Below are 115,343 nucleotides of genomic sequence, written 5' to 3' on the forward strand. Positions count from 1 at the left end.
AACCACGCATATCTAATGCGGCTCCACGAATACTTAGTTCACTTAACGTATTACTGGCAAGTGGAAATAATAGGGCAGGTAACGATATAACACGTTGCCAAAAGCGCCCATCAAGAGGAACGCCTCTCGCTAATTGGGCTTCACGGATAGTGTTCAATTGCTGGCGAAATTGTTCTGCAAGTAATAACGGGCCCGCGAGTAGGTATGCAAAACTTGCAGGTAAACGGCTTGCAAACAAAGCACGAATAAAACGTTCAGTCGGTACATATTGCAACCAAAGCTGAGAAGCGCTAATAATCGTTAATAACTTAAACCATAATGCCAACGCAAATTCAGGGCGGCTATTTTTTAATGTGGCTCCGGTTAATAGCTGAGCTAGCCAGCCACCATGAATTAACCAAAGCCCTGCCGCCATGGGAAGCATAATCCACGCAACTATTTTCCATCGGTGGCGTGCGGGCCGCCAAAATAATAAAACACCAAATGTGCTGCAACCTAGCAGAATTAATGGCCAGCTCAATGGTAAGAAAAGCGAGCTTACACTGAGCCAAAACCAAATTGTCAGCGAGGTAAATGGATGCATTTAACGGACCTTAGCCATATTTGGATAATTACGTTGGACACGTTCTGGTAATTGTCGAACCAATAACCAAGCAATAATGGCTGATGCGACTTTATCTGCAATATTGGCGCCTAATACTGTAATTGCCACCGATTCTAATAAGTTATCGCCAACAGCGTGAAAATACGCGACAAAAAAGTCAGCGCCGCTACCGGTTGTTCCTGCAAACAAGTAAGTGCGAATGGGAACAGCAACGATCATCAACGCAAAAGTAATGACAACACCGGATAAAATCACTCTTGGTAAGGTGCGAAAACCACCTGCGCGAGCTAATAACCCCGCACTCAGACCAATCATCATCGCGACAGGGGCGAAAGCCTCTGCAATTGGGCCGCTGAGTAAACCCCATAATAGATTTGTTAATAATCCACTCAATAGCGCAACCCAAGGGCCTGCTAATAATGCACAAATTAATGTTCCTATAGAATCTAGGAATATCGGCAGTTTTAACATTGAACTTAATTGGCCAATAACCATATTAATAGCAATAGAAAAAACAATTAAAGTTAGTGTACGACTAGAAATAATCGACGTTTTACTCATGACAAAGTCATTCCTTACAGTAATGGAATAATAAAATTAGCGAGAAGTGATGATAAGCTCTTCATAACCAGACAAAGGGCAAGGTTCACGAGTGAAATTAACTTTTTCAAGTTCCCCAATAATCAGCTCTAATGTTGTTCTAACAGTACAACCCGGCATCATATGGCCACCGAGAACTTTCCCTTCTTCATCAGAGACAGACAAATGCAGGTGTTCGCCGTTAGCATCTAAAGTGCCAATTAATGAAACAATTTCGAATTTGCCTGTTGTGTGAAAAGTGTTCTCTTGGCCTGCAAAACGCAGTGCGACATGAGTTAAGCTGCCGACGCTACTGGCAATAAATGCCGCTTGTAGGCCGTGCTGCTCAATTTTTCGTTTTAATGCTAAAAGCGCATCTTCCCCAGGCATTAAGCGGATAGCAATAAAACGAGCGTTAGAAAAGGGGGATAAAGATTGGTTCATATTGTTAATCCTAATCATTGTGCTTGCGCACAGCGTCGCACAACCATGTAAATCATTAAAATTATAAATAATGCTAAGTTATGATTTTTCTGTATTAATTATTGGTGATTATTATACGTAATTGAGATGGATTGTCTGGTTGTAAAGGTATTTAGGACTATCTTCAGCAAAAGGCACCACAAGTTGGTTTTTATGATGATAAATATAAAAAAAATGCAGAAATAAAAAAATAAACAGTGATAAATATTCCGAATATTTAGCTTAAGTTTTGGTGGTGATGGGAGTTATCTGTATTGCCATGCTAATTTTTGTACAATTCGGCTTGTCACCGTGAAATATGCTAAGAAGGCATTTTTTAAAAAGTACTAAATAGATAATAAAGAACAACTAAAATGTCACACTTGAGTTAATACATTGTGTGGAAATAGTAAGGTTTTTTATTAATAAAAATATCGTCACCGTAAAAATAAAAAGAGTTGGCGTTAATATTTGCTTCTTTGATGATGAGCCAATAACATGTTTTTAAATCAGTCTATTTGCTGCTAATAAATTATAATTATGCGTTTTACAGGGATAAATCTATGAGTCATGTTGATCCAACATTAATCATTCTACTGGTATTAGCCGGGTTAGGTATCATTAGTCATAATATGACAGTCACTCTTGCGATGTTATTTTTATTGGTGGTCAGAATAACACCATTGAATAATTATTTTCCATGGGTTGAAAAATATGGCTTAACCATTGGGATACTTATCTTAACTATCGGTGTTATGGCGCCAATTGCGAGCGGTAAAATAACGGCAAATGAAGTATTGAGCTCATTTTTGAATTGGAAATCGATTCTTGCAATTGTCATCGGGATCGCCGTTTCTTGGTTAGGTAGCCGAGGTGTCACATTAATGTCCCATCAACCTTCTACTGTTGCAGGCTTACTTGTTGGAACTGTTATTGGTGTTGCTTTATTCCGTGGTGTTCCTGTAGGGCCTTTAATTGCTGCCGGGATCTTGTCACTATTAATTGGTAAATCATAGTATTACGATGGTGAAATTGCTTCCTGTTATTATCGAACAGCTACATATGGTTGGCATGCGTCGTCTTATGGTTCTTTCTGGCGACAGTGCGTGGGTGGAACAGCAACTCAACGAATTTCAGACAGCCATTGATGGCGACTGGTTAACCATTTCAGTGAATTTGCCACAAGGGTTTTCCCCAGAGAATGCACATCTATTATTGGGCCGTGAATTTTTACATGGCATCTTTGATGCGCGTAAAGGTTTTCATAGTGAAGCCCTAGCCATGCTTGCTGGCACGTTAAAAGCAGGGAGCTTGTTAGTTTTATGTACTGCACCTCAAACTGAGTGGGCGACAAATGCTGATCTAGACAGCCTACGTTGGAATGAACAATTGGGTCTAATTCCGACACCGAATTTTGTTCACCATCTGCAACGGACTTTCCAAACATCTTCCGATATTTTATTTTATCAACAAGGAGATGAGCCTGATTTTTCATTGCTAAATAACAAACCATTATGGCAAGCACCGACAGGCCAGCCAACAGAACAGCAGCAACAAATAATTAGCCAATTATTAAAAGCAAAACATGGCATTTGGGGCTTGATAGCCCCGAGAGGGCGCGGAAAATCTGCAATAGCTGGGATGTTAATAAAACAATTTATGGGAGAGTGTTGGTGTTGTGCTCCCGCCAAAGTGGCGACGGAAGTTTTAAGTCGGCATGCAGGACAAAAGATTAATTTTTGGTCCCCTGATAACTTATTAGCGTACTGCCGCAGCAATGAAAAAATAACAGCAGATTGGCTAGTCATCGATGAAGCTTCTGCTATTCCTAATTATATATTACGTGAGCTGGTGGGGTATTTTCCCCGAGTTTTATTAACTACGACAGTCGATGGTTATGAAGGAACAGGGCGTGGATTTACACTAAAGTTCTGTGCAAGTTTAGCCCATTTCACTTTACTACAACTTGATAACCCAATGCGCTATGCGGCTAATGATCCCTTAGAATTGTGGGTCAATGAGGCTTTATTGTTGCAAGAACCCACCACTCAAACGGTTCTTGCTGGAAATACTGAATATAAAGCGTTAACTCAGGCATCATTAGCGGAAAATAATGAGCAATTAAAAGCGTTTTATGGCCTATTGATGAGCGCACATTATCGAACGTCACCATTAGATTTACGACGGCTATTGGATGCCCAGCAACAACATTTTATGGTGGCAAAAGCCGAGTCTCATGATTGTACCTATTTAGGTGCATTATGGATGGTAGATGAAGGACAGTTAACCGAATCATTGAGCTGGCAAATATGGGCTGGGCTTCGTCGACCAAGAGGAAATTTAGTTGTCCAATCTTTAGCAGCTCATAGTTATTTCCCCATTGCGGCACAATGGCTATCTCGCCGAGTGATGCGTATTGCCGTTGATGCGAACTACCGTAGGCGCCAAATTGGTTTAACACTGCTAGCAAAACAAAAAGCGTTCGCCACAGAGCAAGGCTTGGACTTTATATCTGTTAGTTTTGGGCTAACACCAGACTTAGTGGCTTTTTGGCAAAAAGCAGGTTTTAGGCTGATACGAATAGGTTCGCATAAAGAAGCCAGTAGTGGCTGTTTTACCGCGATGGCTATTTTACCTATTTCAAACCGTGCATACCAACTTTGTGAACAAGGCGAATCCCGATTAAAACGTGACCTATATTGGCGCAGTGATTTACAAGAGTTTGCGTTCGAAACGGATCCACAGCAGCAACTAGTGACAGATGATTGGATAGAACTGATCGGTTTTAGTGAGTTTAAGCGCCCAATTTCGGCGAGTACAAGTGCAATTATGCGTTTATTGAGGGAAGAAACAAACGGGCTTCCTCTCCTCAGACGGCATTTTGTATTATGTGAACCTATCTCCAAGATTTGCGCGGATGTCGGTATTACAGGGCAAAAGCAATGGTTAAAACGAGTAAGAGAAGAGGTTGGTATACAGGTAAAACAATACCAACCAGCACTTTTAGCGGAGATAAAGCAGAAAATTACTTCTTCTTGTCTTTAGGCCAATCGTCTTCATCATCCCAAAGATGGTTATTATCCTGATGCGGAGGGATTTCAGGCTTGTTATCTAAAAATTTTTTGGGGTCCAATTTCATCATTTCTTTGACTGAGTTCCAGATAAGCCCAACCAATAGGAGCAAGATTATCCACCAGTAGTCTGTCAACCATTGCATATTCACCTTCCATTCGTCATTCTTTGAGCTGTCTGTGCGTTGATATCGCTCAGTTACCCTAGTCACATACTTTTGTATGCTCCTAGGGATGCCTTCTCTCATCGCCTTCATACAACTCAAATAATTTAGAATGGAACCGAGTGGGCCATTCTTTTGAGCTGTCTGTGCGTTGATATCGCTCAGTTACCCTAGTACATACTAGTGTATGCCTCTATTGTGTTTTTTTGCATCTTTTCATCGAAACTAAATGATATAAAGAAAAATAAATATCTATCATTGAAACCTCAAAGATTCCTGAGAAAGAAAGCTATGGGAACAATAATCATTCCAATCGGCAAAAGCGACTTTTCATTAAGCGTGTTTACCATTAGAGTATACCATTGATATTATTATGAGTTACCACAGATTTTATGCGGCTTTTACCATTTGATTTATTTTTTAGGGAGGGGGAGTAATTTTGAAAAAATTGTTCCTCATTGTTATTGGATGGTTAGCTGTTGCGCTGGCTTTTGCTGGCGTTATTCTTCCTGTTTTACCGACTACGCCTTTCTTGTTATTAGCGGCATGGTGTTTTTCTCGTTCATCTCCACGCTTTCACCATTGGTTATTATATCGCTCTTGGTTTGGGGGATATATCCGTCACTGGCAAAAGCATAAAGGGCTACCGAAAGGGGCAAAACCAAAAGCAATCATATTGATAATACTCACTTTTTCACTATCAATCTGGGTTGTTAGCTATTTATGGTTAAAAATTGGTTTATTGGCACTGTTGTGTTGGCTGCTTATTTTTATGTATCGGCTTCCAGTTGTTGATGAACAAATTGCCACGAAAAAGAAAAAAGCCCCATAAATTATGTAGCGTAATCTATGAGGCGTGATAGAAGTTGCTCTGTTAGCTTAGAAATTATTCAGGAGCTTTAATATAGCGTTCGAATACATAATCTAAGTTACTGTTTAGCCAGTTTTTTCCGCAAATATCCTCTTGTAGGAGAACTTGTTTAATGACTTCTGGCGTTAAAAGCTGTTCAGCTTCATGGGATAAAGGCCAGTAGCTAATATGCCAAGGTTCATAGGCAACCCCTGCATTTTTTGCAGTGAAAGGGCGATAAAAATCAAATGTCGCCATGTTATCCGTCAGCCAGTGGTTCAGTTCAGCAAAATAGCCACCAGTTTCATATTCCCAAGGCTCTAACTGTAACGTTTGCCCTGAAGGAATACGTAATGGGTCATAAACATCTATTTCGGTTCCCCAATGGTGGCGGCTTGCACCGGGTAATGCTGACCAATGTAAAATAGCTTCACAAAGCTCGCCTTCAGAAAGCGTTGTAATATCTAAAGGTTGGCTTTGTGCATCAAGAACAGGGCGGAGACCGGTAAATTTTTCATTCCAAATTAACTGTTGACGTGAAAAATCACGAAATGCACTTGCCGATTGTAACTTGAACCCTGACTTTACAGCCGCTTGTTGCATGGCTAAAAATGCTTTGGTGGCATTGAACTGTAGGCGATGAGAACCGCCAAGTGTCACTAAATGGTCAGTTGAGCGGCCTGTTAACATGGCAATAGTGATCATAATAACAATAACTCCATGACCCGTTCATAAATTAAGGCCAGCTGTTGCAAGTCTTTGACGTTAACGCATTCGTCAACTTTATGTATGGTGGCATTCAGTGGGCCGAGCTCAATAACTTGAGTCCCCATTTGGGCGATAAAACGGCCATCGGAGGTTCCACCGCTTGTGGATAACTCTGCATTAAGACCAGTTAATTCATGAATTGCTTGCAAAGTTGCAGTGACAAGTTCTTGTTTTTCAGTTAAAAATGGTTGCCCAGATAATGACCACTCTATTTTATATGTTAAGCCATGGCGTTCTAGCATGCTAGTGACCCTGTCACGTATTTGTGTGTCGGTCAATTCGGTGCTAAAACGAAAATTAAATTGAACAAATAACTCACCAGGGATCACATTACTTGCCCCTGTACCACCATGAATATTGGCAATCTGCATAGTGGTGGCAGGGAAGAATTCGTTGCCGTTATCCCAAATAGTTGATGTGAGTTCTTGCAAAAAAGCAGTTGCTCGATGTACCGGGTTATCCGCTAAATGAGGATAGGCAACATGCCCCTGCGTTCCCATAATGGTAAGATTTGCCGTAATAGAGCCTCTACGGCCATTTTTTATGATGTCGCCTAAATGAGATTGGCTTGAAGGCTCACCGACTAAACAGTAATCAACGCGTTCATTACGTGCCATCAATGTTTCGACCACTTTGACCGTGCCATCTAGCGCATCGGCTTCTTCATCTGATGTGATTAAAAAGGCCAAACGTCCTTGATGTTGAGGGTGCTTTTTGACAAAGCGCTCTGCGGCGACAACCATTGCTGCGACTGAGCCTTTCATATCAGCAGCACCGCGACCATACAAATGTTGATTGATAATTGTCGGGTTAAAAGGGGGTGTTTGCCAATTTTCACTATTGCCTGCTGGTACGACATCGGTATGGCCTGCAAATGCGAGGGTTGGACCTTGAGTACCTCGATGTGCCCAAAAATTTAATGTGTTACCAAAATGCATGGGTTCAACGGTAAAACCGAGTTGGTTTAAACGCTCAGTCAGTATCGCTTGGCAACCTTGGTCATTAGGGCTGATAGAAGGGCGTGAGATCAGTTCTTTGGCAAGTTGAATAACTGGGCAATCCATCATAACCGCCTGATTATCGAATGAAGTTTTGGTAGTCATTTGCGCTAAACCCAACTAAGTAACGGTTATCTGGAGAAACAAGTACGGGTCTTTTGACCATGGCGGGCTCTGCAATTAGCACTTTTTTCGCGCTATTTGAGTCAACCACTGCATTTTTTTCATCATCAGTCAGTTTACGCCAAGTTGTTCCTCGTTTATTTACTAACACTTCCCAATCAATATGTTCCATAAAGGTAGAAAGTAATTCATCGCTAATACCATCAACACGATAATCATGAAACTGATAGTTAACTCCATTGTCTTCTAAGTAACGGCGTGCTTTTTTAATGGTGTCACAGTTTTTAATTCCGTACATGATATAAGGAGAGTTAGATGTATTGGGCATATGATTTTCCTCAAAAAACTAGCGATAATCCATACATAATGAGGCAAAAATCGCTTAGGATCTAGCCCAAATGTGAGAAATATATAATAAACTTATAATTAAATTATTCGTAATTTAGCTTTGTTAATTAATATAATTAGAAAAAATTATCTTGAACGCATATAAATTAAGCTAGCTTCAAGACGAGAGCGAACACGTAATTTTTTAAGAATATTTCTAATGTGAACTTTAACCGTTTCTTCAGAAATAAAAAGTAAATTAGATATTTCACGGTTTTTTAAACCCACAGCCATTTCATGTAAAATTTCAGATTCTCGCCGTGTCAGTGATGAGAGTGGGTCATTATAATTATGACGTGAAATAAGATGCTGATATATTTTTTCACTGAAAACTAATTGCCCTCTAGAGGCTTTCTTCATACTATAAAATAACATGTCAAGCTCACTGCTTTTTAATAAATACCCTTGTGCTCCTGCATCAATAGCGCCATATATATCTGTTTTAATTGTTGAAGCAGATAACACTAATAAGTAGCTATTATTGCAGTGTTTACGAAGTAATCGTATCGTTTCAAATGTTTTAATACCTTGAATATTGGTATCTATAATAATTAGATTAGGCTGTAGCTGCCTTGCAATGCTTAAGGCCTCGTAACAACAAGAGGACTCTGCTGTGACAATAAAGTGCGTATCGGTATTTATGAGCTGGCGCAATCCCAAGCGTATAAGAGGGTGCTCATCAACAATCATTACGGTATATTTAGACATAGAGGGTTCCTTTTTCATGTCTTAAAATTCAAGGTCTAGTTTGATACTTTCCATAAAATAGACAGTTTAATTTTGATATATTTATTATATTTAATTGGAGTATTAATAATTGTAAAATCAGTATGGGGAATTCTTAATGTTACTTCTTTGCTTAATATATTATATCCCTCGCTAATAACAATAAGATACTTGTTGATAATACATTAAAATTAGAAAATTCATATCTAATATTTAAATCAATATTAAACGGAGAAGGTATTTAAGATAGGGTTCATAATGTGATTAATTTTTTATATATATTAACCTCATAAAACTAATAATAAATTATTTTTAGTTAATATCTTAAAAATTAGAGAGGTGTTTCGATATAGTAAAATATAATCAATGTGATTACGTTTTACTCTAGCGGTGACCTAACTCTATTGTAACTGAAAGATTTTTCTGGAAATTGCCAGTATGATCATGATTTGCTAGAGAGATGTGTTTATACTGTTATCGCTCTTACCTTACTTATTTTGAAAGGACTTGACGATGGATGACAAATTAAAACAAAGTGCTCTTGATTTTCATGAGTTTCCACATCCTGGGAAAATTACGGTTACCCCAACTAAACCACTAACAACCCAGAGAGATCTCGCATTAGCATACTCACCAGGTGTTGCAGTGCCATGTCTTGAAATTGCAGATGACCCACTTAAAGCTTATCGTTACACCGCTAAAGGTAACCTTGTCGGGGTCGTGTCTAATGGTACGGCTGTCCTTGGGTTAGGTAATATCGGTGCTTTAGCTGGTAAACCTGTCATGGAAGGAAAAGGTGTACTATTTAAAAAGTTTTCTGGTGTTGATGTCTTTGATATTGAAGTTGATGAAACAGACCCAGACAAGTTAGTTGATATCATTGCGTCTCTTGAGCCGACTTTTGGCGGTATTAATTTAGAAGATATCAAAGCACCAGAATGCTTTTATATTGAACAAAAACTTCGTGAGCGGATGAAAATCCCTGTATTCCATGATGACCAACACGGTACCGCAATCATCTGTACTGCCGCTGTTATCAATGGCTTACGTATTGTTAAAAAAGATATTGGTGATGTGCGTCTGGTGGTTTCTGGCGCAGGGGCGGCATCAATCGCTTGTATGAATTTATTAGTCGCGTTGGGGTTGAAACGCGAACATATCACCGTTTGTGATTCAAAAGGAGTGATTTACAAAGGCCGTGACGAACGCATGGATGTCACCAAAGCCGCGTATGCAATTGAAGATAACGGCCAACGTACTTTGGCTGATGCGATTCCTAATGCAGATATTTTCTTAGGCTGTTCAGGTCCACGTCTTTTAACGCCAGAAATGGTGAAAACCATGGCAAAAGATCCTCTAATCTTAGCATTGGCTAATCCTGAACCCGAAATTTTACCACCTTTGGCAAAAGAAGTTCGCCCTGATGCCATCATCTGTACTGGTCGTTCTGATTACCCAAATCAGGTTAATAACGTATTATGTTTCCCATTCATTTTCCGTGGTGCGCTAGATGTTGGCGCAACAACGATTAATGAAGAAATGAAACTGGCTTGTGTATATGCCATTGCAGACCTTGCATTGGCTGAGCAAAGCGAAGAAGTGGCTTCTGCGTATGGCAACCAAGATTTATTCTTTGGCCCTGAATATATTATTCCGAAACCATTTGACCCGCGTTTGATTGTGAAAATTGCGCCAGCAGTGGCAAAAGCAGCTATGGATTCAGGGGTAGCAACGCGTCCAATTGAAGACTTTGATGCCTATATCGAAAAATTAAATCAATTTGTTTATAAAACAAATTTATTCATGAAACCTATTTTCTCTCAAGCTAAGACGGCGAAAAAACGCATTGTATTAGCAGAAGGGGAAGAAGAGCGTGTATTGCATGCGACTCAAGAACTAGTGTCTTTAGGTTTAGCTTTCCCAATTTTAGTTGGGCGCCCAAGTGTGATTGAAATGCGTATTCAAAAACTCGGCCTACATATTGAGTTAGGTAAAGATTTTGAAGTAGTTAATAACGAAAACGACCCGCGTTATAAAGAATATTGGCAAGAATACTACCAAATCATGAAACGTCGTGGTATTTCCCAAGAAATGGCGCGCCGTGCGGTGATTAATAACCCAACCTTAATTGGTGGGATCATGGTGTTGCGTGGTGAAGCCGACGGGATGATTTGTGGTACGGTGGGCAGTTATGGCGAACACTATGAAGTTGTTAAAGATTTATTTGGTTTCCGCGAGGGTGTTCATGCAGCAGGTGCAATGAATGCATTGTTATTACCAACGGGTAATACGTTTATCGCAGACACTTATGTCAATGAAGACCCTTCACCGGAAGAGCTAACTGAAATCACGTTAATGGCAGCGGATACAGTAAGACGCTTTGGTATTGAGCCAAAAGTGGCTCTGTTATCGCGTTCTAGCTTTGGTTCTTCAGATTGCGCATCTGCACAAAAAATGCGTGATACGCTAACGATGATCAAAGCACGTGACCCACATTTGGAAATTGATGGTGAAATGCATGCGGATGCCGCATTAATTGAATCTATCCGTAAAGATGTGATGCCTGATAGTCCATTAAAAGGTTCAGCAAATTTATTAATTATGCCAAATATGGAAGCAGCACGTATTAGTTATAATTTACTGCGTGTCACAAGCTCTGATGGTGTGACTGTAGGGCCTGTGTTAATGGGGGTTGCGAAACCTGTGCATATATTAACACCAATTGCTTCGGTACGTCGTATCGTGAATATGGTGGCATTGGCAGTGGTTGAAGCACAAACAAATCCACTCTAAGGGTTAATATTAATTAATTTGTGTTAAAGGCTTCTATGGTTTCATAGGAGCCTTTTTGTTGAAAATGATTCTCATTATCTGTATCTTGTGAGCTTGACTACATAAGATGGAAAGCATAATGATTTCAATTAGATTGACCTCTCGAATAGCCACTTTAATGGTTGGGTTATTTTTTCTTATTGGTTGTACACAAAAAATTGAGCCAACAAACGTACAATTGGATAGCCAGCTAACAGCAAGCGACCAAATTATTGACTTAGCAACAGGTAAGTCTTTAACACCTCAGCAATTAGTTGAGCAGCTTGCTCAATCTCCACGTGTGATTGTTGGAGAAAAGCATGATAACCACTATCACCACCAAATTGAGCAATGGCTTGTACAGGAAATGCCAAAAATACGGCCTCAAGGTGCGGTTTTACTCGAAATGCTGACACCGTCACAGCAAAAAGGTGTGAGTCGAGTACAGGCACAGATGCAGAGTAATCCTTATATTCGTGACGAAAAGTTACAGTCCGCCATAAAATGGAACAGTGGTTGGCCTTGGGAACAGTATGGGGCTTTAATCCGTCATTTGCTAAGCTCACCTTATCCATTACTTTCTGCAAACCAAGATAAAGAAGAGGTGCTTTCCGCCTACGCTAACCCATCATCAATAATGGGGCAGTATTCGACTCAGCCTATTGTTCAAGAACTCATCAGTAAAACGATTGAAAGCTCTCATGGTGGGGAACTTACAGCGGAACAAGTGGTAAAAATGACCTTTATACAGCAGTTGCGTGACCGCCGTATGGCAGAGTCGTTATTAAATGCACCTACACCCGCGCTCTTATTTGCAGGTGGCTATCATGCAACAAGAGCTATTGGGGTACCTTTACATGTACAAGACCTCGCACCTGACGAATCAGTCAAAGTGTTAATTATTTCAGAGAGAGGGGAAGAAATAGACCATTTACATGCTGATTTTGTTTGGTATACACCTAAATGATGACTAAATAATAGCAACCTAATGATTTCAAAAAAGTTAATTTTGTGAAGTATTCTTTATTTTCATTAAGAAATGATTTCCATTTTCATTTGTTATTAATTATCATTTGCGTTTATGTGAAGATACATAAGTACATAAGATAAAAATGAGTATAACAACATTTGAAAATGAGTATTTAAAGCGAACGACGAAGATGAGTGGGTGGTTCGCATTGGCAATTGCTCTTCATGTCGCTGTGGTTGGGGGCTATATATGGGTAACTTATAATCAACAATGGGAAGAGCTATTGCCTCCACCATCAGTGGTGATGGAAATTTCGATAGAGTCGCAAGCCGAACAATTGACAGAAGTTAACATTGGTCAACTACAAGAGTTAGCGGTGGCGAGTCAGGCCTATGAGGCTCCATCAGAAGAGAAAATTATCCCACCATTAGCCATCAATGAGCAGGCAGAAGTGCAAGTGGCTAATACGGCGAGTACAAAGCGAAATGTTGAAGTAAAAAAACAAAAACATGAAAAGCAGGTGGTTGAACAAAAACAAGCGACTGATTCAAAAGCCAATGATGCCCCTGTCACCAGTGATGCAGCAGCACCATTACAGACGCAGAAAATTGCCGCAGAATTTAATAGCCAGTCACAATCGATAGAGAACGCGAAAAGGCTGTGGGAAGCACAAGTATTGGGTAAATTAAATAAATACAAGCGTTTCCCTGAAGATGCCGTAAGGCGAGGGCGAGTTGGTCAATCAGCAGTAACATTTACGGTTGACCCACAAGGTTTTTTACTTGATAGCGAGCTGGTGAGTTCATCTGGAACGCGATCGTTGGATAGAGAAGCCTTGCAGGTTTTATCAAGAGCGGCACCTTTACCTGAACCACCTACTGAAATTTTAATCAACGGGCGGGTAACAGTCAGGATCCCTATTGATTTTACTCTTAATGAAAAATAGATTGGATGAATTATGCGTAATAAACTTACTGAGTTTTGTCTTATTACATTACTTGGTTTATATGCAGCAACCAGTGCTGCGGAGGATAGAATGTCAGCACCAATAGCCAAAAAACAACCACATACAATGACTACTCACGGAGATGTCCGTGTTGATAACTATTATTGGTTAAGGGATGACCAACGTGAGTCTCCAGAAATTATCGAATACTTAACGCAAGAAAATGACTATACAAAGCAACAATTAGAGAAAGGTGAGTCGTTAAAAAAAGAGATTTACGATGAACTCTTTTCGCGTATGAAGCAGGACGATGAGTCAGTTCCCTATAATTATAATGGTTATACTTACCGCTCACGAGTGGTTGCGGGAAAAAATTATTCTATCTATGAAAGACGTCCGGTAAATAGTCAGGGTGAATGGGTTGTATTAGTTGACGGTAATGAACGTGCCGAAGGCACAGAATATTATCGTATGGGCGCGTTAGCTATTTCGCCAGATAATACCACGCTTGCCATTGCCGAAGATCGTCAAGGGCGTAATGAATTTGCAGTGTCATTTCGAAAAATTGATGAGAGCGAGTGGCAAGAGAATGTATTAACCAATACATCAGGGAATATTGTTTGGGCTAATGATAACCAAACGCTATTCTATGTGAATAAGGACAAGCAAACATTGCTTCCTTATCAAGTGGTTAGGCACCAATATGGTACACAGCAAACTCAAGACAAACTGGTGTATGAAGAAAAGGATGATACTTTTTACGTTAGTTTAGCGAAATCGACGTCAAAAGATTTTATTTTAATAGGTATCACGAGTACTGAAACTTCTGAATATCGGTTAATTGATGCAAATCAGCCACAAAATGATGCTAAAATCTTAAAACCACGTCAAGTTGGGGTTGAGTACTATCCTGATCATTTCAATGGTAAATTCTATATTCGTTCTAATCACCAGCACCCATTGTTTGGTTTATATATTGCAGACAATATTTCAGCGCCGTGGGTAAGCTTTATTACACCACGTGATGGGGTTGATCTTGAAGGTTTTGCGTTATTTAATAACTGGTTAGTGGTAGAAGAGCGCCAAAACGGCTTAGTAAATATACGCCAAATCAGTTGGTTAACGCATAAAGAAAACCAAGTGAGCTTTGATGACCCAACTTACATGGCGTGGATTGGGAATAACCCTGAGCCTGATACAGACACATTACGCTACGGCTACTCATCAATGACCACACCGTCTTCAGTATATGAAATTAATATGCTAACTCAAGAAAAACAGCTTTTAAAACAAGAAGAAGTTAAAGATTTTAATAAGCAAAATTACCAAAGTGAGCGTATTTGGGTCACTGCACAAGATGGGGTAAAAGTCCCTGTTTCCTTAGTTTACCGTAAAGATCTTTTCAAACATGGTCAAAATCCATTGTTAGTCTATGGTTATGGCGCTTATGGATATGGCATAGACCCTTCTTTTAGTTCATCTCGTTTGTCTTTATTGGATCGCGGTTTTGTTTACGCGATTGCACATATTCGTGGTGGTGGTGACTTAGGTAAAAATTGGTACATACAAGGCAAAACAATCCACAAAATGAATACATTTACTGACTTTATTGATGCAACCAAAGGGTTATTATCAGAAGGTTATGGTAAAGCAGGGCATGTGTATGCCATGGGGGGCAGTGCGGGGGGCTTATTAATGGGAGCGGTGGTGAATATGGCGCCTGACTTATACGAGGGTGTTGTTTCCGCTGTTCCATTTGTAGATGTGGTAACTACAATGTTAGACCCATCAATTCCTCTGACTACTGGGGAATACGACGAGTGGGGTAACCCTGAAAATGAAGAGGATTACTGGCGAATTAAAGCGTATAGCCCTTATGACAATATCAAAGCACAACATTACCCACATATTTTAGTGACGACAGGGTTACATGATTCCCAAGTTCAATACTGGGAACCTGCAAAATGGGTGGCTAAATTGCGAGATATTAAACAAGGTAATTCATTATTATTATTAGAAACGAATATGAATGCGGGCCATGGCGGTAAATCAGGGCGTTTTAATGCACTCGATGATATTGCCCAAGAATATAGCTTTATTCTTATGCTTGAAAATAAAGACAAATATTTTCCATATTTAAAATAATAATTAACCTATAAAATTTAGGTGATTTTAGGCCAGCAACAAGATTAATCACATTGTTGCTGAGCCTTTTCACAGGCACTATTTGGCCTGTGCTAGCGGTGTGAGCGTATGACACTCAGTACGTTTACAGGAATGGTTTAATGAATAATAAAACAATAATTATGGTAGCTGGCATTATTGCCACTAGCTACCAAGGGATCGCTTTGGCTGAAAATACACAGCAGCAAAATAAGCAGAAAGAAGGTGTGGTTAATTTTAGCCAATTAAAAGTTTCAGGTGCGCAGAAACAAACCCCACTAGTCAAAGCATTAGAAAAACCAGGTGCTTATAGTGCGGTTGGTACAGAAAATAAATTGCAGTCGATGGATAAAATTATTCGCACCATGCCCGGTACCTATACTCAAATGGATGCCAGCCAAGGTACGGTTAACGTCAATATTCGTGGGCTGAGTGGTTTTGGTCGCGTGAATATGATGGTTGATGGTATTACACAAAGTTATTATGGTATCTCACCGAGCAAATATACCCACGGTATGCAGCCGAGTAATGATTTTGGTTCATTAATTGATCCAAACTTTATTGTCTCAGTGGAAGTGGAGAAAGGGCAGTTGAATGGCAGTAATAGCATTAATGCTTTAGCCGGAAGTGCGAATTTCCGCACTATCGGAATTGATGACGTCATTTTTAACGACAATTTATACGGACTGCGTAGTAAAGCTAACTGGGGGGATAATGGTCTCGGTTATAACGGAATGGTTGCCGTTGCGGGTAAAACGCAATTACAGGATGATGGTTACTTTGGTGGTTTAATTGCAATTAGTGGTCATAATATTCCCGGAAGTTATAAGAATGGAGACGGCTTTGACAGTGATGAATTTGCCACAGATCCCTCATTCAAACAAAAGCCACAATCTCAATTGGCAAAGTTGAAATATAAACCTAATGATCGCCATGAATTGGAATTCAGTGGGCGTTTTTTGCAAAATAAACTTACCAGCAGAAAGATTAATAGTGAGGACTATTATCTAAAATATAAATACACTCCATTAAATGAATTAATTGACGTAGAAATACTGGCAAGCCATGGCAATAATGAACAAAAATTTCAAGGTGATCCTATTGGTGGAGCCTTTAAAAATGCCATATCTAGAAATAAATCTGATAGTATAAATTTATCCAATACTAGCCATTTTTCTTATGGAGATGTGGATTATAAATGGCAAGTTGGTTCGAAATTAATGAAAACCAAATACCAAAAAACATCTCAACCTGTTGAAGACTCTAACACCCAAATATATAACCCATTTTCACCGAGTGGCACGCAAGATATCGTGAGCTTATATACCCAATTTGAAGGGAAATATGATATCTATACCGCTACATTTGATCTTAATTATCTTAATTATAAAGTTAAAGGTTATAAACCTGCGTGTGATGAAACCGAAAAATGTTTCCCCCAAGAAGCCAGTACATTGAATATCAAGGATAGCGGTATTAACCCTGGTGTTTTATTATCAGCACAAATTATTCCTGAGTTTCAACCTTTTGTTAGTTATGCTCACTCGATGCGTGCACCTAATTCCCAAGAGGCTTTTTTCTCGCAAAATGGTGGGCAGAGCATGAACCCATTCCTAAAAGGGGAAAAGTCGAAAACATGGCAAGTTGGGTTTAATAGCTTCAAGCCTGACTTAGTTGTAGAGGGCGATCAATTCAATATGAAAGCTCTGTGGTTCCATACACATATTAAAGACTACATTACTAGCAAATCATTTATGTTGTGCCGAGCAAACTCACAAGAAGAGTTTGATTGGTGCTTGATTAACGATGATGTTTGGAATAAAGAAAACCCAGATATTTTTCAGCGTGCAGATATGTATGTTAATGATCCTAGAGATGTGAATTTACGAGGGTATGAGTTGCAAGCCAATTATGATGCAGGTGTATTTTATTCAATGGTTTCATATACCAAAGAGTCAGGAAAACAACCGGTTTCTATTAATAGTACCTCCGTATTTAGTGCAGGGGATTTCACTCAATTACCTGACTATTACCTAACATTAGACTCAGGTGTACGCTTATTTGATGAAAAACTGACACTCGGTTCAACGATTACATGGACTGGCCCCTCCAAACGGATTAGCCCAGTACCCGATGGCGACCAAAATGGTGATGCTATGACGGAGAAATATGAGAAACAACCAACTATTGTTGATGTATATGCAGATTATGAAATTAATAAAAACGTTAAATTGATGATGACTATTAACAATGTGACGAATAAAAACTATACCGATGCATTAAATCGCGCAAATTCGGGGGCAATTATGGAAGAACGAGGGCGAAATAACGAAACGGGTAGAGGGCGTACTTATATGATTGGTGGGCAGGTACGTTTCTAACCAGTATATAAATTTACAACCACTTATCCCGTTATTTTAATCGAGATAAGTGGTTAAAATAATCACTTCGATACTCTTTTGGTTTTAACTTTCTCAATGTGAGTAATTTGGCTTTCAACCCAACCATCATTAAGGCGTGTTTTCAGTGGTTGCCCTAATTTTACTTGGCTGGTTTTTTTCAACACGGTGCCTTCTGCCGTCTCACTAATACTAAAGCCGCGAGCAAGTGTTGCCAATGGGCTGACCGCTTCCATTTTCGAACAAGCAACAGCAAAACGTTGACGATAGCTATTGACCAAACTCGTGATCATATTTTGCAAATGATACTGTGTTTGCTGCAACTGACGTTGTTGTTTTTGCAGCTGAGGGCGTAAATCATTTTGTAGCAAACGGCGATTAACTCTTTCGAATTTAGCCGTCGAATTTTGTAGTTGCCGAGTCATCGACTGTGCTAGCTTTTGTTGCAATAAATTAAGTTGATTATATTGCCGTGCCAAACGTAATTGTGGGTGCTGTTGTTGTAAACGGTGATGCAAACGAGCAAATCTTTGTTGTTGGCCTGCCACGTAATAATCCATTGCCATTTCAAGGTGTTGCTGTGCAGATTTTAACTGCCGCAGCATTTCTAGCTGGTTACGGCTAACAAGCTCGGCTGCCGCAGATGGGGTTGGTGCTCTTATGTCCGCTACATAGTCCGCAATCGTCACATCAGTTTCATGACCAACAGCACTAATTATAGGCAGTTGACTAGCAAAAATAGCTCTAGCAACGATTTCTTCATTAAATGCCCACAAATCTTCAAGGGAGCCCCCACCGCGACCGACAATTAACACATCACATTCTTGACGCAAATTTGCTAGCTCAATCATTCGAGCAATTTGTGCTGGTGCCATTTCGCCTTGAACGGCCGTTGGATAGATAATGATAGGCAGAGAAGGATCCCGGCGGCGTAAAATATTTAAAATATCATGTAGGGCTGCACCGGTTGCTGATGTAATGATACCGACAGATTTAGCAGGGCTAGGTAGCGGTTTTTTATGAATAATATCAAATAAGCCTTGTGCGCTTAGCGTTTGTTTTAATAGTTCAAAACGCTGTTGCAGTAAGCCCTCACCGGCTGGCTGCATACTTTCAAGGATTAATTGGTAGTCACCTCGAGGTTCATATAAAGTCACTGTCGCTCTAACCAAAACTTGCTGGCCATTTTGTGGGCGGAAAGTGACACGTGCATTCTGCCCACGGAACATTGCCGCACGTACCTGTGCTCGGTCATCTTTTAAGGTTAAGTACCAATGACCTGAACTTGGCTGTGAAAAATTGGAAATTTCAGCGGTTAACCAAATACGCCCCATTTGGCTATCGAGTAGTTCTCGAACTGTTTGGTTAAGCTTGCTAACAGAGTAAATTGCGTTATTTTGTGAAGTCGACATGTGAGCCAGATCAAATTTTAAAACAATGACTTAATCGATAGATACTAACGCAGCTATAGGAGTTATCAAGTTTTTTTTCAAAAAAACGCTGGAAGCAACCGTTTTCGGTGTGTATAATGCCGCGGCAATATTTTATACCTTTCCATAACGCTGCCTGGTGGGATATTGCCTATGTTACGCATTAAAAAAGAAGCACTTACTTTCGACGACGTTTTACTCGTTCCTGCACACTCAACCGTATTACCGAATACCGCAGATTTATCAACTCAACTGACTGCAAACATCCGCCTGAACATTCCTATGCTTTCTGCAGCCATGGATACTGTCACTGAATCTGATCTTGCTATTGCATTAGCACAAGAAGGTGGCATTGGTTTCATCCATAAAAACATGACTATTGAGCGCCAAGCGGAAGAAGTTCGCCGCGTGAAAAAGCATGAAAGTGGTGTCGTCACTGACCCTGTGACAGTAACGCCTGATACCACCATTCGTGAAGTGCAAGAAATGGCTGAACGCAATGGTTTTGCAGGTTATCCAGTAGTTGCAAACGACAACTCATTAGTTGGTATTATTACTGGCCGCGATGTTCGTTTCGTGACGGATTTAGACCAGCCTGTTACTGCTGTGATGACGCCAAAAGAACGTTTAGTCACCGTGAAAGAAGGCGAAGCACGTGAAATTGTTTTACAAAAAATGCATGAAAAACGTGTAGAAAAAGCCTTAGTGATTGATGATAACTTTCATTTGTTAGGGATGATCACTGTTAAAGACTTCCAAAAAGCAGAACGTAAGCCAAACGCGTGTAAAGACGAGCAAGGCCGTTTGCGTGTTGGTGCTGCTGTTGGTGCTGGTGCAGGAAATGAAGAGCGTGTTGACGCACTGGTGGCTGCTGGCGTTGACGTTTTATTAATTGATTCATCACATGGTCATTCAGAAGGCGTATTACAACGTATTCGTGAAACCCGCCAAAAATACCCTGACTTACAAATCATTGGCGGTAACGTAGCAACCGCGGAAGGGGCGAAAGCGCTGGCTGACGCAGGTGTTAGCGCCGTTAAAGTCGGTATTGGCCCTGGTTCAATTTGTACAACTCGTATCGTAACTGGTGTGGGTGTACCACAAATTACGGCTATTGCAGAAGCGGCAGAAGCTCTGGAAGGTACGGGTATTCCTGTTATCGCGGATGGGGGTATTCGCTTCTCAGGTGATATCTCTAAAGCTATCGCGGCAGGCGCAGCCTGTGTGATGGTTGGCTCAATGTTCGCAGGAACTGAAGAGTCTCCGGGAGAAACTATTTTATTCCAAGGCCGTACTTACAAAGCATATCGTGGCATGGGCTCACTGGGTGCGATGTCTAAAGGTTCGTCAGATCGTTATTTCCAATCTGATAATGCAGCAGACAAATTAGTGCCAGAAGGTATTGAAGGCCGCGTAGCATACAAAGGTCGCCTAAAAGAAATCATTCATCAACAAATGGGTGGCTTACGCTCCTGTATGGGCCTGACGGGCTGTGGTACTATTGATGCATTAAGAACAAAAGCAGAATTTGTTCGCATCAGTGGAGCCGGTATCCAAGAAAGCCACGTTCATGATGTTACTATCACGAAAGAATCTCCAAACTACCGTTTGGGGCAATAATCGATAAAGTTTCTCAGGGTGGCGCATTCATTTGATTGCGTCACCGATTCTTATTTTTGACTTGAATTTTTGGAATTCTCCTCAAATGACAACAAATATCCATAAACATCGCATTCTTATTCTTGATTTCGGCTCGCAATATACACAGCTGATCGCCCGTCGTATTCGTGAAATTGGCGTTTACTGTGAACTCTGGGCGTGGGACGTTACAGAAGAACAAATTCGAGGATTTAATCCAAACGGTATTATTCTTTCTGGCGGGCCAGAAAGTACGACTGAGTCAGATAGCCCACGAGCTCCTGATTACGTATTTAATGCAGGTGTTCCTGTATTAGGTATTTGTTATGGCATGCAAACCATGTCAATGCAGTTGGGTGGTGCAGTTGAAGTCTCTGGTGAACGTGAGTTCGGTTATGCCAATGTCGAAATCACTGAGCAATGTGAATTATTCCGTGATATTCATGACTCTCTGAACGAAGCTGGCAAACCAGTACTTGATGTCTGGATGAGCCATGGTGATAAAGTTACAGCTATCCCTGCTGATTTTAAAACTATCGCCAGCACGCCAAGCTGCCCATATGCCATCATGGCAAATGAAGAGAAGAAATTCTACGGTGTTCAATTCCACCCAGAAGTGACTCACACTCACCAAGGCCTAAATATTTTAACGCGTTTTGTGAAAGATATTTGCCAATGTGAAGCCCTGTGGACACCAGCGGCAATTATCGAAGACACAGTAGCGCGTTTAAAAGAGCAAATTGGTGATGACCATGTACTGCTCGCATTATCGGGTGGTGTTGATTCATCGGTTACGGCATTGCTATTAAACCGTGCAATTGGTAAACGTTTAACCTGTGTGTTCGTTGATAACGGTTTATTGCGTTTAAACGAAGCAGACCAAGTAATGGAAATGTTCGCAGGTAAATTTGACCTGAACATCATCCATGCAAAAGCTGAAGATCGCTTCTTAAATGCCTTAGCTGGGATCAGCGATCCAGAAGCTAAACGTAAGAAAATTGGCCACGTATTTATCGAAGTATTTGATGAAGAGTCATCTAAGCTGCCTAATATTAAATGGTTGGCTCAAGGGACGATTTACCCAGACGTTATCGAATCAGCAGCATCAGCAACTGGCAAAGCGCACGTTATCAAGTCTCACCATAACGTAGGTGGTCTGCCGGATGACATGAAACTTGGTTTAGTTGAGCCATTAAAAGAATTGTTTAAAGATGAAGTCCGTAAAATTGGTCTCGAATTAGGCCTCCCGTACGATATGCTGTATCGCCACCCATTCCCAGGCCCAGGTTTAGGGGTTCGCGTGTTAGGTGAAGTGAAGAAAGAGTACTGTGACTTATTACGTCGTGCAGATGCTATCTTTATTGAAGAACTGCACAAAGCAGATTTATATCATAAAGTTAGCCAAGCATTTACCGTATTCTTACCTGTCCGCTCTGTTGGCGTCATGGGTGATGGCCGTAAATATGACTGGGTTGTTTCACTGCGTGCAGTTGAAACCATCGACTTTATGACCGCTCATTGGGCACATTTACCTTATGACTTCTTAGGCCGCGTTTCAAACCGCATCATTAATGAAGTCGATGGTATTTCCCGCGTCGTTTATGATATCAGTGGCAAACCACCTGCGACTATTGAGTGGGAATGATTCCGCGTCTGGCACAGCCAGGCACCTGATGGCATGAAATGCCGCTAAGCCCGCGTAATTGCGGGCTTTTTTTTGTTTGTGTTTGGCACGATCTGGCAACGGGAGGAAGCGCCAAGCACCGTTTGAGCATGGCATTAAAGCTGGTATTATGGTTTGGCGATGCCATGATTGATGCCGATACCATGCTGCGTTCTTTTGTGTGTTCATGGTATTAATATTCTATAAGTTACTGTTTCGTAAGAAAAAATACGATAAATTCGAGATTTTTTCAGCATGGTATCGGAGACGAAGAAGGACAAGGTACATGCTGACCGATACCAAGCTGCGCAATCTCAAGCCCAGGGACAAACTCTACAAAGTGAATGACCGGGAAGGTCTCTATGTGGCAGTGACTCCAGCCGGCTCCATCTCGTTCCGTTACAACTACTCAATCAACGGTCGGCAGGAGACCATCACCTTTGGGCGTTATGGTGTCGGTGGCATCACCCTGGCCGAAGCCCGCGAGCTGTTGGGTGACGCCAAGAAGATGGTTGCGGCGGGCAAGTCGCCGGCCAAGGAGAAAGCCCGAGACAAGGCGCGGGTGAAAGATGCAGAGACGTTCGGTGCCTGGGCGGAGAAGTGGCTGCGTGGCTACCAGATGGCCGACTCCACCCGCGATATGCGCCGCTCGGTTTATGAGCGTGAGCTGAAGCCGAAATTCAGCAATCAGAAGCTGGTGGAGATCACCCACGAAGACTTGCGGGCGCTGGCTGATGCCATTGTTGAGCGAGGCGCACCGGCCACCGCCGTTCATGTGCGTGAAATCGTGTTGCAGGTATTTCGCTGGGCCATCGAGCGTGGGCAGAAGGTCGAAAACCCGGCAGAACTGGTGCGCCCAACAAGCATCGCTCGATTCGAGCCACGTGACCGAGCGTTGACGCCAGAAGAAATTGGGCTGATGTACCAGTACATGGAGCGAGTGGGCACAAGCCCAACAAACCGTGCGGCTGCCAAGCTGTTATTGCTGACGATGGTGCGCAAGAGCGAGCTGACCAATGCGACCTGGAGCGAGATCAATTTCAGCGAAGCGTTGTGGACGATTCCAAAGGAGCGGATGAAACGCCGTAACCCGCACCTGGTATTTCTGTCCCAGCAGGCTCTGGATATTTTCATTGCCATGAAAACCTTTGCCGGTGGTTCCGACTTCGTTTTGCCATCACGGTACGACTCGGATGCGCCGATGAGCGCTGCCACACTTAACCAGGTGCTGACGCTGACTTACAAGGCGGCGCAGAAAGATGGGAAGTCACTTACCAAGTTCGGACCGCATGATTTGCGGCGCACAGCCAGCACGCTGTTGCATGAGGCCGGCTACAACACCGACTGGATCGAGAAGTGCCTGGCGCACGAGCAGAAGGGCGTGAGGGCTGTCTACAACAAGGCTGAGTACCGCGAGCAGCGGGCGGCGATGTTGCAGGATTGGGCCGATATGATTGATGAGTGGACTTCGGGAGGCAGTAAGGGTTGATGTTTTTGCTATCTTTGATAGCATTGAAGTTGATGCCGTGAATTTATAAATAAGGCCGCCATTGGCATCGGGCAGGTCAATTACCGATTAGCTGCTTCGCGCAGCTACTCGATGAATAGCAACTATTCATTTGAGAGGTATTGACCCATGCAAAATATAAAGACCCTCATCAACAGGAAGAAGCTCCTGGAGATGATCCCGCTTTCGACACGAACAATTTATAACCTGGAGCAGCGAGGGGATTTTCCACGCCGTATCGCGTTAACCAGTAGAAATGTCGCCTGGGATTTGTCAGAGGTCGAAGAGTGGATTGAGGCACGTAAATCATCGGGTGATCAAGCTGCGCGACCTGGCCCTATAGAGGGCTAGTTATATGGCTCTTGATCTTATGGCGGCTTTCACGGAATTGCCGCCACCCATTGATTATGTTCTGCCTAATATGGTTGCTGGCACTGTTGGTGCTCTTGTGTCGCCTGGTGGGGCTGGTAAATCCATGTTGGCCCTTCAATTGGCTGCACAGATTGCAGGCGGGCCTGATTTACTTGAAATAGGCGAGTTTCCCACCGGGCAAGTGGTCTATCTGCCTGCTGAAGATCCACCGGCCGCTATTCACCATCGTCTGCACGCCCTTGGGGCACACCTCAGCGCAGCGGAACGGCAAGCCGTGGCTGATGGTTTGCTCATTGAACCCTTGATCGGTAAATGCCCAAACATCATGGCTGCTAGCTGGTTCGATGCTCTCAAACGAGCCGCTGAAGGTCGTCGCTTGATGATCTTGGACACTTTGCGGCGCTTCCACATTGAGGAGGAGAACGCTAGCGGGCCGATGGCGCAGGTTGTTGGGCACATGGAGGCCATAGCCGCTGATACAGGCTGCTCCATTGTGTTTCTGCACCACGCGAGTAAAAGCGCAGCCATGATGGGGTCGGGCGATCAACAGCAGGCCAGTCGTGGATCGTCCGTACTGGTTGATAACATCCGTTGGCAATCGTACCTATCCGGCATGACGCAAGGCGAGGCCGAGATACTGGGGGTCGATGATTGTCAGCGTGGGTATTTTGTCCGCTTTGGCGTCAGCAAGGCCAACTATGGCGCACCTTTTCAAGAACTCTGGTTTAGACGGCACGACGGCGGCGTGTTGAAGCCTGCTGTACTGGAGCGGCAGTGCAAGGTGAAAAGGAGACAGCGTGAAGAAGCCTAAGCATGACCTGACCCACGTCCGACATGATCCCGCGCACTGTTTGGCACCTGGCCTGTTCCGCAGCCTCAAGCGTGGCGATCGCAAACGCTGCAAGCTGGACGTGACCTACACCTTTGGCGAGGACGAATCCATGCGTTTCGTCGGATTCGAACCTCTCGGGGCCGATGATATGCGTCTTTTGCAAGGCATCGTGGCCCTTGGCGGCCCGAACGGCATCTTGCTAACCCCGGAACCGACCAGTGAGACGGGGCGACAGCTACGGCTATTCCTTGAACCCCGTTTCGAAGCCATTGAGCAAGACGGCTTGGTGGTTCGTGAGAGCCTGACCAAACTGCTCTCAGAAACGGGCATGACGGATAGCGGCGACAACATCAAGGCGCTCAAAGCCAGCCTGCTGCGCATGTCGAACGTCACCATCCTTGTGACGAAGGGACGGCGGCAAGCCGCGTTCCACCTGATGAGTCATGCTTTTGACGAGACGGACGGCAGGCTATGGGTTGCCCTGAATCCGCGTATTGCCGAAGCGATCCTGGGGCATCGTCCATATGCCCGTATCGACATGGCGGAAGTGCGGGTGCTACAGACTGATCCGGCACGGCTGATGCACCAACGGCTATGCGGCTGGATCGACCCCGGCAAATCCGGGCGCGTGGAACTGGACACGCTTTGCGGCTATGTCTGGCCAGATGAAGCCAATGCCGAAGCTATGAAAAAACGCCGTCAGACTGCCCGGAAGGCACTGGCCGAACTTGCCGCCGTGGGTTGGGTAGTGAACGAATACGCCAAGGGAAAATGGGAGATCAAGAGGCCTGGCCCCACGGCAACTGCACCCGTTTACCGTCGTAACGTTCCCTTGTTACCGTCGTAACGCTCCCCTTCTGCCGTCGTAACGTTCCCCGTCCCAATTTGGAAAACCCAGACGGTGCGCTGCTTTGCGGGCAGTTTGGGAAATCCATCCAAGATTATCTAAAGATAATCCATCATGCGCGGTGCAGCTCGCGCCTTGAGGGCGCGTTCTGACCTTGCCAATAAAGCCCTGGCGGGCTTTATCAATCGGCCATAGGCCGATGGTTTAACGCCAAGAAGAGAAGGCGGCTTCAGTGGCCGCTGAAACGCCTTGTGAGAGGGGAAAACAACCCGGAGTCCCTTATTCCATGAGCTGAAGCAGAATCTGCGTCTAACGGTGCTGGAGGGCCGCTGTGTGCACTTGTAGTTATCTGTACTGAAACCTTGGCTCGAAACGTGAAATGGCTAAGCAGTGCCCATTCGTTCGGTAAGAATAATAAGAAGATTATTATTCTTATTATTACCAAGCAGGAATGAGCCGTGTGTGTTGGACGCCCATAACCAGTAACCTGCGTGAAGGTGTCAACATCAGGAAAGGTTGCCCCTCAAGTATCAATACGTCGCCTTAGTGGTATGACGGGAGGGGAGGCAAATTTCTTGTGTTCATTGACACTTGAGGGGCGGGTTATGCCCTTCTTTTTTGGCGTCCAACTCGCCCCATCGGGGCGAATGGTTTGTGTCGATTGTTGGCATTTTAGGTTCCGATTTAAAGCCGATTGAGCAGCGATTTTGAAGCGACTATGTCGATTGCAGGCCGATTTGGTGACGATTACGGTTATGTTGCCAAGAATCGGTGTTTGTTTGACGATAAAACGCTTTACGTTCGATATGCGCTAGATTTTCAATAGTGGGTGAAATGCGGGCAGGATGGGTGAAGTTAGCTAACCGGCAAGCCGGTTATCTATCTTCACTGTCCCTTATTCGCGCCGGGGGCACTCAACGGGAATCCTGCCCTGCGGGGCTGATCGGCTACCGCCGGTTGCAAGAGTATAGGTCTTGCTATTTTTAATATCTTTGATAGCATGGTTGTCGGGTACACCAAAAGGGTATTGATATGGCAAATGTGCTTATCAGGAATTTACCCGCCGAGGTGCACCGTGCGTTGAAAGTTCGAGCAGCGCTCAACGATAGGAGCACCGACGCGGAAATACGCGAAATACTGACGGCGGCAGTACAGCCGCTAGAGCTTGAAGAGATTGGCCGGGAAGTTGGCTTGTCCGAAAGCGATAAAAAAACAGAGTAGTTTTACGTTTGTAAGTCCGGGCCTCAGCGCCAAGGGCAATACCGATCAGCTAGTGGCGTAGCTCTTCGATGAAACGTTGCCGAGAACAAGCACAACGCTTGGTCAAGGCAATGCCTTCTTTTCATCGACGGAGTACGACCATGAAGTCCAAAATTTTAGCGGCTAAAAAAACCGCTCTAGCCGTTGCACTCGCAACCGGCTTTATCACCACTACCACCGCCCCTGTGCAAGCTGGTATCCCCGTCATCGACGGCGGCAACCTGGCCCAGAACATCATGACGGCCATCGAGTCGGTGGCGCAGACGCTCAAGCAGATTGAGCAGTACCAGACCCAGTTGCAGCAGTACGAAAATCAGCTCCAGAACACGATGGCCCCAGCCGCGTATATCTGGGATCAGGCGCAGACTACGATCAACCGGCTGATTGCCGCGCAAAACACGCTGGCCTATTACGAGAACCAGCTAGGCAGCCTGGATCGTTACCTGGCCAAGTTTCAGGACGTGGCCTATTACCGCAGCTCGCCATGCTTCAACGGCAGCGGCGGATGCACGCCGGCCGAAAAGGCAGCGATGGAAGAGAACCGCCGCCTGGCGTCAGAGTCGCAAAAGAAGGCCAACGATGCCCTGTTCCAGACCGTTGCCGACCAGCAAAAGGCTTTGAAGGATGACGCCCGTACCCTGGAGCGGCTGCAAGGCGCGGCCCAGGGTGCAACTGGCCAGCTACAGGCCATCGGCTACGCCAACCAGCTCGCCAGCCAGCAGGCCAATCAGCTCTTGCAGATTCGCACCATGTTGACCGCCCAACACAACGCGGAGGCAGCCCGGATTGCAGCAGAACTCGATGCCGAGGCGCGAGGTGATGCCAGGGCCGAGCAAATGCGTACCTGGACGTTTCGCCCGAGTCCGGCAGACAACTACTAGGGAGGCGGTGAGATGAAAAAAATCTTTTTTACTACCGCGGCTACGTTGCTGTTGTTGGCTGGATGTGAACAGGAAAGGATGCCCGAACCAAATGCGGCGACGTGTGCCCCCGATGCGTTCCAGGCAGCACTGAATGAAATGCGCAGCGAAGCGAACCGAGAGGCCTTTACCGAGGAATGCAGAGCATTCCAGAAGGCCAAGCAGATGCGTCAGTGGGAGTTCAAGCCCAGCCCTAAAGATGATTATTGAGGTGGTCGCCATGAGAAAGAAAATTGCTCTAGGTGGCTTGATGATGGTCGCCACAATGGTGCTGGCTGAACCTGCAATGGCGCAGGAGCTAAGTAGCAGCGGTGTTATGAATGATGTGCTCAAGCGTTTTCATGATGCTGCCGCAACATGGGGGCCAGCTATTGAGTCCGCTGCATCGCGTTTGTTCTGGACGCTGGTTGTGATTTCGATGGTCTGGACATTCGGCATGATGGCTTTGCGCAAGGCCGACATTGGCGAGTTCTTCGCGGAGTTCGTTCGCTTCACGATCTTCACCGGCTTTTTCTGGTGGTTGCTGACGAATGCGAACCAGGGCATGAATATCGCCGGTACGATTGTTCAGTCATTGCAAACTCTGGGCGCGCAGGCGGGGGGACTTTCCAATAGCAATCTTGGGCCCTCCAGCATCCTTGATCTTGGTTTCGAGTTATACAACCGCACAGTACAGGCCACCTCGGAGCTGGGATGGCGGCAGATGGCAACTGCTCTGGTCATGGAGCTAATGGCCCTGGCTGTTTTGTTTGTCCTGGCGTTGATTGCGGTCAACCTGTTGCTGTTGCTCGCATCAGCCTGGATTCTGTTGTATGCCGGTGTGTTCTTCCTTGGCTTTGGTGGAAGTCGTTGGACTTCCGACATGGCGATCAATTACTACAAGACCGTGCTGGGCCTGGCCGCACAGCTTATGGCAATGGTGCTTCTGGTTGCGATTGGCAAAGAGTTCATCAATCACTACTACACGCAAATCAGCGAGAACATGGCATCCCAGGAACTGGCCGTGATGTTGGTTATATCGGTCATCTTGCTTTTCTTGGTCAACAAAGTTCCGCCGATGATTTCTGGTCTTGTGTCTGGTGGTGGTATTGGCGCAGCCGGTGGAATTGGAAACTTCGGTGCGGGTGCGGCAGTTGGGGCGGCGGTGACGGCGGCCAGTATGGCAACTGGCGGCGCTGCCCTGGCAGGTAAAGCGGTTATGGGTGCCGCAGCCGGTGCAGCCGGAGGTGCAAGTGCACTCCAAGCGGCTTTTCAGAAAGCATCAGCGAGTATGGAAACCGGCGGTGACATGTCCAGCATGGGGTCAGTTGTCAGCAGTGGCGGAAACGGTGGTGGTGAAGCGGGTACTGCTGGCAGTAGCCCATTCGCCCAAGCGGCTGGCTTTGGTGACAGCGGCAGTAGCTCAAGCGGTGGCGGCTTTGCCAAGGCCGCGAAGCTGGCCACAGGCACGGCCTCCGAGTTAGCCAAGGGTGTCGGCTCTCAAGTGAAGCAGGGATTCCAGGAGCGAGTGAGCGAAACCACAGGCGGAAAACTGGCTGCTTCGATACGCGAAAGCATGGAGCCGAAAGAAGCAAGCCAATCTGGCCAGTTCGAGGGCAATAGCTTGGGCGCCGATTCTGGCCCAGATAGTAACGAAGTCAGGAGTTAGCACGATGACGACATCAACATACATGGCCGCATTGGCGGCCCTGGATGAAGCGCCAAGGGAAGAAGTCAGCCAGGTATTTATTTCGCCGCTGGGTGATCAATCGACCGAGGTCGATGCAGAGACAGAAACAGCCGCTTTTGTATCACGGCCAGACCCTATGAGAGAGAGCGAAACTAAGCCGATAAGTATTGAGGTTAATGGCGGCAGGAATGAGCGGTCAGCATTCGCGGAGGCGGCGGGGCTGTACCTGTAGGCGCACCGGGCTGGCCACAACCAGCCCGGCACTTTCAATCAACACCTACTGGAGAGGTGAATTATGACAACACAACATATTATCGAACCAGGGCAAGCAGTGCATCAAGCAGCGGCTATTCTTTCTTCTTTGGAGTACATCAACCAAGCGGAAGCGCGGAGCCTTGGGCCATTGGCCGAAGCCGTCGCTAATGCTTTTATGGTGGTGTACTACCAAGCTGAAACGGGCCGGGCGACACAGGCTGATTTTCAAGAAGCAATGAACGCCTTGCGCCAAGCGTGCAGCTAATGACGAAAGGGCGGCCACTCGAACTGGCCGCCTTTTTCAATCTTCACTGTTTGGCCATTCCCGACCCACAGACGGCGCATCCATCCATTCGCGTTCCTCCGGCGGCAGCGGGTAAGCCCCGGATGCTTCCGCGTCGGCCAGTAGTTCGGCCAGTGTGTAGCGCACCCGACCAGTGGAAACGGCGCGGGCCGGGTCGGCCTTCTCATGCAGCCTGTTCTCTAGGTTCTTTGGGTCTGTCATCGGGCGACCTCAGCAAGCATGGATACTAGGTGTTCCAGGTCAGTGATCGAATGCGCCAGGAAGCGGCCGGCGCGGCAATCTGCAATCATTTCCTCAGTTTTTTCCTACTCATGTTCAACCTCGTTCGTACCAGCTCTTCGAGCGATTCACCACGCGCACGACCAGCAGCATCACCGGCACTTCGACCAGGACGCCGACCACGGTTGCCAATGCAGCGCCGGAGTGCAGACCGAACAAGCTGATGGCGGCCGCCACGGCCAGCTCGAAGAAGTTGCTGGCACCGATCAGGGCCGAAGGACAGGCGACAGAGTGCTTTTCCCCCGCCCGCTTGTTCAGCCAGTAGGCTAACCCGGAATTGAAGAACACTTGAATCAAGATCGGCACGGCTAGCATGGCGATCACTAACGGCTGCCGGATGATGGCCTCGCCCTGGAAGGCGAACAGTAGAACCAACGTCAGCAGCAGCGCGGCCATCGACCACGGCCCGATCTTCTGCATGGCCCGTTCAAAGGCGGCCTGTCCTTGCTTGAGCAGATGCCGCCGCAAGAGCTGCGCCAGGATCACCGGCACGATGATGTAGAGCACGACCGAAATCAGCAGCGTGTCCCAAGGCACCGAGATCGAGGACATGCCCAGCAGCAGGCCGACGATGGGCGCGAAGGCCACGATCATGATGGCGTCGTTCAGAGCCACTTGCGAGAGCGTGAAAAGCGGGTCGCCGTTGGTAAGGCGGCTCCACACGAACACCATTGCCGTGCAGGGCGCGGCGGCCAGCAAGATCAAGCCCGCGATGTAGCTGTCCAGTTGATCGGCCGGCAGGAACGGAGCGAACACTTGTCGGATGAACAGCCACCCCAGCAGGGCCATCGAGAATGGCTTGACGGCCCAATTCACGAACAGCGTGACGCCGATGCCGCGCCAATGCTCTTTGACCTGGTGCAGCGCCCCGAAGTCGATCTTGACCAGCATCGGGACGATCATTACCCAAATCAGCAGGCCCACCGGCAAATTGACCTGGGCCACTTCCATGCGGCCTATGGCCTGGAACACGTCAGGAAGGCCCTGGCCGAGCGCAACACCGGCGACGATGCACAGGGCCACCCACAGCGTCAGGTAACGCTCGAAGCCGCTCATCGGGGCCTGGCGCGGCTTCGCGGCGATGGCCTGTGCGCCGGCGCTCATGCTTCCTGCTCGGTCTTGCCGATGTTCGCCAGCTCGCGCTTGATGGCCGTCTGGTCAAGCATTTTGAGAGGCAGATTCACGAACAGGCGGACGCGGTTCATCATGTGCCGGAAGGTTTGTTCGAAGGCCCGGCGCTTCTCGGCGTCAGTGCCTTCGACGGCGGCCGGGTCTTCAAATCCCCAATGCGCCGAGATCGGCTGACCAGGCCACACCGGACACATTTCGCCGGCGGCGTTGTCGCAGACGGTGATGATGAAGTCCATCTTCGGTGCGTCGGGCGTGGCGTACTCGTCCCAGCTCTTGCTGCGCAGATTCTCGGTCGGGTAATTCACCGACTCCACCTTTTCGACGGCGAAGGGATTGACCTTGCCGGTTGGGTGACTGCCGGCGCTGTAGGCGCGGAAGCGCCCTTGCCCCATCGTGTTGATGAGAGCTTCGGCCATGATGCTGCGCGCCGAATTGCCGGTGCAGAGGATGAGGACGTTATAGATTCTTTCGGTCATGATGTTTCGCTTTCTGGTAGTGGCTGGGGAGCAATGGCGATGGATGAAAGATCGGTGGCCTCGTCGATGACGTGGCCGGCCGCTTTCCGTTCGGAATAGCGGTCTGTCAGTGCTTCACGGTGCGGCCGTACCAGCGCCGTGAAGCGCACCAGTTCTTCCATCACATCGGCTATTCGGTCGTAGTACGGCGAGGGCTTCATGCGGCCCGCCGCGTCGAACTCTTGGAACGCTTTGGCGATACTCGACTGGTTCGGAATGGTGAACATTCGCATCCAGCGGCCGAGCAGACGCAAGGTGTTCACGGCGTTGAAGCTCTGCGAGCCGCCGGATACCTGCATCACGGCCAGGGTGCGGCCTTGGGTCGGCCGGATGCCGGCCATTTCAAGCGGCAGATGGTCAATCTGCGCCTTCATGACACTGGTAATCTGACCGTGGCGTTCCGGGCTGCACCAGACTTGTCCCTCTGACCACTCGGACAGGGCGCGCAGCTCCTTGACGGCCGGGTGATCGTCGCTTTGCACTTGATCGGGCAACGGCAAATCGGACGGGTCGAAGATGCGTGTTTCTGCGCCAAAGAATTGCAGCAGCCGGGCCGCTTCCTCGACGGCCAGCCGTGAGAACGAGCGGGCGCGCAGCGAGCCATACAGCAGCAGGATACGCACCGGCGGGGCGTCGGGTGCCAGCCCGAGCGCCGGGCGCTCGATGGCAAAGGATTTGTCCAAAGCGGGCAAAGAATCGGGGTCGGAAAGATGGCGAAGTCTCATGCCAACACCTTCCCGGCTTCCGTGGTGCAAGACAGGTTGCACACCTGGCCGCCGCAGCAGTTTTCCGTGAGAAAGGCCACCAGGTTAGTGGCCGTCGAAAAGTTCGCCTCGTAGATCACAAATCGGCCTTCTTGCCGCGACGTGACCATGCCGGCGTGTGCCAGCTCTTTCAGGTGGAAGGATAGCGAAGACGGCGGGATGCCGGCCGCTTCGCTGATTTTTCCGGCGGCCATGCCGGCGGGGCCGGCCTGGACGAGAAGCCGGAACACCGCGAGGCGCGATTCTTGAGCGATGGCCGCCAGGGCGGCTACAGCATTTATCGTTTCCATGTTTCAATAATAGTCGAAATATGGAGTGTGCTCAATAGCTCATTTAAGCTGTAAAAATGAGCTAGGCGCATTTAGATCGATATGTGATAAATTGGCCTGCCAGTTTAAGATGGGTGCATTTGAGTATGCCCAAAGGAGCCCGCAAGTATGCGCAGGACGAAGCCAGTAGCCGCGCCGATGGTGGCGCGGGTCTATCTGCGCGTCAGCACCGACGCGCAGGACTTGGAACGCCAAGAGGCGATCACTACGGCCGCGAAGGCCGCCGGCTACTACGTCGCCGGCATCTACCGTGAGAAGGCATCCGGCGCACGCGCCGACCGGCCTGAGCTGCTGCGCATGATCGGCGACCTACAGCCCGGCGAGGTGGTCATTGCCGAGAAGATCGACCGCATCAGCCGCCTACCTTTGCCCGAGGCCGAGCGCCTGGTGGCCTCGATACAGGCCAAAGGCGCACGCCTGGCCGTCCCTGGCGTGGTCGATCTATCCGACCTGGCGGCCGAGGCCCAGGGCGTCGCCAAGATCGTGCTGGAAGCCGTGCAGATCATGCTTTTTCGCCTGGCCTTGCAGATGGCCCGCGACGACTACGAGGACAGGCGCGAACGCCAGCGCCAAGGCATTGAGTTGGCCCGCCAGGCCGGGCGGTACAAGGGCCGCCGTGCTGATCCGAAGCGCCGCGCCCAAGTTGTCGCGCTGCGCAAGTCCGGCTACAGCATCAACAAGACCGCCGAGCTGGCCGGGTACAGTGCGGCCCAGGTGAAACGGATATGGGCCGAGGTCAGCCAGGCCGAAGCGAAGCAGCACGGCGCGTTCGTGGAGGACGCATTGACGGAAGCCGATGCCCTGGCCGCTGTCGGCCAGGATGAGCGCCAGGAGGAAAGGGCATGAAGAAGCCGAACCAAGACGACGAGCCGTTTTTCATCACCGAGGAGATTGCGGCCGAAATGATCGCCGGCGGCTATGAGTTCGAGCTGCCGCCCATTCCTTGCACCATCCGCCTACGCGACGTGCTGGAGCGCATGACCGATGCTGAGCTAGCATTGCAGCCGGGCGAGATCGCCGACCAGGAGCGTGAACGCTGCCGGCGCAAGCCGTGTTCAACCTCATGATCTGGTCATGGTATTTTTCATGGCACTGAGCCTGATAGTTCTTGCAAATTGTTGTCACTAAAGGGTTTTGTGTGCTTGTTTACAATCGAGTGGGAGTGACGGGCACTGGCTGGCAATGTCTAGCAACGGCAGGCATTTCGGCTGAGGGTAAAAGAACTTTCCGCTAAGCGATAGACTGTATGTAAACACAGTATTGCAAGGACGCGGAACATGCCTCATGTGGCGGCCAGGACGGCCAGCCGGGATCGGGATACTGGTCGTTACCAGAGCCACCGACCCGAGCAAACCCTTCTCTATCAGATCGTTGACGAGTATTACCCGGCATTCGCTGCGCTTATGGCAGAGCAGGGAAAGGAATTGCCGGGCTATGTGCAACGGGAATTTGAAGAATTTCTCCAATGCGGGCGGCTGGAGCATGGCTTTCTACGGGTTCGCTGCGAGTCTTGCCACGCCGAGCACCTGGTCGCTTTCAGCTGTAAGCGTCGCGGTTTCTGCCCGAGCTGTGGGGCGCGGCGGATGGCCGAAAGTGCCGCCTTGCTGGTTGATGAAGTACTGCCTGAACAACCCATGCGTCAGTGGGTGTTGAGCTTCCCGTTTCAGCTGCGTTTCCTGTTTGCCAGCCGGCCCGAGATCATGGGGTGGGTGCTGGGCATCGTTTACCGCGTCATTGCCACGCACCTGGTCAAGAAAGCGGGCCATACCCACCAAGTGGCCAAGACGGGCGCGGTCACCCTGATCCAGCGTTTTGGATCGGCGCTCAATCTGAATGTTCACTTCCACATGCTGTTTCTCGACGGTGTGTATGTCGAGCAATCCCACGGCTCAGCGCGTTTCCGCTGGGTCAAGGCGCCGACCAGCCCAGAGCTCACCCAGCTGACGCACACCATCGCCCACCGGGTGGGTCGCTATCTGGAACGGCAAGGCCTGCTGGAACGGGATGTCGAAAACAGCTATCTGGCCTCGGATGCGGTGGATGACGACCCGATGACACCCCTGCTGGGGCACTCGATCACTTACCGTATCGCTGTCGGTTCACAGGCGGGGCGAAAGGTGTTCACTTTGCAAACTCTGCCGACCAGTGGTGATCCGTTCGGTGACGGGATTGGCAAGGTAGCCGGGTCCAGCCTGCACGCCGGCGTGGCGGCCAGGGCCGATGAACGCAAGAAGCTCGAACGGCTGTGCCGGTACATCAGCCGCCCGGCGGTATCCGAGAAGCGGCTGTCGTTAACACGAGGCGGCAACGTGCGCTACCAGCTCAAGACGCCGTACCGGGACGGCACCACGCACGTCATTTTCGAACCATTGGATTTCATTGCAAGGCTGGCCGCCCTGGTACCGAAGCCCAGAGTCAACCTAACCCGCTTCCACGGGGTGTTCGCACCCAACAGTCGGCACCGGGCGTTGGTCACGCCGGCAAAACGGGGCAGGGGCAACAAGGTCAGGGTGGCTGATGAACCGGCAACACCAGCACAACGGCGAGCGTCGATGACATGGGCGCAACGGCTCAAGCGTGTTTTCAATATCGACATCGAGACCTGCAGCGGCTGCGGCGGCGCCATGAAAGTCATCGCCTGCATTGAAGACCCTATAGTGATCAAGCAGATCCTTGATCACCTGAAGCACAAAGCCGAAACCAGCGGGACCAGGGCGTTACCCGAAAGCCGGGCGCCACCGGCTGAGCTGCTCCTGGGTCTGTTTGACTGACGAGCCTGAAGGCCAACGATACCAATCAAAATGCTGCGTTCACAGCGCCGCGGCAGGGATCCGCCGTGCTGGTTGTCGGAAAAGGAGCCGCTAGTGGGAAAGAGGAGGGTAAATTTTCAGCGTTGCTGGCTCCCCGTCAGCCGGATTGGGTTGCATCGCAGGGGTGTCGAAAGAGTCAACTGCGGTCCAAAGCTGTTGGACTTGGGTGAAAAGGGCGTTTATTCTTCCTATACGTTGTCGGCAGCGGGCCAAAAAGGAATACGTCCATGCCCATCGAGGTGAAACCGGCTGTGAGCGCGGGTTCAAGCATATAGCCCGACAGGCGCGTATCCTTGCCGATCACGACACGATGGCGGTGGTCACCGCGACGAAAGACACGGCCAGCCGCCATGCCGACGCGCAAGGCGGTTTCCGCCGTCATCGCGCCTTCGTTGGCTTTGCCACGAATACCGTCTGTGCCGAAATATTTGCGCACCATAAGGTCGATTATCCTGTCGTCGGGTCGCCCTCAAAGGGGACATGCCTGCTGAACCGCGAATATAGAGAAATATCCCGAATGTGCAGTTAACGAATTCTTGCGGTTTCTTTCAGCGCCGCCAATACCGCCAGCCCGTCGCGCAAGGGGCGCGGCTCGTGTGTGCGGATGAAGTCAGCTCCACCTGCGGCGGCGGCAAGCTCTGCAGCGAGTGTCGCGGCCCCGACATCCCCCGGACCACGGCCTGTGAGCGCGCGCAGAAAGGATTTGCGCGAAACAGACAGAAGCACCGGCAAATCGAAGCGCAGCCGCAATTCATCGAACCGCGCCAGCACCGAGAGCGAGGTTTCGGGAGCAGCCCCCAGAAAAAACCCCATGCCGGGATCAAGGACAAGGCGGTTGCGTTTGATACCGGCACCCGTCAGCGCCGCGATGCGCGCGTCAAAGAACGCCGCAATGTGATCCATGATGTCGCCAGCGGGTGCCTCGCGCCGATCTGCCTGCCCGTCTTGCACCGAATGCATAACGACGAGTTTGGCAGATGATTTCGCCAATTGCGGATAGAACGCAGCGTCTGGAAAACCGCGAATATCATTGAGATAGGCCACACCACGCGACAAGGCATAGGCTTGCGTCGCGGGTTGATAACTGTCGAGCGAGACGGGAATGCCATCTGCCTTGAGCGCGTCCAGCACCGGCGCGATACGCGCGATTTCTGTGTCGGACGAAACAGGCGCGGCGTCGGGATTGCTGGATGCCGGACCGAGGTCGATCACATCTGCCCCCTCGGCCATCAGCTTACGCGCCTGCGCAATGGCTGCGTCTGGCGCCAGATACCGGCCTCCATCGGAGAAACTGTCCGAGGTTATGTTGACGATGCCGAAAATGATGAGCGATTTATTCATGGGGGCTTCTATAATAATAATAATCGAGCATGAGTCTCATACGGATGCTCGGGTCGAAAGGGAATCCCCAGGCGAGTAACCTGTTTGCGGTGATCCATTAGCTGCAGGAGCAGAATAGCATACATCTGGAAGCAAAGCCAGGAAAGCGGCCTATGGAGCTGTGCGGCAGCGCTCAGTAGGCAATTTTTCAAAATATTGTTAAGCCTTTTCTGAGCATGGTATTTTTCATGGTATTACCAATTAGCAGGAAAATAAGCCATTGAATATAAAAGATAAAAATGTCTTGTTTACAATAGAGTGGGAATAATCCCCCAATAAGAATTAGCTGGCACTGGCTGGCAAAATAACAACTTAAGCCCATGTAAAAGTGGGCTTTTTTGTTTTTTAGTCTTTAATAGCATTCGATTTAATTGAGCAAATTAGTGAACACTTAAATTTGAAGTGCAGAAAGGATTATTGCTTCCATTTTTTCAGGGGTAGTGAATGGTGCGAAGCGTTTGAGCGGTTTACCGTCACGCCCGACCAAGAATTTAGTAAAGTTCCACTTGATCCGCCCACCCATTAGACCTGGTAGCTCGTTTTTCAGGTAACGGAATATCGGGTGAGCAGAGCTCCCATTAACGTCGACTTTTTCGAATATTGGAAAGCTCACTTCGTAGTTAATAAAGCAGGTCTGCGCGATTTCCTCAGCGCTACCGGGTTCTTGTTTGCCAAACTGATTACAGGGGAAACCAAGCACCACAAAGCCCTGAGGAGCATATTTCTTGTAGAGTGATTCTAAGCCGTTGTATTGTGGTGTAAAACCACAATGACTGGCGGTATTAACAACGAGAACCACCTTATCAGCGTAGTCTTTCATAGAGATAAGTTGCCCGCCGAGACTTGTCGCTGCTAATTGATGAAAGGGGGCCATAGTAGGATCCTTAGAATAGAGCTAATCGACATAAGCCAATATAGCCGCTGATTGTGTGGTAGGTCTGAAGTCTTTTACCTGGCTATCTTGGCAAATTTTAAAGGTAAAAACAACATACTGGCTGTTCTCCCATTGATTGAAATATTAGATATTAGCCCTTTGCTTTAATCCCGCTATAAACATTCGCTGGCTAAATAATGGTATCAGCCCGTGTCAAAGTGGAGGGAGCTTATGGCATCAGCAACCTCTCATGTTCCTTTGCAACTAACTCATTCAAAAAATCAGCGACAACCCTGATCCTTCGTGAGTGAGCGAGATCAGAGTGAATGACTAGCCAAATAGGTTGGTCACAGCCTATATTATCTTGTAGGCAAATAAGTCCCATCTTTTGGGCAATGAAATGCGGCAAAACAGCCATGCCAATACCCGCTTGGACTGCGCTAAATTGTGCTGACATCGTACTGGTAGTGAGCCGGCAAGCTCTTCCTCTTAGCGTTCTTTCTAACCATTGTGCTGATTGGAGGTGCTGCTGTGCTTCCGACCAACCGATAAAATCATCTTGTTCTAGAGAGCTCAATCTGTTTGGATTTGGTCTACGCTGTAAATAACTCTCTGAGGCGTAAAGGCCAAACCCCAATGTGCCTAATTTACGAATACGCACATTACCGCGTTCGGGCCTAACCATACGCAGTGCAATATCCGCATCACGCCTGTGTAAATTCACTGTCGACACCCCAGTTACAATTTCAATTGTGAGATTAGGGTTCACGTTGGTTAGTGAAGGCAGAGCAGGGATGATTAGATGATCGGCTAAGCCTTGAGCGGTAGCTAAACAAACATGGCCCATCACGCTTTCGCTTTTTCTCCGCGCGGCATTGCCAAATGCATAACCCGCCTGTTCTAAGGCTTCAGCCTGAGAAATTAATGCATTTCCTTCATCGGTAAGCTTGTAACCAAGCTGGTCTCGAGTGAATAGCCGAACATGTAATGCCTCTTCTAGGCGTTCTAAACGCCGAGATGTGGTTGCAATTCCAAGTTTCAATGCTTTAGATGCAGCACTTAGCGTGCCTTCTCGAGCAATCGCTAAAAATACTCTGACATCATCCCAATTTGAATGCTGTCTATCGTTTTGTTTTCCATTATTGGAAAATGGATTGCTTTCATTAGTCATATAAATCTCCATTTATGGAAAATATACTGAAAAACATAAAATAAACCAAGGGAGAGCGATAATGAAAAAACGTATTTTGGGTAATGGACTTGAAGTCTCGGCAATTGGACTCGGTTGTATGGGGATGAGCGAGTTCTATGGGCCGCAAGATGATCAGGCTGCCATGGTTGTGCTACAAAAAGCTATCGAACTAGGCTGTACGATGCTGGATACTGCGGATACTTATGGCAATTTTCATAACGAAGAGTTGATTGGGCATTTTCTTAAACAAGTCGGTTCTGATGTTAAAATCGCGACAAAGTGCGGTATTGTTCGCCGACCAGGTGAATATGAGAGAAGGATTGATAATAGTCCAGAATATATACGCAGCGCCTGTGAAAGCTCTCTTCGTCGATTAGGTGTTGAATGTATTGATTTGTATTATATCCATCGTCTAGATCCCTCTGCATCAATAGAGACGACAATGCACACGCTGGCGGGGTTAGTTGCTGAAGGGAAAATTGCTCACATTGGGTTGTCTGAGGTGAGTGCGGCAACCCTTAGAAGGGCACACGCAGTTTATCCTGTTACTGCAATCCAAACTGAGTATTCGCTTTGGACGCGTGATGTTGAAACGGAAATATTGCCAACTTGCCAAGAATTAGGGATTGGTTTTGTACCTTATTCCCCGTTAGGACGTGGATTCTTAACAGGGCGCTTTAATGCCGAAAGTAGGTTCGAGAGCGATGATGCACGTAATACGCTACCGCGTTTCACATCAGAGAACCTTAGAGCTAATCGCACATTAGCTGACTTTATCGTGCAGATGGCAAGTAACAAGTCATGTTCACCTGCTCAAATCTCACTGGCCTGGTTGCTAGCTCAAGGAGATAACATTGTACCAATACCAGGAACGAATAAAGTTAAACACCTTGAAGATAACTTTGCTGCCGCTGATATTGACCTAACATCGGAGGATTTACTGCAAATAACACAAGCGCTAGAAAGCTTTCAACCTGTGGGTTCCCGTTATACTGCTGAAGGAATGAAAGGTGTTAATGTGTAAGGTAAGCATCATTTTGTAGAGTAATAGAGTTGCCCTGTGCTGTCATATTCTGTGAATGTTATTTGGCAACAATAATTGAGGTATCAGTTTTTTACTGGTGCCTTTTTTTATTAGTACCAAAGACGTTAGAAAAAATAGGTATACCATTATAGGAATTTATTTAGGAAAAGGGGCCTCTATGTATGGGGTTAGATACTTTTGTATCTTACAACTGCTTTATCGAGGGTAAAGCAACAGAGCTTCCCGTTCCTAGGGAATAGGTCATGAAGATGATGAGAGATATTTTTATTGTCAAAGCTTACCCGTAAAAAAGCGCCTGTAATTTACAGACGCTTTTGCTTTTCACTCAATTCTAAAATTAGAACTGATACACTAACCCTAAACCAAGTACGTTATCGGTATTCACTTTGTAGTGGTCAGTAAAATCATTATCGTTTAACAAGTTGATTTTATAGTCGATGACAGCACTTAGGTTTTTATTAAAGTCATAAGCTGAGCCGATGGCGATATAATTTACTAATTCTTTATCTCCAAAGCTGCCTAAGTTTTTACCTTTGGAATAGTTATAGCCAATTGATGGGGTTAAACCGAAGTCAAAAGAATATAGGGCAACCACTTCCAAGTTCTGAGTTTTATTTGCTACTGACTCCATATTATCATTACCAAAACGGCTCATATTAAGCGTTTGGCCATACATGACTGCGAAATAGAGATCTTCGTATTCAAATTTTCCCCCTACGTTCCAAGCTTCAGCGCGTTTACCAGTCGCACTGCTAGTTGTGGCATCTTTTTGCTTTGGTGTACGGGAAGATGAGGAGTAACCACCACCGAGGGAAATACCATAACCTAATTCATAAGCTGTAGATAAACCAAAACCATCGCCGTTATCGGTTAATTCATCACCGGATGACAGGTTTTGTTCGCCATTTTTCCCCTGATACTGTAATGCAAAGCTTAAACCATCAATGTAACCAAAGGCATTATTATTGCGATAAGTGAGTAAATTACGGTTACGGCTTAGCATGTAGTTATCTTCTTGATCCATCGTATCCGCTCCCCAGAGAGGTAATACGTCTGTCCAAGCATTGGTATCATAAATAACACCATAATTGCGGCCATAATCAAGGGAGCCGTAATCTGCAAATTTTAAGCCTGCATAAGCTAAACGATTACTATTTTCTTCAGTTGATTCTGATTGGTTAGTTTTAGTTTCCCATTCAAAACGTCCAAAACCAATGAGTTGGTCGGTGATTTGTGTGTCACCTTTTAGCCCCAGTCTGACACGTGAGTCATCACCATCTTCGCCACTACGGCTTTTGGCAATATGATGGCGAACATCGATTTGCCCATACACATCAAGCTTATTACCATCTTTATTGTACATTTCAGCGGAGTTAGCAACATTAGCAGTAAGTAGTGTTGGAATAATGAGTGCGAGTAATTTGTACTTCATAACATAGCCTTATGGATTGAGTGATATTTAGCAATAGTTCCTAATTGATAGTTATTATCATTTAAGCATTTTAATTCGCCAAATAAAAAATGTAACAAAATTAAATATTAGTGAAACAATACGGCTAACTTATTAAATAATAAAAATAATTTAATTTATGGTGATTTCAACCAAATGTTTTATTTTTAGAAAATCAAAATCAATGTGATGAAAGAGTTATGTTTATGTATAAGTGATTTTTTATGCATAAATCGTGAATTATTACTTGTTTGAAATGCTAAGGTTGGTATTATTTAAAACCTATACAAATTTTGTCTATATCAACCCAGAACCCTAAAAATAATATCTTGGTAGAAATCACTAGATATAAGGAATAATAAGTGGCTTTACGTTTGAAGTATCTGGCATTACTCCCTTTATTAGTTGCTGCGACAGCTTGTCAGCAACCAAATAATATCAAAACACCAGTAGAAACTTATGCGACACAAAACCAACCTGCGGTGGTTAATAACGCATGGATTGAAATATCACGTGGTGCATTAGATTTTAATATCAAAAAAGTACAAAACTTGCTGGGGGATAAGTCTTCTCTGTGCGCTGTTTTGAAAGGGGATGCCTATGGACATGACCTTTCTTTAGTTACGCCAATAATGATTGAAAATAATGTGCAATGTATTGGGGTAACAAATAACCAAGAGCTTAAAACCGTGAGAGACTTAGGTTTTAAAGGCCGCTTAATGCGAGTGAGAAGTGCGACAGAACAAGAAATGGCTCAGGCCACACAATATGAGACAGAAGAGTTAATTGGTAATTTAGCAATGGCGCAGCGCTTGAATGCGATTGCGAAAAAACAAAATAAAGTGATCCCTATCCATCTTGCGCTAAACTCGGCAGGGATGTCCCGTAATGGGCTAGACGTCAGTAGTGCATCTGGCTTAGATGAAGCAAAACAGATCGCGGAGTTATCGCAATTAAAAATCGTGGGCATTATGTCTCATTATCCAGAAGAGGATGAAGCTCAGATCCGTAAAGACCTTGCGAAATTCAAGAAAGAGTCTCAACAAGTCTTGAATGTGACAGGGTTAAAACGTGAAGACATTACATTACATGTCGCGAATACTTATGCAACTATTACCGTACCAGAATCATGGTTGGATATGGTACGTGTAGGTGGTATTTTCTACGGTGATACCGTTGCGACAAATGACTATAAACGCGTGATGACGCTGAAATCGAACATCGCCTCTGTCAATCATTATCCGAAAGGTAATACAGTGGGTTATGATAGAACTTATACCTTGAAGCGTGATTCTGTATTAGCCAATATCCCTGTAGGTTATGCAGATGGCTATCGCCGTGTATTTAGCAATGCGGGACATGCATTAATTAATGGCCAGACAGTTCCTGTTTTAGGAAAAACATCAATGAATACGGTCATGGTTGATGTTACTGATTTAAAATACGTTAGCCCGGGAGATGAAGTTGTATTTTTTGGCAAACAAGGTCATGCTGAAATTACGGCCGAAGAGGTTGAAGACATCAGCGGTGCATTATTTACCGAAATGTCAATTTTGTGGGGTGCAACCAATAAACGTATCTTAGTTGATTAGGTTAATTTTTAATTCCGTATATTTTAACCCGCAATAATCGCGGGTTTTTTTATCCAAAATGTCTCTTCGGATTTTATCCAATATGTCGATAAAATGCGGTTTAGGGGAATGACTATCGAAACTTATAAGCTGATATGTTAGGTTGGTAGAGTCTTTTTTGAGCGGATTGACTCAGAAGGAAAATAAAAGAATTAGAAGGATATCATTTATGTATCAAGTTGATTTACATGCGCATACCATTGCCAGCACCCATGCATATAGCACTGTTAATGAATATTTTGCTGAAGCCGCAAGTCGAGGTGTGAAACTCTTTGCGATTACCGACCACGGCCCTGAAATGCAAGATGCTCCGCATGAATGGCACTTTGGTAATATGCCTATCTTACCGAGAATTGTTGATGGCGTTGGTTTATTGTACGGTATTGAAGCGAATATAAAAAACAAGTTGGGTGAGACAGACTGCAATGAAAAGATTGCTCGTCATTTGGATATTATTTTAGCTGGTTTCCATGAACCGGTTCTTGAACCCCAAAGTTTAGCTGATAATACAGAAGCTATGATTGCCACGATCCGTAGCGGTAAAGTGCAAATAATTACCCATCCGGGAAATCCCAAATATCCCATTGATATTAAAGCGGTAGCACAAGCTGCGAAAGATTGTAATGTGGCTTTGGAAATGAATAACTCCTCATTCTTGCATTCAAGAGCGGGTAGTCAAAAGAATTGTTTAGAAATAGCAAAGGCCGTTAAAGAAACTGGCGGGTGGGTAGCATTAGGTTCGGACTCGCATTTTGCTGGGTATCTCGGCCGTTTTGACCGCGTAGTTGAAATGTTGGAATCAATTGATTTTCCGCAATCACAAATTTTAAATGTTACTCCACGCCGTGTATTGGATTTTTTAGAGTCCCATGGGCGTAAGCCTATCCCTGAATTTGCTGATTTTTAATAGTTATTCAGTTATTCAACGTTGCGTTCTTAAAGACAGTCAATATTAGGTATAATAAAGCCACAAAAGGTTAGTGGCTTTTAATTCAAATTATATTGAAAGTTATAATTCAATTTCCATTTGAACACAATTTAACTCAACTTGAGCAAGAGAAGAGTAGTAGCTAGCATGCTTAATCGAAGTAAATCCATGTTTCTGATAAAAGCGTTCCGCATTCGGTGATGAATCTAATACCAATTTTTTAATATTTCGCTTTTTGGCTTCAGCTTTAATAGCATCTAATATTAAGCCCGCAGCTCCGCAGCCAGTGTACTGTGGTAAAGTAAATATGGCATCAACACTGTTAGCCTCTAGATTAAGATAGCCAGTTGCAACGGGTTCATCATTTTTATTTACCGCGACAAAGAATGGGTTATTCTTCACAATACGTATATAACTTACTGGCATTTCATCAGGTGTCCAGGCGCTGATCGTTTTTGCGTCAAAACTCGTTGTACAACCATGGCGAATGGCTTGGTTGCGTATAAACCAAAGATGTTCAGCTTCATCGGGAGTTGCTAACCTAATTTTCATCATGATACACATTGCTAATGTTTTTTTATTTCTTTCATAGAACAAAAAGTACAGTTAAAAAGCAATATATATAACAGAAAGAAAACTAATTTGAATATGGTATACTCACCCTTATTTTTAAATCAGTGACTTTTATGAATTATCAATGCCCCCTCTGCTTTACACCACTTAACTTTATGCATAACAGCTATCGCTGCGCAGAAAATCACCAGTTCGATTGTGCGAAAGAGGGTTACGTTAATTTGTTGCCCGTACAACATAAACGGTCTAAAGACCCCGGTGATAATGCTGAAATGATGCAAGCACGTAGACAATTTCTTGATGCAGGACATTACCACCCGATGCGTGAAAAGGTGGCAGAAAAAATTATTCAGTTTATTCCATCATCTAATACTAGTTTGTTAGACATTGGTTGTGGGGAAGGGTATTACACAGACTATTTCTCTCGGGAACTTGCAAAACATTTTGAAAAATATACGGTTCTGGGCTTAGATGTTTCGAAAGTGGCGGTTCGCTATGCGGCGAAACGGTATAAATCCGTTCGTTTTTGCGTCGGTACAAGCCATCGCTTGCCATTCTCAAATAACAGCTTAGGTGGAGTTGTCCGAATTTACGCACCCTGCAAAGCACAAGAATTAAGCCGTGTATTAGTTTCTAAAGGTATGTTAATTACTGTTACGCCTGCGGCAGAGCATCTGCAAGAATTAAAAGCGTTAATTTACGATGAGGTTAAGTTACATCCAACTAAAGATGAAGATTTACCAAATTTTTCGCTAATAGATAGTTGCCAATTAAATTATAAAATGGCACTGACAGGGCAAGAAGCTTATGAATTGTTGATGATGACCCCATTTGCTTGGCGTGCATCAGAACAGGTCAAAGAGAATCTGCAACAAGCTGAAGTGAAAGAATATACGGCTGATTTTTTAATTCGCGTTTATCAATCTGATGCAGAGTAAGGTTATTGCCCCCATATAAGGGGGCACAAAAACTAATGGGCATACATAAATAATTTGAGGTGCTCAAATAAAATATTAAAACCAATACCTATTAGAACCAACCCACCGATAATTTCTGCTTTTTTTCCGAGTAATGGGCCAACATAGCGGCCAATCATCATACCAATAGTTGCCATAATCATTGTCATTAAGCCGATAGTCATTGCAGTATGAACGATATCCACTTGCAAGAAAGCTAAACCTAGACCGATAGCCATTGCATCAAGGCTGGTGGCTATCGCAGAAAAGATAAGGCTTGTTGAGCTATGACTAGAAGGTTTAGAACAGCATTCTTCATCTTTTGTTTTAATACTCTGCCAGATCATTCTAGCACCTAAAACAAACAATAAACCAAATGCAATCCAATGATCCCAACGGATAACATATTGGCTAGCTAGGATCCCGATACCCCAACCAATAATCGGTGTAATGGCTTCAATAAAACCAAAAATAAAACCAGTACGGAGAATTTCTCTAAAGCGGGGTTTATGAAGAACGGCGCCTTTACAAATAGCAACAGCGAAGGCGTCCATTGATAGGGCAAGGGCTAAGATAAGGGTAGCATAGAAACTCATAATAGAACCTCGGTTGGGTGATTCCATATACACATAAATTACCCCCAACCAAAAGGCTTATTTATGTGTCTATGGTCTTGCCAACCGAATATTGGTGTCCGCACCACGTTTGAAACCAAACGAGTATGTTGATACGGACTTTCTGGTCTTATATATGAAACCAGAACAGGCTACTCCCCAATGACGTGGAAAGAAAGATACCATATTTTATATTAAAGGCAACACTTAATTAATTGTGGATATTAAATGTTATTGAGAATTATTATCAATAAGGATATTGGCAAAAACAAGGTTAATTAAATTTATAATTAACCTTGTTTTTAGTGATAATATAAAACTTATTTACTTATGATTAATAAGGAATTCATAAATTCTTTGTAAATCATCAAGATGTGAAACTTGGATGTTAATTTTCTTTTTTTCCAAACCTATTATTAATACACCGTCTTCGGATAAGTTCATTGTTTTTATTCTGTCATATAATATAAATGCATTGGCAAAATAAAAACCATTCTGTTTAAAGAATAGCTTAGGTGTTCTTATAAACGCCAAATAGATTGACATAAAAATAGTAATCAATAATAAGTAAGTGGTTAATAAATTACCATGGCGTACAATATTTGTATAAATAACGATACAAATTAGAACAATAAAAATAATAGCATCGGCCCGATGTTTTCGTTTTAGATTAATTTTTAATAATGTTTTACCCTTTAGCAAATGCTGAATGAATTCATCATAAATTGCATAAACAAGCATGATCAAAATGATTATAGCAAGAATGGCATCATTGAAGGTCATTTGTGAACCCTTGGATAAGTGAACATAATGCAGAGCTTAAAATTAAAAAAGGGAGGCTGCAACCTCCCAATTCAAATAATGGTGGAAAATTATGGTGCTAAGAAGTTTAACCAAGCACCAAGGATACCCAAACCAAAGAAGCCGATAATAATCCACAATGCGTTAACTTTACGACGTAACAGCCACATACAGGCGAAGGTTAGCAATAGTGGTACTAAACCTGGCATGAGTTGATCAAGGATCATTTGGACGGTGGTAATATCTTCAGCACCTGTTGTTGGGTTTTTGATCCGCGACACTTCAAGTGGAATATTGACATGTGTCCATTTATTGACCAAGGCCCCCATAACAAATAAACCGAGAATTGATGCTCCTTCAGTTAGTTTTTGTAGGAAACCGCCACCAATGTCTTGAACAATATCAATCCCTTTTTTGTAGCCATATGAAACACCATAATAAAGGGTTAACAAACGGACAAGATTAAACAAAACAAAAAACAGAAGAGGGCCAAGTAAGCTACCCGTCATTGCGATACCTGCACCGAGAGCCGCAAATACTGGGCGAACAGTTCCCCAGAAAATTGGGTCACCAACACCGGCTAATGGCCCCATTAGACCGACTTTGATACCATTTATTGCACCGTCATCAATGTCTGCACCATTGGCACGTTGCTCTTCCATTGCCATTGTGACACCTAGAACAGGCGCTGCAACATACGGGTGTGTATTAAAGAATTCAAGATGGCGCTTAATGGCTTGTTTTCTATCATCATTATTTTCAGGATAAAGACGACGAATAACGGGAACCATTGAATAGCAGAAGCCTAGGGCTTGCATACGTTCAAAGTTCCAAGAACCTTGCAATAGGTTAGACCGTAAGAATACGCCGCGAATATCGCTTTGTGTAAGCTTTTTAGCCGTTGGCTTAGTGATATCTACCATTATACGTTCCTCCTAGTCTAGCTCATTATCAAGGTTGTTATTGCTACTATTTCCTTGGGTAACAACAGTTTGCGATTTATTGTATTTTGGACTGAGTTGGATATATAAAATAGCCATAACAGTACCGATAACCCCAAGAGCAACCAGGTTGAAGTCAGTAAATGCCGCGGTAACAAAGCCTAAGTAGAAGAACGGCATTAAGTAGCCTGCACGCATCATATTGATAACCATCGCATAACCGACAACAACAATCATACCACCAGCAATATTCAGGCCGTCAGTAACAACTTGCGGGATAGAATCCAACATTTGTTGTACTTCTGATGTACCAACAGAAATGGCGACAATTAACGCAGGTATTGCGATACGCATGGCTTGCAGTAATAAAGCTGAGATATGGATAAAGCCAATTGCAGTTAGATTACCATTGAGGGCGGCTTTATCAGCAGCATGTTGGAATGCAACCGTTACAGTACGAACAATAATGGTTAATACTTGTCCCGCTGCTGCGAGTGGGATGGCGATGGCAATACCTGCACCAATGCTTTGACCACCAGCAATAACGAGAATCGTTGAAATGATAGAAGCTAAAGCGGCATCAGGTGCAACGGCAGCACCGATATTCATCCACCCAAGTGCGATCATTTCTAATGTACCGCCGATGATGATACCCGTTTTCATATCTCCCAAAACAATACCTATAAGCGTACAGGCAATGAGAGGACGGTGAAATTGGAATTCATCAAGGATTGATCCCATCCCCGCGATACACGCGACGATGAAGACCATTACTATTTGAACAACGGTAAGTTCCATTGTTTAATCTCCTGTAACCAAAAGTTTTAAAATCTGTTTTGAGTAATGGATTAAAATTAATATAAAAAATGGCTATAAAAATTATTTTTTGAGCTTATTAATCAAGTCCATCATATAAACTTTGCTATCTGATGAGACTTTCCTAACTTCAAGTTCAATCTTTTTGTCGTTCAAATAATTAAATGCATCAATGTCTTCTTGGTTGATAGAAACGGCATTTGTGACCATTGTTTTGCCATCATGGTATGCCATTCCACCAATATTAACGGACTTGACGTCAACACCTTCTTCGACGATACGTTTAACATCAGTTGGATTAGTGAAAAGCAACATAACGCGCTCACCAGCGTATTTCGGGTTATTGTAAACGCGAATACATTTAGCAACATCGACAACATGTGCAGTGACACCTGGTGGTGCGACTTGTTTTAACAATGTAGAGCGAACTTGGTCTTTTGCTACGTCATCACTGACCACAATAATGCGCTTAACTTGGGTTTCTTTCGTCCAGCGTGTTGCGACTTGCCCGTGAATTAATCTGTCATCAATACGAGCAAGTGCGATTACCATATGTTCACCGGGGCCGGCTTTCACTGGTGCAGGGGCAGGAGTACTCGAGACTACAGGAGCAGGTTCAGCTTCAACTTCTTTGAATTTAAATGAACGAACACCACCACGACCCGTTTCTAGGGCGACAGTGATAAGTTCATTCATTGATGGGTTATCGTCACGGCACATGAATGTTTCAACTAACATTGGAACATTTACACCCGTGATAATGTCATAATTATCATGTTCATTAACAATGCGACTAGCTGCGTTAAATGGACTGCCTCCCCATGTATCAACAAGGAATAAGACACCCTTTGATGTATCTAAATCAGTTAGCTTTTGGGTGTACTTATCAAATAGGGTATCTGCGTTTTCCCCAGGGATAAAATCAATAAACGACACATTATCTTGTTCGCCTATTAACATTTCGGTTGTTCGAAGAAGCTGCTCTGCAGCGACTCCGTGTGTACCAATCATAATAGCTATACTCACTATTTTTCCCTCATAGATAGATAAAACAAAACATTATCTGTCGATAAAATGGACACTTAAGTTAGACTCCTTTTTATCAGTTTCCCCTGTATGATAATTTTAGCTGAATAATTACAAACGTTTTATAATAGCCATAAACTCATTTATGGCACTGTTAGTATCAATTACATTATTAGCATATCATCTTGCATTATCCTAAAAACTTGTTTCGCGTCAGAAAAATAAGAATACACCTAAAAATTGATATCGAATTGCATTTTTCTGCTATTCATTTTAATTAAATAAAATTAATAATCTGATTATTTTGTTTTTACTGGTTCCTTTTTGTGTTATCGGTAACAAAAAAAGTAAATAAAATAGTGCCATATTGATTTTTAGAATGAAAAGTAATCAATTTTTAGTGGAAATTAGTTATCTCTTATTCAGCTCAAAACAATCTTTAGCACAAAATAGTATGAATTTCGTTTTGATGTGATGTGTTGAGTATAAGAAAACTGAGTTAATTCAATGAAAAAATTATGGGTAATTGATTAGGTGAATTGGAGCGTTTAGGAAGAGAAAGGTGACTAAAAAATAAAGAAAACTTTTTAATGCAGATTAAAAAAGCACCCTCAAAATACTGTTCAAAGACATAACAGAATAGGAAAGGGTGCTTAAGGCTTAAATTAATTGAGAATAAAATTAGTCACATTGTACTTTGATGGCTAGCCCGCCTCGGGATGTCTCACGATATTTCGCATTCATGTCTTTCCCGGTTTCGTACATAGTTTCAATGACTTTATCAAGTGAAACCCGTGGCTCACTTGTTCTGCGTAGGGCCATACGTGTGGCATTCACCGCTTTAACAGATGCGATTGCATTACGCTCAATACAAGGAACTTGCACTTGACCAGCAACCGGGTCACAAGTTAGACCTAAATTGTGTTCCATGCCGATTTCAGCAGCGATACAAACTTGCTCAGGGCTACCGCCAAATAATTCGGCCAGACCAGCTGCAGCCATAGAGCATGCCACACCGACCTCCCCTTGGCAGCCAACTTCAGCTCCTGAAATGGAAGCATTCATTTTGTATAAAATACCAATGGCGCCTGAAGCTAAGAAATAACGCATATACAGCTCTGGCGTTACCGGTTCTATGCAATGATTATAATACGCTAAAACGGCAGGTACGATACCACACGCACCGTTAGTCGGTGCTGTTACAACACGGCCGCCTGCTGCATTTTCCTCATTCACTGCTAAGGCATACATATTGATCAGGTCAACCACATTCATCGGGTCATTAGATAGCTTACTTGATGAAGTGACCATTCGATTTAGTGCCGGTGCACGGCGAGGAACACGCAATGGGCCCGGCAATACACCTTCGGTGCTTAGACCACGCTCAATACAGGCTTGCATTGTCTGCCATACATCAGCGAAATAGGCTTCGATCTCTTCTTTAGAATGAAGATCTAACTCATTTTTCATCATTAAGCTAGAAATCGAAAGGCCTGATTTTTTACAATTTAGTAGTAGCTCTTCCGCAGAGTTAAACGGATAAGAGACCGGTTTGCTATCAAGAGTAGATTCGCCAAAATGCTCTGCATCGACAATGAAACCACCACCAATGGAATAATAAGTTTTGGTGTAAATTTCTTCATTACCTGCAAAAGCATGAATTGTCATGCCATTTTCATGCAATGGCAGGTTGTCTTGACGAAAATTCATGCCACCTTCATTAGGGAAGTCAACGACCTGAAGACCATTCGCTAATGATAACTTTTCTGTTTCTTCTACATTTTTGATAAAAGTTGGGATGGATTCAATGTCGACAGTGGCAGGTAAGTTACCTGCTAGCCCCATAATAATGGCGATATCAGTATGGTGCCCTTTTCCAGTAAGCGATAATGACCCATAAACATCCACAGAAATACGAGTGACGTTAGGTAATAAATTTTTGCTTACTAAATCATCGACAAATTCTTTCCCAGCTTTCATTGGACCAACGGTATGAGAGCTTGAAGGGCCTATGCCCACTTTAAACATGTCGAAAACGCTTATCACGCAGGACTCCTTAAAAAAAAGATGAAAATGTAGTGCATTATTTTAAAAGGCGCTACTTTACTGTTATTTAGTAGTGTTAACCAGTAAGTTTAAAGTATTTTTTGAAATAAGGTAGTTGCTGAAGGGTAATTGATTGTAAATAGCACAAAATGTCTGTGATGTGGCTAAAAAAGCGACAGGTGGTAGAGGTATATTTTGTCATATATGACGTGATATTTTGTCATCTTAAATAGATTTTACTGCAATAGTAACATTGTATGGTGAAAAGTTGTGTTAAGCGTTAATCCAATTGCAAAGCAAGTTGGTGAATAATTGAAGCGGTTAACCCCCAAACTAAATGCCCCTTATACCAATAAAAAAAGATGCGGTTATGCCGCCCTGAACGGTTAATATCGACATATTTATGGCGTTGTAATGAAAGGGCATCAAATAAGGGAACTTCAAAGATAGCAGCGACTTCACTAGGGTTGGCTTGGTATTGAATGTTATTTGGTACCAAACCAACGATTGGCGTAACTTCATAGCCACCATAACTTTGCAAGGGGCTTAACTGACCCAGTACCGTGACTTTTTCAGGAGGGATGGCCACTTCTTCATATGCTTCACGCAGTGCGGTATTCACAAGCGTACCATCCTCCGGGTCACTTGCCCCTCCTGGAAATGCGACCTGACCTGCATGGGAGCGTAAAAAAGGAGAGCGTTGTGTGAGAAGTAATGTCGGATTGGGTTTATTGATAATGGGCAAAAGAACGGCTGCCGATTTACCCGCCTTAGGTCCAGACTGGCGGGTAGCCGGCAAAGTAAACTGAAAACGATTGATAAAGTTATTCAGTTCAGTCATCGTTATTGAGCGCTCCTAATAAAGGTAAAATCAGGCTTAATTTATCAAAGGTTTCTTGGTACTCTTTGTCTGCTTGGCTATCTGCAACGATACCACCGCCAGCCCAACAATAAACCTGCTTTTTATATGTCAGTAAAGTACGAATAGTAATATTGCTGTCCATATTACCATTGAAACTAATATAGCCGATTGCTCCACAATAGCCATGTCGGCGATGGGGCTCTAATTCTTCAATTATCTCCATTGCACGCACTTTTGGTGCGCCGGTTATTGAACCCCCAGGAAAACACGCTCGTAATAAATCAGTTGCACGGTATTGGCTATCTAACTTTGCCGTGACGGTACTAACCAGATGATGTACTGCCGGGAAAGCTTCAACAGCAAATAATTCAGGAACACTGACCGTGCCCGGTTTGGCAACACGACCAATATCATTGCGTAGCAAGTCAACAATCATCAAGTTTTCTGCGCGGTCTTTGACTGAATTAGCCAGTTTTTCAGCTTGTGCAAGATCATCTTGTTCATTATCTAGGCGCGGAAGCGTTCCTTTTATTGGGCGGGTTTGAATATCCCCATCTTGCAGAAAGATAAAACGTTCCGGTGAAATACTGATAACCGCATTTTCGGGGAGACGTATAAATGAAGAGAAGGGAGCTCCATTGCGCTCAAGTAGCGCTAAAAACGCATTCCATTCATCTCCTTTATACTTAGCTTTAAATCTTTGTGCTAAATTAATTTGATAACAATCACCATTACGTAAATATTCATGGATGCGCGCAATATTATGATGATATGTCTCTTCAGACATATTAGATTGCCATGCCGAGGTTAATTGGAATTTGTTTTTACGGCCCTTTTTTTGACTATGTAGCCAAGCTAACCGAGCATCAACATCATCATAACTAATTAATGTAGTTGTTTTATTATGGTGATCAACGATAAGCGCCCACAAGTAGATGCCAACCGCCATGTCTGGAAATTGTAGTTCTGTGGTTGAAATTTCAGGTAATTTTTCAATGCGCCGGCCTAAATCATAACTCCAAAGGCCGAGGGCACCGCCGTTGAAGGGACATTCGGTCTCTTCCTGGTATTTCGGTTGGTATTTATCAAGCAACCCTTGAAGAAGTTCAAAAGGATCTGATTCAGAAACGATAGGGGCCTGATTTTGCTCTGAGATAGTTGTTTCAAGCTGATAAGTCGTCAGTGTGGCAATAGGGTCAGCAACGATAATATCAAAGCGATTATGTGAGTGTTTTGCATTACCTGAATGCAGTAACATCGCCCATGGCTGGTGTGCCAGTGGAGTAAAATAATCAATGGCAGTGTTTGGGCTATAAGGTAATTGGATTTTTTTGATAACCATAATGATGAGTCTAAATTTCCGCAAGTGAATCAATACAGATTAACATATATTCTTATCTTAATAATCGAAGAGATGTTAAAATGTTAACTATTGATTTTAGTCTTTTATTCATGAGGTTTAAACCATGTTTTCTGGTATGCCAGCACTTAATCACCAAGAACAGCAAGAAGCAGTTGAAAAAATTCATCAATTGATGGCGGAAGGTATGAGTAGTGGTGAGGCAATTGCATTAGTTGCTCAAGAAATTAGGGAAAAGCACCAAGGTAAAGAGCAAATCCATGTTCGTTTTGATGATGAAAATTAATAATCTGTAAACATACTATTAACATCCATGCATAAACCTGATAGATTAATATTAGTTAAGTCATTCTATTTATCAATGAAGACTAGATAATAACCAGAAGATAACTGGTATCTGATAGGCTGAAATATGCCGCTAAACTAATCAAAAATCTTTACCTAGTAATAGGTATCGGAGGATGGTATGGAAGCGAATCAAAAAATTGCTGTAGTTTTAGGTACTTGTGCGCTGGTTTTTAGCTCTTTTGCGTTAAGCGCAAATAATGAAGAAGGTAAAGCAGCGCCTTTCGTCAGTTGTGGTACGTTAACTGAGCCACAAATTGCAGCACAAGTGAAAAGCGATTTTATGCATAATCGTTTACCTCGCTGGACAGATGAAAAAGCGGCTTTAGGCAAGAAAGCGGTTGCATGGGTCAATGATAGTGAAGTCACTAAAACCGAAACAGGCTACAGGGTACCGTTAGTTGTTCGTGGTGCAAAATCTGACTTACATTATTCAGTCGCGGTAGACTGCCAAAATAATACAGTGACATATAATACGGCGAAATAAATTTTTTAATCTTGAGAATCAAGGGGTAACCATTAAGGTTATCCCTTTTTTGTATCATTTCTTTTGTGCCTTCGTGAGACTAGCGATTTCGTGGTTCATAAGGCATACGTGCAAAGTTTTGCGACAGTTGTCGGTAGTAGACTAATCGCTCCCTGAAATACTCCCTTAAGTGCTCGGGTTGTTCTCGCTCAACAGCTTCAGCAATGATGGCAATGTTATAGCGTTCTTTAAATGCAACACCGGAAGCTAAAAGGTCGACATTGACCTTATCCATTTCATCTTTAGGCAATAAAGCAAGATTATGGCTCATATTTGATCTCTACTGTTAAATTCATACGCCATTATTGTAACTGGATAATGAGAAAAAATCTCAATACCTTAATTGGAATAATGAAAAACAATAGTTAAATTTCTCTATTTATATATTAGTAATTAAGGGAAAAAGCAGGGAAAGATAATGAGATTGATTATTATTGTTTTTAACAAAAGTTATTAATTATCAGTAAATTGGATTTTTTTGTTTTAAGATTGTTTTAGGGTTTTAATTGTTTTAATACTGTGCATAATATACTCATGAATAATTAATCGATAAGGCATAAATATGTTAACTACAGATATGGTCAAAAAATTAAACGAACAATTAAACCTTGAATTTTATTCTGCAAATCTTTATTTGCAAATGAGCGCTTGGTGTAGTGACAAAGGCTATGAAGGTGCTGCAGCGTTCTTAAAAGCACACTCACAAGAAGAAATGGAACATATGCAGCGTTTATTTGATTACCTTAGTGACACTGGGGCATTACCCCTGTTAGGGCAAATTGCAGCGCCACCAGTTGATTTCAAATCAATTAGCGATGTATTTCATCAAACTTATGAACATGAGCAATTAATTACTCGTGAAATTAATAAATTGGCTCATTTAGCAATGACAACACAAGATTATTCTACATTTAATTTCTTACAATGGTATGTTGCAGAGCAACACGAAGAAGAGAAATTATTTAAATCAGTACTGGATAAACTGGATATGGTGGGTGAGTCTGGTAAGGCACTATTCTTGTTAGATAAAGATTTGAAAAACATGTCAGCGGCAACACATGTTTAATCTACACGCCAGTGAGTAGATAGAAATATCGTTTTATCTCCATGTAAAACATAAAGACCTCTCTAGGCTTATGGGCATGAATCCTGCAATTCAATGTTCATAAGTCTTTTTCTTTTCATTTTGTGTGAAAACTCACAGGATAGGCCGATAAAACCCATTTTTAAGCGGTAAAATGGTTTGTTTTCCGTATAATGATTGGTAATTATTCTAAATTCACCTGCAAATTAAGAGGTTACTATGCCAATTAACCCTATTAAATCTTCATGGCGCAAACTTAGCGCAGTCGCAGTTCTTTTTTTAGGTATGTCGTTCCAACAGGCATTTGCACATGCGCACTTAAAAGACCAACTTCCTGCTGAAGGTACGGCAGTAGAACAAGCCCCTGAGTCTATCTCATTAAGCTTTTCTGAAGGCATTGAAGTTAATTTCACTAAGGTCAGTATTATCGGTCCTGAAAATAAAATAGTGAAAACCGGTAAAGCAACGTTAGACCCAAGTAACGATACAAAAGTGATTGTCCCTGTGGAAGACAAGCTCGCTGCTGGGAAATATGACGTTAATTGGAGCGTCGTTTCTGTCGATGGACACAAAACAAAAGGAACGTATAGCTTTACAGTGAAATAATATGTCACTAGAAGCTTTTTATACCCTTATTCGCTTTATTCATTTTATCGCTGCAATATTGATGTGTGGAATGTCAATATTTGCAGTGGTACTTAGTCGTGAGCCATTTAATTATTTGCTCAGCCGCTATTTGAATAAAGGTATTTTCTTCTGTGCCATCGTTACCGTGTTAACAACTTTTGGTTGGATGCTTGCACAAGCAGGCCTGATGGGAGATGGTTGGCAAGATAGTATCGATTTGGATATATGGCAAGGGGTTTTAGGGACGTCATTCGGTCAAGTATGGCGTTGGGAACTTTTGTCATCTGTATTATTGTTATTGGTTTTATTTGTAAAACCAATCCAATTGCGATTGAAACTCATATTGGTTTTTTCAGTGATCCTACTTGGTTTGCATGCTTTTATTGGGCACGCGGCTATGCATGATGGCTTACTCGGAACCCTCCACCGCATCAATCAATTCATTCATCTTATTAGTTCAGCCTATTGGTTTGGCGGTTTGTGGCCATTTTTAATTTGCATTCAATTTTTACGCAATAAAAAAGAAATGGTCGAAGGGATGGATAAACACATTGTGAATACCATGATGCGTTTTTCGCGTTATGGTCACATCGCTGTTGCACTGGTTATTATTACTGGAGTCATTAGTGCAATAACGCTCTTACCTGGCTGGCCATTAAACTATTCAGGGTCAGAATACCAATCACTACTTTGGTTTAAGATCATTTTAGTGGGGGGAATGCTTCTATTGGCTATTATCAATCGCTATTACATCGTACCTATTATTAAACAAAAAGGGCGGGTCAACACCCTAATTATTAACAGTTGGGTTGAGTTACTGTTAGGGACTATGGCTATCCTTTCGGTGGCGATTTTTGCAAGCTACCAGCCAATCTAGCTAAACTTTTATATTTAATTGATAATAACGCAAAGATATCTTCAATGTTTGATAAGGCACTACCATGAAATTTAAACTCATTATTTGCACACTGTTATTGGCTGGTACCGTAAGTACCGCTTTTTCTGCACCGTTAACATCCGTGAGTAAGAAACAATTTGGAGATGATTGGCCATTTACTCGTGAGGAGGTCATGTTAGAGTGCCGTCATAATGGGGCTTTGGTCGTTATTAACCCTGCGACATTAATGCAATATCCATTAAATGATATTGCAACTGAATTGATGAATAAAAAAGAAATTAAAGCACAGCCTATTGATGTGCTGCTTAAGCCTATCGATAGCACCAAGACAGTTGTGGAAAGAATATTACCTATAAAAGAAGCCGCTGAAAAGTTGTGTGTTAGCAACTAAGCTGATAACAAAGTAAAACCATTAGAGCATAAAGGAAGTGGTGAATTAATAAATTATCATTGTTATTCAATTAGTTGATTGATTGAAAGGTTTGAATGATTAGGTGAATAGGTTTAACCTATTAAACAAATAGTTCAATATTATAAAATCAAGAAATAAATTGTGTTAATAATATGTGAAAATATTGATAATAAACATGGTAAGAACGTGCATTGAAAGCTAGTATTAGAGTGTACTTTGTTACGTCTCAATGGCAATTTTAGCGCACGGCTCTGCCAGAGCCATTTCCCAAGGCCCGGTAATCGGAATCTACCAGGCCTCTTTTTTTGCCTATTATTTTGTTAGCTCTCATTTCATATCAGCTTCTCAGTTCCTACCTACTTATATGCTTAGTCAATAGCCTAAGTGTACTAACAAAATTCTTAAGCAAGTTTCATCACCCAATGGTGATTTTCTTTATCATAACGATCACGATAGAGCAGGACTGGTTTTTCATCTAAAGTTGCAGGAATACTTGTATGCTCGTCCCAGCCATCAAGCTGCATGCAAAAATCGGTATCAGAATCACATGGAATACTCACTGTGTCGCTTTTATGGGAAGCCATAACTGCATCATTAATTTCATAGGAAGATATTTTCAATTTTACAATACACATAACTGCACCTCATTCATTGATTTTAACTATGTATAAACAGCCCAATGAAATTAAGCATAGTATAAATGGAATTAATTTCCAAAATAATTTTTATGACGTATGAAGGGTTAGGGTGCTATATGTGGTTAATATGCACCCTAATAGTGGTTATTTTTTAGGAATAGAAGTTCCCCAGTCCATGTAATCTTTAGGGGGTTCCAACTTCAGGATGAAATGCTGTTCAGGCTTGGCTTTTGGGGCTAAAGGCACTGACGGCGGGGTTGCGAAGGAAATGCCACCGCGTACAAATTGTTTGAAAGTCCCACTCTTGGCGACACCACCAGTTAAACCAAATGAGAAATTAAAACCGGAAGATTGCCAAAATTCTGTATTATTGCGAATGAGATATTGGTATTCCTTGCCAATGCGTGTGGCAACATATACGCGATCGGAAAGCTCTCCCAAATATAGACCTGTAACAACACCGACTTCTAGGCCTCTGAATAAAATAGGCGTGCCAACTTGAACGGAGCCGACATCACTCGCATCAAGGTAAATAGTTAAACCGTCTAGATAACGCGAGTCTGTAATATTTGCAGCTTGTAATTCAAATTGATAACGGCTTTTATTATTACGTCCTGGCTCAGCACTAATATAGGGTTGTAATATGCTATCTAAATTATTTAAACCCGCAGGGGATAATTCAGGTGTTACAACTGCGAAACGGCTTCCTAACCGGGTAAAAGCACTGACATATTCAGGGTATAGAATGGCTTTTGCTTGTACTTCACGTTTATCAGATGACAATTTTAATGATTCAATTTGGCCAATATTGATGCCCAAATAACGGATAGGCATGCCTTCTGAGAGTTTTGATGCATCAAATGTTGTTAATGTAATGATGCTTCCTATCGCTTTAGCTGAGGTTTCATTTGGATAAAGTGTGTGTTGGCGAGCGGTATTGGCAACACCTCCATCCAGGTTATCAAAGCTAATTGCACCGCTAATGGCTCGGCTCAGCGGTGCCGCTTGAACGGTTAAACCATTACCATTAAGTTGAACTTTTGCACCACCTTCAGCCCAAAATACACTGTTTTCAGTGAGTAAGTGAAGATATTCATTTGAGATATTTACATTGATCGCAAACCCAGCCTTGGTCGGTTTAATGGCAATTATTTTGCCGACTGCAAATTGGCGATAAAGAACAACAGAGCCTGCCTGAATGTCTGGTAATGTTGTGGTATTGAGAGTGATAGTTGTGGGTGGTAAAGCCCCTAAAATACCCGCTTTTGCATTATCATCACTACGATATAAAGGAAAAGTTTCTGGGAGTTTTTCTTGGCTTTGTCCTGCCATCAGATGAATACCACCATCTAACCACTCTTGGGGAGTAGCTCCTTGGAATTGTAATCCATTAAGACCTAATTGGATATCCACTCGGCTATTAGCAACAAACTTGCTGTCTTCTCGAACAAGATGTTGGAACTCATCATATATCAGGATATTAAAATTTACTTTCTCAGTTGCTAAGTGACGCTGTAACACCTCACCAATTTGAATGCCCTTATAAACAATAGGTTGGCCTTTATCGACGCCATAAGTGTCATGTGCCCAAAGTGTTAGCAACAGGGGGTCTTTACCATCTTGTTCTGCGGTTTGGGCTATTTTTTTACTGTCTTGTAGGACAAATTTTTGCCCTTCTTCTGCTTGTGGGCTGTCTTGTGGTGAATCAAAAGCAATGGCGCCATTTATAACAGCAGAAAGGCTTTCCATTTTTACGCTAGCGCCAGATTTAAGGTCAAAGCTGCCTTGTAGCCCTGACACATTCCAAAACTGGCTCTCTTTACGGACCAAGTGAACATAAGGTTTTTTGACAACGGCAGAAATGGAAACCCCTTGGTTATCAGGCAAAATGGTGTAGTCTGAAATATAACCAACAGGGACTTTCCGGTAATAAATAGGCGAGTTTTCATTCAGTGAGCCTAAATCTGGAGCAGTCAGGTGAATAAGTAATTCACCTTTATCAATGTCTAGCTGCGGTGGTGTGTCTTGTGCAACAAAAGAGAACTGTTCTGTGCCTGTGCTTGGTAACATACCAATGTAATTTCCACCAACTAAAGCATCAAGACCAGAAACACCCGCTAACGATGCTTTGGGGGTCACTAACCAAAATTTAGTCCCTGAATTTAAGGCTGGCCGCATATCTTTATTCACACTAGCAGTGACAATGATGGTTTTCATATTTTTACTGATAGCAACGGATTGTACTAAACCTACTTCAACCCCTTGATACCGGATAGGCGTTCTATTGGCGACGACTCCAGGTGCGGATGTAAACTCAATAGTGATATCCGTTCCTCGTTCAGCCCAATGTTGAAACAAAAGCCAGCCTGCGATGAAAATAGCGACTAAAGGCAATAGCCAGAAAGGCGAAATTTGCCTGCGTTTGCGTAATATGGCTTCTGATATTTCTTCAGAGGGTTCATTTTGCAGGTTTTGATTTTCCATAAGAATCCCAAATTAAACGGCTATCTAACCACTCAACAGCCAAAATTGTTAAAATAACGGCTGAACCAAAATACAGTGCGGCTGGCCCCATAGTAAAAGACATGAGTTGATCACGGTTAACGAGTGTCATCATCAAGGCGATGACAAATAAATCTAGCATTGACCAACGACCAATCCACGAAACAAACCTAAGTAATTTCATACGTAAAATAGGGTCAGTATTGCTTTTTAAATGGATAGAAAACAGTAGCAATATCATAATAATAATCTTAATAAATGGAACCAGTATACTGGCGATGAATACAATAACTGCGATTGGCCAGTTACCTGAATCAATTAAAGAGACAACCCCAGAATAAATGGTGTCTTCTAAGCGCTGTCCATTGAGATAAAAAATAGAGATTGGCATTAAATTAGCAGGAAACAATAACACCATGGCAGCAATTAGTGCGGCCCAAGTTTTTTGTAAGCTATAAGGTTCCCGATAATGAAGAGGGCGATGACATCGTTTGCATTTCCCATTCCAATTTGCGGGCCCAGTGTAATGGCAAGCCGTGCAAGTTAGCGAGTTATCTTGTACTTTTTTATTATTGATGGGATAAAATTTTTGCCATAACTCATCTAGGTTTATGTGGATGAGAATTAATAAACTGAGAATAGACATAGTAATAAAAGCCACTAAGCCATGCCCAATGAACACACTTGCGTAATCTTGCATTTTAATGGCGGCAATACCCAATGCTATTAGGTAAACATCTAACATAACCCATTCTTTGATGTGGCTTAACACTAAAAGAATAGGCCGGAGATTCAAATTGATATGCTGACCAATAGATAACAATAAAATTAAAATTGGTAATAATAAGGGGGCTGCAATAGCACAAAAAGCCACTATACTGGCAGTAAATGGATCCCCTTGTTGATTAATTAAGCGTATACCTTCAATGACATTTGCATTAATTTGGCTTCCTAATAAATGAATAGAAATAAGGGGTTGCCAAAAAGCAATGGGAGCAAGCATCAGTAATGTGATAGCCAGTATTGATAAACGGTTGAGTGACCAAGAACGTCCATCATTAAGTTGACTAAAACAGCGAGGGCAAACAACGACTTGTCGTACGTTGGCTCGTGGGGTTAGTAGCTTCTGATTGCAATGATTACAACGTTGAAAAAGCAAATCAGTGTGGTTAATGTAGTTCATATTGACTCATTTTAGGTGGTTACCTAGATGTAATCTAGTGTAAAAAAATTTACCTCAAAGTGACAAATTGGTAACCTTAGGGCTACGCTTACAAACATTCGATTAATTGCTTGATTATTACAAGAAATAATTATGGATAAAAAGAAGTATTATCTTGAACTTTCGGACAATCTCTCTGCATTACTTGCAGGTGAGTATGATTTAATTGCAACTTTAGCAAATACCAGTGCATTATTATATGAATATTTAGAAGGGGTTAACTGGGCTGGTTTTTATCTCAGTAATGGGCAAGAATTAGTTCTGGGTCCTTTCCAAGGTAAAGTTGCGTGTGTTCGAATTCCTTTTGGTAAAGGCGTTTGTGGTACAGCTTTTAGTAATAACCAAGTTCAGCGTATAGAAGATGTTCATGCCTTCCCAGGTCATATTGCCTGTGATGCAGCAAGTAACGCTGAAATTGTGTTCCCTTTGGTAGTTAGTGGGCAAATTATCGGGGTTTTAGATATTGATAGCCCAAATATTAGCCAATTCGACCAAGAAGACGAAAAAGGGCTACAACACCTTGTAAACCAGTTGTGCCAACATCTGGCAATGTGTTCTATGCCTAAATATCACTAAATAATGGTCAGTTAAATTAATAGTAACGTGGCAATTGTCAGCAACACGATTATAATGTCGGCTTGTTCATGCCCGTGAGGTTGGCAAAATCGTTGTTATCAGGAAATTTCATGGAAAATCAACCTAAGTTGAATAGTAGTAAAGAAGTTATCGCATTTCTAGCAGAGCGTTTTCCTCGCTGTTTTATCGCTGAAGGCGAAGCACGTCCGTTAAAAGTCGGAATTTTTCAAGATATCGTAGGATGCTTAAAAGAAGAAGATGGTATTAGCAAAACGCAATTGCGTTCTGCGTTACGCATGTATACTTCTAGCTGGCGTTATCTCTACGGTGTTAAAGAGGGCGCTAAACGCGTTGACTTAAATGGTGAAGATTGTGGTGAATTAGATGCAGAACATATTGCTCATGCACGCCAACAATTAGCCGAGGCTAAAGCTCGCGTTCAAGCACAACGTGCTGAACAAAAAGCACAAAAACGTCCAGCAGCGAAAAAAGCGAGTGAGAAAACCCCTCGTAATCAAGATGCAGCTAAAGAAAAAACGCCTCGTCGCCGTCCGTCAGATAATAAAGAACGCTCGCAAAATACATCTGCTAAAGCCCCTCGTCGTAATACACCTGCGCCAGAGCAAAATCTGAAATCAGTCACTGATATCAATACCCTTCAAATTGGTCAAACTTTGAAAGTGAAAGTCGGTACCAGTGTGATGGACGCCTCTGTGCTGGAAATTGCGAAAGATGGTGTTAGGGTTCAATTGCCAACAGGGCTGGCAATGATTGTACGCGCGGAACATTTAAAGTTCTGATACGGAGGTCAATCAGGTCATGAACAAACTTCTTAAAATTGCATTGGTGGTAAGTCTAGCGACTTTTGGCAGTGCAATAGCTAATACTCAAGCAGTGGCTCCGGTCACTGCGGCTCAGTTACCTGTCTTAAAACAGAGTGCACAGCACGGTACTGTGAGTGAAAGGGTCACCTCTCGGTTTACTCGCTCACATTATCGCCAATTCGATTTAGACAACGCGTTTTCTGGGAAGATATTTGATCGTTATCTCAATATGTTAGATTTCGGTCATAATGTTTTACTTCAATCCGATATTGACCAATACGCCAAAGATAAAGGCAAAGTGGGTCAGTGGCTTGAGGATGGCAAATTAGATACGTTCTATGACCTGTATAACCTGTCTCAGGAAAGACGTTTCGAGCGCTTTAAATATGCATTGGCTCGTTTAGAGCAACCCATCGATTTAAATGCGACTGATTCTATTGAAGTTGACCGTTCAAAATCACCATGGCCTAAAGATAAGCAAGAGCTTGATCGTCTATGGGACCAAAAAGTGCGTTATGATTGGTTGAATTTAAAACTATCAGGTAAAGATGATAAAGAAATCAAAGAGAAACTGACAAAACGCTATAATTTTGCGTTGCGGCGTTTAACGCAAGCGCAAAGTGAAGACGTTTTTCAATTGATAGTTAACTCTTTCGCTCGTGAAATCGATCCACACACAAGTTATCTGTCGCCTCGTAATACTGAACAATTTAATTCAGAAATGAGCTTATCATTAGAAGGAATTGGTGCGGTATTACAGCAAGATGACGAAAATACGGTTATTAACTCATTAGTTGCTGGGGGGCCAGCTGCTAAAAGTAAAGAGCTAAAAGTCGGCGATAAAATTATCGGTGTTGGCCAAACGGGTAAACCTATTGTTGATGTGGTTGGCTGGCGCCTTGATGATGTGGTTGCTTTAATTAAAGGCCCGAAAGGAAGTAAAGTTCGGTTAGAAGTCGTTTCTGATACTAAAGGGGCGAAACCTCATATTGTCACCATAGTTCGGGAGCAGATCCGACTGGAAGACCGAGCGGTCAAACTGACGATTAAACAGCAAGGTAAAGATAAAGTTGCTGTTTTAGATATTCCTGGTTTTTATGTTGGTTTAACCAATGATGTTAAAACTCAATTGCAAAACTTGGCTAAAGATAATGTTTCCGCATTGGTTATTGATTTACGCGGTAATGGTGGTGGAGCATTAACCGAAGCGGTTTCTTTATCAGGTTTGTTTATTCCGAAAGGGCCAATTGTTCAAGTTCGTGATAACAACGGTCAAGTTCGCCAAGATATTGATGATGACGATGTTATTTATTATAAGGGGCCTCTTGTTGTTTTAGTCGACCGCTTTAGTGCATCCGCATCTGAGATTTTTGCTGCAGCAATGCAAGATTATGGCAGAGCGATGATTGTTGGGGAACCGACCTTTGGTAAAGGAACTGTTCAGCAGCACCGTAGTTTGAGCCGTGTTTACGATCAAATGCTAAAACCAGAATGGCCTTCATTAGGTTCTGTCCAATATACCATTCAGAAGTTTTACCGAGTTAATGGTGGTAGCACACAACGTGAAGGTGTAACCCCTGATGTGATAATGCCTACAGGCCAAGACCCAGCTGAAACTGGAGAAAGCTTTGAGGACAATGCATTACCATGGGATAGTATTCCACCGGCAAAATATACACCTGTTGGTAATGTGTCTTCTGATTTATCACCAATAAAAACTCAGCATTTGGCACGTATTAGCAAAGACCCTGAATTCAACTATATTGATGAAGATATTGCTCGCTATAAAGTAAACAAAGAGAGTAAGAATCTTATTTCGCTCAACTATGCAGAGCGCCAAAAAGAAGATTCAGAACTTGAAGCGACAAAATTGAAACGTATAAATGAACGTAATACTCGGGAAGGTAAACCACTATTGAAATCAATTGATGATTTGCCTAAAGATTACGAAGGGCCAGACCCATACCTCGATGAAACGGTGAAAATGGCGATCGACTTAGCTAATCAACATACTAAGCTATTATCAAATAATAAATAATATTCTCTTAGTGTTTAACGGAATTAAGCCAGCGAAAGCTGGCTTAATTTTTTGAGTTTCTTTAACGCTATCTTAATCCGCTTAGAAAATAGAAAATCAAATGTTAATTTATTGTTAATTTTGGTGTTTTTAGTCAGTAGCTATTAAATTAGTGCAGTTTTATTCTTTATTTATTTTATTTTCCAAAACGACTGACTGAAATTGATGATTAATTATAGGTTTCTTTACCTTTACTTAATTTATCCTAAACTTTTGGTATAGCTTTCCTTAACAACGAGACAATACCATGCGTAAATTATTTGTAGGATTAATGGCAGTTAGTGTAATGATGATTGCATCTATAAATACAGCGAATGCAAGAAATTACCCATGTTCTGGAAGTAAAGGGGGAATAGATCGCTGTGAAGATGGTAAATTTATTTGTAATGATGGTTCAACAAGTCGCTCAGAGCAAGTGTGTACCATAGAATTAAAAAATGATATTAACAGCAAAGCGAAAGCGGCTGGTGCTTCGATTGGTGCAGGTGTTGCTAAGCAATCAAGTAAACCATCGGTTTCTGACTCAATAAAGAGCACGAGTGATAAAGCCAGTAAAACAGCCTCTGATAAAGCAAGCAAAGCCAGTGATAAAGCATCAGATACAGCTAAGACAGTAAAAGAAAAAGCTAGCAAAGCGACAGATAAAGAATCAGCAAAAGCAGTGAAAGAAAAAGCTAGCAAAGCGACAGATAAAGAATCAGTAAAAGCGGTGAAAGAAAAAGCTAGCAAAACAGCAGATAAAGAGCCAGCAAAAGCAGTGAAAGAGAAAGCTAGCAAAACGGCAGATAAAGAGCCAGCAAAAGCAGTGAAAGAGAAAGCTAGCAAAGCGGCAGATAAAGAATCAGCAAAAGCGGTAAAAGAAAAAGCGTCTAAAGCCAAAGATAAAGAAACAGCTAAGACAGCAAAAGAGAAATCAACAAAATCGACTAAAGAGAAAACTAATTAGCGCGAGAACCAAACAACAGACAGCGATAGAACAGAATAGTGCCACTTAATGTGGCATTATTTTTTAATAGAATGGAAGTAAAAGTAAATATTCATTCATTTGGCAAACAATGTGAGTGATAATATAGATAAATACACTAAATTGTTTTTGGTGATTGGCTAACTAGCTTTATCGTTTCAATTACAAATAGCTTTGAATTTAAATGGTTACAAAATGAGCCTTTAAAAACAAATGGTTAAATTCTTACTAAAGAAGTTATCATTTATTTAGAGCATAATGATGAGTTTTGAACGCAGCTATGTAAAGTTATGTTATTTTTTAGGGTTTTCGCGTTAATGCACTTGAAAAAGTGTGAAAAAACCTTATTTATAAAGTAAATTCTACGTATATTTGTTTTTACCAAGGAATACATAAAAAATGATGAGAATTGCTTTATTCTTACTCACAAACTTAGCGGTTATGTTTGTGTTTGGGATAATCCTAAGCTTAACTGGGATCAGAGGTAGTAGTGTCCAAGGCCTCATGATCATGGCTGGCCTATTTGGTTTTGGTGGTGCTTTCATATCACTACTGATGTCCAAATGGATGGCTCTAAAATCAGTGGGTGGTGAGGTTATTGAAACTCCACGTAACCAAACAGAACAGTGGTTAGTATCAACTGTTGAGCGTCAAGCAAAACAAGTTGGAATTCAGATGCCACAAGTGGCTATTTATCATGCTCCAGATATTAACGCGTTTGCAACAGGGGCTCGCCGTGATGCTTCGCTTGTTGCAGTAAGTACTGGGCTATTAGAAAATATGAGTCGTGATGAGGCGGAAGCTGTTATCGCTCATGAAATTAGCCACATCGCGAATGGTGACATGGTGACGATGACCTTATTACAAGGTGTGGTGAACACGTTCGTCATCTTTATTTCACGTATTATCGCACAGGTTGCGGCAGGCTTTATGTCCAACAGTGATAACGAAAGTGAAAGTAGTAATGGTAACCCAATGGTTTATTTTGCGGTTTCTATGGTACTTGAAATCGTCTTCGGTATTTTGGCAAGCATCATTACTATGTGGTTCTCTCGTTATCGTGAGTTCCATGCGGACGCGGGTTCTGCAAAATTAGTCGGCCGTGAAAAGATGATAGCTGCATTGCAACGGTTGAAAACGAGCTATGAGCCACAAGAAGAAGGCCGTTTGATGGCGTTTTGCATCAATGGTCGTGGTAAAGCATTCAGTGAATTATTTTTATCACACCCACCATTAGACAAACGTATTGAAGCATTGCGCTCAGGTGAATATTTAAAATAGCCTAAATAACAGTCTAAAGTTAGCTTTAAATAGACAACGATTTTAGTATCTGCCCAGTAATAATTTAATTACTGGGCATTTTTTATCTATACAATATGATAAATATGCTCCCTCAAAATACCCATTCATAGCTAACAAACTCAATTCTAATTCTGACTCGCAATAAATTGTATTAATAACTGTAATCGATAAATCACAAGTGAGCTTACTCACAATCTTTTATTTTAAATGATGAATTACTGAAAATTTGTTCGCTTTTATTTTACTTTTAATCTTTATTAGATTGATAAGGAATTGTTATGAATTCGATTGTTTTGTTAATTAATATGAATTAATTGGGGGTAGGATGGATTTGATAACTACGTGGTTAAGTGAACTAAATGGAGTGGTTTGGGGAGTACCAATGCTGGTTGGGATCTTAGGCGTTGGTATTTATATGCAAATCCGGCTTGCATTTTTACCGATAAGAAAAATTGGGACAGGTTTTAAGTTATTGTTTCAAAAGAATGAATCACGGGGTGAGGGACAAATATCGCCTTTTAATGCATTAATGACAGCGTTATCGGCAACGATTGGTACAGGGAATATTGCCGGAGTTGCAACCGCAGTGGTCATGGGAGGGCCGGGAGCGTTATTCTGGATGTGGATGACGGCATTGGTAGGAATGGCAACAAAATATTCTGAGGCGGTGTTAGCTGTTCGTTTTCGTGAAGTCGATAAATATGGCCAATATATTGGTGGCCCAATGTACTACATTAAAAATGGATTAGGCCCTAAATGGATTTGGCTGGGAACACTGTTTGCCTTTTTCGGTGCATGTGCCAGTTTTGGTATCGGCAATACGGTACAAGCGAACTCAGTGGCAGATGTGCTAGAAAGTAACTTTGGCGTGCATAAATGGTTGACCGCAGGGGCTTTAGTTTTATTAGTTGGTGCGGTATTGATTGGTGGGCTGCGACGTATTTCTGATGTTGCAGGAAAACTTGTCCCATTTATGACTGTTGCCTATTTTGGCGCGGGGGTCATTGTGCTTGGTATTTATTTTACTGAGATCCCTGCGGCACTTTCTCTGGTTGTTACCTCGGCTTTTAACCCTGTTGCTGCACAAGGTGGGTTTGCGGGGGCTGCTGTATGGGCTGCAATACGCTTTGGGGTTGCACGAGGCGTATTTTCCAATGAAGCAGGTTTGGGGAGTGCGCCTATCGCTCATGCCGCTGCAAAAACACAAAACCCTATTCGCCAAGGACTCATTGCGATGTTAGGGACATTTATTGACACTATCATTGTGTGCTCTGTCACAGGGTTAACTATCATTATTACTGGTGGTTGGCTGACCAGTGAAACAGGCGCGACATTAACCGCATCATCATTCCAAACGGCAATTCCCGGTGGAAATTATATTGTTGCTATCGCATTAGCCGTGTTTGCATTTACCACTATTCTGGGTTGGAGCTTTTATGGCGAAAAATGTGTGCAATATTTATTTGGGTTGCGAGCAATAAAGCCGTACAGAGTTTTATGGCTGATTGCTTTACCTATCGGCGCAACACAATCACTTGATTTTGTTTGGTTGTTGGCAGATACACTAAATGCCATGATGGCGATCCCTAATTTGATTGCCTTGTTACTTTTAAGCCCTGTTGTTTATCGGTTAACACGTGACCATATAAAAGATGTGAACGCAGACAGCATTGATATGGCAAAACAGTTGTACGACAATAAATCATAACCTATTGATAATAAGCTTCATTTTAATAGTGAAGCTTATTATTTCATTAATATCTCTCCTCTCATTCATCAAGCCTATCGATAGGTAATATATAAATCATCTATTTTTATAGGTAAAATTACGGGATGGCGTTAAATGCGCTATGCTTAGAAGAGAAGTTGTAAACCATGCGTATTTTATAAATTAAACAAGGGGATAGAATGGATATTCTGGAGAAAACGTTATTGTTTGGTAATGATTTTTTGACAACGACAAATCCCGCTAGGTTAGTTCCGTTTAAATTTGAGATCTACCGTTCTGAGCAAGGTTTTTACCATCGGATTTATAAGCAAGTTGGTATGTCAGGCGCTAACTTTGGGCAAACGTTTGAAGTGTGGGCTTTTGAAGAACAGAAAAGTTGGGATAAGCAAACCGACGATACAACAGTCGATGAATATATTCAGCATTGCCAAGATATTTATAAACGGAATAATACATAAGTTGTAGAAAAAAAAAGCCCCCTTCATAGGGTTCTGAAGGGGGAGCTAAATGAATAAAGAATGGTTTAATTCATGAACAAAGATAGATGATTTTCATGATTAAAACTTAGTTATTTGTGCAGTTTAAACCACTTTATAGCATGTATATCCTTAAAATAGCATTTATCGCTAAATAATCTATTGGCGATACGCTGTTTTTATCTGTTCTAACGTATTTTTATAGGTTTCTGCCTGTTTTTCGTCTTCCATTTGTGCAACTTCACGTTGCATCTTGACCAAAATCTTACCTGCATCAGCTTGGCCGATAGCTTTTAGCATATGCGTTAATAAGTTTTTTAGGCAAGTAACTTCATCTGCTAAGGTATTAACGTTAGGTTCAGTAGGAAAATGGTTTTTCATTAAAGCGGTCCTTTAAGCATAAAAAATAATAGTGAGATTGTAGCATAGAAAGTAATACGATGTATTTTCAGATAACTGAATGTAATAAACATTCAGATAAATGACTTAAATTTGAACGAATAATGAAACAGAATAGTCGAGAGAATAAAAATAAGCAGACATGATATTGTTCTTGCCAATTAGGCAAAGAGGAGCCTTTATGAGTAATGAAAAAATGTGATACAATTCACATAAAAAGAGTTATTAGCAACCTAGCTTGCTTAGTGACAACTCAATCCTGTATGAAATACCAATATCCTTTCGCAGCAATTTTTACGCACAATTAAACCGTTGTGTATGTTATTTGTGGGAAAGTAAAGGCTAAGAGAAATATGACGCAAGTTTCTAGAAAAACAGCTTGGATCCGTGTAATAGCATTAGCGGTCGCTGCATTTGTTTTTAACACAACAGAGTTTGTGCCTGTAGCATTACTCAGTGATATTGCAAAAAGCTTTGATATGACGGTCGCACATACTGGATTGATGATAACAATCTACGCGTGGGTTGTGGCTTTGATGTCGTTACCTTTAATGCTATTAACCAGTAAAATAGAGCGTCGCAAATTATTAGCTTTTTTATTCGTTATTTTTGTTATTAGCCACATTATTTCAGGGTTTGCGTGGAGTTTTGATATTCTAATAGCAGGGCGTATTGGCGTTGCATTATCCCATGCGGTATTTTGGTCAATTACTGCATCTTTAGCTATTCGGGTTGCTCCTGCAGGTAAAAAAGCCCAAGCTCTTGGGTTATTAGCAACGGGGACCGCTTTAGCGACAGTATTAGGGCTTCCCCTTGGTCGAGTGGTTGGGCAGTTTTTAGGCTGGCGGGCGACGTTTTTAGGTATTGGTATCATTGCATTGTTTACTATGGTTGTGTTGATCCGTTTTTTACCTCGTTTACCAAGTGAACATTCTGGTTCGTTAAAAAGTGTTCCTATGCTATTCCAACGGCCTGCACTCGTAGGAATGTTCGCATTAACTGTTTTAGCTGTTACCGCACATTTTACAGCTTACAGCTATATTGAACCTTTTGTTCGAGAGGTTGCATTGCAAAGCCAAAATTTTGCTACTTTACTACTACTGATTTTTGGTGGTGCCGGTATTTTCGGAAGCGTAATATTTAGTCGTTACAGCAGCAAGTTTTCATTATCATTTTTACCTGCAGCAATCGCATTTATGACGATTTGTTTATTATTGCTGATGCCATTAGGTAGAGATGTTTGGTCTTTGGTTATGTTATCAGTGTTCTGGGGAATGGCGATGATGTGCATTGGCTTAGGGATGCAAGTTAAGGTGATTGATTTATCTCCAGATGCTACTGACTTGGCAATGTCAATTTTCTCTGGAATTTTTAATATTGGTATTGGCGCTGGTGCGCTGTTAGGTAACCAAGTTATTGTTCATTTCGGGATGACTAAAATTGGTTATATTGGTGGTACGATCGGTCTGATAGCCTTTGCTTTATGTGTTTATCTATTCAAGCGCTATAGTGAATCTCTTACTGATAGAATAGACGTAGCTACAAATCATTAACTCGTCTTAGCACCATGAAGTAGATATAAAAGCTCTGTGTCATTTTCAGGATAGACAGAGCTTTTTTGTTGTATATAGGAAAATAATAAGTTTCATTATTACTAATTCTAATAATAAGGAAAGGCGATGAAGGGTTTGGGTTTTTTGTTGATGTCTATTATTGCAGAAGTCATTGCGACGACAACATTGAAAGCATCTGATGGTTTTAGTCGTTTTTGGCCGTCTTTGATTGTTATTGTTGGCTATGCTGTCTCTTTTTGGGGGCTTTCGCAGGTAGTAAAAACAATGCCATTGGGTATTGCTTATGCAATTTGGTCAGGTTTAGGGATCGTGTTGGTTTCCGTCGCTGCAATTTATATTTACAACCAAAAACTCGATTTACCTGCAATTATTGGTATGCTATTAATTATTATTGGTGTTTTAGTCATCAATTTATTTTCAAAAAGCGGCGGGCACTAAACAGTTGGTGCAAAATGTTCAGGTAGCATGATAGGAGAAGCAGGGAATGAGGCATAGGGTTAATCATTTTTTTCAGCCAATAATAGCAATGTCACTTATTGGCGTTATATCTGTCATGTTATCTGCGTGTGGTAGTTCAAACGTGGATAAATCGGTGGAACATTCTGCGAGTCAGTATGCTCAACAAGTGGTCAATTTAGGCCCCGGTGCACAAGAAGCTTGTATGTCAGCGGGTGGGTTGCCCGCACTCACATTAGAATTAAATGGGTCACAAACTGCAGTATGCCAATTTGCGAATGGTAAACGTTGTGCTGTTGACATTATACAATCTGGCTCTTGTATATAACTCTTCTTTTTATGAAGTTAATTAATTTTCTTTTAATGGAAAGTTAATTAACTTCATGCATTTATTATAACTGAATGTTAAATTAATATTCATCATTTCTTTTTTTATTTATATTCTAATTACTCATTTATAAATCATCTAATTATGAACATCTATTTAAGTGTTTATTTTAATTATTGATATTTAACGGCGAAGTTACTAATATTAAATAATAAAGAAAAATTTAAATAATTATAAAAGCATATATAAAGACATTTCCATTTATTAAAGAGTAATGCCTAATGAAAAAGAAAATTGAAGAGTATGATGGCCCCGCTGCGGGTTGGGGGGCTGTAAAAGCAGTTGCAGAAGCTTTACGTGGCCAAATGAAAGTAGGACACGATATCATTGCAATGTTTGAAATGAATAAGGTGGATGGCTTTGATTGCCCTGGCTGTGCGTGGCCTGACCCTGTACATACAGCATCATTTGATATTTGTGAAAATGGTGCAAAAGCAATTGCTTGGGAAGCAACATCTAAAAAAACAACCCCAGAATTTTTTTCTAAATATACTGTAACAGAATTACTCGAATGGGATGACTTTCATTTAGAAGATGAAGGGCGTTTAACTCACCCCATGAAATATAATTCACAAACAGACAAATATGAACCTATCGAATGGGAAGAGGCCTTTGAGCAAATAGGTACGCGTTTACAAAGTTATTCAGACCCAAATACCGTTGAATTTTATACCTCCGGTCGGACTTCAAATGAAGCCGCATTCTTATATCAATTACTGGCTCGTGAATATGGAACAAATAATTTTCCAGATTGTTCAAATATGTGCCATGAGCCAACGAGTGTTGGTCTTGCTAACTCTATTGGTGTCGGTAAGGCGACGGTATTATTAGACGATTTTGATAAAGCGGATTTAGTTATTTGTATAGGTCATAACCCGGGGACTAACCACCCGAGGATGTTGAGCTCATTGCGTGAAGTTTCTAAACGCGGCGCAAAGATCATTGCAATAAACCCTTTAAGAGAGCGTGGTCTTGAGCGTTTTACCTATCCACAAGACGTGTTAGAAATGCTGACGCTAGAATCTACACCTTTAGCGGGGCACTATTATAAAGTTCGTGTTGGTGGAGACACTGCGTTACTTAAAGGGGTTATGAAGTTATTGATTGAAAAGCACCAAGCCGCAGTAGATGCAGGAAAAGAGCCTATTCTCGATACTGATTTTATATCAACTCATACACAGGGTTATGAAGCTTTAAAAAATGACTTACTGACAACAAGCTGGAAGGATATTTTAAGGGTTTCTGGCTTGCCACGCGAGTCTATCGAAGAGATTGCAGACCTTTATATTGAAGCAAAAAGCACCATTATTTGTTATGGCATGGGGATCACTCAGCACGAACATGGTACGCAGAATGTTCAGCAATTAGTCAATTTGCTGCTACTTAAGGGTAATATTGGTCGGGAAGGTGCGGGTATCTGCCCATTGCGTGGCCACTCAAATGTGCAAGGTGATAGAACCGTTGGCATTACAGAAAAACCGTCAAAAAGCTTTTTAGACAAAATTGAACAACGATTTGGTTTTAAACCACCAAGCGAATTCGGTCATGCTGCAGTCGCGAGCATGCAAGCCATTTCTGAAGGAAAAGCGAATGCTTTAATTTGCATGGGAGGAAATTTAGCAGTTGCGATGCCAGATAAAGACGCTTGTTTTGCTGGTATGAAAAAGCTTGATTTAGCGGTTCATACTGCAACTAAACTAAATCGCTCCCATTTATTAACAGCTAAGCAAACATTCTTATTACCCGTATTGGGTCGCAGTGAAATAGACAGACAAAGCAGTGGTGTGCAATGTGTTACTGTAGAAGACTCAATGTCGATGGTTCACGCATCAAAAGGTTTACTTAAACCATGTAGCCCTTACCTTAAATCTGAGTGTGCGATAATCGCAGGAATAGCTAAAGCGGCAATACCTCAGAGTAAAGTCGAATGGGATGATTTTATCGGTAACTATGACTTGATCCGTGACGCAATGGAGGCGGTATTACCTGGCTTTGATGATTACAATGCACGTATTAAAATACCGGGAGGATTTCACCTGACAAACGCTGCTTCTGAGCGTCGTTGGTTAACTCAATCAGGTAAAGCTAATTTTGTACCGACAGAAGGCGTTATTGAAGACCCGAATTCAGCAGTAAACAGTGAATTGATTTTGGCAACATTACGCAGCCATGACCAGTATAATACTACAATTTATGGGCTAAATGACCGATACCGTGGTGTGTTTGGGCAACGAGATGTTGTTTTCATCAGTGGTGCAGAAGCCCAAAAACAGAAGTTACAGGCGGGAGATAAAGTGAATCTCATCGCATTAGACCGTGAACAAAAACCGACAAAACGCCGTTTAGATAACCTCACTGTGGTGATCTATGATATGGCAGACCGAAGTGTTGCCACTTATTTCCCTGAAGCCAATAATTTAATTTCATTAGATAATTTCGACCCGCAATGTGGTATTCCTGCGTATAAAAATATCCCTGTGAAATTAGAGAGAGTCATTCAATAGATAGATGTTATTGTTTAGGAACCCCAAATGTTGAATTTAACATTTGGGGTTTTAAAGATTATTTTTTGGCTGGGAAGAATTGGCTGATGATAACAATGATTGCAACTAAGAGATAAGCCGCGAAGATACCAATTAACCATTGTGGCATATCAAGCCCTAAGAATGCCCATTGCCTAACGGCACAGTCACCTGTTGCTTCAAACACTGCAGGGACCCACTCTTGTAATGGTAACCAATCAGGGAAATTAACGAAAAAATCGCAAGAAGCAAATGGAGAAGGATAAAGTTGTAGCATGGTATGTTCCCATGCAAGGTCTAAGCCACGCCAAGCAGAGTAAACCCAAATAAGAATTGCTACCCAGCGTATTACCATATTCCGTGGTGCTATTGCCCCAATTAAGCCAGCAACCATAATGCCAAGTAATGCAACACGTTCATAGACACACATAACACAGGGTTGTAGCTTCATCACATGTTGAAAATATAAGGCCGCACACTCGAGCATAAAGGCAATAAAGGCCATGAGTAGCCAAGCGCCTCTCCCTTGCGAGCAGTAGTTAAAAAATCTGAACATACTTAGTATCCTAATTGAGTAATGCGCACATTTTGCCTCTATCAGCTCGATAAAAAAAGCAATTAAAGTGAAATAATGCAATTTCAGATAAGGCTTTACCTAACATTACAATTAGCCATATTGGTATATGGCTAATTGTTTTAAAGTATAGTTACTGAGCGAATGTAATCAAACCGATACTTTCCATCCAATGAGTGATTGGTACTAGCCAGAGCTCTACCCCTAATAACCCGACAATAGTCATTACGATGGTATATGGAAGAGCCATCCAAACCATACGGCCGTAGGATAAACGGATTAGTGGAGATAACGCTGAGGTTAATAAGAATAAGAAAGCAGCTTGCCCATTAGGTGTTGCAACAGAAGGCAGGTTAGTACCTGTATTAATTGCTACGGCTAAGAATTGGTATTGTTCCATTGATACCAAACCTTCATTCGCTGCTTTTAAGGCTTCAGTAATGTAAACAGTCCCTACGAATACGTTATCTGATACGGCAGAGAGTAGGCCATTAAATAGATAGAATAATGATAATTGTGACGACTCAGAGGATTGCAGCACAAACTGAATAAATGGGGTGAATAGTTGTTGGTCAATGATTACGGCTACAATACTAAAGAAGACAGTTAATAATGCGGTAAAGGGTAACGCTTCCTCGAAGGCTTTCCCCAACGCATGTTCTTCTGTGATACCACAAAATGCGGTCGTTAGCACGATAACAGAAAGACCAATAAGGCCAACTTCCGCTAAATGGAAAGCAAGAGCAACGATTAGCCACACGCCAATTAAGCCCTGAACGACTAACTGTGCAAGATCTCTTTTGGTACGTTTAGCCGTCAGTTTTTTATCGTGCTCAGTCAAAATTTGACGTACAGAGTCAGGAAGTTCAGCACCGTAACCAAATAGCTTGAACTTTTCAACAACAAAACAGACAACCAAACCACAAATAAAAACAGGTATGGTCACAGGAGCCATACGAATATAAAAAGTAATGAAGTCCCAATTAACATGCTTTGCAATGATAAGGTTTTGTGGTTCACCAACCATGGTCATGACACCACCAAGCGCGGTACCAATACCGGCATGCATCATTAAGCTACGTAAAAATGCCCTAAATTGCTCAAGGGTTTGCTTTTGTTCCGCACTATTAATGAAACCATCATTTTGTAGGTCAGTGTTGCTGGGCTGGTTAGAGGCATATTGGTGATAGATAGAATAAAAGCCAATTGAGACGCTAATGACGACGGCAATAACGGTTAATGCGTCTAAAAATGCGGATAAAAATGCACTTGCCATACAAAAAGCAAGGGAAAGAATACGTTTAGACCGCACGTTTATCAACAGTTTGGTGAAAACAAATAACAGTAATTGCTTCATGAAGTAGATACCAGCTACCATAAAAATCAGTAACAGGATAACTTCAAGGTTATTGCTAATTTCATGTGAAATTTGGGCAGGGGTGGTCATACCAATAATAACGGCTTCTATGGCTAAAAGACCACCTGGCTGCAATGGGTAACATTTAAGAGCCATTGCTAATGTGAATATGAATTCAACAACTAATAGCCAGCCTGCGACGAAGGGGCTGATGAAGTAAAAGATAATAGGGTTAATTATTAAAAATACAATAATTGCTAATTTGTACCAATCAGGCGAATTTCCCAGGAAATTTTTCAAAAAAGCAGTTTTTAAACTAAAATCCATTATGATTCGTTATCCTCTTTTATGCGGATGTCGTGTATTGTGCTATACATACTACTCTTATCTTTTGCGGATTTTAAGCTTATTTGCTAATTGAGAGCTTATGAATTATATGGAAATTCTATGATTTGCCTCACTCTTTATTTTTAGTCTAACTATATCAGACGATGACAATCTGGTATGATTTGCCCAATATCCGTCTAAATGTTTGGAATAATAAAAATATGGTTATTAAAGCTCAAAGTCCGGCTGGTTTCGCGGAAGAGTATATTATTGAGAGCATATGGAACAACCGCTTTCCACCAGGTTCAATTTTACCCGCAGAGCGTGAGCTTTCGGAATTAATTGGTGTGACACGAACAACCTTACGTGAAGTGTTACAGCGCTTGGCTCGGGACGGTTGGCTAACCATTCAGCATGGTAAACCAACTAAAGTGAATAACTATTGGGAAACGTCTGGTCTAAATATTTTGGAGACATTGGCTAGGCTAGATCACGATAGGGTGCCCCAGCTAATCGATAATTTATTGGCAGTACGTACCAATATCGCTGCTATTTTTATCCGTACAGCCTTTCGAAATAACCCCGAGAAATCAATAGAAGTATTAGCTGAGCGGGAAAAAGTTGAAGATAATTCAGATGCATTTAGTGATTTGGATTATAACATTTTTCGTGGTCTTGCATTTGCATCCGGTAACCCGATCTATGGCTTGATTATTAACGGCTTAAAAGGGCTTTATACCCGTGTTGGTCGCTATTATTTTTCGAACCCAGAAGCTAGGCGTTTAGCGTTAAATTTCTATCAACAATTAAGCCATCTTTGTCGTGAACAAGCCTATGACCGTATTATGGATTGTGTGCGTAATTATGGAAAAGAAAGTGGAATAATTTGGCATAGTATGCAAAGCAATATGCCTTCAGATTTAGCTCAAAGCCGCTAATTAATTAGCGGTGATACATTTAAGGCCAGCATGTTGCATTGAATCTGCATGCTGGTTTTTTTTATCGTTAATGATTGACAGTTTTTAGTCACATAGCCACCGAATACGCAAATGAAGCGGAAAAACCAATTTTTATTGGTTTTTTGAAATTTAATACTGACAAACACCCTCGAATTGGTTTAATAAAATAAACATATTTTATTGGGCGCATCACTTGAATCGATAGAAAACTCTGAATTAACAAAATAGATAAATTGCCATTATTTTATCCAATTGAATTATAAGAATTTAAATTTATGCTTAAATTTTAGTCTGGTATTTAATATCGACATGTAAAACAAATGTGATGAAATTTAAATTTTTTAACTTTATTGTTAAAAGTGTTAATCCACCACATTGGCAAATAATTTCTAGAATATTATCCTAAAATAAATGATGCATATTTTTATTTTGCGGGGAAGCTATGAAAATTCTAGTGTTAGGTGCGGGAGTGATCGGTGTAACAACAGCATGGTATTTAGCACAAGAAGGGCACGAAGTGCTGGTGGTGGATAGACAACATGATGTAGCAGAGGAAACAAGCGCAGCAAATGCAGGGCAAGTATCCCCTGGCTATGCAACCCCATGGGGGGCTCCTGGTATCCCCCTTAAAGCCGTGAAATGGATGTTTGAAAAACATGCACCCTTGGCAATACGTCCAGATGGTACGTTATTTCAACTGCGTTGGATGTGGCAGATGCTAAAAAACTGCGATATCCAACATTATGCGATGAATAAAAGCCGTATGGTGCGCATTGCAGAATACAGCCGTGATTGTATTCGCCAATTAAGAGTGGATACAGGCATTGAATATGAAGCTCGCCAAGGTGGCACCTTACAGCTTTTTCGTACTGCAGAGCAGTTTGATAATGCAGCGAATGATATTGCGGTCTTACAGCAAGAAGGTGTTCCATTCGAGTTATTGACGTCTAATGAATTAGTTAAAGCGGAACCTGCGTTAGAGTTTGTCAAGCACAAGCTTACAGGGGGGTTGCGATTACCCAATGATGAAACAGGGGATTGCCAGCAGTTCACCAAAAAACTGGCTAAAATGGCGGAAAATGCGGGAGTCCAATTCAAATTTGGTAGCCGGATTGAACAGATTTTAACCGAAGGTAACAAAGTTAGCGGCGTTAAAATAGATGGTGAAATTTTGCAAGCGGACCGATATGTAGTAGCGATGGGCTCTTATTCCACCTCAATGCTACAACGTCTGGTTCAAATTCCGGTTTACCCACTCAAAGGCTATTCATTGACGATGCCAATTATTGATGAACAGCGTGCCCCAATGTCTACTATCTTGGATGAAACATACAAAATTGCAGTAACGCGGTTTGACAAGCGTATTCGTGTCGGTGGAATGGCTGAAGTCGTTGGGTTTAATTTGAATATCCTGAAAAAACGCTGCGAAACATTAAAAATGGTGGTACAAGATTTATATCAAGGCGGTGGTGATATTGCACAAGCGCAATTTTGGACGGGGCTGCGCCCAATGACACCGGATGGTACCCCAATAGTTGGGCCGACTGCATACAGTAATTTATATTTAAATACAGGGCATGGGACGCTGGGCTGGACAATGGCTTGTGGTGCAGGAAAACTGCTAGCAGATTTAATTTCAGGGAACACACCAGAGATAGCGTCTGATGATTTATCGGTATTTAGGTACCTTGATGGCTTTAATACCAAACTGGTTACTCATGGTGATTTAACTCCAGCACGTTAAGCGTTTGATGTTTTGGCATCATTGTAATTTTAGAATTAATTAAATGTACTAAGGAATTAAAATGCCGCGCCCTATAAGTGCTGTTATTCATCTACAAAATTTACAACATAATTTGGCTATTGTACGGCAACATGTTGGAAAATCGAAAATTTGGTCAGTCATGAAAGCAGACGGTTATGGTCACGGTATCAAGCAGATTTGGCCGGCATTAAAAGAAACGGATGGCTTTGGGGTATTAGATTTTGATGAGGCCATTTTATTGCGAAAAGAAGGGTGGAAAGGGCCAATTCTATTGTTAGAAGGTTTTTTTCAGCCACAAGACTTACAATTGATTGACCAGTATAATTTAACAACCAGCGTTCATAGTGAGTGGCAATTGTTTGCTATTGAAAATGCACAATTATCATCACCTATTTCAGTCTATATAAAACTAAATAGCGGCATGAATCGATTAGGTTTTTCACCGAGCGAATACGAAAGTGTGGTTCAACGGTTATCTAAAATGTCGAATGTACGCAGTTTAACGTTAATGAGTCACTTTGCTAATTCAGATACCAAAACGGGCGTTACTGAACCTTTTCAACAAATCCAGCAATTTGAACACTTATCTTTAGAAACCTGTATCGCAAATTCAGGGGCAACACTGTGGCATAAACACACACAATATGATTGGATTCGTACAGGTATTTTGCTGTATGGCGCTTCTCCAAGTGGAAAATCTACTGATATATCTGGGTTGAACTTGAAGGCGGCGATGACCTTACAGTCAGAAGTGATCGCTATCCATGAAATTCCAGCAGGTCAATCAATTGGTTATGGTAGCCGGTTTACATCGACTAAACCTATGCGTATTGCGACAGTAGCGTGTGGTTATGCAGATGGGTACCCTAGACATGCTGCCAATGGAACGCCTGTATGGTGCAAAGAAAAGCGTTGTGCGCTACTGGGGGCTGTTTCAATGGATATGCTGACAATTGATATCAGTGACTGTGGCGATGTTAAGCTTGGTGAGCGAGTGGAGTTATGGGGGCAAAACTTACCGGTTGATGAGGTTGCACAAGCTGCGGGGACAATTGGTTATGAGCTACTTTGTGCGCTAGCAAAAAGAGTTCCTGTTTCTTATGAAAATAAAGTAGAATAAATATTAATCAGTCACGCTAAAAACAGTTAAAATTTAGCTTTAAATGTGATTTCGATTAAGCATATTGGGATTATAGCTATATTGTTATAACATATAGCTGTGATCTATTTCTCATTATTTTTAGGTTGAATATATGTCAAAAGCAATTAAATTAACGACACTTGAATCGCCACGGGTTTAACAGACACCTCAGAGTCATTTAAGATGGCTTAAAGAGAGGTGCCCATGAGCGGTAAGCGTTATCCCGAAGAGTTTAAAATTGAAGCAGTCAAACAGGTTGTTGATCGCGGTTATTCTGTTGCCAGCGTTGCAACACGTCTCGATATCACCACCCACAGCCTTTACGCCTGGATAAAGAAGTACGGTCCGGATTCTTCCACTAATAAAGAACAGTCAGATGCTCAGGCCGAGATCCGCCGTCTCCAGAAAGAGCTGAAGCGGGTTACCGACGAACGGGACATATTAAAAAAAGCCGCGGCGTACTTCGCAAAGCTGTCCGACTGAGGTACGCCTTTATCCGTGACAACACCTGTTGCTGGCCTGTTCGCCTGCTCTGTCGGGTGCTGGATGTTCATCCCAGTGGTTTTTACGCCTGGCTTCAGCAGCCGCATTCACAACGCCATCAGGCAGACCTAAGACTTACAGGACAGATTAAACAGTTCTGGCTGGAATCGGGATGCATCTATGGTTATCGCAAAATCCATCTGGATCTGCGGGACAGCGGGCAACAGTGCGGAGTGAACAGAGTCTGGCGACTGATGAAACGTGTCGGGATAAAGGCTCAGGTTGGATACCGGAGCCCGCGAGCACGTAAAGGCGAAGCCAGTATCGTGTCGCCCAACAGGCTCCAGCGACAGTTCAATCCGGATGCTCCGGATGAGCGTTGGGTAACGGACATAACCTACATCAGGACCCACGAAGGCTGGCTGTATCTTGCCGTGGTTGTTGATCTGTTCTCACGCAAAATTATCGGCTGGTCCATGCAATCCCGGATGACAAAGGACATTGTCCTGAACGCACTGCTGATGGCTGTATGGCGGCGTAATCCCCAAAAACAGGTGCTGGTTCATTCGGATCAGGGCAGTCAATACACAAGCCATGAGTGGCAGTCGTTCCTGAAATCACACGGCCTGGAGGGCAGCATGAGCCGTCGCGGTAACTGCCATGATAATGCGGTTGCAGAAAGCTTTTTCCAGTTGTTGAAACGCGAACGGATAAAGAAAAAGCTCTACGGAACGCGGGAAGAAGCCCGCAGCGATATTTTTGATTACATCGAAATGTTTTATAACAGTAAGCGTCGGCATGGTTCTAGCGATCAGATGTCACCGACAGAATATGAAAACCAGTATTATCAACGGCTCGGAAGTGTCTAGATTATCCGTGGCGATTCAACTTGCGGTGGCTTTGAGTGTGTTATCTGGGGCCGCCTTTGCAGGAACTTGGTCAGTTGGTGGTTCAGTATTAGCACAGTCAACACCTTATAAAGGAATTAAGAGCCGTGATTATGTCACGCCAGTGCCTATAGTTAATTATGATAGTGAGAATTTCTATTTTCATACATTAGCAGCTGGTTATTATTTATGGAATGATACACAAGACCAGTTATCATTGGATGCTTATTATTACCCACAATTTTTTAAACCTAAAGACAATGATGATAAAGCAATGCGTGAGTTAGACCGTCGCCGTGATACGGTGATGACCGGTCTGACTTATCGTCATAAAGCTGATTGGGGTACACTAAGAACGAATATATCTGGTGATATCTTAGGTATCAGTAATGGTATTCGTGGTGAGTTTGCCTACCTGTATGGCTTTGAAGGTGACAAATGGTCAATCACTCCGGGCCTTGGTGTTAAATGGGATAGTAAGAACCAAAACCGTTATGAATATGGCGTGTCTTCAAAAGAATCACGTAATAGCGGTTTAAAACGTTATAACCCAGGTTCAAGTTGGACACCATACATTGAAGTGACAGGAAATTACCGCTTTGATGAAAATTGGACTGTATTCGCAATGGGCCGTGTTGACCGTCTACCAAGTGAAGTGAAAGATAGCCCAATGGTAAATAAAGATGTTTCCGCCATTATGTGGACAGGTGTCACTTACACATTCTAAGTTTGTGATAGAAAATTAAATTAATTAGCCCCTGATATTCTTACAATTATCAGGGGCTAATTTTATCTATCTAGTTATCTACCTAGAAAATTTATATTCTTAGAATGGATAATTAATCTTGCGGCTTATTATCGCGACTGACCATCACTAAAGAAAGACGAGCAGGGTGTTGTGCTTCACTTTTCATCGGGACGTTGATCCTTGCCGTTTCTACACAAACCATTTGTTTGTACCCATTATTTGGCATGTCATCCATGCTACATGATAATTCTGCCCAAGGGTTCCAACAGACAACATCACTATTATGGTAATGGTGAATTTCTATTGTACGTGCCCAGCCATCATCACGTAATAAGCTGTATTCTTCCGGTTCTGAATAAATACGATCGGTGTGCTTATTAAATTTGAGTGGTTCATTCACATAAGCTTCTTTATCTGCGACTTTATCGAAGTAGTGGCCGCCTAACCCATAGACGGTGGCTTTTTGGATATCACTGATATTGAAATAACTATGCAATGCGGCAGTCGTTTCGAAATCTCCATAACTTTCTAATTCAAGTTCACATGTTTCCCCAAGTTTCATACGTAAGATCAGGGTGAACTCATGGGGCCATAATTTACGGGTATAGTCGGTATCCGTTAACGTGAAGGTTAAAATAACACCATCTTCATGTTCATTATGTGCGGTGAATTGCCAAGGTAAAATTCGTGCAAAACCATGACTAGGACTGGCAACAGGACCGAACCAAGGCCAACAAATAGGAATACCACCGCGAATAGCAACGCCTTCTTTAAAGGCACTTTCTGAACTTAGCCATAAGCAAGGTTTTTGCCCCGCGGGTTGCCAATCAATAAGTTGAGCGCCTTGTAAACTGACAGCACCACGTACTTTGGGATGTGAAATAACAATAAGTGGGAGCTCATCGAGTTGGCGTTGAGTAATGTAAGCAGAGACTTGTTTAATGACTGGTAGTGCAAAAAGTTTGTCGTGCATGGTATTAGGCCTGTGTTCATTCACTTAAATTATTTAGAAGTTCCTGTGTGGCATACTTAAAGCCGCAGTGAATCGTATTCGTTCTAAAATAAGTCATGTTTATAGCGTATCCAATAGATGATCAACCATAAGCGATATTGCAGAAAATATGAAGTGTTAATTTGTTATTGGATACGATACAAAAGAGCCGCCAAATTGGCGGCTCAGTTAGACAGATTACATTACAGCTCTTATTTAGAGATGTGAGCGATCAGGTCTAAAACTTTGTTAGAGTAACCCGTTTCGTTGTCATACCAAGAAACTAATTTAACAAAGTTGTCGTTCAGTGCGATACCTGCTTTAGCATCAAATACTGAAGTCAGTTTTTCACCGTTGAAGTCAGTTGATACAACGTCATCTTCAGTGTAACCCAGAACGCCTTTCAGTTCGCCTGCAGCTGCTTCTTTGATCGCATCACAGATTTGAGCATAAGTTGCTGGTTTTTCTAAACGAACAGTTAAATCAACAACTGATACGTTAGGAGTAGGTACACGGAAAGACATACCAGTCAGTTTACCGTTCAGCTCAGGGATAACTTTACCTACGGCTTTAGCAGCACCGGTTGATGAAGGGATGATGTTTTGAGCAGCACCACGACCACCACGCCAGTCTTTGTGTGAAGGACCATCAACAGTTTTTTGTGTTGCAGTTGTTGCGTGAACTGTTGTCATCAGACCTTCAACGATACCGAACTTGTCATTGATAACTTTAGCCAGTGGAGCTAAGCAGTTAGTTGTACAAGATGCGTTAGAAACGATTTCTTGACCTGCGTAAGCTTTGTGGTTAACGCCCATAACGAACATAGGAGTATCATCTTTAGAAGGGCCAGTCAGAACAACTTTCTTAGCGCCAGCTTGGATGTGTTTACGTGCAGTTTCATCAGTTAAGAAGATACCTGTTGCTTCAGCAACGACGTCAACACCGACTTCGTTCCATTTCAGGTTCGCAGGATCTTTTTCTGCTGTTACACGGATTTTTTTGCCGTTTACAACTAGGTGACCATCTTTAACTTCAACAGTACCGTTGAAACGACCATGAGTTGAGTCGTATTTCAGCATGTATGCCATGTATTCTGCATCGAGCAGGTCGTTGATAGCAACGATTTCGATGTCAGAACGCTCTTGTGCAGCACGGAAAACGATACGGCCAATACGACCAAAACCATTAATACCTACTTTGATAGTCATAGTATTTCCACCAGCTATTTATTCGTGAATTAAGTTGTAGTTAAAGTTACCAAAACCTTGCCAGCCGTCAAGCGGAATCGTGTCAATTATTGAAAAAAATCAATTCTGATACCACCAATTGCTTATTTGTCAGCCACTTCAGCGGCAAATACAGCCGCACGTATTATCGGGATTGTACGGCATAATGAAACCATCTATCAGTGATATATGTGATACGGTTCACAAATCAAAACGGAAAGTAAGATGCTTCTTAGTTTAGAATAGTTTTACAGAAAATGTTGTTAATTTTTTGTTGATTGAAATTGATGTATGATAACCATCAACCACTTTAGTTATTTAAATATTTAGGTATGACATGTCAAGTAAAGATAAACAACCTATTGATATTTCAAAATTAAATGAGATGCAGCGTTACGTTACACAGCAAGCAGGTACCGAGCCGCCATTTAGTGGTCAATTATTGCATAACCGTAAAGAAGGTGTGTACGAGTGCTTATGCTGTGGTTCACCTTTATTTATGTCTGAGACCAAATTTGATGCAGGTTGTGGGTGGCCAAGTTTTTACCAACCCGTCAATGAAGAGGCAATCAAATACATTGAGGATTTCTCTCATGGGATGCACCGCATTGAAGTTCGCTGTCAACACTGTAATGCGCATTTAGGGCATGTGTTTCCAGATGGTCCTCAGCCTACTGGTCAGCGTTACTGCATTAATTCAGCATCATTAAGCTTTATTGATGACGATAGCGGTGAAAAGACGCGTGGATAAAGAGCTGAAGTGTGCTGAAACCATTTTTTTAGAATGACAAAAACGATTCAGCTATTGGCTGAAATCAAGAATAATAAAATAATGAGTGAATTATGTATTGGAAGGAGCTTTACCGTGAGCGTTGAAGTCAGTCCTGAGCAACTTGAACAATTATTAGCAGTGATGACCCCTGAAATTTATGAACGCCTTGTGACCGCTGTTGAGCTCGGTAAATGGCCAGATGGTGTGATGTTAACGCCAGAACAAAAAGAACATAGCTTACAAATGGTATTATTGTGGCAGTCACGGCATAACCATGACCCTGAGCATATGACGGTAGGGACTAATGGTGAAATTACGATGAAGAGCAAGCAAGAGCTAAAAACGTTGTTTCAAGGTGAGATGTTAGCAACATTAAAACCGCAAAATAATGATGAATAATGGTTGCTCTAGAGAATAGCTTGTTGATTCAATATGATGCTGCATAGTGACAGTGTCACTAAAACAAGTTTTCTCAATTACTAGATTTTCAATTATTACATGAGAAAACTTGTCCATAAAACATGTCCTAATGCAGGTCGGTTAATGTAATTAACCTCGCACCTTGATTTTGCATTTCGACTAAAGCTTCTTGGCTGTCATTGGCCCCGAGATTGACGCCTCTACAGCCATCGACTAAAACATCTACGGTATAACCTAATTTTAACGCATCTAACACGGTAAATTTGACACAGTAATCCGTCGCAATTCCCATAATAATTAAATGCGAAATATGGTGTTCTTGTAGCCACGCATGTAGGCGCGTTTGGCTAATTTTATCATTATCAAAAAAGGCACTATAGCTATCAACCTGGGGGTTTTCCCCTTTGGTAAAAATTGCACTAATAAGCGATTGATTTAAATTTTTGTGTAATTCAGCGCCATGTTCACCTTGTACGCAATGAATAGGCCACCAAACTTGTGTAATACCATTTAGCTCACCGACTTCGCCAATTTGAGTATTTGAATTGGCCGCGAAACTAAGGTGTGTCGCAGGGTGCCAATCTTGGCTTGCAATGATGTCTATCTGTTTTTGTTGGCAAATATCCATCGCTTTATTAGCAACATCAATAACATGTTCGCTTTCATTTACTGCTAATGTGCCACCCGTGCAGAAATCGTTTTGTAAATCGACTAACAGTAATGCTGCTTTCATTATGTCCTCAGTATGTTATCTGTCTGTTATTCATCAGCATAGCTCAACTCGCCGCGTAAATTATTCTGCATTAACTCACGGATTAAAGCAGGGGTATAATTTTGACTCAGTAAGTAGTGCAATTTACTTAAGGCGGCTTCAAAAGTCATGTCATATCCACTTATCACACCCGCTTCTGCAAGTGCGTGTCCTGTGGCGTAGCCTTCCATATTAACACGGCCAGAAATACATTGTGTCAGGTTCACCACAATAATCCCTCGGTTCGTTGCTTCACGGAGTATGCGCAGTAATTCAGGCTGCTGAGGGGCATTACCGACACCGTAAGAGCGCAATATCAGCGCTTTAACGGGTTGTTGGAGAATGTTGCGTACAATTTCAATTGATAGCCCTGGATAAAGTGTCACAACGCCGATAGGTTGAGGTGTAATTCGGTGACTTTTAAATTCGCCTATACCAATAGGTGCAGGGCACGTATTAAATGAGCGAATATGAATGCCAGCTTCCATTAATGGCGAACAGTTAGGTGAACTGAAAGCATCAAAGCCATCTGCATGGGCCTTAACAGTGCGGTTACCGCGATATAATTTATTATTGAAAAATAATCCCACTTCATTAATGGGGTAGTTTGCTGCTAAATATAATGCATTTAGTAGATTAGTTTGCCCATCAGAACGTAATGCTTCTAACGGGATTTGTGACCCTGTCACTATTACGGGTTTTTTCAAGTTTTCAAACATGAAAGATAACGCTGAGGCGGTGAAAGCCATCGTGTCAGTGCCATGTAATATGACAAACCCATCATAAAGTGGATAGTTCTCACGTATATCATCAGCGATAAGTTGCCAGTCTTCAGGAGTGATATCAGATGAATCAATTAAAGGCTGATGTTCACGGATCGTAAACTCAGGCATTTCAGGGCGGTGAAACTCGGGCATCTGAGCTAACTGAGCTTGCAAATGGCCGGAAACAGGAATATATCCCTGTGGTGAATGGCGCATGCCAATTGTTCCACCAGTGTAAACAACATAAATTGATTTCTTCTGCATCTTATTACCTAATTTATCCAACTTATCGAAGGAGAGTGATTATCAGGATTTTGACGTATTTGTTAGCGTATTACTATCGTTAACTTGCGAATAGTTAGATTGATATGAGGTTATTGATGGGTTTGTGAGAGAAATCCCCTTCATTGAATCTGAAGGGGATTCAGTGATCAGTTAATTTCCGCGCAATTTAAACAAAAAGCATAGCGGTTTTGTGGGTCATTCATTTTTAAGAAAAATTGCGCTTGTTGGCGGATATCCGTCGCGACTGCAGGTGGTAAAAATACGTGTAGCACATCCGGCATGGCGGCTTGAACGTTTGTTGTTAATTCAAGTAACAATTGATCCATAAAGGTCAACTCAGGCTTCATCCAATCTAACTTAACGTCAGTGAGTTTAGCGAGCTCAGCAGCTTTATCTACGGCATTATCAAAATCACCTAGTTGGTCTACAAGACCATTTTTAAGCGCGTCTTGCCCAATCCATACACGGCCTTGAGCGATTTGGTCTATCTCTGCTGGTGTTTTATGGCGAGATTTAGCCACTAAGCCAATAAATGTCTCATAGCCATTCTCAATGGTAATTTGCATCATGTCAGCAAATTGTGGGCTGATCCCTTTAGTCAAAGAAATATCGGCTAATGGCGACGTTGATACGCCATCAGTATATACCCCTATAGAATCTAAAGATTTTTCAAAGGTATTAATTACGCCAAATATACCAATCGAACCAGTCAGCGTGTTTGGACTGGCAATGATATAGTCCGCTGGAGTTGAGACCCAATACCCCCCAGATGCAGCCATTCCCCCCATAGATACAACAACAGGTTTACCTGCAGCATGAGCAGAAGCCAGTTCACTGCGGATCAAATCAGAAGCGCTTACGCTACCACCTGGGCTGTTAACGCGCAAAACTATCGCTTTAATATTATCATCAAGGCGAGCGTCACGAATTTGTGCTGCGATGGTATCGCCTCCTGCAATCCCAGCCGTTTGTGGGCCATCCATGATAGCACCTTGAACGACAATCACGGCGATATTGCCACTTTGATTAGCATTGGTATCTGCTATTTTAGTGGAATAATCATAGATACTAATATTATTGAATTGTTTATCTTCTTTATTCCAGCCAAAGTGTTTACTGAGTAAATCTTCAACTTGTTCGTTAGTATAAAGTTTATCAACCAATTTTTGTTTTAACGCGTATTGTGCGCTATCGCCTTTGACTGAGCGTAATTTCTCTAAAATAGCATCAGCCCCAGGAAAAATTTGTGTGCTGGTCGTATTACGGTTTTTGGCGATTTCTGTGAGGTAATTGTTCCAAAGAGCATCCAGCCACTGTTTATTGGCTAAACGTGCTTCAGGGGACATCTCATCACGCATTAATGGCTCAACCGCTGATTTATAGGTACCAACACGGAAAATATGGCTACTAACTTTAAGTTTTTCTAACAGTGACTTGTAGTAGAGTCCATTCGTTGCAAAACCATATACCCCAACCGCACCTTGCGGTGTGAGGTAAATTTCATCAGCGTAACTGGCGAGGTAGTATTGCGACTGATTATAACTGTTACCAATGGCGTAAACCTGTTTCCCTGAACTTTTAAATTCATTGATTGCTTTACCGATATAAGCTAGAGAGGGCTGATCGGCTCCAGCTAAATCATCTAGGCGTAATACCATCCCTGTAATGCGATCATCATTTGCAGCGGTACGGATGGTATCAACGATGTCGAATAGTGAATTTTCTTGCATTCGGCTGTTTGAGGTACCAAGTAATTCACGGCTCATACGACCAAATGGGTCTGGAGTAGAGACTTGGTCTACGATAACCCCCTGTAAATCCACATACAAAGCACCAAAATAATTTTTTTCGGGTTGAGTCTCTGTCTGATAAAGAGCAATCGACCCAATAACAACAAAAAATAATACTAAGAAAATGGCGTTGAAAACGAATTCCCTAATAAAGTTCAGTGCTCGCCAGCTAATTCTAAAAATGGTAGCGATGATGTCCCATAGTTGACGCATGTTTTCTCCTATCCTACATATTCTGCACCACAAGGGTGTTGGCTTCATTTGTTTGCCGTTGACTTATGGCACAAACTATTTTTGGATATTACATAAATAGTTCTTTCTACAGTTGGGTTACTTCAGCCTGTAGCACGAATTAACAACAATATACTCAAAAGCAAATCTGTTACCCGATCACCACATCGAACACTTGATATCTTAGTTGTATCAATACAATTAGTTGCAATAGCGGGCTATTTTTATGCATAACAAAATTATGATACGCAAGGTACAATGCTTCAATGATATTTTTCACATGTGACAAATGATACAATTCAATGAATTTATAACGTAATTTTACCTAACGAATAACTGTTATTGTTGTATTAGTGTAAGCGATTTTCCTTTAAGCTTAAACAATAGATAGCGTGGGTATAATTATCTAATTGAATGATTATCATATCAGTTTACTCTTAAACGGAGACAAATATGGATGCTTTGACCCTTTTGTTGAACCGCCGTTCAGCTTCAAGACTTACAACACCAGCACCGCAAGGCGAAGAACTCGACAATATACTTGCTGCGGGGATGAGAGCACCTGATCACGGTGCTTTGAAGCCGTGGCATTTTGTTGTCATGCAAAATGAGGGGATTAAACGCTTCAGTGAGCTATTGGAAAAAGCGGCAATTGAAGGGCAATTAGGTGCAGAGGTACAAGAAAAAGCCCGTAATGCCCCTTTTCGTGCCCCATTAATTATTACTGTGATCGCTAAATTAAAAGATCATCCGAAAATACCACAATGGGAACAATTAGTTGCTGCGAGCTGTACGGTACAAGCAATGCAGATGGCAGCAGTAGCTCAAGGTTTTGGCGGTATATGGCGCTCAGGTTCATGGACAGAAGATGCTGTGGTTCGTGCTGGATTAGGTTGTGGAGATAATGACCGCATTGTTGGGTTCCTTTATTTAGGAACTCCAGAGCTTAAAGCGCCAGTAAAAGTACAAGCTCCTGATATGACAGGCTATGTATCTCACTTCTAAAGAGAATAATAATGACTGAAAAAATTAGATTAACTCAATATAGTCATGGTGCTGGTTGCGGTTGTAAAATTGCACCGAAAGTATTAGAGCAAATTCTGCACACAGAGCAAGCAAAATTTCATGATCCACATTTGTTAGTTGGTAATGAAACTAAAGATGATGCGGCCGTTTATGATTTAGGTAATGGAATAGGCATCATCAGCACAACAGACTTTTTCATGCCGATCGTTGACTCCCCATTTGAATTTGGTCGTATTGCAGCAACCAACGCGATTAGCGATATTTTTGCAATGGGTGGTAAGCCAATTATGGCCATTGCTATTTTAGGCTGGCCAATTGCGAAGTTACCACCGGAAGTGGCTCGTGAGGTGATTGAAGGTGGACGAGCAGCTTGTGCTGATGCGGGTATCTCGTTAGCTGGTGGCCATTCTATTGATGCACCTGAGCCTATTTTTGGTTTGGCGGTTACGGGTGTTGTGAATACGGAGTATGTGAAGAAAAATAGTGCCGCAACAGCGGGGTGCGAATTGTTCTTGACGAAACCGCTTGGAATTGGTGTTTTGACAACAGCAGAGAAAAAAGGGGTGCTTGCGCCGGAACATCAACACTTAGCGGCAGAAACCATGTGCCAAATGAATAAGCTAGGTGCGGTGGTTGCGCCTTTAGATGGTGTGACGGCAATGACTGACGTGACTGGTTTCGGTTTATTAGGTCATTTAAGTGAGATTTGCGAAGGATCTAAAGTTCGTGCTGAAATCTCCTTTAGTAAAGTTCCTAAATTAGCCAATGTCGAAAAATATATTGAAGCAGGTTGTGTTCCTGGGGGAACCACTCGTAACTTTGACAGTTATGGGCACCTTATTGGCCCTATGAGTGATATGCAGCGTCAACTACTGTGTGATCCTCAAACTTCTGGCGGCTTACTTATTGCAGTAAAACCTTCCGAAGTCTCTAAAATTAAAGAGATTGCACAGCAGCAAGGTGTTTTGTTACAGTCTATCGGTAAATTATTACCCCATCAGGATAATGTTCCTTTAGTTGAAGTGATAGATTAATTTATGCGTTTGTTTATTGCGGAAAAACCGAGCCTTGCAAGGGCCATTGCAGATGTATTACCAAAGCCCCATAAACGAGGTGATGGTTTTATTCAATGTGGTGATGGCCAAACTGTAACATGGTGTATTGGCCATCTTTTAGAGCAGGCGGAACCCGATGCTTATGAACCTCGGTATGCACGATGGAATCTTCAGGATTTGCCAATTATCCCTGATAAGTGGCAATTGAAGCCCCGTCCCGCAGTAACTAAACAATTAAAAACTATTGAAACATTGCTGAAGCAAGCCTCAATAGTTGTCCATGCAGGAGACCCCGATAGAGAAGGTCAATTGCTGGTGGACGAAGTGCTTGACTTTTTAAAGCTCGACCCTGAAAAACGTAGAGAAGTAAAACGTTGTTTAATCAATGACCTTAACCCGCAAGCCGTTGAGCGGGCAATTGAGCGTTTGAGAGAAAATCGTGAGTTTATTCCTCTTTGTGTCTCTGCCTTAGCAAGAGCACGGGCAGATTGGTTGTATGGCATCAATATGACCCGTGCTTATACGTTATTAGGGCAACGAGGAGGCTATCAAGGCGTTCTTTCTGTAGGGCGGGTACAAACTCCGGTATTGGGGTTAGTTGTTAGGCGCGACGAAGAAATAGAAAACTTTGTACCTAAAGACTATTTTGAGGTTAAAGCTCATATTGTTACGCCAAAGGATGAGCGCTTTGTAGCGATATGGCAGCCAAGCGACTCCTGTATTGACTATCAGGATGAAGAAGGGCGTTTATTCCATCGACCGCTTGCAGAGCATGTGGTATCGCGTATTGAGGGCAAACCTGCCATAGTGACGCAATATCAGGACAAGCGCGAATCAGAAATTGCACCGTTGCCTTTCTCTTTATCTTCTTTGCAGATTGAAGCTGCCAAAAAATATGCGTTGAGCGCTCAAGAAGTATTGGACATTTGCCAACGTTTATATGAAACACATAAGTTGATTACTTATCCACGTTCAGATAGCCGTTATTTACCGGATGAACATTTTGCAGGGAGACACAGTGTCTTGAATGCAATTGCGGTGCATCAACCAGACCTCACTGAATTTGAATTACCTGAGCTGGATAAAAAGAACCGGTGTTGGGATGATAAAAAAGTCGATGCTCACCATGCCATTATCCCAACAGCAAAAACGGCAGTAGTAAAGTTAACTGAAAATGAAAGTAAAATTTACCAATTGATTGCGCGTCAATATATTATTCAGTTTATGCCCGATGCGGTTTACCGTAAGTGTACAATTGATCTAGAAATTGAAAAGGGTAAATTTATCGCAAAAGCTCGATTTCTTGCTGAAGCAGGTTGGCGAGTCGTATTGGGCAATAAAGAGCGCGATGCTGAAAACGATGGTATGCCACTGCCAGTTGTGAGTAAGAATGATGAGTTGTTATGTGAAAAAGGGGAAGTGGTTGAACGGCAAACGCAGCCTCCACGTCCTTTTACGGATGCAACGTTATTATCAGCAATGACTGGGATCGCTCGTTTTGTACAAGATAAAGCATTAAAAAAAGTATTGCGAGAAACGGATGGGCTTGGTACAGAAGCGACTAGAGCCGGTATCATTGACTTACTATTCAAACGCCAATTTCTCTACAAAAAAGGGCGTTATATTCATTCCTCGCCTGCGGGAAGGGCTCTAATTCATGTTTTACCCGATATGGCAACATTACCAGATATGACAGCCCATTGGGAGTCAGTATTAACCCAAATTAGTGAAAAACAATCACGTTATGATGATTTTATGCATCCACTAAGCCAAACGCTAATGCAATTAATTCACCATGCACGTCAGTTTACAAATTTGAGGGCATTTCGAGAACTCCCCGCTCCATCAGTAAAAACGGGAAAAAAACAAGTAAAAGCGGGTAAGAAAACAAAAAAGAAACAGGATTAGTTGAGTCTGGTAAATCAATAAAAGGCGCTTAAGGCGCCTTTTTGCATTATGACAAGTAAGAAAGTTTACTTTGAGAGGTCAAATTCAGACCATACAGGTGCGTGGTCTGATGGCTTTTCCATCCCGCGGATTTCGTAATCAATACCCGTTGCAATACAACGCTCAGCGAGTTTATTGGAGGCCAGTAATAAATCGATACGTAGGCCACGGTTATCATCGAAGCCTTTCGAACGGTAGTCAAACCATGAGTAGCAATCAGAAACATCAGGGTTTTTTGCACGATATGTATCGACTAAACCCCAGCCTAATAATTTAGCTAACCACTCACGCTCTTCGGGTAAAAAAGAGCATTTTCCGGTTTTTAACCAACGTTTACGGTTTGCATCACCGATACCAATATCAAGATCGGTTGGGCTGATATTCATGTCACCCATAATGAGCAACTGTGACTCTGCCGTTTGTGTTGATGTGATGTAATTTTGTAAATCTTGATAAAATTTTTCTTTTGCCGGAAATTTTGTTGGGTGGTCACGGCTTTCTCCTTGAGGAAAATAACCATTTACAACCGTCAATGGGCCGCGATCTGTTTGGATATCAGCCATGATAATGCGACGCTGTGCATCGTCATCGTCAGTTGGAAAACCTTTACGGACAGCAAGAGGCTCATTTTTAGTTAATAGAGCTACGCCATAATGCGCTTTTTGACCGTGATAAAAAACATGATAGCCGAGCTGACTAACTTCTTCATAAGGAAACATATCATCATGGACTTTGGTTTCTTGTAAGCCAATAACCTCAGGTTGATGTTTTTCGATGATTGCAGCGAGTTGGTGAGGGCGAGCTCGAAGGCCATTAATATTGAACGATATGAATTTCATGGTTTTTTATCACCTAGTTTTATGATTATTATGCTTATTCTACCAGATGGTAGCAATACTGTAACCCCGCGGAGTATGTTTCAACGGTTAGATTGTTTTAAAGACGATAATGACTATGATAAAAATGCTCATGGCTTAACTTATTCTTGGTATAGTATCAAAATTCAGTGGTTAATATAAAAATAATAATAAATTTAATTAATCAAAAAATATTATGGCCAATTAAATTTATTATGGGTGCTAGAGTTTAGTTTTCTATTAAAGCTAAATTAATAATATCATTATTAACTAGTTTTAATTTCATTTAAAGTCAATTGGTTATTTATATTTTAATGTGATTTAATAGTGGGGGAATAAAAAATAATCAATCGAAACAATATAATATATTGCTTTGTAATGATGGAAATTATAAAAATACTTTTATGAAATATTGTTAATCATTCAATAAAAAATCAAGTTTGATTTTTTATTTTGTGAATTAATTTCTGGGTTAATCAATATAATTATTAATGAGAAAGTTAAGTATGTTGATTAATATTTTAATAAACTGAATGGGGTCATAGATATGTTCTTTTCAAGAAAATTAGAGGCGTTTATGGCGGTTGTTGAGAATGGCTCGTTAAGCAAGGCTGCAAGAGTGATGAACCGTACGACACCTCCCATCGCGAAGTCAATCAAAGACTTTGAGACAAGCCTAGGAAAACGGCTTTTTAAACGAGAAAAATTTGGAATGACATTAACTAAGGATGGCCAAGAACTTTATAACGATCTAAGAGATCTTTATTTACAGGAGAAAGAAATAACAAAAAAACATTTTTCTGGTTATATAATAAATGAGGCTAATATTTATTATGATTGGGGTAAGGAAAGCCATTTAATTAATTTATATCAATCAGCACATCAAAATAATGTGCAAGTAAATATATTAAGGTTTAATTATGATGAAGTAGATGAAATTGTCGATTATGATGGTAATACACTTATTCTTAGCTCTGAACAAGTTGTCAGTGAGCGATTTTCATTACAAAAAATAATAGAAAACTCACCATTAGGTATCTATTGTAGGAAAGAACTTTATGAAAAATTCCATTATGATCTTGTTACACTATTACAAAAAAGTACATGGCTATGTGATCCCGCATTTTATAAAAGTTCATTAATGAGCGATTTATTAGCAAAAATTGAAACGGTTGATAATAAAACGAGTGTGAGACAAATGGATAATATTGGTTGTTGCCAAAGTTTCATTCAAGATGGTGATTTTATAGGCATAATAGACCATTATCCAGAAGAAGAATTGATTGATAAATCATTGATTTATATACCATTGAATAAAATTTTGGGGAAAAGTGTGTGTTATATCTATAAATCAAAATCACACTCAAGTGTGTTAAATCGTTTTATGGGAGTTGTTGATAAACTAGGAGGTGAAATCAATTAAATGGTGGTGGGAGAAGGATTCGAACCTTCGAAGTCTGTGACGGCAGATTTACAGTCTGCTCCCTTTGGCCGCTTGGGTATCCCACCAGATTTTGAGTTGCTGTAATCATTGACAGCGGGCGGCATCATATCAAATGACGCGCCGCTGTAAAGCATTAATTTTCAATAAAATGGTTGTTTGCTGTTTTTTTATTCTTAATGCGTGTTAAATCAACAAAGTGTTGTTAAATAAGCCGCTATATTATTGGCTTATAAAATAATGGTGCGATTACCATATACAAATACACGTTGAGCTAAGACCCAATAGAGAGCATGGCTTAGTACATTTTTTTCAACATCACGCCCTGCACGCATCATATCATCGGCTGTGAATGTATGGTCTACATTAATCACATTCTGTGTAATGATTGGTCCTTCATCAAGGTTATCATTAACAAAGTGCGCAGTAGCCCCAATAATTTTTACGCCACGCTCATAAGCTTGGTGATAAGGGCGGGCACCAATAAATGCAGGTAAAAACGAGTGGTGAATATTGATAATTTGGTTTGGATAATGCTGCACAAATGCAGGCGTTAATACACGCATATATTTAGCTAAGACAACATAATCAGGCTGATATTGGTCTATCTGCGCTGTCATTTTTTCGTCATGTTGTTCGCGTGTTAGGCCTTCATGGCTAATATGGTGGAATGGAATGCCAAATTGTTCGACTAAGTTTTTTAGCGTGTCGTGGTTTCCAATAACCGCTGCAATTTCAACATCTAAGCCATCATAAGCACTCTTCATGAGCAGGTCGCCCAAACAATGTGCTTCTTTTGTAACCATAACGACAATACGACGACGACCCGCTGTGTTTAATTCACGTTGAGATCCAACTGGTAATGCATCATCGAGGTCAGCTAATAATGTTTCATCGTTGAAAATTCCCTCTAACTCAGTTCTCATAAAGAAACGGCCAGTGTGATGATCAACAAACTCATTATTTTGTACAATGTTGAGTTGGTGCTTATAGCAAATATTGGTGATTTTCGCGATTAATCCTTTCGCGTCAGGGCAAATTGTCCTGAGAATTTTTTTCTGTACAATTTTGTGTTGCATGAAACAGCCTAATCCTTAACTAACAAAGCGATATGAAAAAATGACGGATTGAGTATCAAATGTGTCTCATTAGACAGGCATTAAATAAAGGGTAATTAGTCTGGATGACCACACTTTTTATATTTTTGACCAGAGCCACAGGGGCATAAATCATTACGACCGACTTTGGGGGTAATGCCGTCTATATAATACCAACACGAATCCATCTTAATAAAACGCGAACGTTCATGAATAAGCTGCTTATGATCAGCTTTTTCATCAATAAAGCAAGCCGAAAATTCGACATAAGCTTCATTGGGATTTTTAGCATAAGAAGAACTAATAACACGAAGACCAAACCAGTGTGTTTTCGGAAAACTATTGACTATTTCTTGATGCCATTCTTGAGCATGGCAATCTGGGTGCCATGTTTTAATAAGATAATCGACGTCTTGGTGTACATAAGCACTATACCTTGAACGCATAAGTTGCTCTGGTGTCTGTGGAATAGCTTTCCCTTGTAAAAAAGGAGCGCAGCATTGCTCAAATTGTGCTTCGTTGCCACAGTAACACCTATCTTCTACTTGTGATTTCATAACACTCTCTATAAAAATAAGTATAAGATTGAAAAGTCACTATACTTAAATGATGGCGAATAAATGATTTTATCGTATGAATAATTGTATTGTTAATTAAACCAGGCTTTTGCAGTAGGTATCTTATGAAAAATAGAAAAATACTCATAATAGAAGACGAAATCACCTTCTGTACAATTTTAAAAAACTACCTAGAAACGCTGGGTATTGAGATCTATACCGCAGATAATGGTCAATTAGCAATAGAGATGTTAACAATAGACCGTATCAAACCTGATATCATTCTATGTGACTTAAATATGCCTGTCATGAATGGTGAAGCGTTTATGAAAGCGTTAGTTGCGCGTAATATTGATATTCCTGTCATTGTGATTACAGCAACAACAGATTTCACTCAGTTAGATAGAATGTTTCGCTTAGGTGCAAAGGATGCTTTGTTAAAGCCAATAAAAAATTTAGATGAAGTTAAAGTGACAATCCTTTCTGCGTTGTATCCTGAGCAAAATAGCCTAACAGAGCTGTTAGGAGAGGAAATCCCTCAGATTTCGACACTAATGCAAAACGATACTCAAGAACTGTTAGCGGTATTGAAACAGTTACAACCACCAGTACATCAAATTATAAATAATTACCGAATTAACTATCGCCAACTTAATGAGGCTAACCGTTTTGGATTATTATTAGACCTAGCGCCCATTTCAGACAGCCAAATAGGTTTTTACTGTATTGATACTGAGCGCTCTCCTCAAGAAGGCATTATGGCTGCTTTTTTGATTAGAGTCGTGTTCAATGATCTCTTGAAAAGTGCGGTAAGCCACCCAGAAAAAAAATTACCCAATATTGATAGAATTATTAACCAAATAAATTATTTACTGGAAGATTCGGGGTTTAGTGGCCAGTTTCCGCTATTATTGGGGTATTTTAATACACGGAATAAAGCGATTATTATGGCGAGTGCAGGTTTAGAAGCGGATATAACGACAGAAAATACGCATGTTAAGTTATCTAGAAGCCTTCCTTTAGGAGCGTTGAAATTTTACCAATCTAATCATTTAGAGGTAAAAGGAAATGCTTGGCAGTGTTTAATTCGCAATAATAGCCAGAAAATAAAACTAATGTTTAACCCCGAAACATAGTTATTACCTAAAATGTATACTCTTTTAATCTGAATAACTCTATTCGGACTCGTCGCTATTTATTCATGAACATTTCCTGATATACTTCTGCGCACTTAAAATGCCTCTTGTTACTTTAGTAAAATTCGAGAGGCTAAGATGATATCTGGAGTGATAAAAATGACACAGCGCAAGGTGCGTAAAGCGGTAATCCCAGTTGCGGGCTTAGGGACTCGTATGCTTCCTGCAACAAAGGCAATCCCAAAAGAAATGTTACCAATAGTTGATAAGCCACTTATTCAATATGTTGTTAATGAGTGTATCGCTGCTGGGATCAATGAAATTGTTTTAGTGACACATTCATCAAAAAATTCCATTGAAAACCACTTTGACACAAGCTTTGAGTTAGAGGCTATCTTGGAAGCGCGTGTTAAGCGCCAGTTATTGGATGAGGTTCAATCTATTTGCCCAAGCCACGTAACGATTATGCAAACACGACAAGGAATAGCAAAAGGATTAGGTCATGCAATTTTGTGTGCTAAACCTTTAGTCGGTGAAGAGCCTTTTGCGGTTATTTTACCCGATGTCATTTTAGACCGTTACAGTACAGATTTAACCAAATTTAACTTGCGTGAAATGCTAGAACAATATGAGTCAACAGGCGCAAGTCAAATTTTAGTTGAACCAGTCCCTGAAGAAGATGTATCTAACTATGGTATTGTGGATTGTAATGGAGAAATGTTAGAACCTGGAGATAGTAAAAGAATTATTCGTATGGTTGAAAAACCAAAACGTGAAGAAGCTCCATCTAATTTATCTATTGTTGGCCGTTATGTTTTATCTGAAAAGATTTGGGATGCATTAGCCAAAACAGCGCCAGGTGCTGGGGATGAAATACAATTAACCGATGCTATTGCATTAATGATGGAAAATAATGAGCCAGTAGAGGCCTACCACTTATGTGGTAAAAGTCATGACTGTGGAAATAAATTAGGTTATATGAAAGCGTTCGTTGAATATGGAATGCAGCATGATGCACTGGGAGATGAGTTTACCCAGTGGCTGAAGAAATTATCAGTATCATTGAATTCAGCAAAATAAAATTCCGCAATAAATTTTATTAAAGGCTAACTTAATTTGTTAGCCTTTTTTTATACGTAGATAAATAAATTATTAACAAAAATACCAAGTATAAAGAGGAACACTCTGACTTGAGCTGTTCAGTCTGTACACGTTATAAGTGGTGAGAGTACAAAAATTAGCATACAACTTCATTACATAAATAGAATCACTGAAAAATATTTAAGTTTATCTAATTAAGCTTACATATCTTTACTGCTATGCTTTTATTTATCATGATTATTTGGTAGATGGCGTAATACGTCGTAACAGCTTAAAACAGAACAGTTAATTGAAGTAGGGAGCGGCAGTTATGCGGTTTTAGTGCTAAAGACTGTAGCTATAATAGATAAGGGCTTTTTCTTAGTGCAGGTTAATATAAATAATATATAAAGGATTAAATAAAAACACCCTTATAAAAGGGTGTTTAAAATACATGTTGAGGCTATTAGATTAAGAAATCATCCAAAGATTTGCCTTGTTCTTCAATGGCAACCTTGATTACTGCTGGAGTACGGCCTTGGCCTGTCCAAGTTTTGGTTTCGCCATTTTCATCAACATATTTATATTTAGCTGGACGTGCAGCGCGTTTAGCACGAGTGCTAGTGCTTTTACCTGAATCCATTGTTTGCAGAAGGTCATTTAAATCTACGCCTTGCTCAAGGATCATTTCACGAACTTTTTCCAATTTACGGTTACGTTCTTCTAATTCCGCGCGAGCTTGGCTTTCTTCATCACGACGTTCTTCAACAACGACGGTTAATTTTTCCAGCATTTCTTCTAAAGATTCTAAAGTTACTTCGCGAGCTTGAGCACGAAGAGTACGGATGTTATTTAACGCTTTTAATGATTCGCTCATTTTCCTGGTCTCAAATTATTTGTTGGCATGTGTACAGTAATAATAGAATGCTATTTTAAATTCTGCAATAGCTAAATTACATCCTTAATTTAAAAGTAATCTTTAACGAATGCAATTTTTTTACAAAAGAAAAATAAACTTTTCGTAGATATATATATAGCTATTATCAATAACTGAAATAAACGAAAAATAGGAATAAGCTAAAATCTTAGTGATTAAATAATTCAAAAAAGAAGAGGAGGGTCTCATTTTACTTTTACTCGGAATGAATTGAAGGGATAGACTCGCTTAAATTTTCTTTTTTTGATGATGTTTTTTAGCGGAATGTGCTTTAGTTGAAACTGTTTATAGTTAATATCAAATTGGTTTTTTTGCCCGCAAGCTAAGCAATATTTGCAATAAGGTATAAGCAATAAGGTATAAACTGAACTGGGAAAAGTTCAATTTTCAATAAGTAAACAGCATCTACACCATTATTGTTAATCCTAAAGCTAGTTTTATGGTAAAATTATTACGTATATTAATTTTGAGGGAACAGCCAAATGGCTCAGCTTTACTTTTATTATTCAGCTATGAATGCGGGAAAATCAACGTCATTATTGCAATCATCGTATAACTATAATGAAAGAGGGATGCGTACGGTTATTTTTACAGCAGAGATAGATAACCGTTTTGAACAAGGAAAAGTCTCATCGCGCATAGGCTTATCAGCGGAAGCGTTATTATACTCAACAACAACAAATATGGCTGAACTGATAAAAAAAGAAAATAGTGAACAAAAAGTCCATTGTGTTCTTATTGATGAATGCCAATTCCTAACAAAAAAACAAGTTGAAGAATTATGTGACATAGTTGATAACGAGGATATTCCAGTTTTATGCTATGGGTTGCGTACCGATTTTGCAGGGCAATTATTTGAGGGCAGTCAATACTTGCTTGCTTGGGCTGATAAATTAGTTGAGCTAAAAACAGTTTGTTATTGCGGACGTAAGGCGAGTAAGGTATTGCGTATAGGAAGTGATGGGGTGCCTGTATATGAAGGCCTACAAGTCGATATAGGCGGTAATGAAAAGTATATCTCTGTTTGTCGTAAACACTATTCAGAAGCAATAAAACAGGCTCAGTTGATGAATGAAGGCGTTATACCTAAGAAACCACTCCATTTTAGGTAAACAGAAATAATCTAGTGTAGAGAATAAAACAGGATTCAGTTATCGGATATTATGGCTATTAATGATATAACTCAGTGAGTTAAATCATTTTATATGATATTGATTTCTACATTTTTATAGCAATTGATTTTAAATAACGAAACAAAAGGCACTGCAATTATTGCAGTGCCTTTATTTTTAAATTATGTGCTTAACATTATTTCTTAGTGCTTTTCTTTTCTGCTTCTTTTTTTACGGTTGATTTTTTCTGAGGGGCTTTTTTTTCCTCTTTTTCAATCACAAGTGCGTCTTGGTGCTCAACAAACTCGCGACCATAATAAGAATCCAGTAATAGCTGTTTAATTTCAGAAATTAAAGGATAACGAGGGTTAGCTCCTGTACATTGGTCATCAAACGCATCTTCAGAAAGTTTATCTACGCGAGCTAAGAAGTCAGCTTCAGTAACACCAGTCTCACGAATAGATTTAGGAATACCTAAATCGGCTTTCATTTCCTCCAACCATGTGAGTAATTTTTCAATTTTCGCAGCAGTACGATCTCCGACGTTAGTGAGTCCCAAATGATCCGCAATTTCTGCATATTGGCGGCGCGCATGAGGGCGGTCGTACTGGCTAAATGCAGTTTGTTTTGTTGGGTTATCATTAGCATTGAAACGGATAACGTTACAAATTAATAGAGCATTAGCGAGACCATGAGGAATATGGAATTCTGAGCCAAGTTTGTGTGCCATTGAATGACATACACCTAGGAATGCGTTTGCAAATGCAATACCGGCAAGTGTCGCACCGTTGTGTACGCGTTCTCTGGCTACAGGATTTTTAGCACCTTCATGGTAACTTGCTGGTAAATAATCTTTTAATAAGCTTAGTGCTTTAAGTGCTTGACCATCAGTAAACTCGTTAGCTAAAACAGAAACATAAGCTTCTAACGCATGGGTGACAGCATCTAAACCACCGAAAGCAGTTAAAGATTTAGGCATATTCATGACTAAGTTGGCATCAACAATGGCCATATTTGGCGTTAATGCATAATCTGCTAATGGATATTTTTGGCCCGTTTTATCATCAGTCACTACAGCAAATGGAGTGACCTCAGAACCTGTACCTGAAGTTGTTGTGATAGCAACTAATTTAGCCTTAACGCCCATTTTAGGGAAGCGGTGGATACGTTTACGTATATCCATGAAACGTAATGCTAATTCCTCAAAATGAGTCTCTGGGTGTTCATACATGACCCACATGATTTTAGCCGCATCCATTGGTGAACCACCACCTAATGCAATGATCACATCAGGTTGGAATGCTTGCATTTGTGCTGCACCTTTACGGACAACAGTTAATGTTGGGTCTGCCTCAACTTCAAAGAAAACGTCAGTTTCAATGTGATGTTTTTTGAGAACGTTAACCACTTCATCAACATAACCATTATTGAACAGATAGCCATCGGTTACGATAAAGGCGCGTTTTGCACCATCAGTTGCAATCTCTTCAAGGGCGATAGGTAGACAACCACGGCGGAAGTAGATTGAGTTCGGAAGTTTATGCCACAACATATTTTCAGCTCTCTTCGCCACAGTTTTGGTATTGATTAGGTGTTTTGGACCCACGTTTTCAGAGATGGAGTTACCACCCCAAGAACCACAACCTAGAGTAAGAGAAGGGGCTAATTTAAAGTTATAAAGGTCTCCGATACCACCTTGAGATGCTGGCGTATTGATTAAAATACGCGCTGTTTTCATTTTTTGGCCAAAATAGTTAACGCGTTCGTGTTGGTTATCTTGGTCAGTGTATAAACAAGAGGTATGACCGATCCCGCCCATTTCGACAAGTTGTTCTGCTTTGGCAACCGCGTCTTCAAAGTTTTTACCACGGTACATTGCTAATAATGGTGAAAGTTTTTCATGTGCGAACGGTTCTGACTCATCAATGCTTTTTACTTCACCAATTAATATTTTAGTGGTCTTTGGCACGGTAATACCGGCCATTTCAGCAATTTTATAAGCAGGTTGGCCAACAATAGCGGCATTTAAGTTACCATTTTTTAAAATGATATCTTGAACCGCTTTAAGTTCTTTTCCTTGTAGCAAGTAACCACCATGACTTGAAAAACGCTCGCGAACTTGATTGTAGATTTCATCAACGACTACAACGGATTGTTCAGATGCACAAATAACTCCGTTATCAAATGTTTTTGACATCAAGATAGACGCGACAGCACGCTTAATATCTGCGGTTTCATCAATAACGACAGGGGTGTTACCAGCACCAACACCAATTGCAGGTTTTCCAGAACTATAAGCAGCTTTGACCATGCCTGGTCCGCCAGTCGCTAAAATCAGGTTAATATCAGGGTGGTGCATTAAAGCGTTGGATAACTCAACAGAAGGGGAATCAATCCAACCAATAATATCTTTCGGCGCACCAGCTGCAATCGCAGCATCAAGCACAATTTGTGCCGCGCGGTTGGTAGCAATTTTAGCGCGAGGATGAGGGGAGAATATAATAGCATTGCGCGTTTTTAAGCTAATAAGTGATTTAAAAATCGCGGTTGAAGTTGGGTTAGTTGTTGGCACAATACCACAGATAATACCAATCGGCTCAGCAATGGTGATTGTCCCAAATGTTGGGTCTTCAGATAGCGTGCCGCAGGTTTTTTCATCTTTATAAGCATTGTAGATATACTCTGAAGCGAAGTGGTTTTTAATCACTTTATCTTCAACAATACCCATTCCAGATTCTTCGACAGCAAGTTTTGCTAGAGGGATACGTGCATCAGCAGCAGCGAGAGCCGCGGCTCTAAAGATTTCATCAACTTTTTCTTGGGAAAAAGTAGCGAATTCACGTTGAGCTTTTTTGACACGAGCAACGAGTTCATTGAGTTCGGTAACGTTAGTTACGGACATATAGATTACTCCTGATAAATGTTAAACTTTTTAAGCCAATGAGCAATGCATCGATAGAACAAGGAAATGCTTAAAGATAAAAGTATAGATGTTATCTATAATAACGCTGCTCATGATCGCCTATTGGCTTAAAAACCTTATTCCGTACTGAGTTAATATCCTAATTAGCTCTGTCTATCAGTTAAGAGTAGATTAACAAAACGGTAATTAAATAAAGTGATCTAGGTCACGAAAATGTCAAGCTGACTCCTTTCAGCACGTGTATTTATGCACAAGTTGAATAAATGTTGTTCATCTATTACTTAATTTAATATTATCAAAACAACTTGTGCAGATAATTTATGTATATCTAACTAAATACTAAGCAAATTTAGCAAGTTAAAGAAAATATTGTTTTGCTCAAGGAAATTAATGACATCGGTGGTAAAATTATAAAAGATATCAATAAATCTCTAAAGAGAACTGCTTAAGGAAATGAATGGGTGAGTAGCGCATTACTTGATTTATCGGGATATATTAAATTTTTTATTGGTTTGTTTGCACTCGTAAACCCAGTTGGCATATTGCCTGTGTTTATTAGTATGACAAACTATCAAAGTAATGCGGGGAGAAATAAAACCAATACTATTGCAAATACATCAGTTGCTATCATTTTATGTACATCACTATTAATTGGTGACTCAATATTGCAATTGTTTGGTATCTCAATTGATTCTTTCCGTATTGCTGGTGGGATCTTGATCGTCACAATAGCGATGTCAATGATCAGCGGTAAAATTGGGGAAGACAAACAAAATAAACAAGAAAAAACAGAAACTGCGGTTAGAGATAGCATTGGTGTTGTGCCTTTGGCTTTACCCCTAATGGCAGGGCCTGGTGCAATAAGTTCTTGTATTGTTTGGTCATCTCGCTGGCATGGGTGGCAAAACTTTTTAGGCTTAGCATTGACGAGTATCGCATTTGCTTTTTGTTGTTGGTTATTATTCCGCTCAGCGTCTTTATTGGTTCGTTACTTAGGTCAAACAGGGATCAACGTAGTAACGCGTATCATGGGTCTATTACTGATGTCATTGGGTATAGAGTTTATTGTGACAGGTGTTAAGGCCATATTCCCGGGCTTATTGTAATCTAATCTCTTTTCTTTTAATGGCTGCAAACTATATCTATTTGCAGCCATACCTGCCGCTAATTACCTCATATTACACACATCAATTTTGCTATACAGATAGCACATTTCTCTTTCTTAAATGGCTTAATAAAACTTTAGCTATTAATAATCACACATAAAAAAAATGATACCTGTAATTATATGTGGCATTTTTTGCTAAAACAGGGATAAAAAGTAAGGAATTGTGAGCTACGTAAATTTATTCACTATTCTAATTGGTGTTTGTTAATGATATGTTTGGAAATGAGCTTGGAGGTTATTTTATGGTGGATAGCCAAATTGATTTTAGTGTATTGAAATATAAGAAAAATTAAAATTTCACGTCGATTTTTTTAAAATTTACTTAAAATTTTTAACTGATCAATGTTAATTAATTGTTTTAATTGTTTGAGTTCATGAAGTGGATTGCCCATAAGGAAATAGCGGTACCAGGGCTTAAATATCAGCGTAAAGATGGCTGCAAATGAGGTTATAGCGCTATTGATGAATCATGAGGGATAGAATGTTCAAATCAACACTTGGTTTTGGTGTACTTTCTTTATTAGTTGTTACATTACAGGCTAGCGCCACGGAAAAAGTAAAACAGGTTATTACAATTAACAATGGCTCAGAAGTGACATCACTAGACCCCCACAAAGTGGAAGGGGTTCCAGAAGGCAATGTGATATTAAATTTATTAGAAGGTTTAGTGTATACCGATATAGACGGTAAAGCAGTTTCTGGGGTTGCTAAAAGTTGGAGTAATGAAAATTTCACTACGTGGATTTTTACTTTGCGGGAAGATGCAAAGTGGAGTGATGGCACACCTGTAACCGCTGAAGATTTTGTGTATAGCTGGCAGCGTTTATCTGACCCAAATACTGGCTCCCCATACTCCAGTTATTTACAAAATGCGTATATTTTAAATGCAGATGCGATTTTAGCGGGAAAAATGCCGGCAACAGCGCTGGGTGTGAAAGCGCTTGACCCGCAACATTTACAAGTTACGTTGAGCCACCCAGTGCCTTATTTCGTTGATATGCTTTCTCATACGTCTATGAAGCCTGTGAATAAGTCAGCAATTCAACGACATGGTGATAAATGGACCCAACCCAAGAATTTTATTGGAAATGGGGCATACGTATTGGATAACTGGGTAGTAAATGAACGTATTGTTATCAAACGAAATCCATTTTATTGGGATAACCCAAATAGCCGTATTGAGCAAGCGACCTTTTTAGCGATTAGCTCCGAAGTGAGTGATATTAACCGTTACCGTAGCGGTGAAATTGATATTTCTAACTCTGCAATCCCACCTGTTTTATATAAAAAAATGCAGCAAGAGAGGCCGAATGAATTGTATGTTCGGCCTTATTTGTGCACGTTCTATTATGAGATAAATAATCAAAAAGCCCCGTTTAATGACCCAAGAGTGCGTGAAGCAATAAAGTTAGGATTAGATAGAGAAACAATAACCAATAAAATTATCGCTCAAGGGCAAAAAGTCGCTTATGGCTTTACGCCAAGTTTTATTAATAATGGTAATTTTACCTTACCGGAATGGGCAAATTTATCAGCAGAACAACGTTATCAACGTGCTAAAGATTTGCTTGCTGAGGCCGGATATACTAAAGAAAACCCATTGAAATTTGCTTTACTGTACAACACATCAGATCAAAATAAGCAGCAAGCTATTGTTGCGGCGTCCATGTGGCAGAAAAATATTGGTGCGCAAGTGACGCTGCAAAACCAAGAATGGAAAACATCATTACAAAGCCGCCATGAAGGAAATTATGATGTTGCCAGAGCAACGTGGTGTGCCGATTACAACGAGCCAACCGCATTTTTGAACATGATGCTGTCTCAAAATAGTAATAATACCACTTTTTATAATAATCCAGCGTTTGATGCCTTGCTTGAGCAAGCGCTAACAGCACCGGACTCTTCATCTCGCCATACAATTTACCAGCAAGCGGAAGCCTTGCTAGACAATGATTCGGCTATTGTTCCTGTTTATTATCGCGTCAGTGCTCGAATGATAAAACCGAGTGTTCGTGGATTTAAAGGTAATGACCCTCTTGATTATACGGATATTAAACGGTTATATATAAGTGAACCTAATTAATAATATCTAAATAATTATAAAAAGTGTTCATCTACTGGGTGAACATGTATCAACACACAATCATAATAATTATGTATGGGAGTAACCTATAAGATGAGTAAGTTAATCAATAAATCGATTATTGCGCTTAGCGTAACGGCTGGGCTGGCAATGGGCTCTATAGCAACAAGTTTTGCAGCAACGGTTCCTGCGGGCGTTGAACTGGCTGAAAAGCAAGTGATGGTTCGTAACAACGGTTCTGAGCCGCAATCGTTAGACCCTCATAAAATAGAAGGGGTGCCGGAATCTGCTTTAGCAAGAGACCTTTTCGAAGGGATCACAATAGTGGGGCCTGATGGCGAAATTTTACCTGGCTCGGCAACAAGCTGGGAAAATAAAGATTTTACAGAGTGGACATTTAAAATTCGCGATGGCGCGAAATGGTCTAATGGTGACCCTGTCACGGCAGAAGATTTTGTGTATAGTTGGCGACGATTGGCTGACCCTGATACTGCATCGCCTTATGCAAGCTATTTACAATATGCCCATATTAGTAATATTGACGATGTTATCGCTGGGAAGAAAAAACCTGAAGAACTTGGTATTAAAGCTCTTGATGACAAAACTTTAGTTATTACACTGAGTGAAGCCGTTCCTTATATTCCTAAATTATTAGCTCACTCATCCATGTCGCCAGTCAATAAAAAAGTCATTGAGCAACATGGTGCTAAGTGGACGCAACCACAAAACTTTGTAGGTAATGGAGCATATAAATTAAAGGATTGGACGGTAAACGAACGTATTGTATTAGAGCGTAGCCCAAGTTATTGGGATAATGCGAATACCATTATTGACCAAGTGACTTTTTTACCGATTTCTTCAGAAGTCACTGATGTAAACCGCTACCGCAGTGGCGAAATTGATATGACATACAGTAACTTACCTATTGAGCAGTTCAAAAGTTTACAACAAAACATGCCGAATGAGTTACGTGTGAACCCATATCTATGTATTTATTATTATGAAATTAATAATGAAAAACCGCCATTTAATGACCCTCGTGTTCGTGAAGCATTAAAACTATCTATGGATAGAGATACGATTACGTATAAAGTCAAAGCCCAAGGGGATATTCCTGCGTATGGGTTCACTCCACCATTTACCAGTGGAATGAAAACAGAAAAACCGGATTGGTATGCGAATATGACCCAAGAGCAGCGTAATGAAAAAGCGAAACAGCTGCTAGAAGAGGCGGGATATAACAAAGCCAACCCTCTAAAATTCAATTTATTGTATAATACTTCAGACTTACATAAGCGTATTGCCATCGCCGCTTCTTCTATGTGGAAGAAAAATATTGGCGCAGAAGTGAAACTAGAAAATCAGGAATGGAAAACATTCTTAGATAGCCGACATCAAGGTAACTATGATGTGGCACGCGCAGGCTGGTGTGCGGATTATAACGAACCTTCATCTTTCCTCAATATGTTACTTTCCTACAGCAGTAATAATACTGTTCATTATAAAAATACAGATTTTGATGCAGTGATGAAAAAAACATTGCAAGTCAAAACGGATGATGAACGTGCTGAACTCTATCAACAAGCCGAAAAATTACTCGATAAAGACTCAGGTATTGTTCCTCTTTACTACTATGTTAATACGCGTTTAGTGAAACCTTATGTGGGGGGGTATAGTGGCAAAGACCCATTAGATAACCTGCATACTAAAGATCTGTACATTATTAAACACTAATATAGTTGTTCTGGCTCCATTTATTGGAGCCAGATGTTCGCCTATTTAGGCAATAGAAGTAGGAAAGAGCGATGTTGAAATTTATTATTCGTCGGTTGTTAGAAGCCATTCCGACTCTTTTGGTTCTGATTACCATTTCATTTTTTATGATGCGATTAGCCCCAGGGAGCCCGTTTACGGGTGAACGGAAATTGCCACCGGAAGTGATGGCAAATATTGAAGCTAAATATCATTTAAATGATCCCATGTATAAGCAGTATTTTAATTATTTAATTCAGCTTTCCAAAGGTGACTTTGGCCCATCATTTAAATACAAGGACTACAGTGTTAATGATTTAGTGGCTAAAGCATTTCCTGTTTCTGCAAAATTAGGGGCAACGGCATTCATTGTTGCTGTTCTATTTGGGGTCTCTGCTGGGGTGATAGCCGCACTCAACCAAAATACCAAATGGGACTTTACAGTCATGGGGTTTGCCATGACGGGGGTTGTTATCCCAAGCTTTGTTGTGGCACCTTTATTGGTGCTGATTTTTGCCATTCATTTGAAATGGTTCCCTGGTGGTGGGTGGGATGGTGGAAACCTAAAACACATGGTGCTACCAATGGTTGCACTTTCACTTGCTTATATTGCAAGTATTTCCCGTATTACACGCGGTTCGATGATCGAAATTATGCATTCTAATTTTATTCGTACTGCACGTGCTAAAGGGTTACCACTAAGAACTATCATTTTACGCCATGCGCTTAAACCAGCGTTGCTTCCTGTGCTTTCCTATATGGGGCCCGCTTTTGTGGGGATTATTACTGGCTCGATGGTAATTGAAACTATTTTTGGGTTACCGGGGATCGGTCAGCTCTTTGTTAACGGCGCACTTAATCGTGATTACTCACTGGTATTGAGTTTAACAATTTTAGTTGGGGTACTGACAATTACGTTTAATGCGATTGTCGATGTTTTGTACGCAGTTATTGACCCTAAAATTCGTTATTAAGTCGGAGAAACACGATGCTATCGAACCAAAAAAATAGTGAAGCTCTGGCAAACTTTTCAGAGCAGCTAGATATTGAAGGGCGCAGTTTATGGCAAGATGCAAGGCGCCGTTTTATGCACAACCGTGCGGCAATATTTAGCTTATGCGTATTGTTGTTAATTACTCTATTTGTGATTTTTGCTCCTATGATGTCGCCTTTTTTGTACGACGACACCGATTGGGAAATGATGTCAATGCCACCGGATATGGCAACCGGGCATTATTTTGGTACGGATGCTTCAGGCCGAGACCTATTAGTGCGTGTCGCGATAGGTGGGCGAATTTCCTTAATGGTGGGGGTTGCCGCAGCCTTAGTCGCAGTCGTGGTAGGCACTTTATACGGTTCATTAGCGGGTTATGTGGGTGGAAAAGTGGATTCCATCATGATGCGTATATTAGAAATTTTAAATTCCTTCCCATTTATGTTTTTTGTGATCCTCCTTGTCACGTTGTTTGGGACCAATATTTTACTGATATTTGTGGCGATAGGAATGGTGTCTTGGTTGGATATGGCGCGTATTGTTCGCGGACAAACACTCGGATTAAAGCGTAAGGAATTTATTGAGGCAGCGCTTGTTTGTGGTGTTAGTACGCGGCAGATTATTCTACGTCATATTGTACCTAACGTTTTAGGTGTAGTAGTCGTTTATGCGTCATTATTAGTTCCAAGTATGATTTTGTTTGAATCATTCTTAAGCTTTTTAGGTTTAGGCACACAAGAGCCGTTAAGTAGCTGGGGAGCGCTATTAAGTGATGGGGCGAACTCAATGGAAGTGACGCCATGGTTGCTACTGATACCAGCCGGTTTCTTAGTCATTACGCTATTTTGTTTTAACTTCATCGGTGACGGGCTGCGTGATGCGCTCGACCCGAAAGATCGCTAGAGGGAATAATATGTTAAATAACTCAATGAAAAGCCCTCTGTTATCCGTGAAAGATCTCAGTGTGACATTTGCAACTCAAGATGGTGAGGTTACCGCCGTAAACAAATTGAACTTTGAATTAAGTGCGGGGGAAACGCTTGGCATAGTTGGTGAATCAGGCTCTGGAAAATCACAAACTGCTTTCGCACTCATGGGCTTACTCGCCAAAAATGGCAGAATTAATGGCTCTGCCATGTTTAATGGCCGTGAGATTTTGAATTTAAGAGAAAAAGAATTAAACCGTATGCGAGCGGAAGAGATTTCAATGATTTTTCAAGATCCAATGACATCATTGAACCCTTATTTGAAAATTGGTACACAGCTGTCGGAAGTTCTCATGTTACATAAAGGCATGAGTAAAAGAGAAGCTTTCGAAGAATCAGTTCGTATGTTAGATGCCGTTAAAATGCCTGAAGCTCGTAAGCGTATGAATATGTATCCACATGAGTTTTCAGGAGGAATGAGACAACGCGTCATGATTGCAATGGCCCTGTTATGCCAACCAAAGCTGTTAATTGCTGACGAACCCACGACAGCACTTGATGTGACTGTACAAGCGCAAATCATGACGTTGCTCAATGAGTTAAAACAAGAGTTTGATACTGCAATTATTTTGATCACCCACGACCTTGGGGTCGTCGCAGGGGTATGTGATAAAGTCCTAGTGATGTATGCAGGACGCACGATGGAGTACGGTACTGCGAAGGATATCTTTTATCATCCATCTCATCCATATTCACTTGGCTTGTTAGCTGCTGTTCCGCGCCTCGATGGTGATGACGAAAGTTTAGCTACCATTCCCGGCAATCCGCCTAATTTATTACGTTTACCCAAAGGCTGCCCATTTTCACCTCGTTGCCAATATGCAGTTCAGCAATGTGTTGACCAAGAACCTGCATTAACCACATTTGGTCAAACGCGGTTACGTGCCTGCTTTAAGCCACTGGAGGAATTGGTATGAGTACCCATGAAAATAGGCCAGTTTTACTCGAAGTGAATGACCTTAAAGTCCATTTTGAGATTCGAGATAAAAAACAGTGGTTTTGGCAACCAAACAAAAGCCTTAAAGCGGTAGATGGCGTAACACTTCGTTTATATGAAGGTGAAACATTAGGTGTAGTCGGGGAATCAGGGTGCGGTAAATCCACTTTTGCTCGAGCACTTATTGGGTTAGTTAAAGCAA

General features: G+C 41.9%; 111 protein-coding genes, 1 tRNA gene and 1 riboswitch (2 of these 113 running past the window's edge). Of the genes, 66 read left to right on the forward strand and 46 right to left on the reverse strand.

Going from position 1 to position 115,343, the window contains the following annotated elements; genetic code table 11:
* The 3 genes in view from P3L40_RS10290 to P3L40_RS10300 are tightly spaced (at most 36 nt apart) and all read right to left on the reverse strand, a layout consistent with a single transcriptional unit that may run on beyond the window.
* Nucleotides 1-583, reverse strand: the 5' portion of a protein-coding gene (locus P3L40_RS10290; RefSeq protein WP_136135132.1) for an energy-coupling factor transporter transmembrane component T. Its footprint begins 122 nt before the window's first position; the window shows 583 of its 705 coding nt (coding positions 1-583); its start codon is at nucleotides 581-583; its stop codon lies beyond the left edge, outside the window.
* Nucleotides 584-1,165 carry an ECF transporter S component gene (locus P3L40_RS10295; protein ID WP_210853158.1) on the reverse strand — a complete coding sequence of 194 codons (582 nt, stop codon included), beginning with the start codon at nucleotides 1,163-1,165 and terminating at the stop codon, nucleotides 584-586.
* Between the two features lie 36 nt (nucleotides 1,166-1,201).
* Nucleotides 1,202-1,627, reverse strand: a complete 426-nt coding sequence (locus P3L40_RS10300) for a PPC domain-containing DNA-binding protein (RefSeq protein ID WP_210853156.1) — start codon at nucleotides 1,625-1,627, stop codon at nucleotides 1,202-1,204.
* A 581-nt stretch (nucleotides 1,628-2,208) separates the two neighbouring features.
* Between P3L40_RS10300 and P3L40_RS10305 the strand changes: the two genes are divergently transcribed.
* Together P3L40_RS10305 and P3L40_RS10310 are read left to right on the forward strand one after the other, a co-directional pair.
* Nucleotides 2,209-2,661 (forward strand): DUF441 domain-containing protein, encoded by a 453-nt coding sequence (locus tag P3L40_RS10305; RefSeq protein WP_004253572.1) that lies wholly within the window; start codon nucleotides 2,209-2,211, stop codon nucleotides 2,659-2,661.
* Between the two features lie 7 nt (nucleotides 2,662-2,668).
* The gene (locus tag P3L40_RS10310) at nucleotides 2,669-4,690 is read left to right on the forward strand and encodes a tRNA(Met) cytidine acetyltransferase TmcA (protein WP_210853154.1); all 2,022 of its coding nucleotides are present in this window, start codon (nucleotides 2,669-2,671) and stop codon (nucleotides 4,688-4,690) included.
* On the opposite strand, the gene P3L40_RS10315 is transcribed toward P3L40_RS10310, so the two are convergent.
* Complete coding sequence (locus tag P3L40_RS10315) at nucleotides 4,671-4,862, reverse strand: YpfN family protein (protein WP_112307944.1); 192 nt, start codon at nucleotides 4,860-4,862, stop codon at nucleotides 4,671-4,673. The genes P3L40_RS10310 and P3L40_RS10315 overlap by 20 nt on opposite strands.
* A gap of 457 nt (nucleotides 4,863-5,319) precedes the next feature.
* On the opposite strand from P3L40_RS10315, the gene P3L40_RS10320 reads away from it, so the two are divergent.
* Nucleotides 5,320-5,712, forward strand: coding sequence for a DUF454 family protein (locus P3L40_RS10320; protein WP_004253588.1), 393 nt, complete (start codon nucleotides 5,320-5,322; stop codon nucleotides 5,710-5,712).
* A 54-nt stretch (nucleotides 5,713-5,766) separates the two neighbouring features.
* Here P3L40_RS10320 and P3L40_RS10325 read toward each other — a convergent pair whose 3' ends face one another.
* From P3L40_RS10325 to P3L40_RS10340, 4 genes are all read right to left on the reverse strand, one after another.
* Complete coding sequence (locus tag P3L40_RS10325; protein ID WP_136135129.1) at nucleotides 5,767-6,435, reverse strand: M15 family metallopeptidase; 669 nt, start codon at nucleotides 6,433-6,435, stop codon at nucleotides 5,767-5,769.
* Nucleotides 6,432-7,562, reverse strand: coding sequence for a succinyl-diaminopimelate desuccinylase (dapE, locus tag P3L40_RS10330; protein ID WP_136135142.1), 1,131 nt, complete (start codon nucleotides 7,560-7,562; stop codon nucleotides 6,432-6,434). Before dapE ends, P3L40_RS10325 begins: the two co-directional genes overlap by 4 nt.
* Nucleotides 7,563-7,575: 13 nt before the next feature.
* Nucleotides 7,576-7,947 (reverse strand): ArsC family reductase, encoded by a 372-nt coding sequence (locus tag P3L40_RS10335; RefSeq protein WP_036957666.1) that lies wholly within the window; start codon nucleotides 7,945-7,947, stop codon nucleotides 7,576-7,578.
* Nucleotides 7,948-8,093: 146 nt separating this feature from the next.
* Nucleotides 8,094-8,714 carry a LuxR C-terminal-related transcriptional regulator gene (locus tag P3L40_RS10340; protein ID WP_036957668.1) on the reverse strand — a complete coding sequence of 207 codons (621 nt, stop codon included), beginning with the start codon at nucleotides 8,712-8,714 and terminating at the stop codon, nucleotides 8,094-8,096.
* 531 nt (nucleotides 8,715-9,245) lie between these two features.
* Between P3L40_RS10340 and maeB the strand changes: the two genes are divergently transcribed.
* The 5 genes from maeB (at nucleotide 9,246) to P3L40_RS10365 (ending at nucleotide 18,003) form a co-directional block, all read left to right on the forward strand.
* On the forward strand, nucleotides 9,246-11,525 hold the full coding sequence (gene maeB / locus P3L40_RS10345; RefSeq protein ID WP_004253593.1) for an NADP-dependent oxaloacetate-decarboxylating malate dehydrogenase: 2,280 nt from the start codon (nucleotides 9,246-9,248) through the stop codon (nucleotides 11,523-11,525).
* A gap of 118 nt (nucleotides 11,526-11,643) precedes the next feature.
* Nucleotides 11,644-12,510, forward strand: coding sequence for a ChaN family lipoprotein (locus tag P3L40_RS10350; RefSeq protein WP_247605833.1), 867 nt, complete (start codon nucleotides 11,644-11,646; stop codon nucleotides 12,508-12,510).
* Nucleotides 12,511-12,655: 145 nt separating this feature from the next.
* A complete protein-coding gene (locus tag P3L40_RS10355) occupies nucleotides 12,656-13,459 on the forward strand; it encodes an energy transducer TonB (protein WP_136135444.1) in 804 nt (267 codons plus the stop codon).
* A 12-nt stretch (nucleotides 13,460-13,471) separates the two neighbouring features.
* Nucleotides 13,472-15,604: a S9 family peptidase gene (locus P3L40_RS10360; protein ID WP_136135443.1), complete on the forward strand. Its 2,133-nt coding sequence runs from the start codon at nucleotides 13,472-13,474 to the stop codon at nucleotides 15,602-15,604.
* Nucleotides 15,605-15,744: 140 nt separating this feature from the next.
* Nucleotides 15,745-18,003, forward strand: coding sequence for a TonB-dependent receptor domain-containing protein (locus tag P3L40_RS10365; RefSeq protein WP_272693257.1), 2,259 nt, complete (start codon nucleotides 15,745-15,747; stop codon nucleotides 18,001-18,003).
* Nucleotides 18,004-18,065: 62 nt separating this feature from the next.
* Here the strand turns inward: P3L40_RS10365 and xseA are convergent, their stop codons facing one another.
* Complete coding sequence (xseA, locus tag P3L40_RS10370; protein ID WP_136135442.1) at nucleotides 18,066-19,433, reverse strand: exodeoxyribonuclease VII large subunit; 1,368 nt, start codon at nucleotides 19,431-19,433, stop codon at nucleotides 18,066-18,068.
* 171 nt (nucleotides 19,434-19,604) lie between these two features.
* On the opposite strand from xseA, the gene guaB reads away from it, so the two are divergent.
* The 13 genes from guaB (at nucleotide 19,605) to P3L40_RS10435 (ending at nucleotide 30,679) form a co-directional block, all read left to right on the forward strand.
* On the forward strand, nucleotides 19,605-21,071 hold the full coding sequence (gene guaB, locus P3L40_RS10375; RefSeq protein ID WP_004253607.1) for an IMP dehydrogenase: 1,467 nt from the start codon (nucleotides 19,605-19,607) through the stop codon (nucleotides 21,069-21,071).
* A gap of 85 nt (nucleotides 21,072-21,156) precedes the next feature.
* Nucleotides 21,157-22,734, forward strand: coding sequence for a glutamine-hydrolyzing GMP synthase (guaA, locus tag P3L40_RS10380; protein ID WP_136135441.1), 1,578 nt, complete (start codon nucleotides 21,157-21,159; stop codon nucleotides 22,732-22,734).
* Between the two features lie 38 nt (nucleotides 22,735-22,772).
* Entirely contained in the window at nucleotides 22,773-22,949 is a 177-nt protein-coding gene (locus P3L40_RS10385; RefSeq protein WP_001131288.1) for a hypothetical protein, read from the forward strand.
* Nucleotides 22,950-23,038: 89 nt separating this feature from the next.
* On the forward strand, nucleotides 23,039-24,241 hold the full coding sequence (locus P3L40_RS10390) for a tyrosine-type recombinase/integrase (RefSeq protein WP_000954590.1): 1,203 nt from the start codon (nucleotides 23,039-23,041) through the stop codon (nucleotides 24,239-24,241).
* Between the two features lie 147 nt (nucleotides 24,242-24,388).
* A complete protein-coding gene (locus P3L40_RS10395; RefSeq protein WP_001179606.1) occupies nucleotides 24,389-24,610 on the forward strand; it encodes a helix-turn-helix transcriptional regulator in 222 nt (73 codons plus the stop codon).
* 4 nt (nucleotides 24,611-24,614) lie between these two features.
* Nucleotides 24,615-25,442 (forward strand): helicase RepA family protein, encoded by an 828-nt coding sequence (locus P3L40_RS10400; RefSeq protein WP_001162384.1) that lies wholly within the window; start codon nucleotides 24,615-24,617, stop codon nucleotides 25,440-25,442.
* A complete protein-coding gene (repC, locus tag P3L40_RS10405; RefSeq protein ID WP_000743064.1) occupies nucleotides 25,429-26,310 on the forward strand; it encodes a replication protein C, IncQ-type in 882 nt (293 codons plus the stop codon). Before P3L40_RS10400 ends, repC begins: the two co-directional genes overlap by 14 nt.
* 1,032 nt (nucleotides 26,311-27,342) lie before the next feature.
* Nucleotides 27,343-27,531, forward strand: a complete 189-nt coding sequence (locus tag P3L40_RS10410; protein WP_000024442.1) for a FitA-like ribbon-helix-helix domain-containing protein — start codon at nucleotides 27,343-27,345, stop codon at nucleotides 27,529-27,531.
* A 140-nt stretch (nucleotides 27,532-27,671) separates the two neighbouring features.
* The gene (trbJ, locus tag P3L40_RS10415; protein WP_000836966.1) at nucleotides 27,672-28,451 is read left to right on the forward strand and encodes a P-type conjugative transfer protein TrbJ; all 780 of its coding nucleotides are present in this window, start codon (nucleotides 27,672-27,674) and stop codon (nucleotides 28,449-28,451) included.
* A 12-nt stretch (nucleotides 28,452-28,463) separates the two neighbouring features.
* Nucleotides 28,464-28,700, forward strand: coding sequence for an entry exclusion lipoprotein TrbK (gene trbK / locus P3L40_RS10420; RefSeq protein ID WP_000718002.1), 237 nt, complete (start codon nucleotides 28,464-28,466; stop codon nucleotides 28,698-28,700).
* 10 nt (nucleotides 28,701-28,710) lie between these two features.
* Nucleotides 28,711-30,138 (forward strand): P-type conjugative transfer protein TrbL, encoded by a 1,428-nt coding sequence (gene trbL / locus P3L40_RS10425; RefSeq protein WP_001405816.1) that lies wholly within the window; start codon nucleotides 28,711-28,713, stop codon nucleotides 30,136-30,138.
* A 4-nt stretch (nucleotides 30,139-30,142) separates the two neighbouring features.
* Nucleotides 30,143-30,391, forward strand: coding sequence for a hypothetical protein (locus P3L40_RS10430; protein ID WP_000213809.1), 249 nt, complete (start codon nucleotides 30,143-30,145; stop codon nucleotides 30,389-30,391).
* A 63-nt stretch (nucleotides 30,392-30,454) separates the two neighbouring features.
* Nucleotides 30,455-30,679: a type I toxin-antitoxin system ptaRNA1 family toxin gene (locus P3L40_RS10435; RefSeq protein WP_000211355.1), complete on the forward strand. Its 225-nt coding sequence runs from the start codon at nucleotides 30,455-30,457 to the stop codon at nucleotides 30,677-30,679.
* Nucleotides 30,680-30,715: 36 nt separating this feature from the next.
* On the opposite strand, the gene P3L40_RS10440 is transcribed toward P3L40_RS10435, so the two are convergent.
* The 5 genes from P3L40_RS10440 to P3L40_RS10460 form a co-directional block, all read right to left on the reverse strand.
* Entirely contained in the window at nucleotides 30,716-30,919 is a 204-nt protein-coding gene (locus P3L40_RS10440) for a hypothetical protein (RefSeq protein ID WP_000131871.1), read from the reverse strand.
* Between the two features lie 114 nt (nucleotides 30,920-31,033).
* The gene (arsB, locus tag P3L40_RS10445; protein ID WP_001272375.1) at nucleotides 31,034-32,101 is read right to left on the reverse strand and encodes an ACR3 family arsenite efflux transporter; all 1,068 of its coding nucleotides are present in this window, start codon (nucleotides 32,099-32,101) and stop codon (nucleotides 31,034-31,036) included.
* Nucleotides 32,098-32,604, reverse strand: coding sequence for an arsenate reductase ArsC (locus P3L40_RS10450; RefSeq protein ID WP_000140066.1), 507 nt, complete (start codon nucleotides 32,602-32,604; stop codon nucleotides 32,098-32,100). Before P3L40_RS10450 ends, arsB begins: the two co-directional genes overlap by 4 nt.
* Nucleotides 32,601-33,368 carry an arsenical resistance protein ArsH gene (arsH, locus tag P3L40_RS10455; RefSeq protein WP_001239389.1) on the reverse strand — a complete coding sequence of 256 codons (768 nt, stop codon included), beginning with the start codon at nucleotides 33,366-33,368 and terminating at the stop codon, nucleotides 32,601-32,603. The genes P3L40_RS10450 and arsH overlap by 4 nt, the downstream gene beginning before the upstream one ends.
* On the reverse strand, nucleotides 33,365-33,697 hold the full coding sequence (locus tag P3L40_RS10460; RefSeq protein ID WP_000447876.1) for an ArsR/SmtB family transcription factor: 333 nt from the start codon (nucleotides 33,695-33,697) through the stop codon (nucleotides 33,365-33,367). Before P3L40_RS10460 ends, arsH begins: the two co-directional genes overlap by 4 nt.
* Nucleotides 33,698-33,844: 147 nt before the next feature.
* Here P3L40_RS10460 and P3L40_RS10465 point away from each other — a divergent pair, with 147 nt between their 5' ends.
* The 3 genes from P3L40_RS10465 to P3L40_RS10475 all read left to right on the forward strand — a co-directional run bounded on the left by P3L40_RS10465 (nucleotide 33,845) and on the right by P3L40_RS10475 (nucleotide 36,507).
* Nucleotides 33,845-34,582, forward strand: coding sequence for a recombinase family protein (locus P3L40_RS10465; protein WP_001366550.1), 738 nt, complete (start codon nucleotides 33,845-33,847; stop codon nucleotides 34,580-34,582).
* Nucleotides 34,579-34,803 (forward strand): hypothetical protein, encoded by a 225-nt coding sequence (locus tag P3L40_RS10470; RefSeq protein WP_000743213.1) that lies wholly within the window; start codon nucleotides 34,579-34,581, stop codon nucleotides 34,801-34,803. The genes P3L40_RS10465 and P3L40_RS10470 overlap by 4 nt, the downstream gene beginning before the upstream one ends.
* A 210-nt stretch (nucleotides 34,804-35,013) precedes the next feature.
* Nucleotides 35,014-36,507 (forward strand): IS91-like element ISVsa3 family transposase, encoded by a 1,494-nt coding sequence (locus tag P3L40_RS10475; protein WP_001120888.1) that lies wholly within the window; start codon nucleotides 35,014-35,016, stop codon nucleotides 36,505-36,507.
* Between the two features lie 175 nt (nucleotides 36,508-36,682).
* Here the strand turns inward: P3L40_RS10475 and P3L40_RS10480 are convergent, their stop codons facing one another.
* The 4 genes from P3L40_RS10480 to P3L40_RS10495 all read right to left on the reverse strand — a co-directional run bounded on the left by P3L40_RS10480 (nucleotide 36,683) and on the right by P3L40_RS10495 (nucleotide 39,971).
* Complete coding sequence (locus P3L40_RS10480; protein ID WP_000251875.1) at nucleotides 36,683-36,985, reverse strand: phosphoglucosamine mutase; 303 nt, start codon at nucleotides 36,983-36,985, stop codon at nucleotides 36,683-36,685.
* A gap of 86 nt (nucleotides 36,986-37,071) precedes the next feature.
* Complete coding sequence (sul2, locus tag P3L40_RS10485) at nucleotides 37,072-37,887, reverse strand: sulfonamide-resistant dihydropteroate synthase Sul2 (protein WP_001043260.1); 816 nt, start codon at nucleotides 37,885-37,887, stop codon at nucleotides 37,072-37,074.
* Nucleotides 37,888-38,317: 430 nt separating this feature from the next.
* Nucleotides 38,318-38,800 (reverse strand): glutathione peroxidase, encoded by a 483-nt coding sequence (locus P3L40_RS10490; RefSeq protein ID WP_110591788.1) that lies wholly within the window; start codon nucleotides 38,798-38,800, stop codon nucleotides 38,318-38,320.
* Nucleotides 38,801-39,029: 229 nt separating this feature from the next.
* Nucleotides 39,030-39,971 carry a LysR family transcriptional regulator gene (locus P3L40_RS10495; RefSeq protein ID WP_110591787.1) on the reverse strand — a complete coding sequence of 314 codons (942 nt, stop codon included), beginning with the start codon at nucleotides 39,969-39,971 and terminating at the stop codon, nucleotides 39,030-39,032.
* A gap of 61 nt (nucleotides 39,972-40,032) precedes the next feature.
* Here P3L40_RS10495 and P3L40_RS10500 point away from each other — a divergent pair, with 61 nt between their 5' ends.
* Nucleotides 40,033-41,016 carry an aldo/keto reductase gene (locus P3L40_RS10500; protein ID WP_004253824.1) on the forward strand — a complete coding sequence of 328 codons (984 nt, stop codon included), beginning with the start codon at nucleotides 40,033-40,035 and terminating at the stop codon, nucleotides 41,014-41,016.
* A 358-nt stretch (nucleotides 41,017-41,374) separates the two neighbouring features.
* Here P3L40_RS10500 and P3L40_RS10505 read toward each other — a convergent pair whose 3' ends face one another.
* Nucleotides 41,375-42,469: a porin gene (locus P3L40_RS10505; protein WP_004253827.1), complete on the reverse strand. Its 1,095-nt coding sequence runs from the start codon at nucleotides 42,467-42,469 to the stop codon at nucleotides 41,375-41,377.
* A gap of 380 nt (nucleotides 42,470-42,849) precedes the next feature.
* Here P3L40_RS10505 and alr (P3L40_RS10510) point away from each other — a divergent pair, with 380 nt between their 5' ends.
* Nucleotides 42,850-44,079, forward strand: coding sequence for an alanine racemase (gene alr, locus P3L40_RS10510; protein ID WP_004253830.1), 1,230 nt, complete (start codon nucleotides 42,850-42,852; stop codon nucleotides 44,077-44,079).
* Nucleotides 44,080-44,287: 208 nt separating this feature from the next.
* On the forward strand, nucleotides 44,288-45,025 hold the full coding sequence (locus tag P3L40_RS10515) for a phosphatase (RefSeq protein ID WP_004253839.1): 738 nt from the start codon (nucleotides 44,288-44,290) through the stop codon (nucleotides 45,023-45,025).
* Between the two features lie 102 nt (nucleotides 45,026-45,127).
* Here P3L40_RS10515 and P3L40_RS10520 read toward each other — a convergent pair whose 3' ends face one another.
* Nucleotides 45,128-45,598: a GNAT family N-acetyltransferase gene (locus P3L40_RS10520; protein WP_164565706.1), complete on the reverse strand. Its 471-nt coding sequence runs from the start codon at nucleotides 45,596-45,598 to the stop codon at nucleotides 45,128-45,130.
* A gap of 134 nt (nucleotides 45,599-45,732) precedes the next feature.
* On the opposite strand from P3L40_RS10520, the gene rlmA reads away from it, so the two are divergent.
* Complete coding sequence (gene rlmA / locus P3L40_RS10525; RefSeq protein WP_036957684.1) at nucleotides 45,733-46,557, forward strand: 23S rRNA (guanine(745)-N(1))-methyltransferase; 825 nt, start codon at nucleotides 45,733-45,735, stop codon at nucleotides 46,555-46,557.
* Nucleotides 46,558-46,589: 32 nt separating this feature from the next.
* Here the strand turns inward: rlmA and mntP are convergent, their stop codons facing one another.
* From mntP to pabB, 8 genes are all read right to left on the reverse strand, one after another.
* Nucleotides 46,590-47,171, reverse strand: coding sequence for a manganese efflux pump MntP (mntP, locus tag P3L40_RS10530; protein WP_210853089.1), 582 nt, complete (start codon nucleotides 47,169-47,171; stop codon nucleotides 46,590-46,592).
* A gap of 47 nt (nucleotides 47,172-47,218) precedes the next feature.
* A riboswitch (yybP-ykoY riboswitch) is annotated at nucleotides 47,219-47,362 on the reverse strand.
* 151 nt (nucleotides 47,363-47,513) lie between these two features.
* Entirely contained in the window at nucleotides 47,514-47,972 is a 459-nt protein-coding gene (locus tag P3L40_RS10535) for a DUF986 family protein (protein ID WP_004253844.1), read from the reverse strand.
* 89 nt (nucleotides 47,973-48,061) lie between these two features.
* Nucleotides 48,062-48,913: a PTS mannose transporter subunit IID gene (locus P3L40_RS10540; RefSeq protein WP_004253848.1), complete on the reverse strand. Its 852-nt coding sequence runs from the start codon at nucleotides 48,911-48,913 to the stop codon at nucleotides 48,062-48,064.
* Nucleotides 48,914-48,925: 12 nt separating this feature from the next.
* Nucleotides 48,926-49,729: a PTS mannose/fructose/sorbose transporter subunit IIC gene (locus P3L40_RS10545; RefSeq protein ID WP_004253851.1), complete on the reverse strand. Its 804-nt coding sequence runs from the start codon at nucleotides 49,727-49,729 to the stop codon at nucleotides 48,926-48,928.
* Nucleotides 49,730-49,810: 81 nt separating this feature from the next.
* Nucleotides 49,811-50,773, reverse strand: coding sequence for a PTS mannose transporter subunit IIAB (gene manX, locus P3L40_RS10550; RefSeq protein WP_210853087.1), 963 nt, complete (start codon nucleotides 50,771-50,773; stop codon nucleotides 49,811-49,813).
* A 681-nt stretch (nucleotides 50,774-51,454) separates the two neighbouring features.
* Nucleotides 51,455-52,819: an L-serine ammonia-lyase gene (locus P3L40_RS10555; RefSeq protein ID WP_036957685.1), complete on the reverse strand. Its 1,365-nt coding sequence runs from the start codon at nucleotides 52,817-52,819 to the stop codon at nucleotides 51,455-51,457.
* A gap of 280 nt (nucleotides 52,820-53,099) precedes the next feature.
* Nucleotides 53,100-53,660, reverse strand: coding sequence for a CoA pyrophosphatase (locus tag P3L40_RS10560; RefSeq protein WP_004253869.1), 561 nt, complete (start codon nucleotides 53,658-53,660; stop codon nucleotides 53,100-53,102).
* Nucleotides 53,653-55,023 (reverse strand): aminodeoxychorismate synthase component 1, encoded by a 1,371-nt coding sequence (gene pabB, locus P3L40_RS10565; RefSeq protein WP_004253873.1) that lies wholly within the window; start codon nucleotides 55,021-55,023, stop codon nucleotides 53,653-53,655. The genes P3L40_RS10560 and pabB overlap by 8 nt, the downstream gene beginning before the upstream one ends.
* A 124-nt stretch (nucleotides 55,024-55,147) precedes the next feature.
* On the opposite strand from pabB, the gene P3L40_RS10570 reads away from it, so the two are divergent.
* Complete coding sequence (locus P3L40_RS10570; RefSeq protein ID WP_004253877.1) at nucleotides 55,148-55,327, forward strand: YoaH family protein; 180 nt, start codon at nucleotides 55,148-55,150, stop codon at nucleotides 55,325-55,327.
* Between the two features lie 180 nt (nucleotides 55,328-55,507).
* Nucleotides 55,508-55,873: a protein YebF gene (gene yebF, locus P3L40_RS10575; protein ID WP_004253880.1), complete on the forward strand. Its 366-nt coding sequence runs from the start codon at nucleotides 55,508-55,510 to the stop codon at nucleotides 55,871-55,873.
* Between the two features lie 79 nt (nucleotides 55,874-55,952).
* Here yebF and P3L40_RS10580 read toward each other — a convergent pair whose 3' ends face one another.
* Entirely contained in the window at nucleotides 55,953-56,183 is a 231-nt protein-coding gene (locus tag P3L40_RS10580) for a DNA polymerase III subunit theta (protein ID WP_004253885.1), read from the reverse strand.
* A gap of 291 nt (nucleotides 56,184-56,474) precedes the next feature.
* On the opposite strand from P3L40_RS10580, the gene ftnA reads away from it, so the two are divergent.
* The 4 genes from ftnA to P3L40_RS10600 all read left to right on the forward strand — a co-directional run bounded on the left by ftnA (nucleotide 56,475) and on the right by P3L40_RS10600 (nucleotide 58,912).
* A complete protein-coding gene (gene ftnA / locus P3L40_RS10585; protein WP_004253892.1) occupies nucleotides 56,475-56,978 on the forward strand; it encodes a non-heme ferritin in 504 nt (167 codons plus the stop codon).
* A gap of 237 nt (nucleotides 56,979-57,215) precedes the next feature.
* Nucleotides 57,216-57,602, forward strand: a complete 387-nt coding sequence (copC, locus tag P3L40_RS10590) for a copper homeostasis periplasmic binding protein CopC (RefSeq protein ID WP_004253895.1) — start codon at nucleotides 57,216-57,218, stop codon at nucleotides 57,600-57,602.
* 1 nt (nucleotide 57,603) lies between these two features.
* Entirely contained in the window at nucleotides 57,604-58,500 is an 897-nt protein-coding gene (gene copD, locus P3L40_RS10595; RefSeq protein WP_094960505.1) for a copper homeostasis membrane protein CopD, read from the forward strand.
* Nucleotides 58,501-58,564: 64 nt separating this feature from the next.
* Nucleotides 58,565-58,912, forward strand: coding sequence for a YebY family protein (locus tag P3L40_RS10600; protein ID WP_004253900.1), 348 nt, complete (start codon nucleotides 58,565-58,567; stop codon nucleotides 58,910-58,912).
* A gap of 422 nt (nucleotides 58,913-59,334) precedes the next feature.
* On the opposite strand, the gene P3L40_RS10605 is transcribed toward P3L40_RS10600, so the two are convergent.
* The 3 genes from P3L40_RS10605 to yebS form a co-directional block, all read right to left on the reverse strand.
* Nucleotides 59,335-59,568: a DUF1480 family protein gene (locus P3L40_RS10605; protein ID WP_004253902.1), complete on the reverse strand. Its 234-nt coding sequence runs from the start codon at nucleotides 59,566-59,568 to the stop codon at nucleotides 59,335-59,337.
* Nucleotides 59,569-59,715: 147 nt separating this feature from the next.
* Nucleotides 59,716-62,055, reverse strand: coding sequence for a PqiB family protein (locus P3L40_RS10610; RefSeq protein ID WP_210853083.1), 2,340 nt, complete (start codon nucleotides 62,053-62,055; stop codon nucleotides 59,716-59,718).
* On the reverse strand, nucleotides 62,030-63,256 hold the full coding sequence (gene yebS / locus P3L40_RS10615) for a membrane integrity lipid transport subunit YebS (RefSeq protein ID WP_136135295.1): 1,227 nt from the start codon (nucleotides 63,254-63,256) through the stop codon (nucleotides 62,030-62,032). The genes P3L40_RS10610 and yebS overlap by 26 nt, the downstream gene beginning before the upstream one ends.
* Before the next feature lie 132 nt (nucleotides 63,257-63,388).
* On the opposite strand from yebS, the gene P3L40_RS10620 reads away from it, so the two are divergent.
* The 7 genes from P3L40_RS10620 to P3L40_RS10650 all read left to right on the forward strand — a co-directional run bounded on the left by P3L40_RS10620 (nucleotide 63,389) and on the right by P3L40_RS10650 (nucleotide 71,225).
* Nucleotides 63,389-63,871, forward strand: coding sequence for a GAF domain-containing protein (locus tag P3L40_RS10620; protein ID WP_004253911.1), 483 nt, complete (start codon nucleotides 63,389-63,391; stop codon nucleotides 63,869-63,871).
* A 110-nt stretch (nucleotides 63,872-63,981) separates the two neighbouring features.
* The gene (gene proQ / locus P3L40_RS10625) at nucleotides 63,982-64,671 is read left to right on the forward strand and encodes an RNA chaperone ProQ (protein ID WP_036957687.1); all 690 of its coding nucleotides are present in this window, start codon (nucleotides 63,982-63,984) and stop codon (nucleotides 64,669-64,671) included.
* A gap of 19 nt (nucleotides 64,672-64,690) precedes the next feature.
* Nucleotides 64,691-66,733 carry a carboxy terminal-processing peptidase gene (prc, locus tag P3L40_RS10630; protein WP_004253916.1) on the forward strand — a complete coding sequence of 681 codons (2,043 nt, stop codon included), beginning with the start codon at nucleotides 64,691-64,693 and terminating at the stop codon, nucleotides 66,731-66,733.
* Between the two features lie 286 nt (nucleotides 66,734-67,019).
* Entirely contained in the window at nucleotides 67,020-67,718 is a 699-nt protein-coding gene (locus P3L40_RS10635; RefSeq protein ID WP_210853082.1) for a cell envelope biogenesis protein TolA, read from the forward strand.
* A 417-nt stretch (nucleotides 67,719-68,135) separates the two neighbouring features.
* Nucleotides 68,136-69,017: a protease HtpX gene (gene htpX / locus P3L40_RS10640; RefSeq protein WP_004253918.1), complete on the forward strand. Its 882-nt coding sequence runs from the start codon at nucleotides 68,136-68,138 to the stop codon at nucleotides 69,015-69,017.
* A 346-nt stretch (nucleotides 69,018-69,363) separates the two neighbouring features.
* A complete protein-coding gene (locus P3L40_RS10645) occupies nucleotides 69,364-70,746 on the forward strand; it encodes an alanine/glycine:cation symporter family protein (RefSeq protein ID WP_094960510.1) in 1,383 nt (460 codons plus the stop codon).
* Nucleotides 70,747-70,946: 200 nt separating this feature from the next.
* Nucleotides 70,947-71,225 carry a hypothetical protein gene (locus tag P3L40_RS10650; protein WP_004253921.1) on the forward strand — a complete coding sequence of 93 codons (279 nt, stop codon included), beginning with the start codon at nucleotides 70,947-70,949 and terminating at the stop codon, nucleotides 71,223-71,225.
* A gap of 177 nt (nucleotides 71,226-71,402) precedes the next feature.
* Here P3L40_RS10650 and P3L40_RS10655 read toward each other — a convergent pair whose 3' ends face one another.
* Nucleotides 71,403-71,624 (reverse strand): DUF2594 family protein, encoded by a 222-nt coding sequence (locus tag P3L40_RS10655; protein ID WP_004253922.1) that lies wholly within the window; start codon nucleotides 71,622-71,624, stop codon nucleotides 71,403-71,405.
* A 371-nt stretch (nucleotides 71,625-71,995) separates the two neighbouring features.
* Between P3L40_RS10655 and P3L40_RS10660 the strand changes: the two genes are divergently transcribed.
* From P3L40_RS10660 to P3L40_RS10675, 4 genes are all read left to right on the forward strand, one after another.
* Nucleotides 71,996-73,195 carry a sugar transporter gene (locus tag P3L40_RS10660; RefSeq protein WP_136135292.1) on the forward strand — a complete coding sequence of 400 codons (1,200 nt, stop codon included), beginning with the start codon at nucleotides 71,996-71,998 and terminating at the stop codon, nucleotides 73,193-73,195.
* A 126-nt stretch (nucleotides 73,196-73,321) separates the two neighbouring features.
* On the forward strand, nucleotides 73,322-73,654 hold the full coding sequence (locus tag P3L40_RS10665; protein WP_004254027.1) for a DMT family transporter: 333 nt from the start codon (nucleotides 73,322-73,324) through the stop codon (nucleotides 73,652-73,654).
* 46 nt (nucleotides 73,655-73,700) lie between these two features.
* On the forward strand, nucleotides 73,701-74,000 hold the full coding sequence (locus tag P3L40_RS10670) for a DUF333 domain-containing protein (protein ID WP_004254028.1): 300 nt from the start codon (nucleotides 73,701-73,703) through the stop codon (nucleotides 73,998-74,000).
* A gap of 281 nt (nucleotides 74,001-74,281) precedes the next feature.
* Nucleotides 74,282-76,564, forward strand: a complete 2,283-nt coding sequence (locus P3L40_RS10675; protein ID WP_196731936.1) for an FdhF/YdeP family oxidoreductase — start codon at nucleotides 74,282-74,284, stop codon at nucleotides 76,562-76,564.
* A 58-nt stretch (nucleotides 76,565-76,622) separates the two neighbouring features.
* On the opposite strand, the gene dsbB is transcribed toward P3L40_RS10675, so the two are convergent.
* Together dsbB and nhaB are read right to left on the reverse strand one after the other, a co-directional pair.
* A complete protein-coding gene (gene dsbB, locus P3L40_RS10680) occupies nucleotides 76,623-77,138 on the reverse strand; it encodes a disulfide bond formation protein DsbB (RefSeq protein ID WP_004254030.1) in 516 nt (171 codons plus the stop codon).
* A gap of 151 nt (nucleotides 77,139-77,289) precedes the next feature.
* The gene (gene nhaB, locus P3L40_RS10685; protein WP_004254031.1) at nucleotides 77,290-78,840 is read right to left on the reverse strand and encodes a sodium/proton antiporter NhaB; all 1,551 of its coding nucleotides are present in this window, start codon (nucleotides 78,838-78,840) and stop codon (nucleotides 77,290-77,292) included.
* Between the two features lie 221 nt (nucleotides 78,841-79,061).
* On the opposite strand from nhaB, the gene fadR reads away from it, so the two are divergent.
* The 5 genes from fadR to P3L40_RS10710 all read left to right on the forward strand — a co-directional run bounded on the left by fadR (nucleotide 79,062) and on the right by P3L40_RS10710 (nucleotide 84,802).
* Nucleotides 79,062-79,778, forward strand: coding sequence for a fatty acid metabolism transcriptional regulator FadR (fadR, locus tag P3L40_RS10690; RefSeq protein ID WP_094960513.1), 717 nt, complete (start codon nucleotides 79,062-79,064; stop codon nucleotides 79,776-79,778).
* Nucleotides 79,779-80,241: 463 nt separating this feature from the next.
* Nucleotides 80,242-81,543, forward strand: a complete 1,302-nt coding sequence (locus P3L40_RS10695) for a D-amino acid dehydrogenase (protein ID WP_196731937.1) — start codon at nucleotides 80,242-80,244, stop codon at nucleotides 81,541-81,543.
* Nucleotides 81,544-81,604: 61 nt separating this feature from the next.
* Nucleotides 81,605-82,684 (forward strand): alanine racemase, encoded by a 1,080-nt coding sequence (gene alr / locus P3L40_RS10700; RefSeq protein ID WP_136135289.1) that lies wholly within the window; start codon nucleotides 81,605-81,607, stop codon nucleotides 82,682-82,684.
* 225 nt (nucleotides 82,685-82,909) lie between these two features.
* Nucleotides 82,910-84,057, forward strand: a protein-coding gene (locus P3L40_RS10705; protein ID WP_096043117.1) for an IS3 family transposase whose coding sequence is annotated in 2 segments (ribosomal slippage) — nucleotides 82,910-83,147 and nucleotides 83,147-84,057 — 1,149 coding nt in all. Because the reading frame shifts where the segments join, the coding sequence is not laid out codon by codon here.
* Nucleotides 84,020-84,802 carry a MipA/OmpV family protein gene (locus tag P3L40_RS10710; RefSeq protein WP_316928036.1) on the forward strand — a complete coding sequence of 261 codons (783 nt, stop codon included), beginning with the start codon at nucleotides 84,020-84,022 and terminating at the stop codon, nucleotides 84,800-84,802. The genes P3L40_RS10705 and P3L40_RS10710 overlap by 38 nt, the downstream gene beginning before the upstream one ends.
* A gap of 112 nt (nucleotides 84,803-84,914) precedes the next feature.
* On the opposite strand, the gene P3L40_RS10715 is transcribed toward P3L40_RS10710, so the two are convergent.
* Entirely contained in the window at nucleotides 84,915-85,796 is an 882-nt protein-coding gene (locus tag P3L40_RS10715) for a D-hexose-6-phosphate mutarotase (protein ID WP_004254046.1), read from the reverse strand.
* Nucleotides 85,797-86,026: 230 nt separating this feature from the next.
* Nucleotides 86,027-87,022: a glyceraldehyde-3-phosphate dehydrogenase gene (gene gapA, locus P3L40_RS10720; protein WP_004254049.1), complete on the reverse strand. Its 996-nt coding sequence runs from the start codon at nucleotides 87,020-87,022 to the stop codon at nucleotides 86,027-86,029.
* A 355-nt stretch (nucleotides 87,023-87,377) separates the two neighbouring features.
* Here gapA and msrB point away from each other — a divergent pair, with 355 nt between their 5' ends.
* Together msrB and P3L40_RS10730 are read left to right on the forward strand one after the other, a co-directional pair.
* The gene (gene msrB, locus P3L40_RS10725; RefSeq protein WP_112307135.1) at nucleotides 87,378-87,791 is read left to right on the forward strand and encodes a peptide-methionine (R)-S-oxide reductase MsrB; all 414 of its coding nucleotides are present in this window, start codon (nucleotides 87,378-87,380) and stop codon (nucleotides 87,789-87,791) included.
* Nucleotides 87,792-87,905: 114 nt separating this feature from the next.
* On the forward strand, nucleotides 87,906-88,211 hold the full coding sequence (locus P3L40_RS10730) for a YeaC family protein (RefSeq protein ID WP_004254056.1): 306 nt from the start codon (nucleotides 87,906-87,908) through the stop codon (nucleotides 88,209-88,211).
* Nucleotides 88,212-88,338: 127 nt separating this feature from the next.
* On the opposite strand, the gene pncA is transcribed toward P3L40_RS10730, so the two are convergent.
* The 3 genes from pncA to sppA all read right to left on the reverse strand — a co-directional run bounded on the left by pncA (nucleotide 88,339) and on the right by sppA (nucleotide 92,035).
* Nucleotides 88,339-88,965: a bifunctional nicotinamidase/pyrazinamidase gene (pncA, locus tag P3L40_RS10735; RefSeq protein ID WP_136135286.1), complete on the reverse strand. Its 627-nt coding sequence runs from the start codon at nucleotides 88,963-88,965 to the stop codon at nucleotides 88,339-88,341.
* A 26-nt stretch (nucleotides 88,966-88,991) separates the two neighbouring features.
* The gene (ansA, locus tag P3L40_RS10740; RefSeq protein ID WP_004254063.1) at nucleotides 88,992-90,011 is read right to left on the reverse strand and encodes an asparaginase; all 1,020 of its coding nucleotides are present in this window, start codon (nucleotides 90,009-90,011) and stop codon (nucleotides 88,992-88,994) included.
* A gap of 167 nt (nucleotides 90,012-90,178) precedes the next feature.
* On the reverse strand, nucleotides 90,179-92,035 hold the full coding sequence (gene sppA / locus P3L40_RS10745) for a signal peptide peptidase SppA (protein ID WP_004254068.1): 1,857 nt from the start codon (nucleotides 92,033-92,035) through the stop codon (nucleotides 90,179-90,181).
* Between the two features lie 471 nt (nucleotides 92,036-92,506).
* Here sppA and P3L40_RS10750 point away from each other — a divergent pair, with 471 nt between their 5' ends.
* The 3 genes from P3L40_RS10750 to P3L40_RS10760 are packed head-to-tail and all read left to right on the forward strand — an operon-like array spanning nucleotide 92,507 to nucleotide 96,042.
* Nucleotides 92,507-93,058 carry an NAD(P)H nitroreductase gene (locus P3L40_RS10750; RefSeq protein ID WP_004254072.1) on the forward strand — a complete coding sequence of 184 codons (552 nt, stop codon included), beginning with the start codon at nucleotides 92,507-92,509 and terminating at the stop codon, nucleotides 93,056-93,058.
* Nucleotides 93,059-93,069: 11 nt separating this feature from the next.
* Nucleotides 93,070-94,113, forward strand: coding sequence for a selenide, water dikinase SelD (gene selD / locus P3L40_RS10755; RefSeq protein ID WP_004254077.1), 1,044 nt, complete (start codon nucleotides 93,070-93,072; stop codon nucleotides 94,111-94,113).
* Nucleotides 94,114-94,116: 3 nt separating this feature from the next.
* The gene (locus P3L40_RS10760; RefSeq protein ID WP_136135284.1) at nucleotides 94,117-96,042 is read left to right on the forward strand and encodes a DNA topoisomerase III; all 1,926 of its coding nucleotides are present in this window, start codon (nucleotides 94,117-94,119) and stop codon (nucleotides 96,040-96,042) included.
* Between the two features lie 65 nt (nucleotides 96,043-96,107).
* Here P3L40_RS10760 and xthA read toward each other — a convergent pair whose 3' ends face one another.
* Nucleotides 96,108-96,920, reverse strand: a complete 813-nt coding sequence (gene xthA / locus P3L40_RS10765; RefSeq protein WP_094960518.1) for an exodeoxyribonuclease III — start codon at nucleotides 96,918-96,920, stop codon at nucleotides 96,108-96,110.
* Nucleotides 96,921-97,485: 565 nt separating this feature from the next.
* Between xthA and P3L40_RS10770 the strand changes: the two genes are divergently transcribed.
* On the forward strand, nucleotides 97,486-98,361 hold the full coding sequence (locus tag P3L40_RS10770) for a LysR family transcriptional regulator (RefSeq protein WP_094960519.1): 876 nt from the start codon (nucleotides 97,486-97,488) through the stop codon (nucleotides 98,359-98,361).
* Between the two features lies 1 nt (nucleotide 98,362).
* Here P3L40_RS10770 and P3L40_RS10775 read toward each other — a convergent pair.
* The 3 genes from P3L40_RS10775 to P3L40_RS10785 all read right to left on the reverse strand — a co-directional run bounded on the left by P3L40_RS10775 (nucleotide 98,363) and on the right by P3L40_RS10785 (nucleotide 100,033).
* Nucleotides 98,363-98,447 (reverse strand) — tRNA-Tyr (locus tag P3L40_RS10775).
* Nucleotides 98,448-98,609: 162 nt separating this feature from the next.
* Nucleotides 98,610-99,458 (reverse strand): formyltetrahydrofolate deformylase, encoded by an 849-nt coding sequence (purU, locus tag P3L40_RS10780; RefSeq protein ID WP_004254090.1) that lies wholly within the window; start codon nucleotides 99,456-99,458, stop codon nucleotides 98,610-98,612.
* Between the two features lie 95 nt (nucleotides 99,459-99,553).
* Nucleotides 99,554-100,033, reverse strand: coding sequence for a YchJ family protein (locus tag P3L40_RS10785; RefSeq protein ID WP_004254092.1), 480 nt, complete (start codon nucleotides 100,031-100,033; stop codon nucleotides 99,554-99,556).
* A 125-nt stretch (nucleotides 100,034-100,158) separates the two neighbouring features.
* On the opposite strand from P3L40_RS10785, the gene rssB reads away from it, so the two are divergent.
* Nucleotides 100,159-101,169 carry a two-component system response regulator RssB gene (rssB, locus tag P3L40_RS10790; RefSeq protein WP_094960520.1) on the forward strand — a complete coding sequence of 337 codons (1,011 nt, stop codon included), beginning with the start codon at nucleotides 100,159-100,161 and terminating at the stop codon, nucleotides 101,167-101,169.
* 159 nt (nucleotides 101,170-101,328) lie between these two features.
* Nucleotides 101,329-102,249 carry a UTP--glucose-1-phosphate uridylyltransferase GalU gene (galU, locus tag P3L40_RS10795; protein ID WP_036957689.1) on the forward strand — a complete coding sequence of 307 codons (921 nt, stop codon included), beginning with the start codon at nucleotides 101,329-101,331 and terminating at the stop codon, nucleotides 102,247-102,249.
* A 466-nt stretch (nucleotides 102,250-102,715) separates the two neighbouring features.
* Here the strand turns inward: galU and hns are convergent, their stop codons facing one another.
* Nucleotides 102,716-103,126 carry a histone-like nucleoid-structuring protein H-NS gene (gene hns / locus P3L40_RS10800; RefSeq protein ID WP_004254106.1) on the reverse strand — a complete coding sequence of 137 codons (411 nt, stop codon included), beginning with the start codon at nucleotides 103,124-103,126 and terminating at the stop codon, nucleotides 102,716-102,718.
* Nucleotides 103,127-103,668: 542 nt separating this feature from the next.
* Here hns and P3L40_RS10805 point away from each other — a divergent pair.
* Nucleotides 103,669-104,298, forward strand: coding sequence for a thymidine kinase (locus P3L40_RS10805; RefSeq protein ID WP_004254108.1), 630 nt, complete (start codon nucleotides 103,669-103,671; stop codon nucleotides 104,296-104,298).
* 196 nt (nucleotides 104,299-104,494) lie between these two features.
* Here the strand turns inward: P3L40_RS10805 and adhE are convergent, their stop codons facing one another.
* On the reverse strand, nucleotides 104,495-107,200 hold the full coding sequence (gene adhE / locus P3L40_RS10810; protein ID WP_094960521.1) for a bifunctional acetaldehyde-CoA/alcohol dehydrogenase: 2,706 nt from the start codon (nucleotides 107,198-107,200) through the stop codon (nucleotides 104,495-104,497).
* 482 nt (nucleotides 107,201-107,682) lie between these two features.
* On the opposite strand from adhE, the gene P3L40_RS10815 reads away from it, so the two are divergent.
* From P3L40_RS10815 to oppF, 7 genes are all read left to right on the forward strand, one after another.
* Nucleotides 107,683-108,327, forward strand: coding sequence for a YchE family NAAT transporter (locus P3L40_RS10815; protein WP_004254112.1), 645 nt, complete (start codon nucleotides 107,683-107,685; stop codon nucleotides 108,325-108,327).
* A 531-nt stretch (nucleotides 108,328-108,858) separates the two neighbouring features.
* On the forward strand, nucleotides 108,859-110,472 hold the full coding sequence (locus P3L40_RS10820) for an ABC transporter substrate-binding protein (RefSeq protein WP_210852543.1): 1,614 nt from the start codon (nucleotides 108,859-108,861) through the stop codon (nucleotides 110,470-110,472).
* Between the two features lie 93 nt (nucleotides 110,473-110,565).
* Entirely contained in the window at nucleotides 110,566-112,206 is a 1,641-nt protein-coding gene (gene oppA, locus P3L40_RS10825) for an oligopeptide ABC transporter substrate-binding protein OppA (RefSeq protein ID WP_036957693.1), read from the forward strand.
* A 71-nt stretch (nucleotides 112,207-112,277) separates the two neighbouring features.
* Entirely contained in the window at nucleotides 112,278-113,198 is a 921-nt protein-coding gene (gene oppB / locus P3L40_RS10830; protein ID WP_094960523.1) for an oligopeptide ABC transporter permease OppB, read from the forward strand.
* A 14-nt stretch (nucleotides 113,199-113,212) separates the two neighbouring features.
* Entirely contained in the window at nucleotides 113,213-114,121 is a 909-nt protein-coding gene (gene oppC / locus P3L40_RS10835; RefSeq protein ID WP_004254117.1) for an oligopeptide ABC transporter permease OppC, read from the forward strand.
* 10 nt (nucleotides 114,122-114,131) lie between these two features.
* A complete protein-coding gene (locus P3L40_RS10840) occupies nucleotides 114,132-115,121 on the forward strand; it encodes an ABC transporter ATP-binding protein (RefSeq protein WP_036957694.1) in 990 nt (329 codons plus the stop codon).
* Nucleotides 115,118-115,343: the start of a murein tripeptide/oligopeptide ABC transporter ATP binding protein OppF gene (gene oppF / locus P3L40_RS10845; RefSeq protein WP_004254119.1), read on the forward strand. 776 nt of this gene lie beyond the right edge of the window; 226 of the gene's 1,002 nt are visible here — the first part of the coding sequence; the start codon lies at nucleotides 115,118-115,120; the stop codon falls past the right edge of the window. The genes P3L40_RS10840 and oppF overlap by 4 nt, the downstream gene beginning before the upstream one ends.

Source organism: Providencia sp. PROV040, from assembly GCF_032706145.1.
GTDB lineage: Bacteria > Pseudomonadota > Gammaproteobacteria > Enterobacterales > Enterobacteriaceae > Providencia > Providencia hangzhouensis.

Coding starts and splice junctions, on each gene's coding strand:
- hns (WP_004254106.1), bottom strand. CDS start 103,126: ATGAGCGAATCATTAAAAGCGTTAAATAACATCCGTACTCTTCGTGCT.
- P3L40_RS10325 (WP_136135129.1), bottom strand. CDS start 6,435: ATGATCACTATTGCCATGTTAACAGGCCGCTCAACTGACCATTTAGTG.
- P3L40_RS10650 (WP_004253921.1), top strand. CDS start 70,947: ATGGATATTCTGGAGAAAACGTTATTGTTTGGTAATGATTTTTTGACA.
- purU (WP_004254090.1), bottom strand. CDS start 99,458: ATGCAACACAAAATTGTACAGAAAAAAATTCTCAGGACAATTTGCCCT.
- msrB (WP_112307135.1), top strand. CDS start 87,378: ATGTCAAGTAAAGATAAACAACCTATTGATATTTCAAAATTAAATGAG.
- yebF (WP_004253880.1), top strand. CDS start 55,508: ATGGAAGCGAATCAAAAAATTGCTGTAGTTTTAGGTACTTGTGCGCTG.
- alr (WP_136135289.1), top strand. CDS start 81,605: ATGCCGCGCCCTATAAGTGCTGTTATTCATCTACAAAATTTACAACAT.
- P3L40_RS10395 (WP_001179606.1), top strand. CDS start 24,389: ATGCAAAATATAAAGACCCTCATCAACAGGAAGAAGCTCCTGGAGATG.
- P3L40_RS10710 (WP_316928036.1), top strand. CDS start 84,020: ATGAAAACCAGTATTATCAACGGCTCGGAAGTGTCTAGATTATCCGTG.
- arsH (WP_001239389.1), bottom strand. CDS start 33,368: ATGAGACTTCGCCATCTTTCCGACCCCGATTCTTTGCCCGCTTTGGAC.
- P3L40_RS10715 (WP_004254046.1), bottom strand. CDS start 85,796: ATGCACGACAAACTTTTTGCACTACCAGTCATTAAACAAGTCTCTGCT.
- galU (WP_036957689.1), top strand. CDS start 101,329: ATGACACAGCGCAAGGTGCGTAAAGCGGTAATCCCAGTTGCGGGCTTA.
- P3L40_RS10540 (WP_004253848.1), bottom strand. CDS start 48,913: ATGGTAGATATCACTAAGCCAACGGCTAAAAAGCTTACACAAAGCGAT.
- sul2 (WP_001043260.1), bottom strand. CDS start 37,887: ATGAATAAATCGCTCATCATTTTCGGCATCGTCAACATAACCTCGGAC.
- P3L40_RS10440 (WP_000131871.1), bottom strand. CDS start 30,919: ATGACAGACCCAAAGAACCTAGAGAACAGGCTGCATGAGAAGGCCGAC.
- P3L40_RS10660 (WP_136135292.1), top strand. CDS start 71,996: ATGACGCAAGTTTCTAGAAAAACAGCTTGGATCCGTGTAATAGCATTA.
- P3L40_RS10435 (WP_000211355.1), top strand. CDS start 30,455: ATGACAACACAACATATTATCGAACCAGGGCAAGCAGTGCATCAAGCA.
- P3L40_RS10480 (WP_000251875.1), bottom strand. CDS start 36,985: ATGGTGCGCAAATATTTCGGCACAGACGGTATTCGTGGCAAAGCCAAC.
- P3L40_RS10580 (WP_004253885.1), bottom strand. CDS start 56,183: ATGAGCCATAATCTTGCTTTATTGCCTAAAGATGAAATGGATAAGGTC.
- P3L40_RS10355 (WP_136135444.1), top strand. CDS start 12,656: ATGAGTATAACAACATTTGAAAATGAGTATTTAAAGCGAACGACGAAG.
- oppA (WP_036957693.1), top strand. CDS start 110,566: ATGAGTAAGTTAATCAATAAATCGATTATTGCGCTTAGCGTAACGGCT.
- selD (WP_004254077.1), top strand. CDS start 93,070: ATGACTGAAAAAATTAGATTAACTCAATATAGTCATGGTGCTGGTTGC.
- maeB (WP_004253593.1), top strand. CDS start 9,246: ATGGATGACAAATTAAAACAAAGTGCTCTTGATTTTCATGAGTTTCCA.
- mntP (WP_210853089.1), bottom strand. CDS start 47,171: ATGAGTTTCTATGCTACCCTTATCTTAGCCCTTGCCCTATCAATGGAC.
- rssB (WP_094960520.1), top strand. CDS start 100,159: ATGAAAAATAGAAAAATACTCATAATAGAAGACGAAATCACCTTCTGT.
- P3L40_RS10805 (WP_004254108.1), top strand. CDS start 103,669: ATGGCTCAGCTTTACTTTTATTATTCAGCTATGAATGCGGGAAAATCA.
- P3L40_RS10460 (WP_000447876.1), bottom strand. CDS start 33,697: ATGGAAACGATAAATGCTGTAGCCGCCCTGGCGGCCATCGCTCAAGAA.
- P3L40_RS10535 (WP_004253844.1), bottom strand. CDS start 47,972: ATGACCTTCAATGATGCCATTCTTGCTATAATCATTTTGATCATGCTT.
- ansA (WP_004254063.1), bottom strand. CDS start 90,011: ATGCAGAAGAAATCAATTTATGTTGTTTACACTGGTGGAACAATTGGC.
- P3L40_RS10820 (WP_210852543.1), top strand. CDS start 108,859: ATGAGGGATAGAATGTTCAAATCAACACTTGGTTTTGGTGTACTTTCT.
- P3L40_RS10490 (WP_110591788.1), bottom strand. CDS start 38,800: ATGGCCCCCTTTCATCAATTAGCAGCGACAAGTCTCGGCGGGCAACTT.
- P3L40_RS10750 (WP_004254072.1), top strand. CDS start 92,507: ATGGATGCTTTGACCCTTTTGTTGAACCGCCGTTCAGCTTCAAGACTT.
- adhE (WP_094960521.1), bottom strand. CDS start 107,200: ATGTCCGTAACTAACGTTACCGAACTCAATGAACTCGTTGCTCGTGTC.
- sppA (WP_004254068.1), bottom strand. CDS start 92,035: ATGCGTCAACTATGGGACATCATCGCTACCATTTTTAGAATTAGCTGG.
- pncA (WP_136135286.1), bottom strand. CDS start 88,965: ATGAAAGCAGCATTACTGTTAGTCGATTTACAAAACGATTTCTGCACG.
- oppC (WP_004254117.1), top strand. CDS start 113,213: ATGCTATCGAACCAAAAAAATAGTGAAGCTCTGGCAAACTTTTCAGAG.
- xthA (WP_094960518.1), bottom strand. CDS start 96,920: ATGAAATTCATATCGTTCAATATTAATGGCCTTCGAGCTCGCCCTCAC.
- P3L40_RS10695 (WP_196731937.1), top strand. CDS start 80,242: ATGAAAATTCTAGTGTTAGGTGCGGGAGTGATCGGTGTAACAACAGCA.
- P3L40_RS10560 (WP_004253869.1), bottom strand. CDS start 53,660: ATGACTGAACTGAATAACTTTATCAATCGTTTTCAGTTTACTTTGCCG.
- dapE (WP_136135142.1), bottom strand. CDS start 7,562: ATGGATTGCCCAGTTATTCAACTTGCCAAAGAACTGATCTCACGCCCT.
- P3L40_RS10610 (WP_210853083.1), bottom strand. CDS start 62,055: ATGGAAAATCAAAACCTGCAAAATGAACCCTCTGAAGAAATATCAGAA.
- arsB (WP_001272375.1), bottom strand. CDS start 32,101: ATGAGCGCCGGCGCACAGGCCATCGCCGCGAAGCCGCGCCAGGCCCCG.
- P3L40_RS10430 (WP_000213809.1), top strand. CDS start 30,143: ATGACGACATCAACATACATGGCCGCATTGGCGGCCCTGGATGAAGCG.
- P3L40_RS10645 (WP_094960510.1), top strand. CDS start 69,364: ATGGATTTGATAACTACGTGGTTAAGTGAACTAAATGGAGTGGTTTGG.
- P3L40_RS10785 (WP_004254092.1), bottom strand. CDS start 100,033: ATGAAATCACAAGTAGAAGATAGGTGTTACTGTGGCAACGAAGCACAA.
- fadR (WP_094960513.1), top strand. CDS start 79,062: ATGGTTATTAAAGCTCAAAGTCCGGCTGGTTTCGCGGAAGAGTATATT.
- P3L40_RS10305 (WP_004253572.1), top strand. CDS start 2,209: ATGAGTCATGTTGATCCAACATTAATCATTCTACTGGTATTAGCCGGG.
- ftnA (WP_004253892.1), top strand. CDS start 56,475: ATGTTAACTACAGATATGGTCAAAAAATTAAACGAACAATTAAACCTT.
- nhaB (WP_004254031.1), bottom strand. CDS start 78,840: ATGGATTTTAGTTTAAAAACTGCTTTTTTGAAAAATTTCCTGGGAAAT.
- P3L40_RS10545 (WP_004253851.1), bottom strand. CDS start 49,729: ATGGAACTTACCGTTGTTCAAATAGTAATGGTCTTCATCGTCGCGTGT.
- P3L40_RS10335 (WP_036957666.1), bottom strand. CDS start 7,947: ATGCCCAATACATCTAACTCTCCTTATATCATGTACGGAATTAAAAAC.
- P3L40_RS10450 (WP_000140066.1), bottom strand. CDS start 32,604: ATGACCGAAAGAATCTATAACGTCCTCATCCTCTGCACCGGCAATTCG.
- proQ (WP_036957687.1), top strand. CDS start 63,982: ATGGAAAATCAACCTAAGTTGAATAGTAGTAAAGAAGTTATCGCATTT.
- P3L40_RS10470 (WP_000743213.1), top strand. CDS start 34,579: ATGAAGAAGCCGAACCAAGACGACGAGCCGTTTTTCATCACCGAGGAG.
- gapA (WP_004254049.1), bottom strand. CDS start 87,022: ATGACTATCAAAGTAGGTATTAATGGTTTTGGTCGTATTGGCCGTATC.
- copD (WP_094960505.1), top strand. CDS start 57,604: ATGTCACTAGAAGCTTTTTATACCCTTATTCGCTTTATTCATTTTATC.
- P3L40_RS10300 (WP_210853156.1), bottom strand. CDS start 1,627: ATGAACCAATCTTTATCCCCCTTTTCTAACGCTCGTTTTATTGCTATC.
- P3L40_RS10350 (WP_247605833.1), top strand. CDS start 11,644: ATGATTTCAATTAGATTGACCTCTCGAATAGCCACTTTAATGGTTGGG.
- P3L40_RS10505 (WP_004253827.1), bottom strand. CDS start 42,469: ATGAAGTACAAATTACTCGCACTCATTATTCCAACACTACTTACTGCT.
- P3L40_RS10295 (WP_210853158.1), bottom strand. CDS start 1,165: ATGAGTAAAACGTCGATTATTTCTAGTCGTACACTAACTTTAATTGTT.
- P3L40_RS10570 (WP_004253877.1), top strand. CDS start 55,148: ATGTTTTCTGGTATGCCAGCACTTAATCACCAAGAACAGCAAGAAGCA.
- oppB (WP_094960523.1), top strand. CDS start 112,278: ATGTTGAAATTTATTATTCGTCGGTTGTTAGAAGCCATTCCGACTCTT.
- trbL (WP_001405816.1), top strand. CDS start 28,711: ATGAGAAAGAAAATTGCTCTAGGTGGCTTGATGATGGTCGCCACAATG.
- P3L40_RS10670 (WP_004254028.1), top strand. CDS start 73,701: ATGAGGCATAGGGTTAATCATTTTTTTCAGCCAATAATAGCAATGTCA.
- P3L40_RS10770 (WP_094960519.1), top strand. CDS start 97,486: ATGTTCTTTTCAAGAAAATTAGAGGCGTTTATGGCGGTTGTTGAGAAT.
- P3L40_RS10520 (WP_164565706.1), bottom strand. CDS start 45,598: ATGAAAATTAGGTTAGCAACTCCCGATGAAGCTGAACATCTTTGGTTT.
- P3L40_RS10315 (WP_112307944.1), bottom strand. CDS start 4,862: ATGCAATGGTTGACAGACTACTGGTGGATAATCTTGCTCCTATTGGTT.
- P3L40_RS10495 (WP_110591787.1), bottom strand. CDS start 39,971: ATGACTAATGAAAGCAATCCATTTTCCAATAATGGAAAACAAAACGAT.
- P3L40_RS10515 (WP_004253839.1), top strand. CDS start 44,288: ATGTATCAAGTTGATTTACATGCGCATACCATTGCCAGCACCCATGCA.
- P3L40_RS10475 (WP_001120888.1), top strand. CDS start 35,014: ATGCCTCATGTGGCGGCCAGGACGGCCAGCCGGGATCGGGATACTGGT.
- P3L40_RS10620 (WP_004253911.1), top strand. CDS start 63,389: ATGGATAAAAAGAAGTATTATCTTGAACTTTCGGACAATCTCTCTGCA.
- P3L40_RS10390 (WP_000954590.1), top strand. CDS start 23,039: ATGCTGACCGATACCAAGCTGCGCAATCTCAAGCCCAGGGACAAACTC.
- P3L40_RS10365 (WP_272693257.1), top strand. CDS start 15,745: ATGAATAATAAAACAATAATTATGGTAGCTGGCATTATTGCCACTAGC.
- P3L40_RS10360 (WP_136135443.1), top strand. CDS start 13,472: ATGCGTAATAAACTTACTGAGTTTTGTCTTATTACATTACTTGGTTTA.
- guaB (WP_004253607.1), top strand. CDS start 19,605: ATGTTACGCATTAAAAAAGAAGCACTTACTTTCGACGACGTTTTACTC.
- htpX (WP_004253918.1), top strand. CDS start 68,136: ATGATGAGAATTGCTTTATTCTTACTCACAAACTTAGCGGTTATGTTT.
- yebS (WP_136135295.1), bottom strand. CDS start 63,256: ATGAACTACATTAACCACACTGATTTGCTTTTTCAACGTTGTAATCAT.
- P3L40_RS10600 (WP_004253900.1), top strand. CDS start 58,565: ATGAAATTTAAACTCATTATTTGCACACTGTTATTGGCTGGTACCGTA.
- P3L40_RS10500 (WP_004253824.1), top strand. CDS start 40,033: ATGAAAAAACGTATTTTGGGTAATGGACTTGAAGTCTCGGCAATTGGA.
- P3L40_RS10675 (WP_196731936.1), top strand. CDS start 74,282: ATGAAAAAGAAAATTGAAGAGTATGATGGCCCCGCTGCGGGTTGGGGG.
- P3L40_RS10340 (WP_036957668.1), bottom strand. CDS start 8,714: ATGTCTAAATATACCGTAATGATTGTTGATGAGCACCCTCTTATACGC.
- dsbB (WP_004254030.1), bottom strand. CDS start 77,138: ATGTTCAGATTTTTTAACTACTGCTCGCAAGGGAGAGGCGCTTGGCTA.
- P3L40_RS10605 (WP_004253902.1), bottom strand. CDS start 59,568: ATGTGTATTGTAAAATTGAAAATATCTTCCTATGAAATTAATGATGCA.
- P3L40_RS10310 (WP_210853154.1), top strand. CDS start 2,669: ATGGTGAAATTGCTTCCTGTTATTATCGAACAGCTACATATGGTTGGC.
- P3L40_RS10760 (WP_136135284.1), top strand. CDS start 94,117: ATGCGTTTGTTTATTGCGGAAAAACCGAGCCTTGCAAGGGCCATTGCA.
- P3L40_RS10840 (WP_036957694.1), top strand. CDS start 114,132: ATGTTAAATAACTCAATGAAAAGCCCTCTGTTATCCGTGAAAGATCTC.
- P3L40_RS10410 (WP_000024442.1), top strand. CDS start 27,343: ATGGCAAATGTGCTTATCAGGAATTTACCCGCCGAGGTGCACCGTGCG.
- rlmA (WP_036957684.1), top strand. CDS start 45,733: ATGAATTATCAATGCCCCCTCTGCTTTACACCACTTAACTTTATGCAT.
- P3L40_RS10655 (WP_004253922.1), bottom strand. CDS start 71,624: ATGAAAAACCATTTTCCTACTGAACCTAACGTTAATACCTTAGCAGAT.
- pabB (WP_004253873.1), bottom strand. CDS start 55,023: ATGGTTATCAAAAAAATCCAATTACCTTATAGCCCAAACACTGCCATT.
- P3L40_RS10400 (WP_001162384.1), top strand. CDS start 24,615: ATGGCTCTTGATCTTATGGCGGCTTTCACGGAATTGCCGCCACCCATT.
- prc (WP_004253916.1), top strand. CDS start 64,691: ATGAACAAACTTCTTAAAATTGCATTGGTGGTAAGTCTAGCGACTTTT.
- P3L40_RS10385 (WP_001131288.1), top strand. CDS start 22,773: ATGCCGCTAAGCCCGCGTAATTGCGGGCTTTTTTTTGTTTGTGTTTGG.
- xseA (WP_136135442.1), bottom strand. CDS start 19,433: ATGTCGACTTCACAAAATAACGCAATTTACTCTGTTAGCAAGCTTAAC.
- P3L40_RS10665 (WP_004254027.1), top strand. CDS start 73,322: ATGAAGGGTTTGGGTTTTTTGTTGATGTCTATTATTGCAGAAGTCATT.
- P3L40_RS10465 (WP_001366550.1), top strand. CDS start 33,845: ATGCGCAGGACGAAGCCAGTAGCCGCGCCGATGGTGGCGCGGGTCTAT.
- trbK (WP_000718002.1), top strand. CDS start 28,464: ATGAAAAAAATCTTTTTTACTACCGCGGCTACGTTGCTGTTGTTGGCT.
- P3L40_RS10635 (WP_210853082.1), top strand. CDS start 67,020: ATGCGTAAATTATTTGTAGGATTAATGGCAGTTAGTGTAATGATGATT.
- trbJ (WP_000836966.1), top strand. CDS start 27,672: ATGAAGTCCAAAATTTTAGCGGCTAAAAAAACCGCTCTAGCCGTTGCA.
- copC (WP_004253895.1), top strand. CDS start 57,216: ATGCCAATTAACCCTATTAAATCTTCATGGCGCAAACTTAGCGCAGTC.
- guaA (WP_136135441.1), top strand. CDS start 21,157: ATGACAACAAATATCCATAAACATCGCATTCTTATTCTTGATTTCGGC.